The organism is Gemella sp. GL1 (genome assembly GCF_013415365.1).
Lineage (GTDB): Bacteria > Bacillota > Bacilli > Staphylococcales > Gemellaceae > Gemelliphila.
In genome coordinates this window covers 1-115,343 of the sequence record NZ_JACBYB010000021.1, presented here as the reverse complement: position 1 = coordinate 115,343, position 115,343 = coordinate 1, and the positions used below count along the sequence as shown (strand labels likewise).

The 115,343-nt window shown below is 30.0% G+C and carries 109 protein-coding genes and 1 other annotated feature (1 of these 110 running past the window's edge); of the genes, 93 read left to right on the top strand and 16 right to left on the bottom strand.

Annotation, left to right across the window (positions count from 1 at the left end; genetic code table 11):
• From HZY82_RS05630 to HZY82_RS05565, 15 genes are all read left to right on the top strand, one after another.
• A protein-coding gene (locus tag HZY82_RS05630; RefSeq protein ID WP_179938961.1) for a GyrI-like domain-containing protein crosses the window boundary here: on the top strand, nt 1-480 show its 3' portion. The gene continues 162 nt to the left of window position 1, outside the view; the window shows 480 of its 642 coding nt (coding positions 163-642); its start codon lies off the left edge, out of view; it ends in the stop codon at nt 478-480.
• 349 nt (nt 481-829) lie between these two features.
• The gene (gene serC, locus HZY82_RS05625) at nt 830-1,921 is read left to right on the top strand and encodes a 3-phosphoserine/phosphohydroxythreonine transaminase (RefSeq protein WP_135156010.1); all 1,092 of its coding nucleotides are present in this window, start codon (nt 830-832) and stop codon (nt 1,919-1,921) included.
• 1 nt (nt 1,922) lies between these two features.
• On the top strand, nt 1,923-3,107 hold the full coding sequence (locus HZY82_RS05620; RefSeq protein ID WP_179938960.1) for a 3-phosphoglycerate dehydrogenase family protein: 1,185 nt from the start codon (nt 1,923-1,925) through the stop codon (nt 3,105-3,107).
• A gap of 13 nt (nt 3,108-3,120) precedes the next feature.
• Nucleotides 3,121-3,774 (top strand): phosphoserine phosphatase SerB, encoded by a 654-nt coding sequence (serB, locus tag HZY82_RS05615; RefSeq protein ID WP_179938958.1) that lies wholly within the window; start codon nt 3,121-3,123, stop codon nt 3,772-3,774.
• A gap of 183 nt (nt 3,775-3,957) precedes the next feature.
• The gene (locus tag HZY82_RS05610; RefSeq protein WP_209304963.1) at nt 3,958-4,587 is read left to right on the top strand and encodes a YdcF family protein; all 630 of its coding nucleotides are present in this window, start codon (nt 3,958-3,960) and stop codon (nt 4,585-4,587) included.
• 223 nt (nt 4,588-4,810) lie between these two features.
• A complete protein-coding gene (locus HZY82_RS06645; RefSeq protein WP_228098254.1) occupies nt 4,811-5,602 on the top strand; it encodes a recombinase family protein in 792 nt (263 codons plus the stop codon).
• Nucleotides 5,603-5,688: 86 nt separating this feature from the next.
• Entirely contained in the window at nt 5,689-6,312 is a 624-nt protein-coding gene (locus tag HZY82_RS06640) for a recombinase zinc ribbon domain-containing protein (RefSeq protein ID WP_228098253.1), read from the top strand.
• Nucleotides 6,313-6,663: 351 nt separating this feature from the next.
• On the top strand, nt 6,664-8,307 hold the full coding sequence (locus tag HZY82_RS05600) for a peptide ABC transporter substrate-binding protein (protein ID WP_135156014.1): 1,644 nt from the start codon (nt 6,664-6,666) through the stop codon (nt 8,305-8,307).
• A gap of 75 nt (nt 8,308-8,382) precedes the next feature.
• Nucleotides 8,383-9,297: an ABC transporter permease gene (locus HZY82_RS05595; protein WP_135156015.1), complete on the top strand. Its 915-nt coding sequence runs from the start codon at nt 8,383-8,385 to the stop codon at nt 9,295-9,297.
• A 10-nt stretch (nt 9,298-9,307) separates the two neighbouring features.
• The gene (locus tag HZY82_RS05590; protein WP_135156016.1) at nt 9,308-10,339 is read left to right on the top strand and encodes an ABC transporter permease; all 1,032 of its coding nucleotides are present in this window, start codon (nt 9,308-9,310) and stop codon (nt 10,337-10,339) included.
• Between the two features lie 10 nt (nt 10,340-10,349).
• Nucleotides 10,350-11,387 (top strand): ABC transporter ATP-binding protein, encoded by a 1,038-nt coding sequence (locus HZY82_RS05585; RefSeq protein WP_135156017.1) that lies wholly within the window; start codon nt 10,350-10,352, stop codon nt 11,385-11,387.
• 2 nt (nt 11,388-11,389) lie between these two features.
• Nucleotides 11,390-12,325, top strand: coding sequence for an ABC transporter ATP-binding protein (locus tag HZY82_RS05580; protein WP_135156018.1), 936 nt, complete (start codon nt 11,390-11,392; stop codon nt 12,323-12,325).
• 214 nt (nt 12,326-12,539) lie between these two features.
• Nucleotides 12,540-13,043 (top strand): ATP-binding cassette domain-containing protein, encoded by a 504-nt coding sequence (locus HZY82_RS05575; protein ID WP_179938956.1) that lies wholly within the window; start codon nt 12,540-12,542, stop codon nt 13,041-13,043.
• Nucleotides 13,044-13,053: 10 nt separating this feature from the next.
• Entirely contained in the window at nt 13,054-13,854 is an 801-nt protein-coding gene (locus tag HZY82_RS05570) for an ABC transporter permease (protein WP_179938954.1), read from the top strand.
• Nucleotides 13,855-14,242: 388 nt separating this feature from the next.
• A complete protein-coding gene (locus tag HZY82_RS05565) occupies nt 14,243-17,095 on the top strand; it encodes a DUF3427 domain-containing protein (RefSeq protein WP_218925255.1) in 2,853 nt (950 codons plus the stop codon).
• A 130-nt stretch (nt 17,096-17,225) separates the two neighbouring features.
• On the opposite strand, the gene treC is transcribed toward HZY82_RS05565, so the two are convergent.
• Both treC and treP read right to left on the bottom strand, forming a co-directional pair.
• Complete coding sequence (gene treC / locus HZY82_RS05560) at nt 17,226-18,848, bottom strand: alpha,alpha-phosphotrehalase (protein ID WP_179938952.1); 1,623 nt, start codon at nt 18,846-18,848, stop codon at nt 17,226-17,228.
• 97 nt (nt 18,849-18,945) lie between these two features.
• Entirely contained in the window at nt 18,946-20,427 is a 1,482-nt protein-coding gene (gene treP / locus HZY82_RS05555; protein ID WP_179938950.1) for a PTS system trehalose-specific EIIBC component, read from the bottom strand.
• 200 nt (nt 20,428-20,627) lie between these two features.
• Between treP and treR the strand changes: the two genes are divergently transcribed.
• The 3 genes from treR to HZY82_RS05540 all read left to right on the top strand — a co-directional run bounded on the left by treR (nt 20,628) and on the right by HZY82_RS05540 (nt 24,383).
• Nucleotides 20,628-21,350: a trehalose operon repressor gene (treR, locus tag HZY82_RS05550; protein ID WP_179938945.1), complete on the top strand. Its 723-nt coding sequence runs from the start codon at nt 20,628-20,630 to the stop codon at nt 21,348-21,350.
• Between the two features lie 212 nt (nt 21,351-21,562).
• Nucleotides 21,563-22,744: a CapA family protein gene (locus HZY82_RS05545; RefSeq protein ID WP_179938943.1), complete on the top strand. Its 1,182-nt coding sequence runs from the start codon at nt 21,563-21,565 to the stop codon at nt 22,742-22,744.
• A gap of 229 nt (nt 22,745-22,973) precedes the next feature.
• Entirely contained in the window at nt 22,974-24,383 is a 1,410-nt protein-coding gene (locus HZY82_RS05540) for a PTS transporter subunit EIIC (protein ID WP_179938941.1), read from the top strand.
• Nucleotides 24,384-24,653: 270 nt separating this feature from the next.
• Here the strand turns inward: HZY82_RS05540 and HZY82_RS05535 are convergent, their stop codons facing one another.
• Nucleotides 24,654-25,970, bottom strand: a complete 1,317-nt coding sequence (locus tag HZY82_RS05535) for an alpha/beta hydrolase (protein WP_179938939.1) — start codon at nt 25,968-25,970, stop codon at nt 24,654-24,656.
• Nucleotides 25,971-26,143: 173 nt separating this feature from the next.
• Between HZY82_RS05535 and HZY82_RS05530 the strand changes: the two genes are divergently transcribed.
• From HZY82_RS05530 to chrA, 6 genes are all read left to right on the top strand, one after another.
• A complete protein-coding gene (locus HZY82_RS05530) occupies nt 26,144-27,712 on the top strand; it encodes an ABC transporter substrate-binding protein (RefSeq protein ID WP_135156028.1) in 1,569 nt (522 codons plus the stop codon).
• Nucleotides 27,713-27,763: 51 nt separating this feature from the next.
• Nucleotides 27,764-28,720 carry an ABC transporter permease gene (locus HZY82_RS05525; RefSeq protein ID WP_179938937.1) on the top strand — a complete coding sequence of 319 codons (957 nt, stop codon included), beginning with the start codon at nt 27,764-27,766 and terminating at the stop codon, nt 28,718-28,720.
• A gap of 1 nt (nt 28,721) precedes the next feature.
• Entirely contained in the window at nt 28,722-29,549 is an 828-nt protein-coding gene (locus HZY82_RS05520) for an ABC transporter permease (RefSeq protein ID WP_135156030.1), read from the top strand.
• Between the two features lies 1 nt (nt 29,550).
• Nucleotides 29,551-30,387 (top strand): ABC transporter ATP-binding protein, encoded by an 837-nt coding sequence (locus HZY82_RS05515; protein WP_179938935.1) that lies wholly within the window; start codon nt 29,551-29,553, stop codon nt 30,385-30,387.
• A gap of 9 nt (nt 30,388-30,396) precedes the next feature.
• Nucleotides 30,397-31,251 (top strand): ATP-binding cassette domain-containing protein, encoded by an 855-nt coding sequence (locus HZY82_RS05510; protein ID WP_179938933.1) that lies wholly within the window; start codon nt 30,397-30,399, stop codon nt 31,249-31,251.
• Between the two features lie 251 nt (nt 31,252-31,502).
• Entirely contained in the window at nt 31,503-32,714 is a 1,212-nt protein-coding gene (gene chrA, locus HZY82_RS05505) for a chromate efflux transporter (protein WP_179938931.1), read from the top strand.
• A gap of 48 nt (nt 32,715-32,762) precedes the next feature.
• Here chrA and HZY82_RS05500 read toward each other — a convergent pair whose 3' ends face one another.
• The 3 genes from HZY82_RS05500 to lysS form a co-directional block, all read right to left on the bottom strand.
• Nucleotides 32,763-33,050, bottom strand: a complete 288-nt coding sequence (locus tag HZY82_RS05500; RefSeq protein ID WP_135156034.1) for a hypothetical protein — start codon at nt 33,048-33,050, stop codon at nt 32,763-32,765.
• 11 nt (nt 33,051-33,061) lie between these two features.
• Nucleotides 33,062-33,643, bottom strand: coding sequence for an EndoU domain-containing protein (locus HZY82_RS06560; RefSeq protein WP_218925254.1), 582 nt, complete (start codon nt 33,641-33,643; stop codon nt 33,062-33,064).
• A 68-nt stretch (nt 33,644-33,711) separates the two neighbouring features.
• Nucleotides 33,712-35,214 (bottom strand): lysine--tRNA ligase, encoded by a 1,503-nt coding sequence (lysS, locus tag HZY82_RS05490; protein WP_179938929.1) that lies wholly within the window; start codon nt 35,212-35,214, stop codon nt 33,712-33,714.
• A 199-nt stretch (nt 35,215-35,413) separates the two neighbouring features.
• Nucleotides 35,414-35,597: a binding site (T-box leader), on the top strand.
• Nucleotides 35,598-35,752: 155 nt separating this feature from the next.
• On the opposite strand from lysS, the gene HZY82_RS05485 reads away from it, so the two are divergent.
• From HZY82_RS05485 to radA, 6 genes are all read left to right on the top strand, one after another.
• A complete protein-coding gene (locus tag HZY82_RS05485; protein WP_135156037.1) occupies nt 35,753-36,562 on the top strand; it encodes a transporter substrate-binding domain-containing protein in 810 nt (269 codons plus the stop codon).
• Nucleotides 36,563-36,580: 18 nt separating this feature from the next.
• Nucleotides 36,581-37,222 (top strand): amino acid ABC transporter permease, encoded by a 642-nt coding sequence (locus HZY82_RS05480; protein WP_135156038.1) that lies wholly within the window; start codon nt 36,581-36,583, stop codon nt 37,220-37,222.
• 12 nt (nt 37,223-37,234) lie between these two features.
• On the top strand, nt 37,235-37,960 hold the full coding sequence (locus HZY82_RS05475) for an amino acid ABC transporter ATP-binding protein (protein WP_135156039.1): 726 nt from the start codon (nt 37,235-37,237) through the stop codon (nt 37,958-37,960).
• Nucleotides 37,961-38,064: 104 nt separating this feature from the next.
• The gene (locus HZY82_RS06700; protein ID WP_135156040.1) at nt 38,065-38,595 is read left to right on the top strand and encodes a CtsR family transcriptional regulator; all 531 of its coding nucleotides are present in this window, start codon (nt 38,065-38,067) and stop codon (nt 38,593-38,595) included.
• Nucleotides 38,595-41,057, top strand: a complete 2,463-nt coding sequence (locus tag HZY82_RS05465) for an ATP-dependent Clp protease ATP-binding subunit (protein WP_179938927.1) — start codon at nt 38,595-38,597, stop codon at nt 41,055-41,057. The genes HZY82_RS06700 and HZY82_RS05465 overlap by 1 nt, the downstream gene beginning before the upstream one ends.
• A gap of 12 nt (nt 41,058-41,069) precedes the next feature.
• A complete protein-coding gene (radA, locus tag HZY82_RS05460; RefSeq protein WP_179938925.1) occupies nt 41,070-42,455 on the top strand; it encodes a DNA repair protein RadA in 1,386 nt (461 codons plus the stop codon).
• Between the two features lie 166 nt (nt 42,456-42,621).
• Here radA and HZY82_RS05455 read toward each other — a convergent pair whose 3' ends face one another.
• Both HZY82_RS05455 and trkA read right to left on the bottom strand, forming a co-directional pair.
• Complete coding sequence (locus HZY82_RS05455; RefSeq protein WP_228098260.1) at nt 42,622-44,040, bottom strand: TrkH family potassium uptake protein; 1,419 nt, start codon at nt 44,038-44,040, stop codon at nt 42,622-42,624.
• A 28-nt stretch (nt 44,041-44,068) separates the two neighbouring features.
• The gene (gene trkA / locus HZY82_RS05450; protein ID WP_179938923.1) at nt 44,069-45,454 is read right to left on the bottom strand and encodes a Trk system potassium transporter TrkA; all 1,386 of its coding nucleotides are present in this window, start codon (nt 45,452-45,454) and stop codon (nt 44,069-44,071) included.
• 933 nt (nt 45,455-46,387) lie between these two features.
• Between trkA and dnaX the strand changes: the two genes are divergently transcribed.
• The 9 genes from dnaX (at nt 46,388) to alaS (ending at nt 57,893) form a co-directional block, all read left to right on the top strand.
• Nucleotides 46,388-48,121 carry a DNA polymerase III subunit gamma/tau gene (gene dnaX / locus HZY82_RS05445; protein WP_135156045.1) on the top strand — a complete coding sequence of 578 codons (1,734 nt, stop codon included), beginning with the start codon at nt 46,388-46,390 and terminating at the stop codon, nt 48,119-48,121.
• An 81-nt stretch (nt 48,122-48,202) separates the two neighbouring features.
• A complete protein-coding gene (locus HZY82_RS05440; RefSeq protein ID WP_135156046.1) occupies nt 48,203-48,520 on the top strand; it encodes a YbaB/EbfC family nucleoid-associated protein in 318 nt (105 codons plus the stop codon).
• Between the two features lie 3 nt (nt 48,521-48,523).
• Nucleotides 48,524-49,120: a recombination mediator RecR gene (gene recR / locus HZY82_RS05435; RefSeq protein ID WP_135156047.1), complete on the top strand. Its 597-nt coding sequence runs from the start codon at nt 48,524-48,526 to the stop codon at nt 49,118-49,120.
• 24 nt (nt 49,121-49,144) lie between these two features.
• Nucleotides 49,145-51,118 carry a transketolase gene (tkt, locus tag HZY82_RS05430; RefSeq protein WP_179938921.1) on the top strand — a complete coding sequence of 658 codons (1,974 nt, stop codon included), beginning with the start codon at nt 49,145-49,147 and terminating at the stop codon, nt 51,116-51,118.
• 12 nt (nt 51,119-51,130) lie between these two features.
• Entirely contained in the window at nt 51,131-51,493 is a 363-nt protein-coding gene (locus tag HZY82_RS05425; protein ID WP_179938919.1) for a S1 RNA-binding domain-containing protein, read from the top strand.
• A 711-nt stretch (nt 51,494-52,204) separates the two neighbouring features.
• Entirely contained in the window at nt 52,205-53,164 is a 960-nt protein-coding gene (locus HZY82_RS05420) for an ABC transporter substrate-binding protein (RefSeq protein WP_135156050.1), read from the top strand.
• Nucleotides 53,165-53,185: 21 nt separating this feature from the next.
• Nucleotides 53,186-54,049, top strand: a complete 864-nt coding sequence (locus HZY82_RS05415; protein ID WP_135156051.1) for an ABC transporter permease — start codon at nt 53,186-53,188, stop codon at nt 54,047-54,049.
• A 9-nt stretch (nt 54,050-54,058) separates the two neighbouring features.
• Nucleotides 54,059-54,859, top strand: a complete 801-nt coding sequence (locus HZY82_RS05410) for an ABC transporter ATP-binding protein (RefSeq protein ID WP_135156052.1) — start codon at nt 54,059-54,061, stop codon at nt 54,857-54,859.
• Between the two features lie 412 nt (nt 54,860-55,271).
• The gene (gene alaS, locus HZY82_RS05405) at nt 55,272-57,893 is read left to right on the top strand and encodes an alanine--tRNA ligase (protein ID WP_135156053.1); all 2,622 of its coding nucleotides are present in this window, start codon (nt 55,272-55,274) and stop codon (nt 57,891-57,893) included.
• Between the two features lie 170 nt (nt 57,894-58,063).
• Here the strand turns inward: alaS and HZY82_RS05400 are convergent, their stop codons facing one another.
• A complete protein-coding gene (locus HZY82_RS05400; protein ID WP_135156054.1) occupies nt 58,064-59,146 on the bottom strand; it encodes a branched-chain amino acid aminotransferase in 1,083 nt (360 codons plus the stop codon).
• A gap of 193 nt (nt 59,147-59,339) precedes the next feature.
• Here HZY82_RS05400 and HZY82_RS05395 point away from each other — a divergent pair, with 193 nt between their 5' ends.
• The 21 genes from HZY82_RS05395 (at nt 59,340) to HZY82_RS05295 (ending at nt 84,665) form a co-directional block, all read left to right on the top strand.
• Complete coding sequence (locus tag HZY82_RS05395; RefSeq protein WP_135156055.1) at nt 59,340-60,512, top strand: pyridoxal phosphate-dependent aminotransferase; 1,173 nt, start codon at nt 59,340-59,342, stop codon at nt 60,510-60,512.
• Between the two features lie 184 nt (nt 60,513-60,696).
• The gene (locus HZY82_RS05390) at nt 60,697-62,325 is read left to right on the top strand and encodes a Na/Pi cotransporter family protein (RefSeq protein WP_135156056.1); all 1,629 of its coding nucleotides are present in this window, start codon (nt 60,697-60,699) and stop codon (nt 62,323-62,325) included.
• Between the two features lie 188 nt (nt 62,326-62,513).
• Nucleotides 62,514-63,344: an energy-coupling factor transporter ATPase gene (locus HZY82_RS05385; RefSeq protein WP_179938917.1), complete on the top strand. Its 831-nt coding sequence runs from the start codon at nt 62,514-62,516 to the stop codon at nt 63,342-63,344.
• Nucleotides 63,320-64,204 carry an ATP-binding cassette domain-containing protein gene (locus HZY82_RS05380; RefSeq protein ID WP_179938915.1) on the top strand — a complete coding sequence of 295 codons (885 nt, stop codon included), beginning with the start codon at nt 63,320-63,322 and terminating at the stop codon, nt 64,202-64,204. Before HZY82_RS05385 ends, HZY82_RS05380 begins: the two co-directional genes overlap by 25 nt.
• Nucleotides 64,197-64,985 (top strand): energy-coupling factor transporter transmembrane component T family protein, encoded by a 789-nt coding sequence (locus HZY82_RS05375; protein ID WP_179938913.1) that lies wholly within the window; start codon nt 64,197-64,199, stop codon nt 64,983-64,985. The genes HZY82_RS05380 and HZY82_RS05375 overlap by 8 nt, the downstream gene beginning before the upstream one ends.
• Nucleotides 64,986-64,991: 6 nt before the next feature.
• Nucleotides 64,992-66,011, top strand: a complete 1,020-nt coding sequence (locus HZY82_RS05370) for an L-threonylcarbamoyladenylate synthase (RefSeq protein ID WP_179938911.1) — start codon at nt 64,992-64,994, stop codon at nt 66,009-66,011.
• Between the two features lie 14 nt (nt 66,012-66,025).
• The gene (locus HZY82_RS05365) at nt 66,026-66,973 is read left to right on the top strand and encodes a glycosyltransferase family 2 protein (protein ID WP_135156061.1); all 948 of its coding nucleotides are present in this window, start codon (nt 66,026-66,028) and stop codon (nt 66,971-66,973) included.
• 14 nt (nt 66,974-66,987) lie between these two features.
• A complete protein-coding gene (locus HZY82_RS05360) occupies nt 66,988-68,550 on the top strand; it encodes a glycosyltransferase family protein (protein WP_179938909.1) in 1,563 nt (520 codons plus the stop codon).
• Nucleotides 68,537-69,724, top strand: a complete 1,188-nt coding sequence (locus tag HZY82_RS05355) for a leucine-rich repeat domain-containing protein (protein WP_179938907.1) — start codon at nt 68,537-68,539, stop codon at nt 69,722-69,724. Before HZY82_RS05360 ends, HZY82_RS05355 begins: the two co-directional genes overlap by 14 nt.
• 420 nt (nt 69,725-70,144) lie before the next feature.
• Nucleotides 70,145-70,564 (top strand): 30S ribosomal protein S12, encoded by a 420-nt coding sequence (gene rpsL, locus HZY82_RS05350; protein ID WP_135156189.1) that lies wholly within the window; start codon nt 70,145-70,147, stop codon nt 70,562-70,564.
• 48 nt (nt 70,565-70,612) lie between these two features.
• Nucleotides 70,613-71,083 (top strand): 30S ribosomal protein S7, encoded by a 471-nt coding sequence (rpsG, locus tag HZY82_RS05345; RefSeq protein WP_135156064.1) that lies wholly within the window; start codon nt 70,613-70,615, stop codon nt 71,081-71,083.
• Nucleotides 71,084-71,180: 97 nt separating this feature from the next.
• A complete protein-coding gene (gene fusA / locus HZY82_RS05340) occupies nt 71,181-73,256 on the top strand; it encodes an elongation factor G (RefSeq protein ID WP_135156065.1) in 2,076 nt (691 codons plus the stop codon).
• Between the two features lie 114 nt (nt 73,257-73,370).
• On the top strand, nt 73,371-74,555 hold the full coding sequence (gene tuf, locus HZY82_RS05335) for an elongation factor Tu (protein ID WP_135156066.1): 1,185 nt from the start codon (nt 73,371-73,373) through the stop codon (nt 74,553-74,555).
• Between the two features lie 125 nt (nt 74,556-74,680).
• Entirely contained in the window at nt 74,681-75,952 is a 1,272-nt protein-coding gene (locus HZY82_RS05330) for a solute carrier family 23 protein (protein ID WP_135156067.1), read from the top strand.
• 100 nt (nt 75,953-76,052) lie between these two features.
• Nucleotides 76,053-76,652, top strand: coding sequence for a dephospho-CoA kinase (coaE, locus tag HZY82_RS05325; protein ID WP_135156068.1), 600 nt, complete (start codon nt 76,053-76,055; stop codon nt 76,650-76,652).
• Nucleotides 76,633-77,361, top strand: a complete 729-nt coding sequence (locus HZY82_RS05320; RefSeq protein ID WP_135156069.1) for an ABC transporter ATP-binding protein — start codon at nt 76,633-76,635, stop codon at nt 77,359-77,361. Before coaE ends, HZY82_RS05320 begins: the two co-directional genes overlap by 20 nt.
• Nucleotides 77,362-77,363: 2 nt before the next feature.
• A complete protein-coding gene (locus HZY82_RS05315; RefSeq protein ID WP_135156070.1) occupies nt 77,364-78,551 on the top strand; it encodes an ABC transporter permease in 1,188 nt (395 codons plus the stop codon).
• Nucleotides 78,552-78,574: 23 nt separating this feature from the next.
• Nucleotides 78,575-79,966: a protoporphyrinogen/coproporphyrinogen oxidase gene (locus tag HZY82_RS05310; RefSeq protein ID WP_135156071.1), complete on the top strand. Its 1,392-nt coding sequence runs from the start codon at nt 78,575-78,577 to the stop codon at nt 79,964-79,966.
• A gap of 10 nt (nt 79,967-79,976) precedes the next feature.
• On the top strand, nt 79,977-81,386 hold the full coding sequence (locus HZY82_RS05305; protein ID WP_135156072.1) for a leucyl aminopeptidase: 1,410 nt from the start codon (nt 79,977-79,979) through the stop codon (nt 81,384-81,386).
• Between the two features lie 174 nt (nt 81,387-81,560).
• Nucleotides 81,561-82,934 (top strand): APC family permease, encoded by a 1,374-nt coding sequence (locus tag HZY82_RS05300; protein WP_135156073.1) that lies wholly within the window; start codon nt 81,561-81,563, stop codon nt 82,932-82,934.
• 132 nt (nt 82,935-83,066) lie between these two features.
• Nucleotides 83,067-84,665 carry a CTP synthase gene (locus tag HZY82_RS05295; RefSeq protein WP_179938905.1) on the top strand — a complete coding sequence of 533 codons (1,599 nt, stop codon included), beginning with the start codon at nt 83,067-83,069 and terminating at the stop codon, nt 84,663-84,665.
• Nucleotides 84,666-84,838: 173 nt separating this feature from the next.
• Here the strand turns inward: HZY82_RS05295 and HZY82_RS05290 are convergent, their stop codons facing one another.
• From HZY82_RS05290 to HZY82_RS05280, 3 genes are all read right to left on the bottom strand, one after another.
• Nucleotides 84,839-85,225, bottom strand: coding sequence for a tautomerase family protein (locus HZY82_RS05290; protein ID WP_167753214.1), 387 nt, complete (start codon nt 85,223-85,225; stop codon nt 84,839-84,841).
• Nucleotides 85,226-85,369: 144 nt separating this feature from the next.
• Nucleotides 85,370-86,479: a tRNA 2-thiouridine(34) synthase MnmA gene (gene mnmA, locus HZY82_RS05285; RefSeq protein WP_135156076.1), complete on the bottom strand. Its 1,110-nt coding sequence runs from the start codon at nt 86,477-86,479 to the stop codon at nt 85,370-85,372.
• A 1-nt stretch (nt 86,480) separates the two neighbouring features.
• Nucleotides 86,481-87,602 carry a cysteine desulfurase family protein gene (locus HZY82_RS05280; RefSeq protein WP_135156077.1) on the bottom strand — a complete coding sequence of 374 codons (1,122 nt, stop codon included), beginning with the start codon at nt 87,600-87,602 and terminating at the stop codon, nt 86,481-86,483.
• Nucleotides 87,603-87,741: 139 nt separating this feature from the next.
• Between HZY82_RS05280 and HZY82_RS05275 the strand changes: the two genes are divergently transcribed.
• The 13 genes from HZY82_RS05275 to trxB all read left to right on the top strand — a co-directional run bounded on the left by HZY82_RS05275 (nt 87,742) and on the right by trxB (nt 97,909).
• Nucleotides 87,742-88,377, top strand: a complete 636-nt coding sequence (locus HZY82_RS05275; RefSeq protein ID WP_135156078.1) for a helix-hairpin-helix domain-containing protein — start codon at nt 87,742-87,744, stop codon at nt 88,375-88,377.
• 3 nt (nt 88,378-88,380) lie between these two features.
• Nucleotides 88,381-88,842 (top strand): ComE operon protein 2, encoded by a 462-nt coding sequence (locus tag HZY82_RS05270; protein WP_179938904.1) that lies wholly within the window; start codon nt 88,381-88,383, stop codon nt 88,840-88,842.
• Nucleotides 88,839-90,794, top strand: a complete 1,956-nt coding sequence (locus tag HZY82_RS05265) for a ComEC/Rec2 family competence protein (RefSeq protein WP_135156080.1) — start codon at nt 88,839-88,841, stop codon at nt 90,792-90,794. The genes HZY82_RS05270 and HZY82_RS05265 overlap by 4 nt, the downstream gene beginning before the upstream one ends.
• Nucleotides 90,794-91,780 carry a DNA polymerase III subunit delta gene (gene holA / locus HZY82_RS05260; RefSeq protein ID WP_135156081.1) on the top strand — a complete coding sequence of 329 codons (987 nt, stop codon included), beginning with the start codon at nt 90,794-90,796 and terminating at the stop codon, nt 91,778-91,780. The genes HZY82_RS05265 and holA overlap by 1 nt, the downstream gene beginning before the upstream one ends.
• Nucleotides 91,781-91,921: 141 nt before the next feature.
• Complete coding sequence (rpsT, locus tag HZY82_RS05255; protein WP_135156082.1) at nt 91,922-92,164, top strand: 30S ribosomal protein S20; 243 nt, start codon at nt 91,922-91,924, stop codon at nt 92,162-92,164.
• A gap of 105 nt (nt 92,165-92,269) precedes the next feature.
• Nucleotides 92,270-92,449 (top strand): hypothetical protein, encoded by a 180-nt coding sequence (locus HZY82_RS05250; protein WP_135156083.1) that lies wholly within the window; start codon nt 92,270-92,272, stop codon nt 92,447-92,449.
• Nucleotide 92,450: 1 nt separating this feature from the next.
• Complete coding sequence (locus tag HZY82_RS05245; protein WP_135156084.1) at nt 92,451-93,371, top strand: YihY/virulence factor BrkB family protein; 921 nt, start codon at nt 92,451-92,453, stop codon at nt 93,369-93,371.
• A gap of 16 nt (nt 93,372-93,387) precedes the next feature.
• Nucleotides 93,388-93,876, top strand: a complete 489-nt coding sequence (gene msrA / locus HZY82_RS05240) for a peptide-methionine (S)-S-oxide reductase MsrA (protein ID WP_135156085.1) — start codon at nt 93,388-93,390, stop codon at nt 93,874-93,876.
• Nucleotides 93,877-93,904: 28 nt separating this feature from the next.
• Complete coding sequence (locus tag HZY82_RS05235) at nt 93,905-94,831, top strand: manganese-dependent inorganic pyrophosphatase (protein ID WP_135156086.1); 927 nt, start codon at nt 93,905-93,907, stop codon at nt 94,829-94,831.
• Between the two features lie 14 nt (nt 94,832-94,845).
• Complete coding sequence (locus tag HZY82_RS05230; RefSeq protein WP_179938903.1) at nt 94,846-95,232, top strand: phage holin family protein; 387 nt, start codon at nt 94,846-94,848, stop codon at nt 95,230-95,232.
• 18 nt (nt 95,233-95,250) lie between these two features.
• Nucleotides 95,251-96,174 (top strand): HPr(Ser) kinase/phosphatase, encoded by a 924-nt coding sequence (hprK, locus tag HZY82_RS05225; protein ID WP_368667371.1) that lies wholly within the window; start codon nt 95,251-95,253, stop codon nt 96,172-96,174.
• A gap of 1 nt (nt 96,175) precedes the next feature.
• Nucleotides 96,176-96,979: a prolipoprotein diacylglyceryl transferase gene (gene lgt, locus HZY82_RS05220; RefSeq protein ID WP_135156088.1), complete on the top strand. Its 804-nt coding sequence runs from the start codon at nt 96,176-96,178 to the stop codon at nt 96,977-96,979.
• Nucleotides 96,980-96,991: 12 nt separating this feature from the next.
• Nucleotides 96,992-97,909 carry a thioredoxin-disulfide reductase gene (gene trxB, locus HZY82_RS05215; RefSeq protein WP_135156089.1) on the top strand — a complete coding sequence of 306 codons (918 nt, stop codon included), beginning with the start codon at nt 96,992-96,994 and terminating at the stop codon, nt 97,907-97,909.
• Between the two features lie 202 nt (nt 97,910-98,111).
• Here trxB and HZY82_RS05210 read toward each other — a convergent pair whose 3' ends face one another.
• The 3 genes from HZY82_RS05210 to HZY82_RS05205 all read right to left on the bottom strand — a co-directional run bounded on the left by HZY82_RS05210 (nt 98,112) and on the right by HZY82_RS05205 (nt 100,520).
• Nucleotides 98,112-99,248, bottom strand: coding sequence for a tyrosine-type recombinase/integrase (locus HZY82_RS05210; protein ID WP_179938902.1), 1,137 nt, complete (start codon nt 99,246-99,248; stop codon nt 98,112-98,114).
• A 298-nt stretch (nt 99,249-99,546) separates the two neighbouring features.
• The gene (locus HZY82_RS06630) at nt 99,547-99,681 is read right to left on the bottom strand and encodes a hypothetical protein (RefSeq protein WP_255459289.1); all 135 of its coding nucleotides are present in this window, start codon (nt 99,679-99,681) and stop codon (nt 99,547-99,549) included.
• A 296-nt stretch (nt 99,682-99,977) separates the two neighbouring features.
• The gene (locus tag HZY82_RS05205; protein ID WP_167753215.1) at nt 99,978-100,520 is read right to left on the bottom strand and encodes a helix-turn-helix domain-containing protein; all 543 of its coding nucleotides are present in this window, start codon (nt 100,518-100,520) and stop codon (nt 99,978-99,980) included.
• Between the two features lie 148 nt (nt 100,521-100,668).
• Here HZY82_RS05205 and HZY82_RS05200 point away from each other — a divergent pair, with 148 nt between their 5' ends.
• From HZY82_RS05200 to HZY82_RS05120, 17 genes are all read left to right on the top strand, one after another.
• Nucleotides 100,669-100,860: a helix-turn-helix transcriptional regulator gene (locus tag HZY82_RS05200; protein WP_179938900.1), complete on the top strand. Its 192-nt coding sequence runs from the start codon at nt 100,669-100,671 to the stop codon at nt 100,858-100,860.
• A 309-nt stretch (nt 100,861-101,169) separates the two neighbouring features.
• Nucleotides 101,170-101,349: a hypothetical protein gene (locus HZY82_RS05195; protein WP_179938898.1), complete on the top strand. Its 180-nt coding sequence runs from the start codon at nt 101,170-101,172 to the stop codon at nt 101,347-101,349.
• Between the two features lie 166 nt (nt 101,350-101,515).
• Entirely contained in the window at nt 101,516-101,959 is a 444-nt protein-coding gene (locus tag HZY82_RS05190) for a hypothetical protein (RefSeq protein WP_135156095.1), read from the top strand.
• A complete protein-coding gene (locus HZY82_RS05185) occupies nt 101,959-102,213 on the top strand; it encodes a hypothetical protein (protein ID WP_135156096.1) in 255 nt (84 codons plus the stop codon). The genes HZY82_RS05190 and HZY82_RS05185 overlap by 1 nt, the downstream gene beginning before the upstream one ends.
• 2 nt (nt 102,214-102,215) lie before the next feature.
• The gene (locus tag HZY82_RS05180) at nt 102,216-102,485 is read left to right on the top strand and encodes a hypothetical protein (RefSeq protein ID WP_179938896.1); all 270 of its coding nucleotides are present in this window, start codon (nt 102,216-102,218) and stop codon (nt 102,483-102,485) included.
• A gap of 87 nt (nt 102,486-102,572) precedes the next feature.
• On the top strand, nt 102,573-105,068 hold the full coding sequence (locus HZY82_RS05175) for a DNA primase family protein (protein WP_179938894.1): 2,496 nt from the start codon (nt 102,573-102,575) through the stop codon (nt 105,066-105,068).
• Between the two features lie 428 nt (nt 105,069-105,496).
• Entirely contained in the window at nt 105,497-105,748 is a 252-nt protein-coding gene (locus HZY82_RS05170; protein WP_135156099.1) for a hypothetical protein, read from the top strand.
• Nucleotides 105,741-105,902 (top strand): hypothetical protein, encoded by a 162-nt coding sequence (locus HZY82_RS05165; RefSeq protein WP_167753216.1) that lies wholly within the window; start codon nt 105,741-105,743, stop codon nt 105,900-105,902. Before HZY82_RS05170 ends, HZY82_RS05165 begins: the two co-directional genes overlap by 8 nt.
• Before the next feature lie 96 nt (nt 105,903-105,998).
• Nucleotides 105,999-106,226 carry a hypothetical protein gene (locus tag HZY82_RS05160; protein WP_179938892.1) on the top strand — a complete coding sequence of 76 codons (228 nt, stop codon included), beginning with the start codon at nt 105,999-106,001 and terminating at the stop codon, nt 106,224-106,226.
• A gap of 25 nt (nt 106,227-106,251) precedes the next feature.
• On the top strand, nt 106,252-106,629 hold the full coding sequence (locus HZY82_RS05155) for a phage replication protein (protein WP_135156101.1): 378 nt from the start codon (nt 106,252-106,254) through the stop codon (nt 106,627-106,629).
• Nucleotides 106,626-107,264, top strand: a complete 639-nt coding sequence (locus HZY82_RS05150) for a hypothetical protein (protein WP_135156102.1) — start codon at nt 106,626-106,628, stop codon at nt 107,262-107,264. Before HZY82_RS05155 ends, HZY82_RS05150 begins: the two co-directional genes overlap by 4 nt.
• 138 nt (nt 107,265-107,402) lie before the next feature.
• On the top strand, nt 107,403-107,642 hold the full coding sequence (gene relB, locus HZY82_RS05145; protein ID WP_135156103.1) for a type II toxin-antitoxin system RelB family antitoxin: 240 nt from the start codon (nt 107,403-107,405) through the stop codon (nt 107,640-107,642).
• The gene (locus HZY82_RS05140; protein ID WP_135156104.1) at nt 107,632-107,898 is read left to right on the top strand and encodes a type II toxin-antitoxin system RelE family toxin; all 267 of its coding nucleotides are present in this window, start codon (nt 107,632-107,634) and stop codon (nt 107,896-107,898) included. The genes relB (HZY82_RS05145) and HZY82_RS05140 overlap by 11 nt, the downstream gene beginning before the upstream one ends.
• A 577-nt stretch (nt 107,899-108,475) precedes the next feature.
• Nucleotides 108,476-108,700 carry a type II toxin-antitoxin system RelB family antitoxin gene (gene relB / locus HZY82_RS05135; RefSeq protein WP_135156105.1) on the top strand — a complete coding sequence of 75 codons (225 nt, stop codon included), beginning with the start codon at nt 108,476-108,478 and terminating at the stop codon, nt 108,698-108,700.
• Nucleotides 108,700-108,966, top strand: a complete 267-nt coding sequence (locus tag HZY82_RS05130; protein ID WP_179938890.1) for a type II toxin-antitoxin system RelE family toxin — start codon at nt 108,700-108,702, stop codon at nt 108,964-108,966. Before relB (HZY82_RS05135) ends, HZY82_RS05130 begins: the two co-directional genes overlap by 1 nt.
• 192 nt (nt 108,967-109,158) lie before the next feature.
• Nucleotides 109,159-109,428, top strand: coding sequence for an AbrB/MazE/SpoVT family DNA-binding domain-containing protein (locus tag HZY82_RS05125; RefSeq protein ID WP_135156107.1), 270 nt, complete (start codon nt 109,159-109,161; stop codon nt 109,426-109,428).
• Nucleotides 109,425-109,757 carry a type II toxin-antitoxin system PemK/MazF family toxin gene (locus HZY82_RS05120; RefSeq protein ID WP_135156108.1) on the top strand — a complete coding sequence of 111 codons (333 nt, stop codon included), beginning with the start codon at nt 109,425-109,427 and terminating at the stop codon, nt 109,755-109,757. Before HZY82_RS05125 ends, HZY82_RS05120 begins: the two co-directional genes overlap by 4 nt.
• A 210-nt stretch (nt 109,758-109,967) precedes the next feature.
• Here HZY82_RS05120 and HZY82_RS05115 read toward each other — a convergent pair whose 3' ends face one another.
• The gene (locus HZY82_RS05115; protein ID WP_135156109.1) at nt 109,968-111,122 is read right to left on the bottom strand and encodes a tyrosine-type recombinase/integrase; all 1,155 of its coding nucleotides are present in this window, start codon (nt 111,120-111,122) and stop codon (nt 109,968-109,970) included.
• A 992-nt stretch (nt 111,123-112,114) separates the two neighbouring features.
• On the opposite strand from HZY82_RS05115, the gene HZY82_RS05110 reads away from it, so the two are divergent.
• The 3 genes from HZY82_RS05110 (at nt 112,115) to HZY82_RS05100 (ending at nt 114,938) form a co-directional block, all read left to right on the top strand.
• Nucleotides 112,115-112,813, top strand: coding sequence for a hypothetical protein (locus HZY82_RS05110; RefSeq protein ID WP_179938888.1), 699 nt, complete (start codon nt 112,115-112,117; stop codon nt 112,811-112,813).
• Between the two features lie 77 nt (nt 112,814-112,890).
• Nucleotides 112,891-114,438: a hypothetical protein gene (locus HZY82_RS05105; protein WP_135156110.1), complete on the top strand. Its 1,548-nt coding sequence runs from the start codon at nt 112,891-112,893 to the stop codon at nt 114,436-114,438.
• Between the two features lie 101 nt (nt 114,439-114,539).
• Nucleotides 114,540-114,938 carry a plasmid mobilization protein gene (locus HZY82_RS05100; RefSeq protein ID WP_179938886.1) on the top strand — a complete coding sequence of 133 codons (399 nt, stop codon included), beginning with the start codon at nt 114,540-114,542 and terminating at the stop codon, nt 114,936-114,938.
• Nucleotides 114,939-115,343 lie beyond the last annotated feature (405 nt).

Genomic DNA, 115,343 nt, shown 5'->3' with positions numbered 1-115,343 from the left:
ATAGCTTATACAATCAAAATGAGTAAAAACACTAGCTATAAAATGGAAGGTTATTTTGATTTTGTTGTCCCGCCCCTTGAAGGATTTTGGTGGCAAGATGGGATTCAGGGTGTAGATTATGAACATAAGGAAACTTTTAAGTGGATTTCACTTATTCGTTTACCAGATTTTGTTAAAAAATCAGATTTTGATTGGGCCATTGCTCAAGCTACAGAGAAAAAGAAAATTAATTATTCTAAGGTAGAGTTTTTTACATATGATGAAGGACTATGCGTTCAGTGTATGCATATTGGTCCTTATGATGATGAGCTAGCTACTGTATCAAAAATGCATGAATATATTGAAAAACATGGTTATGATTTAGATATAAGTAATGAAAGAATGCATCATGAAATATATTTGAGTGACCCCAGAAGAGTAGATGCCTCTAAATTAAAAACAGTGATAAGACATCCTATAAAAAGTAAGGATAAGTCCTAAATATTGATAGTTTTTTGAATAAAATAATTGATGGATTTTAATAATGAAGAATGTGAGAGATTTATTTTTACGGAGAGAAATAAGTTGCTAAAGATAATATAAGACTTTAGCTTAAGTCTTATATATTTAATATCTTAAAAACATATAATTAAGCTATTTTCAGAAAATTATTAAAAATAATAATAAGAATTAAAGTTATCTGTGTTATAATAGATGGTAAATAGTTAAGGTTTAAATTGAGGCTAGTATTGCCAAAAATTTGACCTTCCTTTTCTTTTAAAAAGAGATATACAAAGATTAGGTAAATATTTAAGAAAATTTATAATTTAGAAAAATTTGGAGGTAGAGAGTGAAGGTATATAATTTTTCAGCAGGACCAGCGGTTTTACCAAAGGAAGTTTTAATGAAAGCACAAGATGAATTTTTAGATTATGGTAATTCAGGAATGAGTGTAATGGAGTTATCTCACCGCTCGCCGGAATTTGATAAAATTATCAATGAGGCCAAAGAATTATTAGTTGATTTAATGGGCATACCTGATAATTACAAAGTTTTGTTTTTACAGGGAGGGGCTTCTACACAATTTTCAATGATTCCAATGAATTTTGCTCTAGGAAAGAAGGCCTACTACCATGTGGCTGGTTCTTGGGGAAAAAAAGCTTATACAGAAGCTCTTAAATTATCAAAATTTTTAAATTTTGAACCTATACTTCTTGCTTCATCAGAAGAGGATAATTATAATCATATTCCAGATTTCAAGTTGGATGAAATTGATAGAGATGCAGCCTATCTTCATATAACCACAAATAATACTATTGAAGGTACTTCAATTTATGAAATTCCTGATACTAAAGCTATCCCAATTGTGGCTGATATGAGTTCAAATATTTTAGCTGTAGATTATAGGATAGAAGATTTTGCTATGATTTATGCAGGAGCCCAAAAGAATATTGGACCAGCAGGACTTACTATTGTTATTGTACGTGAAGATTTTTTAAATGAGAATCCTGCCCTGTCGAGTATGTTAGATTATAGAATTCAGGCTGATAATAATTCCTTATATAATACCCCACCAACTTTCAGTATTTATATGGCAAAATTAGTATTTGAGCATGTGAAAAGTCTGGGTGGAGTTAAGGAAATGGAGAAAATAAATAGAGAGAAGTCTGCTCTACTGTATGATTTTATTGAAAAATCTGATTTTTACTCAAGTCCAGTTTTAAATATTAAAGATCGATCACTTGCTAATATTCCATTTGTCACAGTAAACCCAGATTTAGATAAAAAGTTTAATGTAGAAGCTGAGGCGGCAGGTTTCAAAAATATCAAGGGTCACCGTAGCGTAGGAGGTATGCGTGCAAGTCTGTACAATGCCTTTCCAGCTGAAGGGGTAGCTGAATTAATCAAGTTTATGAAAGATTTTGAGGAGGCAAATAAATAATATGTTTAATGTGAAAACTTATAATAATATTAATAAAGTAGGTTTGCAAGAATTAGGAGATAATTTTCAGGTTGATGCTAAGGATTCAGAAAATCCAGATGCCTTTATTATCCGTAGTCAAAATTTGCATAATGTAGATTTTCCAGCCAATCTAAAAGCAATTGCTCGTGCAGGTGCTGGTACTAATAATATTCCCATTGATAAGGCTACTGAAAAGGGTATTGTTGTCTTTAACACACCCGGAGCTAATGCAAATGCTGTTAAAGAGGCAGTTTTAACGAGTTTGCTATTAGCATCTAGGGATTACTTATCAGCAAATGCTTGGGCAAATACTTTAAGGGGCGAGGATGTTCCAAAGCAAATAGAAGCTGGTAAATTCCAATTTGCAGGAAGTGAAATTTATGGAAAAACCTTAGGGGTAATTGGTCTTGGTGCTATTGGTGCTAGGGTTGCTAATGATGCTAGACGTCTAGGTATGAATGTTTTAGGTTATGATCCTTATGTATCAATTGATACTGCCTGGAGTATTTCTAGTCATGTTAAGAGAATTAAAGATCTAAAAGAGCTCTTTGCTAATAGTGATTTTGTTACAATTCACGTTCCTTTAACAGTAGATACAAAACATACTTTTAATAATGAAACTTTTTCTCAAATGAAAAAAGGGGTAACAATTATTAACTTTGCTCGTGTTGAATTAGTGGATAATGAAGCATTATTTAAGGCCATTGAAGATGGTATTATTAAGAGATACATTACGGATTTTGGAACAGAAGAATTATTGAATAAAGATAAAGTCACTGTCTTTCCGCATATTGGAGGTTCGACAGCAGAGGCAGAACTTAACTGTGCTATTATGGCAAGTAGAACAATACGTAATTTTATGGAAACTGGAGAGATTAAAAACTCAGTTAATTTTCCAAATATTCAGCAATTGTTAGACGCTCCTTATCGCATTACCCTTATTAATAAGAATATTCCTAATATAGTAGCCAAAATTTCAACAGCAGTGTCGGAATTAGGAATTAATATTGATAATATTATAAATCGTTCAAAAGGGGACTATGCATATACTTTATTAGATCTTGATGAAAGTGACAGGGTTAAGATCGAAAATCTTTATAAAGCCTTTAAAGATGATAAGGACATTATAAGTGTACGCCTAATTGAAAATAAAAATCTTGGATAGTGAGGAGAAAGTAATGGCAAAAGCATTATTAGTAATGGACGTAGATTCTACCTTAATAGCTGAAGAAGTAATTGATCTTTTAGGAAATTTTGCAGGTAAAGGTGAGATTATTGCTGAGATAACGGAAGCTGCTATGAATGGAGAACTAGATTTTGGTCAGGCTTTAGAAGAACGTGTTAAATTATTAGCTGGTTTGCCAGATACTATTTTTTCTGAAGTAGCTAAGCAGGTTAGCTTGAGGACAGGAGCTAAAGACTTAATAAATGAGCTACACCGCCGTGATTACAAAATTGGTCTTGTTTCTGGCGGTTTTCATGAGATAGTAGATATTTTAGCTGCTGACTTGGGTATTGATTATGTTAAGGCTAATAGATTAGAAGTTATGGATGGGAGACTAAGTGGAAAAATTAGTGGAGATATTGTAACTAGGGATACCAAGGAAGAATATCTGAAAAAATGGGCAGAAGAAAATAAGTTAAATATTTCTCAGACAATAGCAATGGGAGATGGTGCTAATGACATTCCTATGATTTTAACAGCAGGATTAGGGGTAGCTTTTTGTGCAAAAAAATTAGTAAGGGAGCAAGCAACTTATCAAATAAATGAGCCTAATTTACTTTTATTATTGGATATAATAGATAAAGAATTAGAAAGAAGTATCAAATAATTTTGATGCTTCTTTTTTTTATGTGCTATAATTTATTTAATAGAAGTAGTAATATAAAATTTATTTTATACTATAAATATAAGTGAAAGGAAAAGATTAGTAGTTAGTATAAATTTTTTATAGATGCAGACTCAGTAAAAAATTTTACTACATATAAAATTAATTATGTATGCAGGAGAAATAATGTATCACGCAAAAATTTTGTATGATTTTCATAATATAAATAAAAAAATAGAAAGAGCAGATTTTATTTTAGCAATGGGATCTCATGATACTAGGACTGCTTATAAGGCAGCACAATTATATAGGAAAGGAAGAGCAGATTTTATAATTTGTACAGGAGGATATGGAAAAATTACCAAAAACCTATGGAATAAAACAGAAGCGGAAATTTTTGCTGAAATCTGTATAAAAGAGGGAGTAAGTTCAGATAAAATTATTATTGAAAATAAGGCCAGTAACTCCGGGGATAATTTCCAATTTTCTAAAAAAATTTTTGAAGAGAAAAGTATTGTGGTAAAAAAGGGAATTATTGTATGTAAAAATTATCTTGCTAGACGTGCTATTTCAACAGCTCGGAAACAATGGTCAGAAGTTGATTGGTATATAGAAACTCCAAGATTATCCTTTGAGAACTATCCTAATGAAGAAGTACCACTTGAGAGAATGATTAATCTAATGGTAGGGGATATTGAGAGATTAATTTTTTATGCAGAAAAGAGATTTCAAGTTTCAGTAGAAATTCCAAAGAATGTTTTAAAGTCTTATGAGTATCTAAAAAATCAAGGTTTTAATGAATATATCTTGAAATAAAGCCAGCAATATAAATTTAGATATATTATGAAGAAGTGAGAATTCCTATAATACTGATACTTCTTTAATGTAATATAGCAATCTGATAAAAGGGTATAGTCTATACAGAGAATATTTTGATATAGCATGATTTATTAGAATATAAGATAAAAATTAAGAAGATTTCAATGACAAGTCATATTATTTTAGATATGGCTTGTTTTACTTTATAAAAAGGACTAGTATGCTGATAAAGAATCTTAATACTTTTAATAATGATATAAAGAAAAGAAGGGTAGCTGGATATGCGAGAGTACCAACAGAAAATGAAGAACAGCAAACAAGTTATGAAGCTCAATTAGATTACTACACAAATTATATAAAGAGTAGAGATGATTGGGAATTTGTTGAAGTTTATACAGATGAAGGAATAAGTGGAACAAATACCAAAAAAAGAGAAGGTTTTAACAGAATGATAGCAGATGCCTTAGATGGAAAAATTGACTTGATTGTAACAAAGTCAGTGAGTAGGTTTGCGAGAAATACTGTAGATTCTTTAACAACAATAAGGAAATTAAAGGAACATGGTACAGAAGTATATTTTGAAAAAGAATCAATATGGACATTTGATAGTAAAGGAGAACTATTAATTACAATAATGAGTAGCTTAGCTCAAGAAGAAAGTAGGTCTATTTCAGAGAACTGTACATGGGGACAAAGGAAGAAATTCGCAGATGGTAAAGTATCAGTTCCATTTAAAAGATTTCTTGGTTATGATAAAGGAGAAGATAGGAATTTAGTAGTAAATATAGAACAAGCTACAATAGTTAAAAGAATATACGGAATGTTTCTTCAAGGATATTCTCCATTTGGAATAGCTAAAATATTAACTGAAGATAATATAGAAACGGCAAGTGGCACAAAGAAATGGAATGCAGGAACGATAAAAAGTATACTTTCAAATGAAAAATATAAAGGAGATGCACTCTTGCAGAAAAGTTATACAGTGGACTTTTTAACTAAGAAGAAAAAATAAATGAAGGAGAGGTACCACAATACTATTTTTATAATAATCACGAAGAGATAATTCCGAAAGACACATTTGATAGAGTACAGAGAGAATTGGAAAAACGTACCAATGGTAAAAATAGAATATCAAGTGTTAGCATATTTTCAAGTAGATTAAAATGTGGATGTTGTGATGGATACTATGGTTCAATAGTTTGGCATTCCAATAGCAAGTATAAAAGAAAAATTTGGCAATGCAATAATAAATTTAAAGAGAGTTGTACAACGCCACATTTTAGTGAAGACGAGATAAAAGCTATATTTGTACAAGCAACAAATAATATAATAAATAGAAGAAAAAAACTAATAAAAGAACATGAATTGTTAGTTGAAAGAGTTCTTGATGTAAGTGAATTAGAAATTAGAAAATATGAATTAGAAGCAGAACTTAAAGTTACAGTAGATCTTGTAAATGAATGTATAAATGAGAATACAAAAGTAATCCAAAATCAAGAAGAGTACCAAGTTAGATATAATTCATTAGTGACAAAGTATGAAAATATAAAAGAAGAACTTGATAAAATAAATTCTGAAATATTAGATAAACAAACAAGAAAAGATCAAATACAAACTTTTATTAAAACACTAAAATGTTCTAAAATAATAATTGAATTTAACGATGAATTATGGTGTAGTTTAATAGAAGAGATAGAAATTAAAATGATAGTACAAAGATAGTAAAATTTAAAGATGGAACGGAAGTTGAAATCTAAACTAAGGCACTCAATGGAGTGTATTCAGACTGTTGACTTGTTTTGTCAACAGTCTGAATAATAATGTTTTTGTCTAGATACAGTATCTTCTAATACTATTCTAAGTATATAAAGAGTATTATAACTGATTTGTATAAATATAAGACAATTTTAACGAAAACCAGCTCTTGAAATCTAAAAATATAAATAATTTTCAGAAAACTATTGACAATTCTATACGGGGGAGGTATAATTAAACATAAATTTAACCGAAAGTTGAATTTATATTTATATTTATATTTATATTTTATTATTTTTTAAGGAGCGTATTTATATTATGAAATTTAAAAAGACAGCCTTATTAGGGATGATGGCTGCTACGCTTACGGTAGTAACGGCATGTTCATCTCAATCGTCAACCAATTCAAATGGAAATGGTTCAAAAGAAATTAATTGGTATACACCAACAGAAATTATCACTTTAGATGCTTCTAAGTATAATGATACTTATTCAAACTTAGTAGTGGGGAACTCAAATTCAAACTTCTTCCGTAAGGATGCAGAAGGTAAAAATCAACCTGATCTAGCTGAAAAAGTAGAAGTATCTAACGGTGGAAAAACATATACAGTTACATTAAAGACAGGGCTTAAATGGTCTGATGGAAGTGAACTTACTGCAAAAGATTTTGTGTACTCATGGCAACGTATAGTTGATCCCAAAACAGCAGCTGAGTATGGTTACTTAGTAGTTGATGCTAATGTAGCCAACGCTAAAGATGTAATGGATGGAAAAAAACCTGTTACAGAATTAGGTGTAAAAGCTGAAGGAAATAAAGTAGTATTTACTTTAGATAAACCAGCGCCACAATTCGAAAGTTTACTATCATTTGGTAACTTTGTTCCACTAAAAGAAGAAGCAGTAACTAAAGCTGGAGATAAATATGGAACTAATGCTGAATCAGTAGTAAGTTCTGGACCATATATTGTAAAAGAATGGGACACAGCATCAGGAAAAGTAAAACTTGTTAAAAATGAAAACTACTGGAATGCAGTTAATGTAAAAACACCAGCAGTAAATGTACAAGCAGTTAAGAAACCAGATACTGCACTACAAATGTTCAAACAAGGACAATTGGACTTTGCAAGTATTGCAGACTCACCAGCTATGTACAATGCAAATAAAAATAATCCAAGTGTAGTAAATGCAGTAGATGCACGTACAGACTACTTAGTATACAATGAAACTGGAAGTGTAAAAGCCCTATCTAATGAAAAAATTAGAAAAGCACTTAACTTAGCAACTGATCGTGAAGGGTTAGTAAAAGCAGCTGTTGACACTGGATCTATACCAGCTAAAGCATTTGCACCAGAAGGTTTAGCAAAACTTAAAGATGGAACTGATGTTTCAAAATTTGTAGCCCAACCATATTCATTTAATAAAGAAGAAGCTGCAAAATTATTTAAAGAAGGATTAGCAGAATTAGGAGTATCTAATTTAACATTAACGATAACTGCTGATGCAGATAGACCAACTACAAAGGCAGCTATAGATTTCCTAAAAGAAACTTGGGAATCAGCATTACCAGGCTTTAAACTTGAACAAAAATTTGTTCCATTCAAGCAACGTATAGAAGATACTAAGAAGCAAAACTTTGAAATTGCATATGTTGCATGGGGAGGAGATTACCCAGAAGCTTCTACATTCTATGGATTATTTAATAGTACGGCACCATATAACTATGGAAAAGTTAATAGTAAAGAATATGATGCAGCGTTAAATAAAGCTTTAGAAATAGGAGCAACTAACCCTGATGAAGCAGCAAAATCTTATAAAGAAGCTGAGAAATTATTATTTGAAGGTGCTCACTATAACCCAATATACTATAGAGCAATGCCAGGATTACAAAATCAAGCATTGAAAGGTTTAGTAAGAAATTCTACTGGATTATCTGTAGACTTTACATATGCTTATAAGGAATAGTAGCAAATAATAGTATTTTACTAAAGAGAATTGGAGGCTACTTCCAATTCTCTTTTTAAATTTTAGGAGGAAAATATGGCAAAATATTTATTAAAGCGTATTTCAATTCTTTTGACAACACTATGGGTTGTTATAACGTTATCATTTTTCTTAATGCAGGTAATGCCAGGGACACCTTTTAATAACCCAAAGCTAACAGACGATATGATAGCTATGATGAATAAGCAATATGGTCTGGATAAACCAGTCTGGCAACAATATTTAAAATATTTAACAGATATCTTGCAAGGTGATTTTGGAACAAGTTATCAGTCAATAGGACAATCCGTTTCTGATTTAATAGGTGAGAGACTTGCTGTATCTGTACAATTAGGTATACAGGCATTAATAGTAGGTGTTACTTTAGGTTTACTTGCTGGTGCAATTTCAGCGAGAAATAAAAATAATAGAGTAGACGGAACTTTAAGTATCTTATCAACGTTAGGGATTTCAATGCCAGGATTCATTATAGGTCTACTGTTGCTAGATTACCTTGGATTTAAAATGGCACTACTTCCTTTAACTGGTTGGGGAACTTTTGAACAAACAATACTTCCAACTTTAGCTTTAGCGATACCAGTTTTTGCTCAGGTAACTAGATTTTTCCGTAGTGAGATGATTGAAACACTTAACACTGATTATATTCAATTGGCCCGTGCTAAGGGATTAACAGCTAAGCAAGTTACTAACCGTCATGCTTATAGAAACTCGTTAATACCAGTCTTAACTTTAGTAGGTCCCTTAGCTGCAAACATACTAACAGGATCAGCATTGATCGAGCAAATCTTCTCAATACCAGGAATAGGACAATTATTTGTTACATCAATTCCATCGAAGGACTATCCTGTAATTATGGGGACTACAATAGTTTATGCAATGATGCTGATGGTAGCTATCTTAATAACAGATATTATTACGAGTCTAACAGACCCACGTGTTAAATTAAAATAAGGAGAAAGCCATGACAGAAAATGTACAGAAATTTACATTAGTTGGTTCTAGTTCAACAAATGTTCAAGAAAAAATTGAAAAACCAGCACTTTCTTTTATGCAAGATGCATGGAGAAGATTAAAAAAGAATAAATTAGCTTACTTATCATTATGGTTTATTTCTTTTTTACTAGTATTTTCTATTGGTTCAACCGCAGTTATTTCAAATGAGGATGCAAATAGATTCAATAGTGAACAAACAGATGTATATAGAAACTTACCACCAAAACTAAGTGAAAACTTACCGTTTTGGAATGGTGAGATTACGTATTCGGGAAATACAATTCCTAATGATGCTTATGAAGATCAAGGTGTTCCAGCAGGAGAAAACTTTGTATTAGGAACTGATACATTAGGAAGAAGTATTGGAGAGAGAGTAATAGTTGGGGTACGTATATCCCTATTTATTGCGATTGTAGCAACTTTAATTGATTTAGTAATTGGAGTGACTTATGGATTAGTATCTGGATTTATTGGTGGTAAAGTAGATACGATAATGCAGAGAATTATAGAAGTAATTTCTTCGATTCCAAACTTAGTAATTGTAACGATGCTAGGTCTATTATTAGGTAACGGTATTATAGCAATTATTATATCCATAGGTCTTGTTGGTTGGACATCAATGGCTAGACAAGTAAGGAACATGACCTTATCTTATAAAGAAAGAGATTTTGTATTAGCTTCTAAAGCCTTAGGAGAAAGTAATTTAAAGATAGCATTTAAGCATGTATTACCTAATATTTCAGGGATCATCATTGTACAAGTAATGATGACAATTCCAAGTGCTATAATGTATGAATCAGTATTATCGGCAATTAACCTAGGGGTTAAGCCACCAACAGCATCACTGGGTTCATTAATAACTGATGCACAAGAAAACTTACAATACTTCCCGTATCAAGTAATGGTACCGGCGGGAGCATTAGTACTTATTTCTTTAGCGTTTATATTATTAGGTGATGGACTAAGAGATGCATTAGATCCAAAATCAAGTGCAGACTAGGAGGTAAGAAATGGGACAAGAAAATATATTATCAGTAAATAATTTATTTGTTTCGTTTAATACGTATGCAGGTGAAGTAAAAGCGATAAGAGGTGTTAATTTTGAATTAAAAAAAGGTGAGACATTAGCAATTGTAGGGGAATCAGGTTCTGGAAAATCGGTTACTACTAAAACACTATTAGGATTAAATGCTAAAAATGCTCAAATCAGTGGAAATTTAGTATTCAAGGATAGAAATTTAGTGGATTTAACTGAAAAAGAATGGGAAAAAATCAGAGGTAAAGAAATTGCAATGATTTTTCAAGATCCTATGACAAGTTTAGATCCAACGATGACAATTGGTATGCAAATCGCAGAATCAATTATTCTACATGAAAAAATTTCTAAAAAAGAAGCATTAGATAGAGCATTAGATTTAATGAAAAAAGTAGGAATCCCTAAGGCTGAAGAGCACATTAAAGATTATCCTCATCAATGGTCGGGAGGAATGAGACAGAGGGCTGTTATAGCAATAGCTTTAGCAAATAACCCTGATATATTAATTGCTGATGAGCCTACAACAGCATTAGATGTAACTATCCAAGCACAGATATTAAAAGTAATGAAAGAATTACAAAAAGACTTAGGTTCTTCAACAATATTTATTACTCATGATTTAGGAGTAGTAGCTGGAGTAGCTGATAGAGTTGCAGTTATGTATGCAGGAAAAATTGTTGAAATAGGGACAGTAGAAGAGGTCTTCTATAATCCGCAACATCCGTATACTTGGGGATTATTAGCGTCGATGCCGAGTACAGATATGGAAGAAGGGGAGTTAGAATCTATACCTGGTACACCACCTGATTTATTAGCGCCGCCAGTGGGAGATGCTTTTGCAGCAAGAAATAAATTTGCTTTAGATATTGATTTTAAAGAACAACCACCGATGTTTAAAGTATCTGATACTCACTATGCGGCAACCTGGTTGCTAGATCCAAGAGCACCAGAAATAACACCACCAGAAGTAATAAGAAAAAGATGGGGAAAATGGAAGGAGAGACAAAAATAATTATGAGTAATGAAAAGAAAAAATTAGTAGAAATTAAAAATGTTTCTCTAACATTTAATACTGGAAAAAATAATGCAGTTAAAGCGATAGATAATGTATCATTTGATATTTATGAAGGGGAAGTTTTTGGTTTAGTAGGGGAATCTGGTTCTGGAAAAACTACTATGGGAAGAACAATCTTAAAGTTATATGATTTTGATTCAGGAGAGATTAATTTCAATAACAAATCAATAACGAATTTAAAAGGAAAAGAATTAAAAGATTTTAGAAAAGAAGCACAAATGATCTTCCAAGATCCTCAAGCAAGTTTAAATGGAAGAATGAAAGTTCTAGATATTATTGCAGAAGGGATTGATATTCATAACTTAGCATCTTCTAAAAAAGAGCGAGATGAAATGGTTGAAAAATTATTAGAACTTGTTGGTTTAAATAAGGATCATTTAACTCGTTATCCACATGAATTTTCTGGAGGTCAGAGACAAAGGATTGGGATAGCTAGAGCACTTGCAGTAGGGCCAAAGTTTATAGTAGCAGACGAACCTATTTCGGCACTAGATGTTTCAATCCAAGCTCAAGTAGTTAATCTTATGAAGAAATTACAACATGAACAAGGATTAACATATTTATTTGTAGCTCATGATTTATCAATGGTTAAATATATTTCGGATAGGATAGGTGTAATGCACTGGGGGAAAATGTTAGAAATTGGTACTTCGGAAGATGTTTACAATAATCCAATTCACCCATATACAAAGAGTTTATTATCTGCTATTCCTGTAACAGATCCCGAGATAGAGAAAGAAAGAACTCCACTAGTATATGATCCAACTGCTGAATTAGATGGACAAGAAAGAACAATGCATGAAATTACACCAGGGCATTTTGTACTATCGACTAAAGAAGAAGCAGAACAATATAGAAAAGAAAGAAATATTTAATAATTTATCCCAAATTAAAAGTTAAAAATGTAGTTAAGTTAAAAAGAAGTAGTTCTATAAATTCAAGAACTACTTCTTCAGACTGTTGACAAAATAGGTCAACAGTCTGAAGACACTCTATTGAGTGTCTTTTTTTATTGCTTTAGTAATAGTTTCAGAGTAGAAGTAATAGTTTAATTGTATCAAATACACTAGGATAATAGATCCAACAGATTTGTCGGGAGGACAACTTCAAAGAGTTCAAGTAGCAAGGCAATTAGTATTCGATGCTAAAATCTTAATATTAGATGAAGCAACAGCCAGTCTCGATATAGTATCGAGTGAGATGCTTTTAGATACATTGCAATCTAGACTAAAAGAGGGAGCAACTTGTTTGATATCATCGCATGATTTAGATATGTTGGAGAAATATTGTAATAAAGTTCTTTTTATAGAAGAAGGAAGACAGAGTTTTTTTGGAACAATGGAAGATTTTGTGGCTCGCTATTCAAATATTACAGAATATACAATAAATTATGAGGGACTTATTTCTAAAGAATTAGAAGATAAAATTTCAAAAAATTATAAGATTACAAGTTTAAATCCTTTAAGAATTAGTATGGAAGAAGATTTTGATAATAATGAATTACTGGTTTTATTAATAGATGAAAAAATTAAGATTCTTTCAGTAGAAAAAAATAGACAAAGTCTAAAAGAAATTGTTAGACAACAGGGCTAGGAGGGATAAAATGAAAAAATTAAGTAATCAAAAAATGCCTATATCATTTTCGAGTGGAGTAAGAAAAGTTGCATATATAGAATGGCGGGCACTTCTTAATAATAAGCAAATGATTTACAGTCAACTTTTGGTACCAGTACTATACTTTCTCTTCTATTCTATAGGTATTTCATCAACATTTGGAAGTATGATTTATGCAAATATGGAAGTTTCATTCTTAAAATTTTCCTTTATAGGAATTTTAGGGCTTACTTTATTTGGTCAAATGGCCCAGTCTGTATACAGAATAATCCTAGATAGAAAGTGGGGTTTATTAGCATTTAAATATTTTAAGGGAATAAGTCCTATGTCATATTTTTTTGGAAAGATGGCATTTCCTTTGCTTAGTTATCTTGCTCAAATTACTGTTTTATATATTATTTCCATAATGGTAGGAGAGTATTTTACGATAAAAGAATTTTTAGTAATTATAGTATTTTCACTCATAGCAATGATTTTTTGGTTTTCCTTAGGGACGATAATTGCTTTACGAATTTCATCATATAAGACAAGAGATTTGATATTAAATACATTTTTAGTTCCTATATCTTTTACAGCTCCAACTTTTTTCTCTTTCGATAGTGCACCTAAAATTATTCAAATTTTGTCAGCTTTTAACCCTTTGACTTATCAATTGAATGCGATGAGAGATTGGGCTTTTAGAGTTGGAAATTTAAAAAATATGACAATAGTATTAATATTAACAATAATCATTTTAATATATGCACAGTTTTCAGTGAAAAATACAGATTTATCAAGTGATGAACATTAAAAAATAATCATATAATGATTATTAGTTAGTGATTATAGAAAATAATGATAATAGCATTAAAAGTAGAGTGATTTTTATAAAAAATGAAAATTTGAGCAATCATAATTAATATTATAATAAAAACTAGTATACTTAAGCTAAGAAAATTAGTATTTTATAGTTATTAGCAAGACTATTCTTAGATATTAGAGAAGATCCAGTAGGTCTTCTTTTTTAGTATTTTTAATTATAATAAAAATTAGAAGAATTGAAGAGAATATTTATAAGATAAACACAGGTAATAAAAGTTTTTTAAAGAGATATTTTTATGAATATTTATTTTATTTTCAATTGTCTAGGCAATAGGTTATAATTATTTAAAATAGTAGATTAAATAGGAATTTTAATAATGACAAATTTAAGTTTTGAAGATTCTTTGAGAGAGTCTTTGCATTTTTCATTTATTGATAAAAATATAGAAGTTAAGAATAGTTTTGCACCAAAAGTTCTTACAAATAATGCTTTGGAGAGTAAGTTTGTACTTACTGATTTACAGGAGGAGCTTGCTAAGTGCCGAGCTTTTTATTTTGTAGTAGCTTTTGTAAGTAAATCAGGTTTAGCTCTTATAAAAACACAGCTTTCAGATTTAGCTGATAAAAATATTAAGGGTAAGATTATTATTTCTCCCTATTTGGATTTTAATGATCCTACTGCAATGGAAGAATTTTTGAAATTAAAAAATGTAGAGGTAAGGCTTAGTCCTAAAGAATCTAATCTTCATTCAAAGTATTATTTATTTGAACAGGGCTATAAAGAGGTTCTTATTTCTGGTTCTTCCAATTTAACTGCCTCGGCATTAAAAATAAATTGCGAGTGGAATATTAAGTTAACATCTACTAGTGAGGGAGAGATTATTTCTAAGACTAGGGAAGACTTTAATAGGCTTTGGCAAATCTCCAAGCCACTTACTAAGGACTTAATAGAAAAATACGCAAAAGAAAGAAAAGTAAGGCAGATAGTAAGCCAGCCACTAGTAGCAAATAAAACTATAACTTCTAATTCTATGCAAGAAAGGGCAATTGATGCTTTAGATAGCAGCAGAAAAAAAGGAGAAACTAAAGCTTTAATAATTAGTGCAACAGGAACAGGTAAAACTTATCTTTCGGCTCTTGATGTTAAGAATTACAAACCTAAAAAAGTACTATTCTTAGTACATAGGGAGCAGATATTATCTAAGGCTTTGGAATCATTTAAGCAAGTTTTAAATTTTGAAGATGGGGAAGCTATTATTTACAAAGCAGGACTGAATAGGGAAAGTAAGTATATTTTTGCGACAATTCAAACCCTATCCAGAGAAGAACACCTTAGAAAGTTTGCTAAAGATGAATTTGATTACATCATAATAGATGAAGTACACAAGGCGGGAGCAGATTCATATAAAAAAGTTATAGACTACTTTAATCCTAAGTTTTTACTAGGAATGACTGCTACACCAGAGAGAACGGATAAGCAGAATATTTATGAATTATTTGATTATAATGTAGCTTATGAAATTAGATTGCAAGAAGCCTTGGAAAATGATTTACTATGCCCTTTTATTTATTACGGGGTTACTGATATTAGTATAGATGGTAAGTTACTGGATGAAAATGAATCTTTTGATAGATTAGTTTCTGAAGAAAGACTTAGGCATATTATAAATAAAGTTGACTACTATGGTTATAGCGGTGATAAAGTTAGAGGACTTATTTTTTGTTCAAGTAAAAGAGAAGCCTATAGGCTATCAGAGCAATTGAATAAGTATTCTTATAAAACTCAGGCACTTAGTGGAGATGATTCTCAGACTAGAAGGGAAGAAGTTGTTAGAATGTTAGAAGAGGGCCAATTAGACTATATTATTACAGTAGATATTTTTAATGAAGGGATAGATATCCCCAGTATTAACCAAGTAGTTATGCTGAGAAATACACAATCTAGTATAGTCTTTGTTCAGCAATTAGGTAGGGGGCTTAGAAAGCATGATAGTAAAGAATATGTTACTATAATAGATTTTATTGGGAATTATAAAAATAATTATCTTATTCCTATAGCACTATTCGGAGATAATTCTATGAACAAGGATAACTATCGTAGACTACTTATGCAATCAGCGGCTCTACAGGGATTAACTACTATAAATTTTGAAGAAATTGCTAAAGAGCAAATTTTTAAATCGATAACTAGCACTAACTTATCTAATATGAAAATTCTTAGAGATGCCTATATTGAACTAGAAAATAGGTTAGGAAGAAGACCCTATCTAGTAGATTTTCTTGAAAGTAATTCTTTAGATGTAGCTAGCTTTTTTGACAAGACAGCTTTTAAAAATTATGCCCATGTAGTAAGTAAATTTTCATCTTCAAAAATCATTTTATCAAATTTAGAAGAAGTTTATTTATCCTTTATGACTTTTGAATTATTGTCTGGTAAAAGGAAGCAAGAACTTATTTTACTTGCGGAATTGATCAAAAATAAGGGAATTCTAAAAAAAGAAAAATACTTAAATTTATTAAAGCAAGAAAATCTTAGTAGAGATGAGTTAACTATAAGGTCTGTAGAGAGGATTTTAAATTTAAGTTTTTTAAAACAAATGGAAGTTAAGAAGTATGGACAAGTGCCACTGGTAAGTTTAAAAGGGGATACTTATTATCTAAATGAAGAGATAAATAAATCTATAAAAGAAAAGAAGGAATTTAGATATTTATTTTTTGATGTTATTGCAGCTGCTTTAATTAAATCAAAAAATTATCCTGACATTTTTACTCTAGGTCAAAAATATAGTCGTAGAGAAGTATTGAAATACTTGAATATATCAAAAGATGAACCAGCCTTAAAAACAGGTGGCTATAAGATTGATAAGGAAACAAATACTTGTCCAATTTTCGTGACTTATAATAAAAGTGAGCTTACTTTTAATAAGATAAGTTATGATAATGAATTTATTAATAATACGCATTTAGTTTACTTTTCTAAAAATAAGAGGAATATTTCATCGCCAGATGTATCATATATGATTGATTCAGAAAATAATAATTTACGATTTGAACTTTTTGTAATAAAAGATAATTCAGAGGCTAGAGAGTTTTACTATCTAGGTCCAATGACTTATGTAAAGGATAGTGCGAGAGAAATTATTGTTGAGGGAGATAGTTTAGTAAGAATGCTATTTGCTTTGAAGAAACCTGTAGAGGAAAGCTTGTTTAAATATTTAACTAATAAATAGATAATCTTAAGTTAAGAAGAAGGCTAATAAGTTTATTAGCTGTCCTAGCAGTATAATATCAGATTTATAGATATTAAAAGAATTAATTCAAGAAGAAAATAAAACTCCAGCCTAAATAGGCTGGAGTTTTTTATATTATAATTGCAATAGATTCGTAAGGTCTTAAACTTAGCTGTTTAGTTATTTTTGAATCTTCATAATTAGATAGTAGTAGCTTTCCATCGGTAAATTCTGAATCTATTTCAATATTAGTTTCTTTATCAAAGAAATTGTTTAAAACAAGTAATTTTTGTCCTTGATATTCTCTTTCAAAGGCGTAGACAGTATCAGAATTTTCAAATTTTGATTTATATGAACCGTGGCTAATTATGTCAAGATCCTTTCTTAATTTAATAAGTTGTTGATAAAATTTAAATATCTTGTTATTTTTACATCTTTCTACGTTGATAGTAGGATAGGTCTCTGCTACTTTAAGCCAAGGAGTAGCTGTAGTAAATCCAGCATTTTCCGATTCGTCCCATTGCATTGGTGTTCTTGAATTATCCCTTGATTTAGCTTTGATAATCTTGAATGCTAAATCTTTGTTGTATTCTTTGCTAAGTAAATTTTCAAATGCATTGTGGGATTCTACATCAACATAATCAGATATATCGTCGAAGTTAGGATCAAGCATACCAATTTCTTCACCCATATAGATATAAGGAGTACCCCTTGATAAGTGGATAGAGGCTGCCAACATTGTAGCTCCTTCTTCATGGAAATCTTTAATGTTTATAAATCTATTAAGAGCTCGTGGTTGGTCATGATTATTCCAGAATAAAGCATTCCATCCATCTGCATGACTCATAGCATTACCCCAATCATGGTAAAGTTTTTGTAATTCTTTAAAATCAAATTTGGTAAGTGTCCATTTTTGTCCATTTTCATAATCGACTTTTAAATGGTGGAAGTTGAAGACCATTGCTAGTTCGTTACTATTAGGACTAGAATATTTAATACAGTTTTCTATTGTTGTTGAACTCATTTCTCCAACTGTCATAGAATCAGAATCTTGACCGAATGTTGCAAGATTTAATTCTTTTAAATATTTATGAGTGATTGGTTTGTCAGTATATTCCATTTTCCCATCTAGAACAGGATTAGATTTTAAGACCTGGTCTTTTCCGATTAAGTTAATAACATCGAAACGGAAGTGTTTGATCCCTTTTTCTCTCCAAAAGTTTACTACTTTTTGCATTTCTAAACGTACTTCAGGATTTCTCCAGTTTAAATCTGCTTGTGTTTTATCAAATAGATGTAGATAGTAGTAATCTGTATTTCCAAATTTAGACCAAGCTAATCCTCCAAATTTAGATTGCCAGTCAGTAGTTTCTTTTCTCAGGATAAAGTAATCTTGATATTTTTTATCTCCTTGTAATGCTTTTTGAAACCACTCGTGGTCAGTAGAACAGTGGTTAAGAACCATATCAAGCATAAGTTCCATATGGTATTTTTTAGCAATTGAAACAAGTCTATCAAAGTCTTCCATAGTTCCGAATAATGGGTTAATAGCCTTATAATCAGCTACGTCATAGCCGTTATCTCTTTGCGGACTAGGATAGAAGGGGTTGAGCCATAGAACATCTACACCTAATTCTTTTAAGTAAGGTAATTTTTCTATAATTCCATTTAAATCCCCAATACCATTGCCAGTAGTGTCTTTAAATGATTTTGGATATATTTGATATACAACTTTTTTCTTGTCGAAAGTCATAGTTTTGTCCTTTCTAATTTATTTCTTAAATAAATGATGGATAGGCTACAGTTTTTCTATAGAGCTTATCCATCAATATTTTATACTTTATTATATATTATTTTTTCTTAAATAGTCCAGATTTAGGAAGTATAATAGTTAGTACAAAAGGTATAACTATTGCGGCTGTCATAGCTAGAGCAAAAGTTCCCCAGTATGGTGATTGAATTGATAAGATACCAGGTAGTCCCCCGATACCTATAGAGTTAGCCTTAACTCCCGAAGTGACTGAGATAAGTGCTGCTATAGATGAACCTGCCATTGCTGAAACGAATGGATATACATACTTAACATTTACTCCGAACATAGCTGGTTCAGTAACACCTAGATAAGCTGAAATAGTAGCTGGTAGTGATACTTGTGATTCTTTTTTGTTAGAACGGTTAAGCCAGTAGTAAGCAAATACTGCAGAACCTTGAGCAATATTTGATAAAGCAATCATTGGCCACAGTGAAGTTCCTCCCATATCAGCGATTAACTGTAAGTCAATTGCATTTGACATATGGTGTAAACCTGTAATAACAAGTGGAGCATAAAATGCACCGAATATTAAAGCGAATAGCCAAGAGAATGAACCAGTAAGTCCAGCTAGAACAACTGTAGAAATCCACTGTCTAATTTTCCATCCTATAGGTCCTAAAACTGTATGAGCTAATATAATAGCAGGTATTAATGATAGGAAGGGTACTAAAATTAGTGATAGGACTTCTGGTACATATTTTCTCCAGAATATTTCTAGATAAGCTAGTGCTAAACCTGCAAGTAAGGCAGGGATAACTTGTGCTTGGTAACCAATTTTATCTACTGTGAAGAAACCAAAATCCCAAGTCCATTTAGCTAACATTGTTGCTTGATCTGTAGCTGTAACTGCATATGCATTTAGTAATTGAGGAGAAACTAAACAGATACCTAATACAATACCTAGGATTTGACTTGTCCCCATTTTACGAGTAACAGACCATACAATAGCAACTGGAAGGAAATGGAATATGGCTTCACCAGGTAACCATAAGAAATCGTTAACTCCGTTCCAGAATTTAGAAACATCTACTATAGTATTGTAGATTGGTTCACCATTTGCATTAACTTGGGCTACCCCTTTGACAACTTTTTGACCAAGAGATTCCATTTGAACACCTTCTAGAAGGTTACGGAATCCAAGGATAAGACCTCCTACGATAATAGCAGGTAAGATTGGAGTAAAGATTTCTGCTAACATAGTCATTATACGCTGCAAGAAGTTTTGGTTGTTAGCAGCTACTGCTTTAACTTCTTCTTTACTTACACCAGCAATTCCTGCGTAGTCTGTAAATTCTTTGTAAAAATTAGTAACATCATTTCCGATAATTACTTGGAATTGACCTGCATTTGTGAATGTTCCCTTAACTGAAGGAATCCCTTCAATTTTTTGAATATCTGGCTTGTCTGTATCAACTAGGACGAAACGTAGTCTTGTTACACAGTGTGTAAGAGCAGCTATGTTTTCTTTTCCACCAACAGCATCAAGTAATGTTTTAATATCATTTCTATACTTGCTCATATAGTAATCTCCTTAAATTGTATTTTTATTTGTATGATCCTACTATATAATATTTTTTATTTGTATGCAAGTTGTTTGTTGAAAAAAATTAAAAATATGGTAAAATAATTATCGTTGTATGGTTTTTAAAATACAAATGATGTAAAAATAGTTTTATATTTGTATGTGTTTAGTTATACAGATTAAAAAGGAGATAAATTGTGAAAAAATATCAGATAGTAGCAAAAGATTTAGAGAAAAAAATAACGGAAGGAATTTATAAGGCCAATACTTTTTTACCTAGTGAGCATGCTTTAATGGAAGAATATGAGGTATCTAGAGATACAATAAGAAAAGCTTTAATAGAATTGACTAACAGACATCTTATAAAGAAAAAAAGGGGGGCGGGTTCTAAGGTAATAGCACCTAAGAGAATTATGTTTCCAGTTTCTGAACTTACTGCTTATACAGAGATAGTAGATCTACTAAGTTTGGATTCAAAAACAAATGTTATTTCTATATCAGAAGAAATTATAAGTAAAGAAAATTCAAGACTTACAGGATTTCCTATCGGAACAAAAGTAATTAATGTAGTTAGGCAAAGACTTGTTGATGACATGGCAACTGTTTATGATATAGATTATTTTGATATGGCAATAGTGCCGACTATTTCTAGGGAAAATGCAGAAGCATCAATTTATAATTATTTAGAAAATGAACTACATTTGGATATTGACCTTGCTCAAAAAGAAATTACAATATCTAGTGTCAAGGAAATGGATAAATTATTATTGGATGTGGGAAAGGATAGACATGTAGTGTCTGTAAAATCCAAATCATTTTTATCAAACCAAAAACAATTTCAATTTACAGAATCACGTCATAAATTAGAATCTTTTAGATTTATAGATGTAGCAAGAAGGAAAGTAAGAAATAGGAGATGAAATAATTTCTATACCAGTTTTATTATATTGGCTATTAAATTAGTAGATGGAGATTTTAAAGCAATGTATTATAATTCTAGAAGTTTTGATAGAGATATTTACTAGATAGAAATTAAAGAGATTTTTTATTGTTACAAGTATATTACAATTATTTGACAAAATTTATGTTTTTAAAGTAAAATTTCACTAGAGAGATTTTAAGGAGAAGACTAGTGAAAGTTTTAGATATAATAAAAGTATTTTTATATTCATTACCATTTGTAGTTGTCCTAGTAGTTGGAATTTTTGTTTACGAAAAAGGTTTATTAAGTTTCAAAAGTGATGAAAAAAAATCTGAGCTTGTTAAGACTGCAAGGCTTATTACTAACGGTGATATTTTAGTTCAGGATATTTTATATAGATCCCCAAGTAAAGCAGATGGAACGTATGATTTTGAAGCCTATTTTAAATATGTAAAAGATAGAATTTCTTCTGCAGATTTAGCAATAGCAAACTTCGACGGAACAATAAGCGATAGAGTTTCTTCATCAATTTATCCTTCATTTAATTCACCGAAAGAACTTGCGCAAAGTTTAAAAAATACAGGTTATGATATGGTAAATTTAGCAAATGGTCACATTTTAAACAATGGTTTGGATGCTGCTATTGATACAATTGATACGTTTGCTAATTCAGGAATAGATACAGTTGGCTTCTATAAAGAAGATTCTATTAAAGAAGGAATTGTAATTAAAGAAGTTAATGGTATTAAAATTGCTACAATAGCTTATACTTATAGTATTGGTGATTTTGATGCGGCCTTGACTCCAGAAGAAAGAAACAAACATCTTTCTAATTTAAATGAAGAAAAAATCAAAGCTGATATTGAAAGGGCAGAGAGAGAAGCAGATGTTATTATAGTTATGCCACAGTATCCTGTCGAGTATAGTTTAGAACCAAGTGAAAAGCAAAAAGATTTGTATCGCAAGATGATTGATTGGGGAGCTGATCTAGTCTTTGGTGGACACTCTAATATAATTGAAGAATCTGAGACAATCACTAAAGATGGTGACAGGAAATTTATTATTTATTCAATGGGGAATTTTATTTCTAATCAAACAATGGATTTATCTGGAAATAAATGGACTGAGCGTGGATTGTTGATGGATGTTACTTTTGAAAAAACAGGAGATAAAACGATAGTAAAAACTGTTCAAGCACATCCTACATTAGTTTGGGCTAAGCAAAAGGACACTATAGGAGCTGACGGATACCCATACCTAGATTATAGGGTTATAGTTTTAGAAGACTTTATTGAAGGTGGAAAATATCGTAAGGAATTAGATGCAGAAATGCAAACAAAAGTAGATACTGCTTATAAAGAAAGTAAAGAATTGATCAATATACAATGGTAATATATATTAAGAACTAAGATTTTATCTTAGTTCTTTTTTTTTATGAAAAATTAACTAATTTTTTACAGTAAAATACTTGAATTATTTTCATAACTGTTATATAGTATTCAATATATTTTTAATACATACAGATTCAAAATAGGGATAACTAGTTTAGATTAAAAGAACTTTGGAATTTTTACCTTGTTTTTAATTTGTTATTAATCAGGTATATAAGGAGGGAATTTATATGTCAAAAAATTATAATAAATTGGCAAAGGATATCCTTAATCATGTAGGTGGTGGGGAGAATGTTTCAAGTGTACGTCAATGTATGACTCGTATTAGATTTATTTTAAAGGATAATTCGAAAGCGGATACAGAATATCTTAATTCTTTGAACGAAGTTGTTCAAGTTGTTCAAGCTGCTGGAGAATATCAAGTAGTTCTTGGAGACAAGGTTACAGATGTTTATACTGAACTTGTTAAAGAAGATATTAATGCTGAAAAAGCTGTCACTGAAAAGTTAGAAGAGGCGAATAAGCAAAATATTTTCTATAAACTTATCGATGTAATTTCTAGTATTCTTCAACCGGTACTTGCGCCCATGGCAGCAGTAGGTATTATTAAGGGGCTGGGAACTTTATTACAAGCGACTATGGGGATTAATGATAAGAATAGTATTTTAGCTGTGATTTTAAAAGCAGCAGGAGATGGATTATTCCAATTTTTACCTATATTATTAGCTGTAACGTCAGCACGTAAGTTTAAGATGAATGAATTTACAGCAGCAGCTATTGGGGCAGCTTTAGTTTATCCAACTTTACCAGCTTCTATTACAGCCTTGAAGCAAGCTGGAATTCAAACAGTATTGGGATTACCTTTTCAATTACCTCATGCGCAATTAGGATATCTATCAACAATGATACCTATCGTTTTAGCAATTTTTGTTGCGTCTAAATTAGAAGCCTTTATGAAAAAAGTTACGCCATCAGTAGCTAGAATGTTTATTGTTCCATTTACTACAATTTTAGTAATCGTGCCTTTAACTTTCTTAGTAGTTGGACCTGTGGCCAATACAATTTCAGGTATTTTATCAGCAGGATTTAAAGCTGTATTAGGATTCAGTCCTATATTATACGGATTCTTATTAGCTGGTGTATGGCAAATTTTAGTTATGTTTGGTCTTCACTGGGCAGTTGCAGCTTTAGCCATTTTGCAATTTTCACAAAATGGTTGGACAGATATCTTAGTACCTATAGGATTAGTAACATTTGCAAATGCTGGAGTTTTAGGGGCAGTTTTACTTAAAGCTAAGAATAGAAAGTTAAAAAATATTGCAGCACCTTCATTTGTTTCGGCACTGTTTGGGATAACGGAACCTGGTATTTATGGGGTTACATTACCATTAAAGGTTCCATTTGCTATATCATCAATAGTTGCTGCATTTTTAGGGGCAGCCATACAGATGTTTGCACTTAAAAATTATGCTATGGGAGCTTTAGGGATTTTTGCCATTCCAGGCTATATAAGTCCTGAGTTAGGTCTAAGTACAATGTGGATCTTAGTTATATTTGATATCGCAGCTGTAGTGATTGCATTCATTATCCAAATGTTAGTTCCGCTTCCGAAAGAAGCTTATGAGAAAGATGATGAATAATATTATTGATTAAGATAGGAAATATACTATAGGGTTTTAAAACCCTATAGTATATTTTATTAAAAAAAGAATAATATGCTACAGAAATTTTAGATATTTATATATTTTATTTAGCTATGAAGAGGATAACTTTAATGTAGTTATTTGTGCATGCTTAAGTTTTATATGAAGATAGTATTATTAAAATTTTAAAAATAGAACTTTGATGGCCAATGTAAGGTCTTAGTTAAGAATATATGGATAATAACTTACAAAGTAAAAGATCTAGATTTAATCTAGATCTTTTACTTGTTTATCCATAAATTTAATTTGTTTTTCGAAAATATCTTGTGCGTAAGGATTGTTGGCGTCCAGCTCAAATCCGTGTTGGATAATATTTTCAGTTTCTATTAAATATAATTCACTTTCTACACCTAGAGATTTTAGTTTTTTATCAAAATCTCTAGCTTGATAATCAAAGGTGGCCAAATTTCCATCACTAATAAAACTACTAGGAAAATCTTTAGTTACATGATTTAAAATGGAGGCTTGGCTGGTATTAGTAGAATTCTTTAAATCCTTGCTAGAGAAGTAACTTCTTAATACAGTATCGTATAGCCAGTTTATAGGTGCTAGGTTTGTTTGGTTAGCTGTAGTTGGATCAAACATAGTAGCTATCCCTATGTAGGCAAGGGGCTTTATTTCTTTTATTGCCTCTTTAATTTGGATACCCATTTCATTAGCGTATTCTGAGTTGCTTAAAAGTAGAGCCAGTTGTCCAGCCAATTGTCCGCCAGCAGAATCTCCAGATAGCATAATTTTGTTTTTATCAATATTAAATATTTCAGCATTATCGATAATGAAGCTATATGCATCTAAAACTTGCTTAGTAGTGTCAGGGTAAGCATTGTTAGGAAATAATGAGTAATTGATATTAATGACATTATAACCAGAATTAACAAATCTTATTAAATAGTCAATTCTATGAGATTTGTCGTAGACAGAGTATCCACCGCCATGAACAAAAAATAGAGTGGCTTTAGAATCAGTAGCTTGGTAAATATCTAATACATTATTTTCATAATTAGATGGATAAAGTAAATTTTTGTGAATTAAATGATTATTTTTTGAAATATAGGATTCTCTAGAAGCAGTTACTTTAGCCCCTAATAATTCTTGGCCCAAAATAATGAGAAATCTAGGATAATGGGTAAAGAAATTTAGACTTAAAGAAACAAATATAAAAGCTATTGTTATAAGATATAAGATAATTTTTAATAAGCTACTAAAAAAAACTTTATTATTTGACCTAAGCCTTATAAGATCGTAAAACAATATAATACTAGAATAAAGACTTAAAAAAGTAGCTAATCTCAAGATAAGAATATGTGTATCAGTAATATATAAGAATAGAGAGCTAGCAAAGGCTGATAGTATAGATATTTTTATTAGACAAGATTCATTTTTATGAAATGCACTAATTAGACGTAAAAAAATTAAAATTATTAGTATTATACTGACTAATCTATGTTTATTAAAAAATATAAGTAAACTTGTTGATGCTAGTAGTGATAAGAAGTTTAGCAGTTTAATTAATTTAGTATACATTGAAACCTCTCCTTAAATTCCTTATACATAATTATACTAAAAATTTTCTTGGATAAATATAAATAATATCTGTGAGCAGACTTTTTGACAAAATAAATTGTTAAATATTATTATATAAAGCATAGGCATTATTTATTTAATTACAGTATTTTATTAAAAAGGAGAAAAAATTAATGAAAATTAAAAAGAAATTTTGGCTACCTACATTACTTGCGTTAACAGCGGCTTTTACAGTAGCTTGTTCTTCAGGTGCTTCAACATCAGCAACAAAAAGCACTACAGGAAAAGACCAGTTTGTTTATGCAATACAATCAGATCCAACTGATATCAATCCAATTACAACAACAAATAGAGAAGGATTAACATATGTAAATATGATTTTCTCGCCACTTGTTCGTATTGAAGCAGATGGGTCTAAAAAGAATGAACTAGCTAAGTCTATGGAAACATCAGCAGATGGGAAAACTGTTACAGTAAAACTTCGTGATGATGTAAAATGGTCTGACGGTGAGAAATTTACGGCAGATGATGTAGTATTTACTTATAAACAAAGAGCAGATAAGAAAAATGGTCGTCAAAATAAGATGTTAGTTGGAGATAAACTTATTGAAGTAAAAAAAATTGATGACTATACGGTAGAATTTATACTTCCTTCAGCTTCAGCTGCAGCAATTGAAAATGTTGCTACTGAAACTTATATTATTCCTGAGCATGTTTATAAAGATGTAACTGATTTCTCGGTTAAAGATTTAAATATCCAACCAGTTGGAACTGGACCATATAAATTAGTTGAAAATAAACGTGGAGAGTATATTAAGTTTACAGCTAATGAAAACTATTACGGAGGACAAGCATCAATTAAGGATGTGGTATTTAGAATAATTCCAAATACAGATACGGCAAAAGTAGCACTTCAAAAAGGTGAAATTGATGCAACTGTAGTATTACCTAATGATGTGGCAGATTTAGATAAGGAAACAATAGCAAGTCATGAGTATACTGAAGGATCAGTAGAATACTTGGGATTAAATACTAAATCAGAGGCCTTAAAGGATCCAAAAGTACGTCAAGCAATTATGTATGCATTAAATAAAGAAGACTTGAATAAAGCTGTTTATTTAGATAATAAATTCTATGAAACTCCAAATTCTTTCTTACCAACGGATAATCCATATAAGACTGATGATGTAGAAAAATATGCAACAAATGTTGAAAAGGCTAAAGAATTATTAAAAGAAGCAGGAGTTTCTAATTTAAAACTTAATTTATGGTACCGTGGAAATGATAAAGCATATACATTGCAAGCAACTTTAATTCAGCAACAATTACAAGCGGTTGGAATTACAGTAGAACTTAAGGGTGTAGAGTCTTCAGCTTTAACTGCAGAGTTATTGAAAAAAGAATCAACAGCTTATGATATGTTCTTAAATATGTATATTTGGGGAATAGACCCAGATTTATATTCTGTAATGTATACATCTGATTCATCAAGAAATTATTTCAGATTTAATAGTACAGAAACAGATGATTTATTTAAAAATGCAGCTGTAGAATTAGATTCTGCTAAACGTAAAGAGCAATATAATGAGCTGCAAAAGAAAATTGCTAAGGATGCAATTGTTTATCCAATAGTAACTAAGAAACGTATTCTTGCTGTTAATAAGAATGTTGAAAATGTAGATAAGGCTCAATTAATACCTATTTATACATTTGAAGATGTTTCTAAATTATCGAAAAAATAATAAAATAAATGCTGCGGTATACACCGCGGCATTTGTTTTCTAGGAGGATATATGTGGAAATATATTATTAAAAGATTAGTACAAGCTATTCCATTATTGTTTTTAATTTCTTTAATAGTCTTTTCTTTAATATACTTGGCACCTTATGATGTAGTAGATTCTATGATTACTACTGATATGTCGGATGATCAAATAGCTATATTAAGAGAAAAGTATGGTCTTAATAAATCTTTTTTAGCTCAATATAGTGCATGGATAGAAAATGTATTGCAAGGAAATTTAGGATCTTCACTAACATCAGATAAACCGATAACAAGTGAATTAGCAGAAAAGATTCCTAATACTGTAATACTAGTTTTACCAGCCTACCTAACAGCTTTGGTAATTGCTGTAGTTTTAGGATTATTAGCAGCGGCAAATAAAGGTAAAAAATTAGACAGATTTTTAGATTGGTTGTCATCAATTGCTATGGCAATACCAGCTTTTTGGTTTGCTATGATTCTTATTTATATATTTGGTTATCAATTAAATATTTTTAAGATAGTAGGGATGTACACAGTAGGAGGAGATGAATCTTTTGCTGATTTTATGCTACATTATACATTACCTTTTACAACACTTACAGTTGTATTTTTCCCAGATTTACTAAGATATGTGAGATCGTCAGCCATGAATCAATTATCTGAAAATTATGTAACTGTTCAAAAATCATTTCGTTCTAGCAAACTAGAAATTTTCAAAAATCATATTTCTAGGCATATATTGATACCATTAGTTACACAAATAGGTTTGGCCTTACCTCTGCTTATAACAGGTTCGATTATTACAGAGACAGTATTTGCTTGGCCGGGTATAGGGCCTTATTTAACAACAGCCACTAAAGGTCTAGATTATCCAGTAATAATGGCGGTTATGCTTATATCATCAAGTTTAGTTATCTTAGGTAACTTACTTGCAGATATACTTTATTATATAGTGGATCCAAGAATTAAGAGGGAGGGGAAATAATATGGGTTTTATTAAAGTTTTTAGAAAAAATATGCTATCATCACCAGTTTATATTTTTTCATTAATATTTTTAGTCCTATTAATAACATTATCATTACTAGCACCTCTTATTCCAATAGATCCTGCTAAGGTAAATATAAGTCAAGTCTCAAAAGGTCCAAGTTTTACAAATTTGTTTGGTACAGATGAATTAGGTCGTGATTATTTTATAAGGGTCTTGTATGGTGGTAGAATTTCATTGTTAGTAGGATTTTTATCAATGCTTGCAGCAACTACAATAGGGGTATTTATTGGAGTAACAGCAGGTTACTTTGGTGGTTGGTTAGATTCGTTATTGATGAGATTTTTAGATGTATTATCATCTATACCTTGGTTAATCCTGGTAATTGTATTGAGTGTATTTTTAAAACCAGGTTTGCTTACAATTATAATAGTTATTGGAGCTTTTTCTTGGATGAATACAGCTAGGCTTATGAGAGGAGAAACCTTAGCCTTAAAAGAAAGAGATTATGTACAGTATTCTAAATTTATAGGCGAATCTTCATTTTCTATAATTAAGAAACATATATTACCATTTTTATTACCAACAATGCTGGTTTCTGCATCAATTAATATATCTAGTGCTATAATGACTGAATCAGCCTTATCATTCTTAGGGCTTGGAATTCAGCCTCCAATGGCTTCTTGGGGATCCCTGTTACAGACAGCTCAAGATAAATTACAAAATGCAGCATATATTGCTATAATTCCAGGTTTATTAATTGCCTTAACAGTTTACTCATTTAATAATCTAGGAGAATTGATTAAAGAAAGTTTGGAGGAAATTTAGTATGACTAAAAATATTTTAGAAATAGAAAATTTATCCATAAAAGTAAATAATAGTGAGAAAGTTTTAGTTGATGATGTGAGTATAAAAATACCAGAATCGTCAATAGTTGGAATAGTAGGTGAATCTGGAGCAGGGAAATCACTTACTATGATGCAAGTTATGAACTTATTGCCAGAAAATTTAAAATCAACATATACGTCTTTTAAATATGACGGAAAAGATTTTAATCCAGGAGATAAATTACCAATTTCAATGATTTTTCAAGATACTATGTCTTCATTAAACCCATTAAGGACAGTAGGTTTCCATCTTTTTGAAGTAATAGAAAAATATAGAAAAAATGATATTGATAGGAAAAAAGAACTAGCTATTTCTATGTTAGATAAGGTAGGTATAAGTAATCCAGACTTAAGACTTAACCAATATCCTTTTGAATTATCAGGAGGTATGAGACAACGTGTTATGATAGCTATGGCTTTAATAACAGAGCCAAAATTATTGATAGCTGATGAGCCGACAACAGCTCTAGATGTAACCATACAGAAACAAATCTTAGCTTTAATATTTAAACTTCAAAAGGAAATGGGACTTACAGTAGTTATAGTAAGTCATGATTTGGGGGTAATATCGGCTCTTTGTGATTATGTTAAAGTTATGTATTATGGTAAAGTCTTGGAAGAAGCAAGTGTGGAAGAAATATTTTCTAATCCACAACATCAATATACAAAGAATTTGATAGCTTTGGCAAAATTTGAGACAAATGTAGAAAGTATAGGTGTGAGTAAAATATCTAATGAGTGGATTGAGATTAGTCCTAGTCATAGAGTGCGTAAGTAGGTATTAATTATGAGTAGAGAATTAATAAAATTAGAAAATATAAATAAAGTATATGAATCTAAAGATTTTAGAGGAAATAAATATCGAACAGTAGCCTTAAACAATATAAATATTAGTATAAATGAGGGTGAAACATTAGGTTTAGTAGGAGAGTCTGGTTCTGGAAAATCAACTCTAGGTAAAGTAATATTAGGTTTTGAAACGGCAACGTCAGGGAATATAGACTATAGCATTGACAAGAAATCAATGCAAATCATTTTCCAAGATCCTTATTCTGCTCTAAACCCTAAAATGTCTGCATTAGAACTAGTGATGGAAGCTATGTTTTATGAAAAAGATAAAAAAAAGGTAAAAGAAAAGACTATTGAATTTCTAGATAGAGTAGGGATTAGAGGTGATGATATTCACAAAAAACCTAAATACTTTAGTGGTGGACAAAGACAAAGAATATGTATCGCTAGAGCAGTGATATCTAATCCTAAATTTATTATTTGTGATGAACCTACGTCAGCTTTGGATGTTTCGATTCAATCACAAATTCTAGAATTGTTATCAGAACTTCAAAAAGATTGGAACTTATCATATCTGTTTATTTCTCATGATTTATCAGTTGTTAGACATATATCTGATAGGGTTGCAGTTATGTATAGAGGGAATTTGGTAGAGCTTGCTGATGCTGAAGATTTGTATAATAATCCTCAGCATAGCTATACTAAGAAATTATTAAATTCAATTTTTGAAATGAATCCAGCTAAGGCAAGAAAGTTATTAGCACAAGAAGAAGTGGATGAAAAAATAGAATTATCAGAAAATTACGAATGGAAAGAAGTCTCTAAGAGACACTTTGTAAGATTGGATAAATAATAAAAATAAGCGAAAATAGATAGATTTTCGCTTATTTTTATTGTGGACTGTAGTCTGCTATATAAGTTTATTTTGTAAAATAAAGGATATAAGTTTTGAATTTATGAGATGTTTTATTTATGATTTTAAATGATATAGTTATCTGTAATAATGGAGGATGACAAGTAACTAGAAATTTATATTATATCTGATACTTGATATTTGCTAATAAAATAAGTAAAATAGAGTAGAATATTTCTTGGGAGAAAAAAATGTCGCAATTAAAAAGCAGAAAAAGGAAAAAAAATAATATATTGAGTAATGAGTGGAAATCTTTTTTAAAAGATGTTTCTATTTGTTCATTAAGTGCTTTTGGTGGACCAGAGGCTCATTATGGAGTCTTTAATGATCAGTTGGTAAATAAAAAAGGCTATATAAGTGATAAAGATTTGGCAGAACTTATAGGTTTAACAACAATTCTCCCTGGTCCAAGTTCAACACAAACTATTATAGCTATAGCCTATAGGGTAGGAGGTCCATTGCTTGCATTTTTAACAAGCTTAATTTGGATTATGCCATCTACTATACTGATGTCAATTTTATCTTTATTAACCTATTATTTTACAGCCGCAACTGGCCATAAAAGTATGCTTTCTTATTTAGGAACTATGGCTCTTGCATTTATAATAGTATCGGCTTATAGAATTTCTTTTAATGTTGTAAGGGATAAGCTGACACTAGGATTATTAGTTTTTGGAGCAATTACAACTTACACTATAAAATCTCCTTGGATATTTCCCATAATTTTAATTATTGGAGGTCTTGTTTCAATAATTGAATCTAAGGAAAGAAAAATCTGGAATAAGGTAAGAGTGAGACCTAACTGGCTGTACTTATTTTTATTTATTTTAATGACAGTAGGAAGCATATTTTTGAGTTTAAAATCCAATAACTTGATAATTGATTTATTTGAAAGTTTTTATAGGTATGGCTATTTAGTTGTCGGTGGAGGTCAGGCTCTTGTTTCTATGATGCACAATGAATTAGTAGTAAACCATAATTATATAAATAACCAAGACTTTTTGACAGGTTTTGGACTGGTGCAAGGGATACCCGGACCTATGTTTTCATTTGCAGCATACGTAGGAGGTTTAGTAGCATCTGATCAAGGAGTATTTTTACATATAGTGACAGCCCTATTATCGGGGATAGCTATTTTTCTACCTGGAGTTCTACTTATTTATTTTGTGTACCCAATTTGGCAAGATTTAAGACAAATTAAAGGAATTAAGATTTTTTTAAAAGGTCTTACGGCAGTTTCCGCAGGTATGATAGTTGCTACAGGATTATTATTTTTTAATAAACAAACAATGGATTTAAGTAATTCAATAATTCTATTTTCTACTATAGCAGCCTTATTATGGAAAAAAATACCTGTACCAATTATTGTAATAGTTGTTTTATTAGCAGGTTATATTATATAAATTAAAAAAGCTAAAAGTTTTAAACTTTTAGCTTTTTATTATTAATTATTATTTATTCCATTCTCTAAATATTTCAATAAATAAATTAGCTGGAATTATGTTTTTTTCATCTGTAAATTTATTATATAGAATAGCATTTTTATTTTCTAATTCAAGAGAAAATAAATTTCCTGAAAAGTATGAGGTGGAGTTTTCTTCATATTCTCTGACTACCTCTTCAATTATATCATCAAAATTAATGGCTTCTGATAGTAGAAATGTATTTAAGATTGGAAAAAAATTATTTTCTATTTCTAGATGTTTACGATTATCTATTATTTTAAAAGTATATTTCATTCTATAAAATCCTATTTATTATAAATTGGGAAAGCTGTTGCTATTTTTCCCTTGTTATCAAGATACATTTGGATTGTTAGTCCTTTACCAGTTCCTTCGTATAGTGCATCGCTAATTTGTTTCTTATTTTTAAATGCTTCATCAACAGCGTCAATAACTTCTTGAGCCGACATTTTTTTAGGGAAAAAAGTTGATTGAGCTTTCTTTTCAACATTGTCTACTTGTACTTTAGCCCTGTAGATCCCTTTAGAGTCTTCTTTACCAGTTATTTGAAGTATTTTTCCTTTACCATCAGGTAATCCTTCGTGGTGGTAACCAACAGCTTCCCCGCGTCTATTGATTTCTCCGTGAAATATATGTGTGATTGCGTGAGAGGCAAAGTTATTTGTATTTTTTAAATCTGATATTTTTAGGCTAGAATTACTGCTTGTATTAGTAGATACACTACTACTCTTACTTGTTTGTGAAGTTGTATTAGTAGCTTTATTAGTCAGATCAGTTAATTTATTTGAATTAGTTTTATTAAGTCCAAAGAATGCTACTACTAAGAATGCTATAGCAATTATAGCGTAACGAATATATTTATTTTTCATTGTGTCTCCCTATATTTTATAAAATATACAGAGTAATCGAAAGGATACTCTGTATACATCTGTAAATTTTATTTGTGCTTCATGTATGGGAATAGTAGTACATCACGAATTGATGGAGAGTTAGTTAAGAGCATAACTAAACGGTCAATACCAATTCCAAGTCCACCTGTTGGGGGCATACCATATTCTAGTGATTCTACGAAATCATCATCCATTTCATAAATTTCTTCATTACCAGCATCTTTTTCATCTATTTGAGCTAGGAATCTTTCTTTTTGATCAATTGGATCGTTAAGTTCAGAGAATGCGTTAGCGTGTTCACGTTTAACGATGAATAATTCAAATCGATCTGTAAATCGTGGATCTTCTGCATTTGTTTTTGCAAGTGGAGAAACTTCTACAGGATGACCGTAAACGAAAGTAGGTTGTACTAGTGTTTCTTCTACAAGTGTTTCAAAGAATTCATTAATAATGTGTCCAACTTTCATATCTTTACGAACGTGGATATTGTGCTCTTTTGCTAATGAGTGTGCTTCTTCATCAGACATTTCTTTCCAAAAGTCAATTCCTGTAACTTCTTTAATAATATCTACCATGTGTACTCTACGCCAATTTGGAGTAAGATTAATTATATCTTCTCCATATTGGATTTGAGTAGTCCCGTGAATTTCTTTACAGATATAGGCAACCATATCTTCTGTTAAATCCATGATATCATTATAGTCTGCATAAGCTTCATATAATTCTATCATTGTGAATTCAGGATTGTGACGAGTTGAAACTCCTTCATTACGGAAAGCACGACCAATTTCATAAACTTTTTCTAAACCACCAACAATTAAACGTTTTAGAGGTAATTCTAATGCTATTCTCATGAATAATTGCATGTCTAAAGCATTGTGGTGGGTAACGAATGGTCTAGCGGCTGCACCACCAGCGATAGAGTGCATCATTGGTGTTTCTACTTCTAAGTATCCACGTGAATTTAAGTATTCACGCATAACTTGAATAATTTTAGAACGTAAGATAAATGTCTCACGACTATCTTTGTTCATAATAAGGTCAAGGTATCTTCTACGGTATCTTTCTTCTACATCTTTTAGTCCGTGGAATTTATCTGGTAGTGGTCTTAGTGACTTAGTTAAGATTTCAAAAGATGTTGCTCTAATTGAAAGTTCTCCAACATTTGTTTTGAAAAGTATACCAGTCAGACCAACAATATCTCCAAGATCGGCTGTCTTGAAAAACTCATAGTTTTCCCCAACTTTGTCTTCACGTACGTAAATTTGGATTTGTCCTTTTAAATCTTGGATATGACCAAAACCAGCTTTACCTTTACCACGTTTTGTCATTAAACGTCCCGCTACTGTTACTTCTATAGCTTTTTCTTCTAACTCTTCTTTTGAAAATACATCAAATTCTTTACTTATTTCATCTGTTAAATGACTTCTTACAAATTTACGTCCAAATGGATCTAATCCTTTTTCTCGGATGCTCTCCATTTTTTCACGACGTACGATCATTTGATCATTAAAATCTTCTATAGGTAGATTAACGTTTTCTTCTGCCATTTTTATCTCCTCTTTCTTAATTTTCACATAGAAGTTATTATAACATAATTAAAGTTCTATTTACAGAAAAAACTATAAAATAGGGAATTAAAAGTGATACATATACATAATTAAAAATTTTAATTATCAGAAAATTCAGTTTTTTTTAAAAAAACTATTGACAAATTAATTTTATAATATTAGAATAGACTTATAATAAAACAAGGCGATGAAGAAGAGTAGTAATTTAGTTATTAATTTTCAGCGAGCTGATGATTGGTGTAAGGTCAGTATTTAATCTAGATGAACGTACTTTGGAGCTTATGGGATATTCCACCTTAAGGAATTTGAGTGGGTATTTATAATACTAAGAAGAGTGGCAACGCGGATTAACCGTCTCTTTGCAGTCCTATGGACTGCAAAGAGACTTTTTTATTTATCCAACACTTTTTAATTATTATATTTATAGATACCAAAAAGAGTGGCAACGCGGAAATCCGTCTCTTTGTAGTTTATGACTGCAGGGGACGGATTTTTAATATATTTTAGGAGGTAATTTATGAAAAAATTATATTTATTCTTGTTGTCTTTATGTTTTATTTTTATTGCTAGTGCTTGTAGTAAGCAAGGTAATCTTGATAAGCTAAGTGAAATAAAAGAAAATGGAAAAATCACTGTAGCAGTGTCACCAGATTATCCACCATATGAATTTTATGTAGCTGAAAATTCTAATGTTAAAGTGGTAGGTGCGGATATATTTTTAGCAGAAGAAGTTGCTAAAGACTTGGGTGTTCAATTAGAGGTAGTTCAATTGTCATTCGATTCACTTTTACCAGCCTTAAATTCAGGTCGTGTTGATATGGTTCTATCAGGGATGAATCCTAATGAAGAGAGACGTGAAGTTGTTGATTTTTCAGATATTTATTATGTGAGTGGGTCGGCTTTTGTAGTTAAAAATAAAGATATTAAATCTATGGAAGATCTGAAAAATATAAGAATAGGTGTTCAAAAAGGATCGATTCAAGAAAAGTTTTTATTGGATGAAATTAAGATTCCTAGAGATAGAATTCAGGCATTGACAGATACACCAAGTTTACTTCAAGATTTATCAAATGAGAACATAGATGCTATTTTTATGGCAGAGGATGTGAGTAAGATTTCCTTAGCTAAACAAGCAGATTTAAAATTAAGTACGTTTAAATTAGAAAAAGATTCAGAGTCAGATGGAATGGCTATCGCTCTTGAAAAAGGAAATAATGAAAATCTTTTAAATCAAGTGAACAAAGTAATAAGTAAAGTAAAAGCTGACAATAAGTTTGAACAAGAGTTGAATAAGTATGCTGCACTGGTTGCAGAAACAGAAGAATAAAAATAGAGGAGAAGTAAGATGTTTAATTTTTTATCAAAATATTATCAAATGTATATAGATGCTACGCTAACAACTATTCAAGTTTCCTTTTTAGCGTTAGTAATAGGTTTATTTTTAGGAGTATTTATCTGTTTAGCGAAAATTTCTAGTATAAAACCACTTAGTTGGTTAGCTTCTATCTATGTAGAAATTATTAGAAATACGCCGATATTAGTACAAATTATGATTATTTATTTTGCATTGCCTGAAATTGGAATTAAGTTTTCGCCATTCATGTCAGCTATAATTGCTCTATCAATTAACTCAGCTGCTTATGTTAGTGAGGTATTTAGAGCAGGGATTAATGCTATAGACAAAGGCCAAATGGAAGCTGGACGTTCATTAGGTTTAAGCTATAGTCAGACGATGAAATTAATAGTTATCCCACAGGCCTTTAGAAATTCACTACCAGCCTTAGGAAATGAGTTTATTTCATTAGTAAAAGAATCATCAATTGTTTATTTTGTAGGGGTTACAGATATTATGTTTGCAGCTAATGCTATTAAAAATGCAACTTATGAGACATTTGGTCCATACTTAGTTGCTGCAGGGATTTATTTTGTAATTACATTTGTACTATCGCAAGCCGTTAAGGGACTTGAGAAGAAACTTGAAAAGTAAGGAGAAGAGAAGATGTTAGAGGTTAAAAATTTAAAGAAGAATTTTAAAAATTTACAGGTACTAAAGGGAGTTAACTTTAAAGTAGAGAAGGGGGAGAAGGTTGTTATACTTGGTTCATCTGGATCTGGTAAATCTACTGCACTTAGATGCTTGAACCTTTTGGAGGAAGCTAGTTCTGGAGAAATCATTTATGATGGGAAGAATATTTTAGATAAAGATTATGATGTGAATAAGCATAGAGCTAAAGTAGGGATGGTATTTCAAAACTTTAACCTATTTGATAATATGACTGTTTTAGAAAATATTATTCTTGCTCCTAAAACATTGGGGCTATTAGATCAGGATACTTTAATGAAAAATGCAGAAGAATTATTAAAGAGAGTTGGCTTATTGGATAAAAAAGATGTCTATCCTTCAGCTTTATCTGGTGGTCAAAAGCAACGTGTTGCTATTGCCAGAGCCTTAGCAAACAAGCCGGAAGTTTTACTTTTTGATGAACCAACTTCAGCACTGGATCCAGAAATGGTTAAGGAGGTTCTTGATGTAATCAAAGAATTGTCTACAGAAGGTCTTACAATGGTAATTGTTACTCATGAAATGGGATTTGCTAAAGAAGTTGCTGATAAGGTGATATTCATTGATGGAGGAGTTATTTTAGAAGAGGGTAGCCCAGATCAAATATTTGATAATCCAAAAGAAGAAAGAACTAAAGAATTTTTAAGTAAGGTATTAAAATAAAAGAAATTAGTTATATATTTAAAATATGCATGCCTATTGAAAAATAGGCATTTTTATTATATAATTTAATAAAGTCAATTTTGGTCAATAAGGAGGTATAAATCATGAATAATAATATGACAGATATAATTGAACAATACATTAAACAATTATTTTTAGAAGCAAATGAAGATTATATCACATTAAAGCGTAGTAATGTTGCTGAAAAATTTGATTGTGTACCATCCCAGTTAAATTATGTGATGAAAACTAGGTTTAGTCCTGAACATGGATTTATTATAGAATCTAAAAGAGGTGGCGGAGGATTTATTCGCATTACTAAGATTACTATGCAAACTAATGTAAGCTACATCGATTATCTTATTGAATCACTGGACTCGGAAGAAGCTAGTAAAATTGATTATAAAAAAATATTAGGGATTTTAAAAAGAGATTCATATATTAGTATTTTTGATTATGATATGATGATGAATTCTTTAGATATGATCAAAAGAAATACTAAGGATACATTAAAATTATTAGAAGAAGTAGATATTAATTTAGTATTGTCAGTGCAAGAACTTATGCATAATAATATTAAAGATTTATTGACTAAGTTTTTAGAAAATATTAAATACAATAAGGAGAGAAAATAATGTATATTAGATTTAACGAATCAGCCTTGATGGTCTTAACTAATGCCAAAGAAGAATCAAGATCCTTATCTTTAAAGGCTGTTAGCACAGAACATCTACTGTTGGCAATTTTGGACATGCCTAATACCTTGGCATGTAAGATACTGAATAAGTATGGAATTACTTATGGGCAATTTAAGGATGATGTAGAAGAATTATATAAAGAAGAGTTAGAAGGTACAGATTTTTATAATAATGTACTAAAGCGTTTAGATTATACAGCAGCTGCTATTAATACAATTGAAAAAAGTCAAAGCTATGCTGATGAAACAAAATCATTTGTAGTTTCATCAGAGCATTTGTTACTATCACTATTAAACCAAACAGATTCTACAGCTGTTAAGTTATTAATGGAAGAAAATCTTGATGTAGATTCTTTATTTGAAGAATTGCTGGCATCATTAAAACAAAATCAAGGCTTATTCTCTAAAATTTTTGATTCATTTAAAGGTGGAGAAGAAAAAGAAGATACAAGTGCTAAGACTAAATTGTTGAATTCTTTATCTAAAGATTTAACTAGGGATGCAATGAATAAAAAATTAGATCCGGTTCTTGCTAGAGATAAAGAGATCATAAGAATGATTGAAATATTAAATAGAAGAACTAAGAATAATCCTGTATTAGTAGGGGAACCTGGAGTAGGTAAAACTGCTATCGTAGAAGGATTGGCAGAGAGAATAGTTTCTCAAAATGTACCAGCTAATTTAATTGGTAAGAGAGTAATGGTTCTAGACATGGGATCACTACTTGCGGGAACTAAGTATCGCGGGGAATTTGAAGAGAGATTAAAAAATATAATTAAAGAAATTGAGGATGCTGGGAATATAATTTTATTTATTGATGAAATTCATACGATTATTGGTGCTGGAGGGTCAGAGGGTTCTGCAGATGCGTCAAATATTTTAAAGCCAGCCTTATCACGTGGACTTATTCAAATTATCGGTGCTACAACTACGGAAGAATATAGAAAGTATTTTGAAAAGGATGCAGCACTGGAACGTAGATTCCAACCAATTAAGGTGGAAGAACCTTCGACTGAAAATACAGTAAATATATTAAAAGGTTTAAAACACAAGTATGAGGAGCATCACAATGTGGAGATAACAGAAGAAGCGTTAGAAGCGGCTGTTAAATTATCATCTATTTATATCAATGATAGATTTTTACCAGATAAGGCTATCGATCTTATTGATGAGGCTGCTTCAAAAGTAAAACTTAGATTTTATAAGTCTCCAGATGAACTTAAAAAATATGAAGACGATTTAGCAAGATTAAATCAAGAAAAAGATAATGCTGTGCAAAATCAAGAGTTTGAAATAGCAGCTAAAAAACGTGATGAAATAAATGAACTCGTTGATAAAATTTCTAATTTTAAAATAGCTTGGAAAGAAAGTTTAGAAAAGGAAAAGGTTCAAATAACAGAAGATCATATAGCCGAAGTATTGGCAGTTTGGACGGGAATACCAGTTACTAAACTTAATCAGACAGAAAGTGAAAAACTATTAAATCTTGAAGAAATTTTGCATAAACGTGTAGTAGGGCAAGATGCAGCAGTAACAGCTTTAGCTAAGTCTGTAAGACGTGCTAGAAGTGGATTTAAATCAGAAAATAAACCTATTGGATCATTTATTTTCTTAGGTCCAACAGGGGTAGGAAAGACAGAATTGGCAAAATCATTATCAGAAGCATTGTTTGCAAGTGAAGATAATATGATTCGTATTGATATGAGTGAATTTATGGAAGCTCACTCAATTAGTAGATTGATTGGGGCACCTCCAGGTTATGTAGGTTATGGTGAGGCAGGTCAATTATCAGAAGCTGTTAGACAGAAACCTTACTCAGTAGTTTTATTTGACGAGATTGAAAAAGCCCACCCATCTATTTTCAATATTTTATTACAAGTCTTAGATGATGGACGTTTAACAGATTCTAATGGTAGATTGATTGATTTTAGAAATACTATTATTATAATGACATCTAACGTAGGAGTAAGTGAACTTAATGATAGGAAATTTGTAGGTTTCGCAGGAAGTGATTCTATTAAAAATGATTATGAAAATATTCAAAAAACTATGATGGAAGCCTTGAAGAAACAATATAGACCAGAGTTCTTGAACCGTATTGATGATATAGTTGTTTTTAAATCTTTAGAAAAAGAAGACCTAGAGAAAATTTCATTATTAATGATTGACACATTGTCTAGCAAATTAAAAGATAGAAATATTGAAATTAAATTGACTAAAAAGGCACTTGATAAAATTATTGAAGATGGAAGTATAAAAGAATATGGAGCTAGGCCACTTAGAAGAAGTCTTCAAAAGAATATCGAAGATTTATTAAGTGAAGAATTATTAAAAAATCCGGACTTAAGTGGACTTATAAATATAGATTACAAAAAAGATGAATTTGTTGTTAAGAAATAATTAGGTAAAAGTATGGCAAAAAAAGTTACGGTTAAGTATGAGTGTGATGCCTGTGGTTATCAAAGTATTAAATATTTAGGAAAATGTCCTAGTTGTAACAAATGGGCATCTATGGAAGAAATTAAGGAAGTTACTGTTAATGAAAAGCATAAAACATTTGCGTCAGGTGACAGTAAAAGTATGGCGGTTCAAGTAGAAAAATTAAAAAACATTTCCAAACAAGATGTACCTAGAGTTTTAACTGATAGTTCAGAACTTAATAGAGTTCTAGGTGGAGGAATAGTTCCAGGTTCTTTAATTCTCTTAGGAGGGGATCCTGGCATTGGTAAGTCTACCTTATTGTTACAAATATCTTCATATTTAGCGAAAGAACATGATGTATTATATGTATCTGGAGAAGAGTCGGTTAGACAGGTGAAAATTAGAGCAGATAGAATGAGTGTTCTTACAGATGAATTATTTGTCTATTCACAAACAGATTTAAATATGATTTATGAAGTAATTCAAAAAATAAAACCTAAATTTTTAGTTATTGATTCTATTCAAACGGTATATAATCCTAATTTAGAAAATTCTCCAGGTTCCATTACTCAAGTTAGGGAATCAACCCAACATTTGATGAAAATTGCAAAATCATTAAATATTGCAATATTTATAGTAGGACATGTTACTAAAGAGGGTACTATTGCAGGTCCTAAGATGTTGGAACATATGGTAGATACTGTGTTGTATTTTGAGGGGGAAGAACATCACGCATATAGAATATTAAGAACTGTGAAAAATCGTTTTGGTTCTACTAATGAACTAGGTATATTTGAAATGCAAAGTCATGGATTAGTAGATATGGAAAATCCATCAGAAATTTTCTTAGAAGAAAGAAGTAGAGACTTATCTGGTGCTACTATAGTAGGAACAATGGAGGGAACTCGCCCCCTTTTAGTAGAAATACAATCATTGACTACACCAACAGCTTTTAATAATCCTAGAAGAATTTCTACTGGATTAGAATATAATAAGCTAGTTTTATTAATGGCTGTGCTTGAGAAAAAGGCAGGATACTTACTACAACAGCAAGATATTTATGTTAAAGTTGCAGGGGGAGTAAAAATTGATGATCCAGCAGTAGACTTAGGTGTTTTAGTTTCAGTAGCCTCTAGTTTCAAAGATAAGGCGGTAGATATGCATGATTGTTTTATTGGAGAAGTAGGCTTGACTGGAGAAATTAGGAGAGTTTCTAGAATTGAACAAAGAATTAAAGAAGCAAAAAAACATGGTTTTACTAGGGTTTTTATTCCGTTTTCTAATAAGAAGGGATTAGAAAAAATAACAGGAATAGAGGTTATACCGGTTAAAGATATTAATAAATGTCTAGATTTGGTATTCAAAGATATATTTTAAATTAATAATTTTATAAATACTATAACAAAGCCATTCTTGAGATGTGTATGATTGGAATTTATACGGAATAGTAAAAGCCAACCATTTATCAGATGGTTGGCTTTTATAGTGTTTAAACAAATATTTTAAATAGAAACCACAGTATGTTAAAATACTGTGGTTATTTTTATTTTGTTCTTTTTCTTCTCCAAGTTTGAGGAGCTAATAGAACTATAAAAGGTATTATTTCTAAACGTCCAAGTAACATGGATATAGTCAAGAATAACTTTCCTAAGTAAGGTATGTCTGCATAATTTTCAAATGGACCGTATGAATTAAAACCGGGTCCTATATTGTTAAGTGTACTCATGACCAGTGTAAAAACTTTTTCAAAATCATCTAATTGGGTAGAAATTAATAGTACCAAAGTAGAAAAAGTCATAAGATACAGAATTAAGTAGTTAGAAAATATATCTTGATTTTCTAATGTTTTTTTTTCAATTGTAATTGTCGTAATTTTATTTGGGTTAATACATTTATGTATATAATTTTGTGTATTCTTAAAAAGAAACATGATACGTGGTATTTTAAGACCGCCTGCTGTCCCACCAGCACAACCACCTATAATCATAAGAAATAATATAAGCAATTGTGAAAACATTGACCAATCACTGAAGTTTCTATATGTAAATCCTGTTGTTGAAATTATGGAAGATACTGTGAAAAATACGTCTAACAATCTTTCACTTTCAAAATTTATTGATATTAGAGAGTGAATGAATATTGCAAAAGTCGATAAAATAATAAATGATAAGAACCAACGTAATTCTTCACTTTTAAATGCTTTAAAATATCTTTTTACAATAATCATATATACAAGATTTAGATTAAGGGCAAATAAAATCATAAATATCGCAATTACGAAAGTAATATAATCATTGGAATAAGCGGCAATTCCTAGATTCTTAGGAGCAAATCCACCAGTTCCTGCCGTAGAAAGGGCTAGATTTATACTATCGAAAACTCCAATTCCAGATATGACAAGCAGGAAGAAAAGTAGGATAGTTAGTATAATATAGAGACTATATAGACCAATTGCTGTATTTTTCATGGAAGACATTAGTTTACCAAAAATAGGGCCGGGCATTTCAGCTTTCATAATATGTATATTGTGAGGTGACCTAGGTAAGAGTACTATGGCAAAAATAATTACTCCCATTCCACCAATAAAGTGAGTTAAACTCCTCCAAAACAACATACTGTGGGGCATGATTTCTATATTCGTAAGAATAGAAGATCCAGTTGCTGTAAATCCACTAGTAGATTCAAAAATAGAATCTAAGAAATTTTCTATAGAACCTGAAAAATAGAAAGGTAGGGAACCGAGAAATGAGTATATAAGCCAAGTTATAGCTACGATAACAAATCCTTCTTTAGCATAAAAGTTTTTTTTCATAGTTTTAGGATTTGCTAATATTTGGAATATTAAAGATATTACCAAGGAAATAAGGATTGTATAAAGAAAGGAAGTAATATTTTTTTTGGGTTCATTATAGATAAAAGCACATATGCTAGGAAATAATAAGAAAAAGGATAAAAGCAGCATAATTCGGCCTAAGATATAGTAAATAATTCTATAATTCACTAGAAAATCCTCCTTTAGATATTTCATCAACTTCTGTAATATTGAGTTTATAACTTGCAATTACAACATGGTCATTTTCCTTAATTACATCATTTCCAGTCGGGAAGATTAATTCATTACCTCTTATTAAAAAAGCTACAACAATATTTTCTTTTATTCGTAAATCTTTAATAGGTATTCGAGTGATTTTACTTGAAGAATCTACCTTAAATTCTATAAGTTCAGCTTGATTATTAGCAATCTTATAAATATTTTCAATTCCAGTATCTTTACTGCATTGCTGAGATTTAGAATATTTAGCAATTATATCCCCAACAATTCTCTTAGGAGTGATAGAAGAATAAAGACCAATATCTTCTGCAATTTGAGTTAAGGAATTTCTATTGATTTTAGCGATAGATTTTTGGACACCTAATTTGTGGGCGTATAGACTAATAATAATGTTTTCTTCATCAAGACCAGTAAGAGCGATGCAAGAGTCAAAAGTTTCAATACCTTCTTCTATAAGAGTATCGCTATCAGAACCATCTGCTAAAATAACATCAATGTTAGGATAGTTCATACTCATTTTAATGGCTTTTTCTTTATTTATTTCAATATTTTTCACATGAAAACCACTGTCTTGTAGCAATTCTATTAGATAGTGAGAGATTCTACTGGCACCAATAATAAGTGAAGATTTAATTTTTCTATCAATATTTTCTTTTTTACCAAGTAATTTATAGAATTTTTTAATATTTTCATCATCTGCAGTAAAATGAACTTTATCGCCAGTTCGGAAAATATAATCTCCACGAGGAACGATGACTTCTCCTCCTCTTTCAACAAGACATACCACGGCTGGAAAATCAATAATGGACTTACTGTTAACAAGGGGAATACCATTAAGAACAGATTCTTCTTTTATAGTTACTTCTATAACTTTAACTCTATTTTCTCCAAAAGTCTCAACTCTATTAGCAGATGGATATCTGAGCATGTGGTTTATCTGTTTTGCTGTCTCTAAATCGGAATTTAGCATTAAATCAATACCTAGATTATTCTTTAAAAATTCATTTGTTTGTGTATATTCAGGATTTCGAATTCTAGCAATTGTATATTTAGCCCCCATTTGTTTAGCAGTTATACAAGATATAATATTAATTTCATCGCTGGTAGTTACAGCAATAAACATATCAGATTCACGGACACCAGCTTCGTCTAAAATATTAGAATTGGCACCATTCCCAACTACTCCTTGAATATCATAAAGCTCAATAATTTTTTTGACCAAATTCTCATTGGTATCAATGATTGTGAGTTCTTCGTAAGTAGTGGATAGCTCTTCACAAAGCAGAGTTCCTACTTTACCACCACCAATAATAATTGCTTTCATAGAATTTCTCCTAATTTTAAAAATTTATATTTAATATAATTTAAGCTATTGCTAATTATATAACTTAAGTGATCTATAGTCAATAAAGTATTATATTTGTCATAAAAGTTAAAAGGGTGTATTAAGTTAATATATATACAAATCTTATTATTGATAAAATTAATAATTAAGGAGTATTTTATATACTTAATATAATGATATGAGTTTAAGAGATATATTTTAAATTAAATGTAATTAATTATTTTGTATAAAGTTAATCAAAGGATATTAAAAAAGAGCGTAATTAATTACGCTCTTTTTTGTATTTAAATTGTTTCAATAGTCAAGTTTATTCAGTAATGCACTTATGCTTTACAACAAGTACATAGGCTACAGCAAGTACATGAGTTACAGTTACAGCATTTATCTGATTTTTTATTGTTGTTATTAATTGTTAAATTTTTTAGTTTCATATTTTTTCTCCTGTATATTTACTTTTTAAGAGATAAGCTATAATTGTGAAACTTAAAACATAAGAAATGTTTTATCACTGGCAGTTAGTAGTTTAGTTGTTAACTGTATATTGCTTAACCTCTATAAAAATAATTATATAACATTTTACTAGTGTTTTGTCAAGAATTTTTATTATTTTTAATTTATTAAGTTCTTTAATTCAATTAATTCTTCTTATTTTTCTGCGACTTCTATAAAACTTCTAGCAGAAGCTCTCTTTGATAAATAAGTTCTTCTGTATCTATATGTTAACGTTCCATTTTATTTGCTCTTTTTTGAGTTTATGATAAGACCATTATAAGAGCCTCTGTTAGCAATGTTTTTGCAATTTTCAAATTTAAAAAACAATTTAATGTTTTTGATGAGGCTTGAAGGTTTTTTAAAATGATTTTGGTAAATTAAAATACTTTATGATATAATTATTAGGAATTGGAGGTAGCTATGTTTAAAGCATTGTATAGAAAATATAGACCCAAAAATTTTGATGATGTAGTAGGTCAAAATCATGTAATATCAGTACTTAAAAATGCTATAAAAATGGATAAGATAGCTCATGCTTATATTTTTTATGGACCTAGAGGGACGGGAAAGACATCTATAGCTAAAATTTTTGCAAATGAAGTTAATAAAAATGAAAATTATCAAAGTGATAGTGTTGATATTATAGAGATTGATGCAGCCAGTAATAATGGAGTAGATGAGATAAGGGATATAAAGGAAGCTATAAAATTTGCTCCAACAGAAGGTAAGTATAAAATATATATCATAGATGAGGTACATATGCTTACTATTTCTGCTTTTAATGCTTTGTTAAAAACATTAGAAGAGCCACCATCCCATATTATTTTTATTTTAGCTACGACAGAAATGCATAAGATACCAGCAACTATTCTTTCAAGGTGTCAGAAGTTTGAATTTAAAAATATTAGTAATGCAGAGCTGGTTGAGAGATTGAAGTATGTTGCTGAAAAAGAAGAAATTGATATAGATGATCAAGCTTTAAAAAAAATTGCTTTAATTGCTAAAGGTGGTCTAAGGGATGCAATTGGTATTCTTGATCAAGTATCTAATTATAATATGGGTAAGGTAAAGTTAGAAGACGTACTAGATATCAGCTCAGCTGTAGGGGATGAAGAGATTATTTCCTTATATAAATTGATACTTGAAGGAAATTCTAGCGGAGCCTTAGTCAAGTACACTGAATTTATAGAAAAGGCTAAGGACACAAAGTTATTATTGAATGATCTTATAAACCTCTCTAGAGATATGATAATTTATAAAAATACAAGAGTAGTAGAGTTTTGTGAGTATGATTTAGAAGGATTAAGAGAAATAATTGAAAAAATTCCATCAGAAAAATTATATAAAAATATAGAATATTTAGCTGAAGCAGAAGTTAATATAAGATTTTCAACAGAGTATGTATCTTATATGCAAATCTGCTTGATAAAAATGGCAGATAGCTGGATGGGCAAGGAAGTGGAGAGATCATTAGTTGATAAATTAGAAGAAAGAATAACTATGTTAGAAGAAAGAATTAGGAATTTTTCTACTAATAAAATTAATGAGCCAATGCCAACTCAGCTAAAAGTAGATATTGAAAAAGAAGAGAAGATGGATTCAACGCTTCAGAATAATATTAAGAAGATTGAAAGAAAAGAAATCTTATCAAGTTCAGCTAGTCTTGAAGTTCAAACAAAAGTTAAAAATATTGAACTTGAGAAAATAATAATTCCTAATAAAGAAAAGATAAAGGAAGTTATTTCTCAAAGTAGTGATAAATTTACTTCTTATGCTGCCAATGTTTTTTCAAGAATTATGCAGGAGTCAATTTCTAGCCATAGTGAAATATATGAGTTATTTCAAGATGCAAATCTTAAATATTCATCCAAGAAAGCAGCAGTACTTATTTTTAAAAATCCACAGGATTTATTTAGACTTGAATCTAATGATTCCTATAAAGAATTTATCGAAATTAGATTTCAGAAATTATTAGGAGTTAGTTATAAGTATCGTGTTTTTGCTTTACAAGAAGAACAATATCAAGCACTTCAAAAACTTATTACAAGTGAGAATGTAAGTTTAGAAAAAAAACTTGATAATGAAAAAAAAAGGGAAGATAAGAAAGTCAGCAAGATTGAAGCTTTATTTCAGGATATAATTGTCGAGGAATAGTCTACTATCATTGACAACATGTAGTATTTTAAATAAAATTATAATAGATTAGAAATAAATTAAAATTCGGAGGAAATTAATATGCGTGGAATGGGAAATATGCAAGCAATGATGCGTAAAATGCAAAAAATGCAAAAGGATATGATGGATGCACAGGAAGGATTAAAAGACCAAACTGTAGAAGCAAGTGTTTCTGGTGGATTAGTGACAGTAGTGGCTAATGGAGATGGAAAAATTTTAGATATCAAAATTAAGGAAGAGTTAGTTGATCCAGAAGATATTGATATGTTGCAAGATGTTGTTTTAACAGCAGTAAATGAAGCCTTAGAAAAATCAACTAAGTTAAAGGAAGAAACATTAGGGAAATTCACTAACGGGCTTAATATACCGGGATTATAATGTATGCAATATCCAAAACCAATACTAGACTTAATTAGTTCTTATATGAAATTGCCTGGAATTGGGAAAAAAACGGCGGTAAGAATGGCTTTTCATACATTAACTATGAAAGACAAAGATATAGAAGAATTTTCAAAAGCTTTAGCAAATCTGAAAAAAGATTTGTGTCCTTGTTCAATTTGTCATCGTATAAATGAACATGAAGTTTGTAATATTTGTTCGGATAAGGATAGAAATGAGTCTATCATTTGTGTCGTTGAATCAGATCAAGATCTAATGGCTATGGAAAATACAGAACAATTTTTTGGTCATTACCATGTGTTAGGTGGTGTTATTTCTCCTATGAATGGTATTGGACCAAATGATATTAATCTTAGATCCCTATTAGAAAGAGCGAAAGATCCAAAAGTAAAAGAAATAATTTTAGCGACAAATTCAACTCCGGAAGGAGAAGGAACCGCTAGTTTTATTTTAAGAATTCTACAAAATACTGATATAAAAGTAACTAGAATAGCACAGGGCATTTCATTTGGTTCGGATTTAGAATTTGTAGATGAAATGACTCTAGCTAGAGCTTTATCAGCAAGAGTAGAATTATGAAGATTTAAAATTTAGGAGAAAATTATGTCACAATTATCAATTAATGCAATAAAAGTTTTAGGTGTTGATGCAATTAACAAATCTAAATCAGGGCATCCAGGAATTGTTATGGGTGCTGCCCCCATGGCTTATACTTTATTTAATCAACATATCAATGTAAATCCAAAAGATCCAAATTGGATTAACAGAGATAGATTTGTATTGTCAGCAGGGCATGGATCTATGTTACAGTATGCATTATTACATTTAGCAGGTTATGAAGATGTATCAATGGAAGAAATTAAAAATTTTCGTCAATGGGCTTCTAAAACACCAGGACATCCAGAGTTTGGACATACTAAAGGTGTAGATGCAACAACTGGTCCCTTGGGACAAGGGATTTCTACAGCAGTAGGTATGGCTCTTGCAGAAAGATATTTAGCAGCAAAATACAATAAAGAATCTTATAACTTATTTGATCATTACACTTATGTAATATGTGGAGATGGAGATATTATGGAAGGTGTTTCAGCTGAAACGGCTTCATTTGCAGGATTACAAAAGTTAGAGAAGTTAGTAGTTTTATACGATTCAAATGATATTTGTTTAGATGGGGAAACTAAAGATGCATTTTCAGAAAATGTAAGAAAGAGATATGAATCTTACGGATGGAACACTATCTTTGTAAAAGAGGGACATAATATTGATAAAATTTCTGCAGCAATTGAAGAAGCTAAAAGATCCGACAAGCCTACATTAATCGAAATTAAAACTATAATTGGAGATGGTTCGCCTAATAAGGCAGGAAGTAATGGAGTACATGGTGCACCGCTAGGTGAAGAAGAAACAAAATTATTCAAACAATCAATTTCTTGGGAGTATGATCCATTTAAAATCCCAACAGAAGTCTATGAAGATTTTAAATCGGGGCTTGTGTCACGAGGAGTGAAAGCATATAAATCTTGGTCAGAGTTATTTGAATCATATGCTAAAGAATATCCTGTAGAATTTAAAGAATTAGAAGCTGTTTTATCAAGAATTGATATTAATTCACTGACAGAAGAAAGTTTTGATTTTAAAGATGCTGGAGAAGAACAAGCAACCAGAAATTCATCTCAAGATGCATTAAATTCAATAGCTAAAGTATTACCAACATTTTTTGGAGGATCAGCTGACTTATCTCATTCAAATATGACATTTATTAAAGGAGATAGTTTACAAGATTCAAATAATAGAACTGAGAGAAACATTCAATTTGGAGTTCGTGAGTTCGGTATGGCGGCAATATTAAACGGTATGGCACTTCACAAAGGAGTGAGAGTATTTGGAGGTACATTCTTTGTATTTTCAGATTACCTAAAAGCAGGATTAAGATTGTCAGCATTACAAAATTTACCGGTAACATACGTGTTTACTCATGATTCAATCGCAGTCGGGGAAGATGGACCAACTCACGAGCCAATCGAGCATTTATCGGCTTTGAGAACAATACCAAATTCATATACATTTAGACCAGCGGATGCTACTGAAACACAAGCTGCTTGGTACTTATCACAAAAAATTAATGATAAACCATCATCAATAGTGCTAACACGTCAAAATTTACCAGTTTTAAAAAATTCATCGTTTGAAAATGTTGCTAAAGGTGCTTATGTTGTTCATGAAACGTCAGAAGACTTTGATACAATTTTAATAGCTACAGGTTCAGAGGTATCTTTAGCAATAAATGTAGCTAAGGAATTAGAAAAAGATGGAGCAAAACTACGTGTGGTATCTATGCCATCTACAGAATTATTTGATGAGCAGTCTCTTGAATACAAAGAATTAATTTTACCTAATTTAGTTCGTCGTCGTGTAGCTATTGAAATGGGATCGACAGCTTTATGGTACAAATATGTAGGACTAGATGGATTAGTAATTGGAATCGATACATTTGGTGCTTCAGCACCAGCTTCTAAAGTAATAGATGAATTTGGCTTCACTGTAGATAAAGTAGTTGCTAAAATTAAATCATTTTAATAGGTGGATAACATGTATTATAGACATGGAGATATAATAAAAGCAAAAGTCACTGCTATAAAGCATTATGGTGCTTTTATTCAAACTAAAGATTTAACTCAAGGCTTGATTCATATTTCTGAAATTGATAATAGTTTTATTGTTGATATTAATTATCATTTAAAGGTGGGCGAAATTATCGAGGTTAAAGTTTTATCTTATCGTGATGGAAAAATTAATGCATCGCTGAATTTCAATAAAAGTAAGAAAAAATTGGCAGATAATGAAAGAAAAATTGATAATAGTTATTTTAAATATGGTTTTGCTACTTTAAAAGAGAATTTATCAATTTGGCAGAAAAAAGCAGAATTTGAATTAAGAAATAATAAGCAATAGTGCAATAAATAGGTACTTTATAATAAATGAAGAAGTACCTATTTATTATAAAAAGTGAATTTTAGTTTTTTATAGATAAATCATTTTAAAAAATTTTCAAAAAACACTTGCAATTGTCAGAAATCTAGGGTATAATTAAAACATCAAATTATTAATCAGGAGGATAAAGAATATGTCATTCATAGTAAATACTTATTATTATAGCTCTTCATAGATCTTGTTTGTAATACTAGAGCATTAGTGCGTAGGTACAAACCTGATCTTATTTGTGTTTGTATCTATGGAGCTATAATAATTTGTATAATTGGCTACATAGATGAAAGATAATCTAGGTGGCTTATAGTATGAATTATATATTCTTATACTTGTACTTTATTATAAAGGTAGGTCATCTAGATAATATCTAGGTGACCTGTTTATATTTAATAAGATGTAAGGAAGAGGGGGATTGGGAAGAAAATTTTAAAATATAATCTTGCTTATGACGGCAAGTCTAGCAGCATTATCAATACTGATAGTAAATCCAATTACTACTGTAGTAAAGGGAGAAAAGTTTAAGATTTATTAGTAGAAAAATCAAACAGTATAAGTATTGAAATAAATGAAGATATGGTTAAAAGTAACTTTAGGCTTATCGTCAGAAGAAGTAAAAAGGACGTTAGAAATAAAATAATAAAATAAATTAATAATATATAATAAGGAGAATTTAAAATGAAAAAGCAAATCAAAAATATTATGGCAGTAGCAACTGTATTAGGAGCATTAACAGCAGGTTTTACTAATGCAGCAAGTGCAAATGATGAGAAAAAAGTTGGAGTTATTCAATTTGCGGAGCATGCGGCTTTAGATGCTTCAAGAGAGGGATTCTTAGAGGGATTAAAAGAATCAGGATTTAGTGAGGATAAACTAAAAATAAGAGTACAAAACTCACAAGGAGATCAAGCTAATTTACAAACTATGGTATCTACAATGAAAGGGGAGAATGATATCAATTTTGCAATTGCAACACCAGCTGCACAAGCATTGCTAGGTACAGGAGATGAAACACCAGCTGTATTTACAGCGGTAACAGATCCAATAGCAGCAGGATTAACAGATAGTTTAGAAAAGCCAACATCAAATATGACAGGGTCGATTGATGCCCTTGATGTAGAGAAACAAATAGCAGTATTTATGAAGGCAGTACCTAATGCTAAAAAAATAGGAATATTTTACAATGCAAATGAAGTAAACTCAGAAACTCAAGCTAAGACAGCTAAAAAGACGTTAGAAGAAAAGGGAATTGAGGTAGTAGAAAAAACAGTAGTAACAACAAACGATGTGGAGCAAGCGGTATCAGCCTTAGCAGGACAAGTAGATGCCCTATACTTCCCAACAGATAATACAGTAGCATCAACAATTTCAACAATTGGAGAAGTACTAAAAAAAGCTAAAAAACCTGCAATGGGTAGTGATGAAGCGGTACTAGATGGAGTATTATTAACATTTGGAGTAGACTACAAAGAATTAGGAAAACAATCAGGTGTCTTAGCAGGAAAAATCCTAAAAGGTGAAAAAGTAGAAAACTTACCAGTAGAAAATCCAGCAAAAGCATCAGTAAAAGTTAATAAAGAAATGGCAGAGTCAATCGGCCTATCTTCTGAAACTATTAAAAAAGAAACACAAGAGTAATTTAGGAGATATAATAAACAAATGGATTTAATATTATCGGGATTTTCTCAAGGTCTCCTATGGTCATTAATGGCCATAGGAGTATATATAACATTTAGAATTTTACATATAGCAGATTTAACTGTAGAAGGTTCATATCCTTTAGGAGCTGCAGTAGCAGCAATGGCATTAGTTAATGGAGTAAATCCATTAATAGCAACACTTATGGCAACTGTAGCAGGAGCACTAGCAGGAATGATAAGTGGAATTTTACATACTAAATTAAAAATACAAGCTCTATTAGCAGGGATTGTAACTTTAACGGCTTTATATTCAATTAATTTAAAAATCATGGGGAAAGCTAACATAAGTTTGTTGAAAAAAACAACATTGGTCACTATGTTACAAGATTGGGGTCTAAGTAAAGAAATTTCTGTACTTGTCATAGGATTGGTATTTTTAATCGTAGTTATATTAGTATTGACAGTGTTTTTCAAGACACAGGTTGGATTAGCATTAAGAGCAAGTGGTGATAATAATAGCATGGCAGAAGCTAATGGAATTAATGTTGATTTTATGAAAATCTTAGGTTACATGATTTCCAATTCACTAGTAGCCTTAAGTGGTGCTTTATTAGCACAAAATAATGGATATGCAGATTTAAACTCTGGGGTAGGTACTATAGTAATTGCTCTAGCATCTATTATGATAGGAGAAGCAATCTTAAGGAATGTTTCTCTTCCGATAAGGTTTACATCTGTTGTATTTGGATCTGTTGTTTACCGTATGATTATACTAAGTATTTTAACAACACCAGTTATAGATGCGGACTTAGTTAGGCTGTTTTCAGCTATCTTGTTAGCGCTGATTTTATCACTACCAGAATTGAAGAAAAAATTTAATTAAGGAGAATTTATGACAGCATTATTATCGTTGAAGTCTATTCATAAGACATTTCAAAAAAAGACAGTTAATGAAAATCATGTTTTAAAAGGGCTATCGCTTGATATTGATAAGGGAGACTTTATTACAGTTATCGGAGGGAACGGTGCTGGGAAATCTACTCTTATGAATTGTATAGCAGGGAATTTAGTAATTGATGAAGGTGATATTTTATTAGAAGGAAAATCAATAAAAGATACAGTAGTTAAACAAAGATCAGCAGCAATTAGCCGAGTCTTTCAAGATCCAAAGATGGGAACAGCAGAACGACTAACTATTGAAGAAAATATGGCTATTGCACAAAGAAGAGGAAAGAAACTTAACTTATTATGGGGTGTTAAAGACTCTGATAGACTTATATTTAAAGAAAGTTTAGCGGAATTAGATATGGGATTAGAAAATAGGTTAGATGTAGATACCCAGTTTCTATCTGGTGGACAAAGACAGGCTTTAGCTTTGGTGATGGCAACTATGACAAAGCCTAAGCTATTACTTCTAGATGAACATACAGCAGCCTTAGATCCTAAGATTTCTAATCAAGTTATGGAACTTACTGAAAAATTGGTAAACAAACATCACCTAACATCACTTATGATTACACATAATATGGAGCATGCAATTAAATACGGAAACAGACTTGTGATGCTAGATAAAGGAAAGATTGTTGTAGATCTTTCTGGAGAAGAGAAAGATTCATTAACAGTAGCAAAATTAATAGAATTATTTAAGAAAAATACAGATGGAAATCTAAATGACTCTCAAATTCTAGGATAGTATATTAAGAGTTTTTCGAATGATAAGTTTCTTATTATAATAATTTTCTAGATTGATTTTATTAGTTGAAGAATTACATAATAAAATCTAGCATATAAATTGACAAAATATTTGACAAAATTTTATAACATGTTTATAATAAGGGTATATATAGAATTTAGGAATATTAACTATAATATTTTCTATTTAGAGAGGGTTTGTCGCTGAAAATAACCTAGGAGATTTAGTTAATTGCTACCTTAATCATGGTTCTAGGGCAGAGTTAGTCCTTATCAACTACTAGAGGAATAATTTATAATTATTTGAATTAAGGTGGTACCACGTAGAATATAGACGTCCTTGTATGAGAGAAATCTTATACAAGGACTTTTTGTTTGCTAAATTTTATAAAATTAATATTTAAGGAGAAAAAATGAAACAATTAACATCAGCACAAGTAAGAAGAATGTTCCTTGATTTCTTTAAAGAAAAAGAACATATGGTTGAACCAGGAGCTTCTTTAGTTCCTAACAATGATCCATCATTATTATGGATTAATTCTGGGGTTGCAGCTCTAAAAAAATATTTTGATGGACGTGAAATTCCAGAAAAACCAAGAATTACAAATTCACAAAAATCAATTAGAACTAATGATATTGAAAATGTAGGTAAGACAGCAAGACACCATACTTTTTTCGAAATGTTAGGAAACTTCTCTATTGGAGACTATTTTAAAGAAGAGGCAGTTGAATGGGCATGGGAATTTTTAACTTCTGAAAAATGGTTAGGACTAGATAAAGATAAGATGTATGTAACTATCCATCCAGAGGACTCGGAAGCATATAAGATTTGGACAGAGCGTGTTGGTTTAGCACCAGAAAGAATTACTCGTATTGAAGGAAACTTTTGGGATATTGGAGAAGGACCATCAGGGCCTAACACAGAAATTTTTTATGATAGAGGACCGGAATCAGATACAGAATCACCAGATTGTGAGATGTACCCAGGAGGGGAGAATGGACGTTATTTAGAAGTTTGGAACGTAGTATTTTCTCAATACAACCACAATCCGGATGGGACTTATACAGAACTTCCAGCTAAAAATATTGATACAGGTATGGGTCTTGAACGTATAGTGTCTGTAATGCAAGATGTGCCAACTAATTTCGATACAGATTTATTCATTCCAATTATTAGAAAAATTGAAGAAATTTCTGGGAAAAAGTATCTTGAAAATGAAGATTGTGATGTGGCCTTCAAGGTAATTGCTGACCATATTAGAACAGTGGTCTTTGCTGTATCAGATGGAGCTTTGCCGTCAAATGAAGGACGCGGATATATCTTACGTCGTTTAATTCGCCGTGCAATTAGATTTTCTAAGTACTTGGACTTAAATTCAGCATTTATGTATAAATTGACACCAGTAGTAGCGGAAATCATGTATGATTATTATCCAGAAGTTACTAAATCAGTGGAGTTCGTCTCAGATGTAATTTTGAAAGAAGAGGAAAGATTCCATGAAACACTTCAAGAAGGAGAGTTAATTCTTAATTCAATTGTAGAAGAAGTTAAGAATACTACAAGAGTTATTCCAGGAGAGGCGGCATTTAAGTTATATGATACATTTGGATTCCCAATTGAATTAACAGAAGAATATGCAGAAGAGTTGGGATTAAAAGTTGATATTGATGGATTTAATGTAGAAATGGAGAAACAAAAAGAACGTGCTCGTTCATCACGTCAAGATGATGCTTCAATGCAAGTTCAGTCGGATTTATATTCTAAGATTGATGGAAATTCTGAATTTGTTGGTTACACTGAGTATACTACAAATTCTAAGCTTATAGCAATTATAAATAATGAAGATGAAGTTGTGTCTTCTTATTCAGGAGACGAGGTTGTTAAGCTTATTTTTGATACAACTCCATTCTATGCAGAAAGTGGAGGTCAAGTCGCTGATAGAGGTACTATTACGGCAGAAGGTTTTAAAGCTAGAGTATTTGATGTTAAGAAGTTACCAGACAAACGTCATATTCATTTTGTAAAAGTTGAAGAAGGTATTTTATCTGTATCAAATGAATACAGCTTAGCAATAGATCTAGAGTATAGATTAGATTTAAATAAAAATCATACAGCAACTCACTTATTAAATGAAGTATTACGTGATGTTGTAGGATCTCATATTAAGCAAGCTGGATCATTAGTAACTGATGAAAAATTACGTTTTGATATTAGCCATTTCACAGCATTAACTGAAGAAGAAATTGCTGAAGTTGAAAAACAAGTAAATGAAAAAATATGGCAAGAATTAGCAATAGAAATTAAAGAAATGCCAATAGATCAAGCAAGAGCAATGGGAGCTCAAGCCTTGTTCGGTGAAAAATATGGAGATGTTGTACGTGTTGTAAATATCGGGGACTACTCTATTGAATTATGTGGTGGAACTCATGTAACTAACTCATCAGAAATTGGGATTGTTAAGATTGTTTCGGAATCAGGTGTAGCTGCTGGAGTAAGACGTATTGAAGCTATTACAGGAAAAGCTGTTTACCAATACCTACAAAAACAAGAGACAACTTTAGCGGAAATATGTAAGTTAACTAAAGCTAAAGAAGATACAGTTGTTGAGAAAGTAAAAGGATTACAAGAAGAAGTTAAGAAATTAACAAAAGAAAAAGAAAGTCTTCAAGCTAAAATTGCTAATGCAGAAATTAATAGTTTACTAGCTTCAGTTAAAGAAATTAATGGTGTTAAAGTATTAACAAGTCTTGTTGAGTCTGATAATATGAATCATCTAAAACAAATTGTTGATAATGCTAAAGATAAATTAGAGAATTATGTAATTGCTTTTGCATCATTAAATGAAGATAAAGTAAACTTTGTAGTGGCAGTTGACAAGACTTTAACATCAACTTATCAAGCAGGAAAATTAGTAAACGTACTTGCTTCAACATGTGATGGAAAAGGTGGAGGTCGCCCAGATATGGCTCAGGCAGGAGCTAAAGATCAAAGTAAGATCCAAGAAGCATTTGAAAAGTTAGAAAAAGAAATATAATAATATCAGGAAACACAGTCAGTACTGGCTGTGTTTTTTGTAAAATATAAAGTCATATGTTAAAATTTAATAAAATATATGAATTAGACTATTACTTTTGTGATATTTTTAATAATTTATGTGCTTACTTAATAATAAAAAAGAACTCAAAATTTTGAGTTCTTTTATTTTTATTCTTCAACTTTTTCTACCCATCCGAATGGATCTTCAACTTTACCTAATTGAATTCCTGTTAATTGCTCGTAAACGTCTTTTGTAGATTGACCAGTTTCAAAATTGTTCACTACTACTTTTCTCTCACCGTCGAATAATTCTCCAACTGGTGAAACAACTGCAGCTGTTCCAGATCCAAAGATTTCTTCTAATTTTCCATTTTCAGCAGCTTCGTATAATTCAGCAATTGCTACTTTTCTTTCTTCAACACTTTCACCGTTGTGTTTTAATAATTGGATGATAGAATCACGAGTTATACCCGGTAAGATAGACCCATTTAATTCAGGTGTAAGGAATTTTCCATCTACTTTGAAGAAGATATTCATAGCACCAACTTCTTCTACATATTTTTGTTCAACTCCATCTAACCATAATGTTTGAGCGTAACCAAGTTTTGCAGCTTTTTGTTGTCCTAATAATGAACCAGCGTAGTTACCAGCTGCTTTAGCGAATCCTGTTCCACCACGCACGGCACGAACATATTCTTTTTCAACAAAAATTTTGTTAGGTTGTAGGCCATCTTTAAAGTATGCACCAGAAGGAGATAAAATAATTAAGAATTTAACTTTCTCTCCTGCCTTAACTCCAAGGTATTCATCAGCAGCAAACATAAAAGGTCTGATATATAGAGATGTACCATCTGCAGTAGGAATCCAGTCCTTATCTACTTTTAATAGTTCTTTTAATGCAGTTAAAGCAAATTCTTCATCTAATTGAGGTAATGCCATACGCTCAGCAGACTTATTTAGACGTTTAAAGTTTTCTTGTGGACGGAATAAAACAGCTTCTCCCTTAGCTATGTAGGCTTTCATTCCTTCAAAAACAGCCTGTCCATAGTGTAATGTAGCATTGGCTGGTGATAAAGAAAGTGGTGAATATTCTTCAATGCGAGGATTGTGCCATCCTTTTTCAGGTGTCCAGTCCATTTGGAACATATGATCGGAAAAAATTTGTCCGAAACCTAGAGCTGATTGATCAGGTTTTTCTTTTGGGTTTTTTGTTAGTTCTAATTTTATATCTTGTTTAGTTAATTTAGTCATAATAAGTAACTCCTTAAAATTTAATTGTTAAAAATATTATAATACGATATTAAGTAATATGCAAGGTATTTTTATAAAATTTTCAGAAAAATTTATTTAATTTCATAATTACAAATAATAAAAGATAGATTAATATCTTGCAAAGTGTATTTATGATAAAATATAGTAAGTATAAATTTAAGGAGATAGTGATATGAAACTTAAGCAAACTTTAGAAAATAAATTTTCATCTAGTTTAGAAAAAATTAAAGGATCACCTATAAGAGAATTTGATACCTACGCATCACAATTTGAAGGACTTATTAAACTAACCTTGGGAGAACCAGATTTTGATACAGCACAAATAATTAAAGATGCAGCTAATAAGGCTTTAGAAAATAATAGAACTCACTATGCATTAAATGCAGGAGTTTTAGAATTAAGACAAGCTGTTGCTGATTCAATGAAAGAAAAATACAATGTAGACTATGGAGCTGATGAAGTAATTGTTACTGTTGGAGCATCTGCAGCAATAGAACACACTATTTCTGCATTAACCAATCCAGGTGACACTATATTAGTAGTAACACCTTACTTTACATTATATGATGGATGTTCCTACTTGAATGGATGTAATGTTGGATATATTGATACATTAGAAAGTGGATTTAAATTAACTCCAGAATTATTTGAAGAACATTACGCTAAGTATGATAATGTAAAAGCACTTATAATTAATTATCCCAATAATCCAAGTGGTGTATCTTATAGTAGAGAGGAGTTGGAAGAATTAGCGGCAATTTTAAAAAAATATGATATTTTTGTTTTATCAGATGAAATTTATGCAGATATATCATATAACTTTAAGCATACTTCTTTAACAGAATTATTACCAGAACAAACTATTTTAATTACAGGCTTATCTAAATCGCATGCCATGACAGGATGGCGTGTAGGATTTGTTCTTGGACCCAAGCTAGCTATTCAAAAAATAGCTGTTTACCATATGTTTACAGTATCTGGAATTCCGACATTCATTCAAGATGCATCTTTAATAGCACTCACACACCCGAATTCAGTTGCTTATACCAACAAAATGATAAAAGTTTATACAGAACGTAGAAATTATTTAATACCAGAATTAAAATCTTTAGGTTTTGAAATAGATGCTATTGATGGTGCATTTTATGCATTTGCTCGAATTCCAGAAAAGTATAGAAAAAAAGGTACGATGGAATTTTGTAAATTTTTAGCAAGAGAGGCAAGAGTAGGGGTAATTCCTGGTAATGCATTTGGAAGTATTTATAAGGAATATATAAGGATAAGTTTTGCTGCTAGTATGGAAGATTTACAAGAGTCTATTAGAAGGATAAAGGAAATAATTTAAGTAAAAAATAAGTAAAATATAAAATTTAAATAAGTGAGTTTATTTTTCAGATAATAGTAATCAAATTGTAATGAAAAATTGGTCTTACATAGCTTTTAAATATTGTATTTATTAATTTTATTTGCTATACTTGCCTTGTATGTGTAAATATACATGTACTATTATATTTTCAGGAGGAAAAGTCATGTCAGAGATGTGGCAAAATATTTTATTTACTTTCTTTGGAGGGTTAGGATTATTCCTATTTAGTATGAAGTACTTAGGGGATGGTCTACAATTGATGGCGGGAGATAAGATGCGTAGTCTTTTAGATAAATATACATCAACTCCTTTGAAGGCAGTATTAGTAGGTACATTTGTTACAGTCCTTATTCAATCAAGTTCAGGTACTACTGTAATAGTAGTTTCACTTGTTGCAGCAGGTCTTTTAAAATTAAAACAAGCTATTGGGGTTGTGATGGGTGCTAATATTGGTACAACAATTACGTCTTTTATTATCGGTATTCCTGTTTCAGACTATGCTTTACCAGCAATTTTTGTTGGATCAATACTATTATTCTTTGTTAAGAAAAAATCTGTAAATAATTTGGGTAGAGTAATTTTCTCATTAGGAGGAATTTTCTATTCATTAAAACTTATGTCAAGTGCGATGAAGCCACTACAGAAAATGGACTGGTTTGTAGAATCGCTACATGGTTTAGATGGTAGCCCATTAATGGGGGTTTTAATTGGTGCAGCTTTAACTGTAATAGTTCAATCGTCGTCGGCAACAATCGCAGTTTTACAGAATATTTATGCGGATGGAGCAATTACATTAGTAGGAGCCTTACCAGTATTATTTGGGGATAATATAGGTACAACAATTACGGCTATTTTAGCAACCTTAGGATCAACGATAGCAGCTAAACGTGTAGCAGCTTCTCACGTAATGTTTAATGTAATTGGTACAATAATTTGTATGATTTTAATAGCGCCTTTTACAATGTATATTGAATATATGTCTGGATTGTTAGGATTAAATCCTAAATTACAAATTGCTTGGGCTCATGGTTCATTCAATATATTTAACACAATAATTCAGTTCCCATTCATTTGGTTGTTAGCTTCTATTGTTACTAAGATTATTCCAGGAGAAGATGAGGTTATTAAACATAGAACAAGTTTAGAACCAGCACTTATTACTTCTGCACCAGCAGTAGCATTAGGACAAGTAAGAAGAGAGGTAATCTCAATGACAGCATTATCTAAAAAATCATTAGCTAATGCAACTTCTTATTTAATAACAAAAGAACCAAATCTTCAAGAAAAAGGGCACACTTATGAAGATGCTATAAATAATATTGATGTTGAGATCACGGAATACTTGACTAAATTATTTAGAGAAAAATTAAGTGAAAAAGAAGGGATAGAGGCATCGACTTATCTAGATATAACAAGAGATATTGAAAGAGTTGGTGACCACGCTCGTGATATATTAGCAGAAGTTGATTATCAAATTAAAAAAGGTGTAGAGTTTTCGGAAGCAGCTAAGAATGATGTTAAAATTATTAATTCAGAAACGCAGAAGATGATTGACTTAACAATCAAAGCTCTAGAAGAAGATGATAACATTATTGCAAGTGAAGCAATGGCTATATGTGATAAAGTAGCATCACTTAAAAACTCTGCAAGAAAATCTCATACACAGCGTATGAAAGATGGTTTATGTGATATTAAAGCTGGAGTATTATACCTTGATTTATTAGCTCACTACATGAGAATATGTGAACACATGAGAAATGTATTAGAGAAAAAACTAACAGGTCAAATGTAATATGAAGGAATATAAATATTTTATATTAATAATTGGACTAATAATCATGTTTATAATTTTGTTGTATAGAGTATTTTCTATACAATTATAATTAATAAAGATCCTAACTATGTTAGGGTCTTTATTTTGTATAATGTACATTTATTGCTATATATAGTATAATGCTATTAACTACTTGGGAGGAATATATGCTTAGATTTGAGAATGTAACATTTAAATATTCAAATTCAAAAGAAAATACATTGGAAAATATCTCCTTTACTTTAGAGAGTGGTGAGTGGCTTACTATTATCGGGTCTAATGGCTCGGGTAAGTCTACAATAACGAAATTAATTTCAGCAAATCTTCTAGTAGATAGTGGAAAAATTTTTCTATACGATAAGGCTTATGAAGTTGAAAATTTAAACTTAATTAGAGATAATGTTGCTATAGTTTTTCAAAATCCCGATAATCAATTTGTAGGTGCTAGTGTTGAAGAGGATGTAGCTTTCGGTTTGGAAAATAAAAAAATACCTAGTCAGGATATGGAAGAAATAATAGTGGATTCTTTATCTAAAGTTGATATGTTAGAATATAGAAAGGCAGAGCCTAGAAATTTATCAGGTGGACAAAAACAAAGAGTTGCAATTGCATCTGCCCTTGCAATGAAACCTAAACTTTTGATATTGGATGAAGCCACATCAATGCTTGATCCAAAGTCTAGAAAAGAAATATTAAATTATATAAAAAAAATAAATATAGAGGAAAAAATTAGTGTTATTTCAATAACCCACGATGCAGAAGAGTTAGCTTATAGTAATAATGTATTGTTTATAGACAAAGGAAAAATTTTAAAAAAAATATCTGCAGATAGCATGTTGGAGAATGGAAAATTATTAAGTGATTCTTGTTTGGAATTACCTTTTTTGGATAAATTGAAGGTGGAACTTAATAAAAAATTAAATAATGATATTTTTTCTATAAATGATGATATGGAGGAGGTTATTGATAAGTTATGCAAATTAGTTTTGAAAAAGTAAATTTCTCCTATAATCCTAAAACTTTATATGAAAGACAAGCTTTAAGTAATATTAATTTAGACATACCCAGGGGAAAATTCACTACTATTATAGGTAAAACTGGATCAGGGAAATCTACTTTAATTGAACACATTAATGGTTTGCTTATTGCCGATTCTGGCTCAGTTAAGTTAGGAAATTTAAAAGTAGAAAAAAAATCTTCCAGAAGAGAAAGAGGAAAAATGGATCAAGATTTGTTTAATGTTCGAGAAAAAATAGCAGTTTTATTCCAATTTTCAGAACAACAACTTTTTGAAACAAATGTACTTAAAGATATTATTTTTGCACCAATTAATTATGGGATAGATCATGACTTAGCAGTAAAGAGAGCTAAAGAGTTAATTAATTTAGTAGGTTTAGATGAATCTTATCTTGAAAGATCACCATTTGAATTATCTGGTGGAGAAATGAGAAAAGTTGCACTTTGTGGTATTTTGGCCTTAAAACCAAAAATTTTAGTTTTAGATGAGCCTACAATAGGATTAGATTTTAAGTCTAAGCAAGAATTTATGACTATAATAGATAGGATTCATAAAGAAGAAAAAATTACGATTGTATTTGTAACACATAATATGGACTATGTTCTAGAATATGCTGATAATATAGTGATTATGAAAAATGGAAAAGTTGCTTTTAATTCTTCTGATAAGGGTGATTTTTTAGAGATTATATCTAGAGAAGATTATAATTTAAAAAAACCGGACTTTATTATTTTTCAAGAACTTCTTAAAAAAAGAGGGATAAATTTATCTAGGACACATTATAGTTATAAGTCACTTACTAGTGAATTAGTAAGTTTAGTAGGTGCTAGTCATGAATAATCTATTAGTTAGTAAGTTTGTAGATGTAGATACATTTGTTCATAGATTGGATCCTAGAAGTAAATTATTTTTTTCTACATTGTATTTAATAGTAACTTTTTTATCTAAATCAATAATTGAATTTTTAATATTATTTTTACTTTTACTTATTGCTATTTACTTATCTAGAACCTCATGGACTTATATATTATCATCATTGAAGTTAATTTTATTTTTAATGGTATTTACAGCTATTGTACACTTGATATTCAATCAAGAAGGGAATGTAGTGTTCACTGTGGGAAGATATAATTTATATAGTAATGCTTTACAAAGTATAGTTTTAGTTTTTGTAAGATTTTTTTTAGTAGTTGCTATGATGACTATACTAACAGTGACAACATCGCCTAATAGTATAACTTATGCTATTGAAAAGGCATTCGATTTTTTAAATGGGATGGGACTAAATGTATCAACATTTGCTTTACTCATGTCAATATCTTTAAGATTTATACCTACAATAGCAGAAGAAACAAATAGAATTATTAAAGCACAGACATCTAGGGGAGCTAGATTTAATAAGGGCTGGCTTATATCAAAAGCCAAAGCATTTGTTCCTATATTAATACCAATATTTGTGTCCACTTTAAAACGTGCTGATGAATTGGCTACTGCTATGGAAGTAAGAGGTTATGATCCGGATAGGTCTAGAACAAGATATAAGCAGTTAAGATATAAAAAATGGGACTATCTTGTGTATTTAATTATAGTATCAGTGTCAATTTTTATTATATTAAAGTGAGGAAGAATGAAAACAGAGATAATAAGAAGAGAATTTTTTAATAAAAATTCACTAAAAAGAATAAAAGAATATTATATATCAGGGAAAGTCGTGGCTATTCCAACAGAAACGGTCTATGGATTAAGTGCCGATGCTCAAAATGAAAAAGCTGTTTCTAAGATATTTGAGGCAAAAAATAGACCGATAGATAACCCATTAATTGTTCATTTTTATGAACTTAATCAATTGAATGGCATTGTTGATTATTCTGATCCTTGGGTAGGGTTATTGGCGAATAAATTTTGGCCAGGACCGATGTCGCTAATATTACCATTAGTTAACAAAGAAAGAATAGCTGCTAATGTTACTGCTGGTTTAACAAGTCTTGCTGTAAGAATGCCGTCTGATAAATATGCAAGAAGAATACTAGAAGAAACGAGATTATTATTAGCAGCACCTAGTGCCAATACAAGTGGGAAACCCTCTCCTACCAGAGCAGATCATGTGATAAATGATATGGATGAGAAGATTGAAGCTATAGTTGAGGGGGATGATTCTGAGATAGGTTTAGAATCCACTGTAATTGATTGTAGACAAAGACCTTTTGTAATTGCAAGACCAGGATCCATAAGTCTTAATGATATAGAAGCAGTATTGGGAAAAGGAAATATTTTTTATCATGATTTTAACCATAGAGAAAAAATTATTTCTCCAGGAACTAAGTATCGACATTACTCACCTGATGCTGATTTATTGATAGAAGATACTTCTTTTGATAACATGTTACAGATTTTGAAAAATACTGATGAAAAAACATTATTTATAACCTATAAAAATAAGGAAAGAGATGTAAAAAATTTACCTTGTAAGATAAAGTATCTTGCCAAAAATGAAGAAAATATTGAAGAATCAAGTAAAAATCTGTATAATATTCTTAGAGAGTGTGATCTCGAAAATATAAAAACAATTTATATTTTAAAAATTAAAGAAAATGATAAGACAAAAGCTTTAGTAAATAGATTAACTAAGGCTAGTAGCAAAATGTAAAGAGGTTGGATTATATGTCTAATAAATTATATGTAGTAATACCTTGTTATAATGAGGAAGAGGTATTGTTTGAAACTGCAAAGAGAATAAGAATAAAAATGCATGAGATGATGGACAGGGATCTTATCTCGGAAGATTCAAGAGTAGTTTTTGTAAATGATGGTTCTAGGGACAAGACTTGGCCAATGATAAAACATTTACATGAAAAAGATAATATTTTTAGTGGCATCAACCTGAGTAGAAATAGAGGTCATCAAAATGCTTTATTAGCAGGGCTTATGACGGTTAAGGATTATTGTGATGTTACTATTTCTATGGATGCAGACTTGCAAGATGATATTGATGCTATGGATAAAATGATTATGAAATATATGGAAGGAAAAGATGTAGTTTATGGGGTTAGATCTGCTAGAACAACTGATACATTTTTCAAGAGATTTACAGCAGAGTCATTTTATAAATTAATGGAAAAATTGGGAGCTAATACAGTCTATAACCACGCTGACTATAGATTAATGTCTAGTCGTGCTTTAGAAGGTTTAGCACAATTCAAAGAAGTTAACTTATTTCTACGCGGATTGGTACCAATGGTAGGATATCCTACAGATATCGTTACCTATGAAAGGTCTGAACGTTTTGCAGGGGAATCTAAGTATCCATTATCTAAGATGCTTGCCTTTGCTTTCGAAGGAATAACATCATTATCTGTAAAACTTATTAGATTAATAACTGCAGCAGGATTTTTTATGATTCTTATATCTTTTATAGTAGTTTTATATACTATTTATTCTTATGTTGTAGGTTATGCTAGACCAGGTTGGTCGAGTATGATGGTATCTATGTGGTTTATTGGTGGAATGATTATGTTATCCTTGGGTATTGTTGGGGAATATATCGGAAAGATTTATCTTGAAACTAAAGAACGTCCAAGGTTCATTATTGATGAATTCATTAATGATTAATAGGTAGGTGAATTATGAATAGAGAGTTTATATCCAATATTTTTATAAGAGCAGTTATGATTATTTTTATAATATTAATGGCCATAAATTCTTTTCTTGTAATGACAAAAACGGCAATCTTTCCAAGAGATTATCAAGAAACTTTATATTATAGAGAAGATTTAACTATACTAAATATAGCGATGCTTGTTGTATTTAGTATAGTTATCTTATTATTCATTAAATATATAAGGAAAGTAATTAGCATAAAAAGACTAGTTTTAATTGTAATGATTTATGTTTTTTTTATGAGTTTACTATTTGCATTATTAAGAAGAGACTATGTTCAGTTTGATCCATTCAATGTAATCGATCAAGCAAGTAATTTTATAAGAGATAATTATTCGGGATTGGATAAGGGAAATAATTATCTATATATCTATTCACACCAAATAACTACGGTGTTTCTATTCCAAGTAATTTTGGGGACTTTCGGAAGAGCAACTTTCATACTATATATAATGCAATCTTTTGCTATTGCTTATATTGTATATATGCTTTACAGGTTAGTAGATATTATTTTTGAAAACGAAGAAGTTAGTTATACAGTAGTAGTTCTATCTGCTCTATGTTTTCCGCTAATTTTTTATGTAGCATTTATCTATGGAACTTTAGCAGGAATGTTTTTAGTGTTAGTAGCATTTTATAATGTTATTAAATACTTTAAGAGTAATAAGTGGTATCATCTAATGATAGCAGCCTTCTCTATAAATATATCTGTATTGTTTATAGGAAATAATATGATTAATATGTTAGCTATCTTCGCTGTTCTGCTTATCTATTTATTTAGGAAGTTTGATAAAAAAGTTATAGCATTTTTTATTTCAACTTTGTTTATGATGGTGGCATTTAAGTCGCTTATTATTAACTACTATGAAGTAGCATCACAAAAATCAGTTTTTGAAGGTGTTAATAAAATTTCTTGGATAGCTATGGGAATGCAAGAGGGGGATAGGGAAGCAGGATGGTGGAATTCTTTTAACTATGATATCCTTATAGACAAAGATTATGATAACGAAAAGGTAGTGGAAGTTTCTAAAAATTCAATAAATCAAAGGTTGAATGTATTTAAAAATAATCCTGAATATGCTTTGGATTTTTATAAACGAAAGTACGATAATCAATTCATTGATCCTACTTTTCAAGTTTTAGTGGTAACAGCACCTCAGAATTATGATTTGGGTAATGTTGACAAATTACTTAATTTAAAAAATATAATTGTTGAAGATATATATTTTGGAAAACTTAATGCTATCTCTTTCTATATAATGAAAGCCTATCAAATATTTGTTTATATTTTTACATTAATAGCAAGCTTCTTATTGTTTAGAAGTAGTAGATTAAATCACTTATTTATCCCTATCACTTTTATAGGTGGGACATTATTCCATATTATTTGGGAGGCTAAATCGAGGTATATATTCCCTTACTTTGTTTTTTTAATTCCATTGGCTGCTTATGGATTTGTTATTACAAAAAATTATCTTGCTAATAAATATTATGAAAAAAAGGAGTATAGAAGCAATGCTAAAATTTAAAAAAATACTATTCTTGGCAAGTATATTTACTTTTACTAATATAAATATAGCTTTAGCTATAGATAATTATGTTCCTTTTTCAAGTAACCAAGTTGATAAATCAGAAGAAGTTCAAATAAGAGATTTGAATTTAAAACAAGCTTTATTAGAATATTATAGATTTCATATTGATAAGAATTACAATGAAAATAAAATTACCAAAGGAATGTTGGAGAAATTCACTTCATTGAGTTTACCATGGTCTAATATTTTTGTTCTAGATGGCTTGGAACATGCTGTAAATTTAAAAAATTTAAATCTGTCTAATAATTTCATAGAAGATTTATCTCCGATAAAAGATTTGAAAAATTTAGAAGATTTAAATATTAATAATAATAAAATTAAAGATGCAAAAATTATTTCAGAACTTAAAAATTTAAAAAAACTAGCAATAGCAAAAAATAATATTTCTAATCTTGAGTTTTTAAAAGATATACATTTGGAAGAATTGGATATAGCAAGCAATGGGATTTTGAAAAATTATCTTGATAGTGAGTTACATATTGATAAATTACGAAGTATTAAAGTTTCTAGAGTAGGGATAGAGAATCTTAATTTTTTAAAAAATGCTAAGAATCTAGAATCTATATTTGCTGAAGAAAATCAAATAGATGATTTAACAGGTCTTGCAAATTTAGAAAAATTAAAAATATTATATGTAGATAAGAATAATATTCTAGATATTTCCCCATTAAAAAACTTGAAAAATCTTTCAGAATTAAGTGCAGAATACAATAATATCAAAGATCTTTCAGCTTTAGAAGGAAAAGAAAAACTACATAGAATACAAATAAACAATAACACTAGTTTAAAAGATATAAGTCCTTTAGCATCATTGAAAAGTTTAGCTAGTTTATCATTAAAAGAGAGTCTGGTTGAAGATCTATCGCCTTTAAAAGATTTAAAATATATTTATTATGTAGATGTGACGGGAGCAAAAATATCTAGTAAAAATCAAGAAGAATTTAGATCTTACAATGAAGAATTAAAGAAAAATTCTAATATAGATAAAAAATTAGAAATAGTCAATAATTCTTCAGAAAAATATTTTTCAATAAAGAATTATATTTTTATAGTAGTACTTTTATTTTTATTAATAAGTGGGATAAGATCATATTGGAAGAGGAATAAATAATAGGTAGCTAGGCTGCCTATTATTTATTTTAAACTAGGCTTGAAAAATAATAAATTTAAATTATATGATAAATATTAGTAAATAAAATACTATTAATTTTAAATTAAATAAATTCCTTATCTAGTATTAGCCAAGTCAAAGCTGTAGATAAATAAAAAACTAAGTCAAAAGTAAAATATAATATTTATATTTCAATATACATAGCTAGTTTAATAATTAAAATAAGATATTTTAAAATATTATGTAAAAAACTGTTGACATAGAATAAAAAAAGTGATATTATATTCATTGTGAATTTTAATTCACGCTAATTTAAAGCTGAATAGCTTATAATTTTTTGTTTAAAAAATGAACCACCTGGATGTGTGGAACATAAAACATAGTTATAACATAGAAGTGATGAAAGGAGGAATTCTAGGAATGCCTACTATTAACCAATTAGTTCGTAAACCACGTAAATCAAAAGTTTCTAAATCAGATTCACCAGCACTTAATAAAGGTTACAACTCTCAAAGAAAGAAAGAAACTAATGTTTCATCTCCACAAAAAAGGGGAGTTTGTACTCGTGTTGGGACAATGACGCCTAAAAAACCTAACTCGGCTTTACGTAAATATGCCCGTGTACGTTTATCAAACCAAATCGAGGTTACAGCTTATATCCCAGGTATTGGACACAACTTACAAGAACACAGTGTTGTTTTAATTCGTGGAGGACGTGTAAAAGACTTACCAGGGGTACGTTACCACATTATTCGTGGAGCTTTAGATACTGCAGGAGTTAACAACCGTATGCAAGGTCGTTCTCTATACGGTGCTAAAAAACCAAAAGAGAAAAAATAATTAACTTAGATAAAATTTGATTAAAAGTATGCGAAAGGAGGCAACATTATGCCACGTAAAGGTCCAGTTGCAAAACGTGATGTTTTGCCAGATCCAATTTATAACTCAAAACTAGTTACAAAATTGATTAATAAATTAATGCTAGATGGAAAACGCGGTACAGCACAAAGAATTCTATACTCAGCGTTTGATATCATAAATGAAAAATCAGGGCGCGATGCGATTGAAGTATTCGACGAAGCTTTAAACAACATCATGCCAGTTCTTGAAGTTCGTGCTCGTCGTGTTGGTGGATCAAACTACCAAGTACCAGTAGAAGTACGTGCTGAAAGAAGAATAACTTTAGGATTACGTTGGTTAGTAAACTATTCTCGTTTAAGAGGAGAGAAAACTATGGAGCAACGTCTTGCTAATGAAATCTTAGATGCAGCTAACAACTCAGGTTCTGCAGTTAAGAAACGTGAAGATACTCACAAAATGGCAGAGGCTAACAAAGCATTTGCTCACTACCGTTGGTAATATAAAGGTGAATATATCAAGCTATTATATAGCTTGACTTTTTCACTATACAATATATATAAAATATTATTATAAAATTAAAGGAGAAAAATGACTCATGACTAGATCGTTTTCTTTAAAAGATACTCGTAATATCGGGATCATGGCTCACATCGATGCTGGGAAAACTACTACGACTGAACGTGTTCTATTCTTCACAGGAAAGATTCACAAAATTGGGGAAACACATGAAGGTGCATCTCAAATGGACTGGATGGAGCAAGAGCAAGAGCGTGGTATTACAATTACATCAGCAGCGACTACAGCTGAGTGGAACAACAATCGTATCAACATAATTGATACACCAGGACACGTAGATTTCACTGTTGAGGTTGAACGTTCTTTACGTGTTCTTGACGGAGCAGTAGCAGTTCTTGATGCTCAATCAGGAGTTGAACCACAGACTGAAACAGTTTGGCGTCAAGCTACAACTTATGGAGTTCCTCGTATCGTATTTGTAAATAAAATGGATAAAACTGGAGCAGATTTCTTTTACTCGGTAGGAACTATTCACGACCGTTTACAAGCAAATGCTCACCCAATTCAAATTCCAATCGGTTCTGAAGAAAACTTCGAAGCAGTAATCGATTTAATCGAGATGAAAGCTTACTACAACGAAGGTGTTAAAGGTGAAACTATTCGTGTAGCTGAAATTCCAGCTGAATACCAAGATCAAGCTGAAGAATACCGTGAAAAATTAGTTGAAGCAGTAGCTGAAACTGATGAAGATTTAATGGATAAATATTTAGGTGGAGAAGAATTATCAAATGAAGAATTAAAAGCGGCTATTCGTCGTGCTACATGTAAAGTAGAATTCTTCCCAGTAGTTTGTGGATCTGCATTTAAAGATAAAGGTGTTCAACCAATGCTAGATGCAGTAGTAGATTACTTACCATCACCATTAGACGTACCTGCAATTAAAGGTATTAACCCAGATACAGAAGAAGAAATGGAAAGAAAATCTTCGGATGATGAGCCATTCTCAGCATTAGCCTTCAAAGTTATGACTGACCCATTCGTAGGAACACTAACATTCTTCCGTGTTTATTCTGGTACCTTAGAATCAGGATCATATGTTAAGAATTCAACGAAAGGTAAACGTGAACGTGTAGGACGTATCCTTCAAATGCACGCCAACTCTCGTAACGAAATTTCTCGTGTTTATGCAGGAGATATCGCTGCAGCTGTAGGTCTAAAAGATACTACAACTGGAGATACGCTATGTGATGAAAAACACGAAGTAATTTTAGAAAAAATGGAATTCCCAGAGCCAGTTATTCAATTATCTGTTGAGCCAAAATCAAAAGCTGACCAAGATAAAATGACTACAGCTCTTCAAAAATTACAAGGAGAAGACCCTACATTCCGTGCCTATACTGATGAAGAAACTGGACAAGTTATTATCGCAGGTATGGGTGAATTACACTTAGATATCATGGTTGACCGTATGCGTCGTGAATTCAAAGTTGAATGTACAGTAGGTGCCCCAATGGTATCTTACCGTGAAACATTCAAAACTTCAGCACAAGTTCAAGGTAAGTTCACTCGTCAATCAGGTGGACGTGGACAATATGGAGATGTTTGGATTGAATTTACTCCAAATGAACCGGGTGCTGGATTTGAATTTGAAAATGCTATCGTTGGTGGGGTAGTTCCTCGTGAATATATTCCAGCAGTAGAAGCAGGTCTTAAAGATTCTATGGCTAACGGAGTTTTAGCTGGATACGAATTAATAGACGTTAAAGCTAAATTATTTGATGGATCATATCACGATGTCGATTCATCTGAGATGGCCTTCAAAGTTGCTGCATCTTTAGCTCTTAAAGAAGCTGCTAAAAAATGTAATCCAGTTATCTTAGAACCAATGATGAAAGTTGAAGTAATCATGCCAGAAGAGTATCTAGGAGATATCATGGGAGATATTACTTCACGTCGTGGACGTGTAGGAGGAATGGAAGCTCGTGGAAATGCACAAGTAGTTTCAGCAGAAGTACCACTATCAGAAATGTTTGGTTATGCAACAACATTACGTTCTGCAACACAAGGACGTGGTACATACTCAATGGTATTCGACCACTATGAAGAAGTACCAAAATCAATTTCTGAGGAAATTATCAAAAAGAATAAAGGATAATTGATTAATCTTTACTCTTGCAATTTACGCATTAAAATTATAAAATATAGTTATCATAGAAGTACTCTATGTAACTTGTAAAAAATATATTTATTTCAAGGAGAACATTTAATAATGGCAAAAGAAAAATTTGACCGTAGTAAAACCCATGCTAATATTGGGACAATCGGACACGTTGACCACGGAAAAACTACTTTAACTGCAGCAATCGCTACAGTATTAGCAAAACGTTCTGGTAAAGGAGAAGCTAAATCTTACGACGCTATCGATAACGCACCAGAAGAAAGAGAACGTGGAATCACAATTAACACTTCTCACATTGAGTACGAAACAGATGCTCGTCACTATGCACACGTTGACTGCCCAGGTCACGCTGACTACGTTAAAAACATGATTACTGGTGCTGCTCAAATGGACGGTGGTATTTTAGTTATCGCTGCTACTGATGGGCCAATGGCTCAAACTCGTGAGCACATCCTATTATCTCGTAACGTTGGAGTACCAAAAATTGTTGTATTCTTAAATAAATGTGATATGGTTGATGATGAAGAATTATTAGAATTAGTAGAAATGGAAGTTTCTGAATTATTAGCTGATTACGGATTCGAAGATTCACCAATCATCCGTGGATCTGCATTAAAAGCTCTTGAAGGAGAAGCAGAGTGGGAAGAAAAAATTGTTGAATTAATGAACACAGTTGATGAGTACATCCCAACTCCAGAAAGAGATAACGCTAAACCATTCATGATGCCAGTTGAGGACGTATTCTCAATTACTGGACGTGGAACAGTTGCTACTGGACGTGTTGAGCGTGGACAAGTTAAAGTTGGAGATGTAGTAGAAATCGTTGGATTAACTGATGAACCAGCTTCAACAACTGTTACAGGAGTTGAAATGTTCCGTAAATTATTAGACTACGCTGAAGCAGGAGATAACATTGGAGCTTTATTACGTGGGGTTGCACGTGAAGAAATCGAACGTGGACAAGTATTAGCTGCACCAAAAACTATTACTCCACATACTCAATTCGTAGCTGACGTGTATGTATTATCTAAAGAAGAAGGTGGACGTCACACTCCATTCTTCGGAAACTACCGTCCTCAATTCTACTTCCGTACAACTGACGTAACTGGAGTTGTTAACTTACCAGAAGGAACTGAAATGGTTATGCCTGGTGACAACGTTTCAATTAACGTAGAACTTATTTCACCAATCGCGATCGAAGCAGGAACTCGTTTCTCAATTCGTGAAGGTGGACGTACAGTAGGATCAGGAGTTGTTACTGAAATCGTTAAATAATTTTAGTGATTACTTAAAAGACTAGCTTTTGCTAGTCTTTTTTATTTTAAGATAGTAAATGTTTTGTTTGACATAATAATTATATTAGGATATAATTGTGATAATTTGAACAAAAGGAGGAAACAATGGATAAAAAAGAAAGGGTTCAACCAATTTTGGATGTACATGAAAAGCCGGGCTTAGCATTATGGATAACACTTAGTTTACAACACCTATTTGCTATGTTTGGAGCAACTGTATTAGTACCTATCCTTACAGGACTTTCTGCCAGTGTAGCTTTAGCAACTTCTGGGATAGGTACATTAACGTATTTATTTGTTACTCAGGGAAAGATACCAGCATATTTAGGGTCTTCATTCGCCTTTATTTCACCAATTATAGTTTTATCTACAACTCATAATGTGGAAACAGCTATGCTAGGGGCATTTTTAGCCAGTCTTGTATATGGTCTTATGGCATTATTAATTAACCGTTTTGGAGTTGATTGGCTTATGAGGTTACTACCACCAGTAGTAGTTGGGCCAATTATTATTGTAATTGGACTAGGTTTAGCACCTACAGCTGTAGATATGGCAATGAATCAGACGGTTAATGGAGAAAAAGTATATTCATTAACTAATCTTTTAATTGCTGGAGCAACTTTAGCATTTACAATTTTAGCAATTGTAGCTTTTAGAGGATTTGCAAAACAAATACCAATTTTATTAGGAATTGTATTTGGATATTTAGTTTCATGTTTTGCAGGGCTTGTTGATTTTCAAAAAGTTATTGATGCTCCATGGTTTGCAATACCTGATTTTACAATACCATTTGTAACGTATAGTCCTGAATGGAATGTAGCAGCTTTAGCAATGGTGCCAATCGCGATTGTTACTATTAATGAGCATATAGGGCATCAAATTGTATTATCAGAAGTTACAGGTAAAAATTTTATAAAAGATCCTGGTTTAGATAAATCAATTTTGGCTGATGGAGCAGCAATGATGTTTGCATCATTCCTTGGAGGACCACCAAGTACAACTTATGGAGAGAATATTGGGGTACTTGCAATTACAAGAATTTTTTCAATATTTGTTTTAGCTGGAGCAGCAGTATTTGCTTTGATTTTAAGTTTTGTAGGTAAATTCTCAGCAATTATTTCAACAATACCAACGGCAGTTATGGGAGGAGTATCAATTCTATTATTTGGTATTATTGCATCGAGTGGATTGAGAATGTTAGTAGATGAAAGAGTAGACTTAAGTTTAAATAGAAATTTAGTAATTTCATCAGTAATTATTGTACTAGGAGTAGGTGGAGCAATGTTGAAACTAGAATCAATTAACTTAGAATTACCAGCCATGGCTTTATCAGCCATTGTGGGTGTAATCCTTAATGCTGTTATTCCAAAAAAATAAAATATTTTTTGACTATTAGTGGAAACTAATAGTCTTTTTTATAAAAAACGATTAAAATATGATATACTAAGTCATATATTATATTAAAAAAGGTGTTTATATGAAAGTAGCGATTACTGGTTCAATAGCTTGTGGAAAGTCTACAGTAACTTCATATTTATTAAAAAGAGGATATAAAGTTTTAGATGCTGACAAAATTTCACATAGCCTATTAGAAAAAGACAATGTAAAAGAAATCTTAATTAAGGAGTTTTCTGATAAGATTATTACCGATAATTTTATTGATAGAAAAAAATTAGGTGAGATAGTTTTCTCTGATGAAAAAAAATTAGAAAAATTAAATTCAATTATGCATCCTTTAGTAAGAAAGGAAATTGAAGATAAAGTAATAAAAAGTAAAAATGATATATGCTTTATTGATATAGCATTATTATTTGAGGCTAAGTTTGATAATTTAGTTGATAAGATAATAGTTGTACATGCAGATTACGATGTACAATTATCTAGGTTAATGAATAGAAATAATTTTTCTAAAAATGAGGCTAAACTTCGAATTGCTAGTCAGATCTCTTCAGATGAAAAAATAAAACTTGCTGATTATGTAGTAAATAATTCCGGAACTATCTTTGAAACATTTAGTCAAGTAGATGATATTTTAAATAAATTAGAGGGAGAAATTGATGATATTAAAAATAGATAATTTATCTGGTGGATATAATAGACGAAAAATTATAGAAAATATTAATTTTTCTATAGATAAGGCTTCTATAACAGCTATTATAGGTTTGAATGGTGCAGGGAAATCTACAACTATAAAGCATATTTTAGGATTGTTGAAACCTATGGAAGGTAAGGTAGAAGTTAAAGGATTAACTTTGGAAAAAAATGTAGAGGAATATAGAAGAAATATTTCTTATATTCCTGAAAGCCCTGTTCTTTATGATGAGTTAACTTTAGAAGAACATATTAATTTGACAGCGATGGCTTATGGAATAGATATGAAAGAAGCTTGGAAAAGAGCTGATTATTTATTAAAACTCTTTAAATTAGAAAATAAGAAGAAATTTTTACCAATTCATTTTTCTAAGGGGATGAAACAAAAGGTTATGATAATTTGTGCTTTTTTAGTGGAACCCAGTCTTTACATAATTGATGAACCCTTTTTAGGATTAGATCCTATAGCAATTAAAGATTTAATTGATTTAATGACAAAGGAAAAAGAAAAAGGAAAATCTATTCTCATGTCTACTCATATACTAGCAACCGCTGAAAGATACTGTGATAATTTTGTTATTATACACGAAGGAAAAATTGTGGCAAATGGTAATTTGGAAGATATAAGAACTGAATTTAACATGCAAGATGCAAAGTTGGATGATATTTATTTATCATTAACTAATCAGGTGTAATTATGAAAGAAATTTTTGTTTTTAGAATAAATAAGGAAAATAGTAAGAGAGTACTATATAATAAATATATATTTAATTCACATTTAATTATGTTTTTAGTAATTGTGGTTGGAGCTATTATATTTAATTATTCTTCTTGGTTAAAGTCAGCATCTAGAATTCAACTATATTTAATTTTAATACTTATTTTAACACTTATGTCATATCTACTTACGCTTGTAAAAATAAAAACATTTATAAAAAAAGCTGATGCAGTATTTATATTACCTTTGGAAAATAAATATAGAGACGTAGAAAAATCTCTTCAAATTAGTCCACTGATTTTAAAGTTGACAATTACAGTAGTTTTTATGCTATCACTATATCCAATAATTGAAAAATTGGGAATAGGTAAAATGAATGTGATAAGTTTTGCAATATCACTATTCATTATTAATATAGTGGGAGTCTTATTTAAGCAAAAGAAGATTATATATGGGCAATTAAGTAATCAAGATAAGGGGATTTTATTTGGAATATATATATTAGCAAGTTTAAATTTTGTATTTATTAATTTCTTCAACTTAGGGTTTGTCATTGCATTAGTTTTTTATTTAGTTTCTAAAAAAAGCATTGGTAGTAATATTAATTGGCAAGGAGCAGCAGAATATGATGAAGAAAGAAATGAAAAGTACCTAAAGTTTGTCAATATGTTTACAGATGTGCCACTAGATAGTGTGAAAGTTAATAGAAGAAAATATTTGGATATCGTATTACCTAAACTAGATGAAAATAACTTTAAAAATGAAAATACATATGCATATTATTATATTAGAGCATTTTTAAGACAAGAGAATACGGTATTTTTATTGATAAGATTATTTTTATTGGCAAGTTTATTTATATATGGTTTAGTTAATATATATGCAACCATGTTTATAATTGTATCATTTAATTATTTGGCTATTATTCAGTTAATACCACTTTATAAAAAACTTAATGAAAGTTTGTGGTTTTATATATTACCAGTACCTGAGAAGATAAAGATAGATAGTTTTAGAAATATGCTTCAGATACTTATGTTACTTGCTACATTACTTCTTATAGTTGTAAGTATGACAGTATTAGGACTTAGCTTAGATAGGATTATGTATCTAGGATTAATTCTTATAGTATCAACATTTTTAAATTATACATTACTAAAAAAGTGAACTTTTTTGAAAGGAGGTAAGTAATGAAGAATATTGCTGTAATTGGTGGAGGAATATCTGGAGTAAGTATAGCTTATTTTCTTGATAGGTTAGCTAGTGCTAAATCTAAAAAAATGAGTATTGATATTATTGAGAAACAAAGTGAATTTGCTAGGGATAAAATTGGAAAATTTGAATATAAGCAAGAAATATATGATAGTGGATGGCATAATTCAATAACTGATGCAGGGATTCTATATCAAGTAATGATTGAGTTAGGATTATACAGATATTTAATAAAGAGTAAAAAAGTCTATAAACTAATTTACACAAAAGATGGTATAAAAAGTTTACCGGAAAGAATGCTGTATACATACCCTTTAGATAAGTTTGAACTGATGCAGAGTGGAATTTTTTCTGTGAAAGAAAAATTATCAATTTTTTTAAAATTACATAAAAATAAAAATTTAAAATATATTAATAGATTGACAGTAGAAGATTATTTTAAAAGTACATTAAATAGTAATGTTTATAAAAAAATAGTAGAGCCTGTGCTTACCAGTCATTACGGTAGTGATGTATCGAAACAAAGCATTAAGTTACTAATGCCTGAATTAGCAGAAATACAAAATGGTAGTGATTTGGAGAATAAAATTAGGAAATTATATGATGATGATTTAAAGGATAATATAGTAAGATCTAATGAATATAAATTAAGGTTTACTTTAAGATCATTTTTAGAAAATTTAGAGTCATACTTTTCTAATAGAGTATTTATAAGGTTTGATAATAAAGTTGAAAAGCTTGAAAGAAGAGAAGATAAGTATGTAATTACAATTGATGGGAGAGATTATTTTTATGATTATATAATAGTTTCTGTAAAACATAGAGAATTCTTACCTTGGTTTCAAGATGATATTAGATTACAAAGGTATTACAAGGGACTTAAATATGTAGATAATTTAGTTGTAATTTTCATCTTAAATAAGAATAGCTTGCAAGTGAATCCAGAAATTGGTGAAATAATATTTGATAAAGAAGTTGATACATACACTACAAAGTTAGAATATGTGAGTAATAAATGGATTGATATTAAATCAAGAAATATTCACATGCTAAGAGCTTATGTAAATAGACAAGATAAGGTGAGAGATTTATTGAAGAAAACGGATGAGGAAATAATAAATATTATACATTCAGAATTATTTACTATTCATGAGAATCTAGAAATAGAGAAAGCTCTTGTAACTAGAGCTGAGAGAAACTATATATATGCTGATATTAAATATAGTAGATATATGAGAGAGCTGGATAGATATTTTAAAAAGAAATATGGAAATATTTATTTTATAGGGCACTCAAAAAAAGCAATAAATTTAGAAGAAACAATAATAGAGGCTAGAGAAGCAGCTAAAGAAATAATAGAACAAATGTAGGTGAAAAATTATGGAATTAAAATACAATACTAGTGCAGGGGTAAATGTTACGGAATTATTTAAGGGTGATAGTCAAAATTCGGAACTATTTAGATACGCAGAAGATAAAAAGTTGTTTTCTGGAGAAATAGGACAAGTATTTACGCATTTACCTTTTAATAGTAGCAAGGAGGCCTTTCTAGGTTTAGGTAATGCAGATGAATTTATTGCAGATACTTATCGTGAAGCTTACTTTAAGTTATTAAAAGATTTGATTGGCAAGAAAGAATATGAATTTACAATTTCTATTCAAGATGATGTGGAATTGCTAAAAGCGGTAGTGGAAGGGCTATATCACGCAACTTATGAATTTGATAAATATAAGACTCTTAAAGAAGATAAAGAGCAAATAAGAGTACACATTAATACACAATTATCTGAAAAAGACTTTAATATGGCTGTTCAAGAAGCAAAAGATGTTATAGATTCAATATTTTTTGCTAGAGATTTAGTAAATGAGAGAGCGGAATATTTGTATCCAGAGACTTTGGCTAATATAGCAAAAGAAAAATTATCAGCAGTTGGTGTAGATGTTAAGGTTTATGATGAAAAGCAAGCGGAAGAAATGGGGCTAGTAGCTTTTCTATCAGTAGGACGTGGAAGTAGTCGAAAACCAAGATTTATCGTAATGAAATATTTAAATAATCCAGATGCAGAAGAAGTTTTAGGATTAGTCGGAAAAGGTGTTACTTACGATACAGGGGGATATTCACTAAAGCCAAGTGATAGTATGACTAGTATGAATTCTGATATGGCGGGAGCTGCAACAGTGATTGCAGCTATGGAACTTGTTGCTAAGAGAAAATTAAAAACTAACCTAGTAGCAGTAGTGGCAGCTTGTGAAAATATGGTGTCATCATCTTCTTATAAACCAGGAGATGTAATTTATTCATTATCTGGAAAAACTATCGAAGTAGATAATACAGATGCTGAAGGACGCATAACTCTTGCTGATGCAATATATTATACAACAAAAGAATTAGGAGTAACAAAAGTAATTGATATTGCTACTTTAACAGGAGCTTGTTTAGTAGCTTTAGCAGAAGATTATACAGGTGCATTAAGCAATAAACAGGATTTCTTTGATGACTTTAAGGAAGCTGCAAAAAATGCAGGAGAGCGAGTATGGCAAATGCCGATGGATAATTCTTATAGAGAAAGAAATAAATCAAGGGTAGCAGATATTAAGAATACTGGTGGCCGTTTTGGTGGAATGATTACAGCAGGATTATTTATAGAAGAGTTCTTAGCTGATAAAAATATTCCTTGGATTCATTTGGATATAGCTGGAACATCTTATTTAAGTATGCCATATAAGTACCAGCCAGTGAATGCAACAGGGGTTCATGTAAAAGCTCTATATAATTTACTAAATAAATAATAAAATAAATCTTAGAGAGCGAAAGCTCTCTTTTATTTTGAAAATTACAATTGTAAAATTACAAAAATTTTGAATTGTGGATTTTATGCATGGATATTAGGGTTTATTAATTTACAAATTTTTACAATAGTATTATAATTAAAGAATCACAATTAAATATAAAAGGAGATAAAAATGAGTTTATTCAGAAAAAAATCTCTTGAGTCAGTTATAGCAGAAAATGGTCAAAAATCATTTAAACCAACAATGCGTACTTTAGATTTAGTATTGTTTGGTATTGCCGCTATAGTGGGTTCAGGAGTTATGGTTTTAACAGGAGTTGCATCAGCTAGTGCAGGTCCAGCAGTAATTTTTTCATTTTTACTTGCAGGACTTGCGTGTACTATCGTAGCTTTATGTTATGCTGAGATGGCATCAGCAATTCCATCAAGTGGTTCAACATATTCATATATGTATGTTGTTTTAGGAGAAATTATTGCTTATAAGATAGGATGGGTATTATTAGGAGGTTATATCCTGACAGCAGCTGCAGTTGCTAATGGCTGGTCTAAATACTTCAATTCATTGTTATCAGGTATGGGAATTAATTTAGGAGAGAAGTTCACTACTATTCCGCAAGATGGGGGAATAGCTAATGCTCCAGCTATAATTGCAATTTTATTATTAACAGTCCTTTTAACTAGGGGAACAAGTGAAAGTAAAATGATAAATAATATCTTAGCCTTTATAAAAGTATCTATAGTTTTATTATTTATTGTAGTAGGGTCATTCCATATTAATATTGAAAATTGGACAAATGATTTTGCTCCAGCAGGTTTTTCAGGGGTAATGGTTGGTGCCACTACTGTATTCTTTGCTTATTTAGGTTTAGATGCTATTTCTACATCTGCAGAGGAAACTATTAATCCTGAAAAAACACTACCTAAAGCAATTTTAATTACAATGCTTGTTTGTACGTCATTATATATAGCCGTATGTTTAGTATTAACGGGTGTTGTTCCTTACAGTCAATTAGGAACTGGTAATGCACTTGTTTATGTATTAACTGAAGTAGGACAAACTAAAGCAGCTTGGTTAATTTCATTAGGTGCATCGATTGGTCTTATGGCAGGAGTTTTATCATTTATGTACGCTGCAGTAAGGATTGCTTTTACAATGGCCAGAGATGGATTGTTACCTAACTCATTAGCAAAAGTAAATAAAAATCAAGTTCCAAATAGATTAACTTGGATAACAGGATTACTAACAGCTTTCTTTGCAGGATTCTTACCTCTAGGTCAACTATCAGAAATTGCAACAGTAGCTGCAATTATTGCATTTATGTTGGTAGCTTATGCAACTATAAAATTTAGAAAATCACATCCAAATGCTAAGAGAGGATTTAAAGTTCCGGCAATGCCATTTGTTCCAGGATTAGCAATTGCAATTTTTATATTTTTAATAATAACAAGTGTAACATTGACAACTTGGTTAATTACAATTGGATGGATGCTAGTTGGAGCAGTAATTTACTTTATGTATTCAATTAAAAATTCAAAGGCAAAATAATTAACTTGCATAAGTTACGATAGTATGCTATTATAATTTATGGGCACTCTAAAAACGAGTGATGTATAAACTATCCCCCTATGCTTAGGTGTAGGGGGATTTTTATTTTTATTTATGTGAGAGGAGATTGAAATGACAAAATATATTTTTGTAACAGGTGGAGTTGTATCATCTTTAGGGAAAGGGATTGTAGCAGCGTCTGTTGGACGTGTATTAAAAAATAGAGGATTGAAAGTTACTTTGCAAAAATTTGATCCCTATTTAAATGTCGATCCTGGAACTATGAGCCCATATCAACACGGTGAAGTTTTCGTAACAGAAGATGGGGCAGAAACAGATTTAGATTTAGGTCACTATGAAAGATTTATTAATGAGGACTTAGGCCAATTTTCTAATGTAACAGCCGGAAGAATTTATTCAACAATTATTGAGAAAGAAAGAAAAGGTGAGTATTTAGGAGGTACTGTTCAAGTAATTCCTCATGTAACTAATGAAATTAAAGCAAATGTATTGCTAGCAGGAGAATCAACAGATGCGGATGTGGTAATCACAGAAATTGGTGGAACTACTGGAGATATCGAATCATTACCTTTCTTAGAAGCGATTAGACAAATTCGTTCAGATTTAGGTAAGGAGAATGTATGTTTTATCCACTGTACTTTATTACCTTATATTAAAGCTGCTAAGGAGATGAAAACAAAACCTACTCAGCAATCTGTTAAAGAGTTAAGGGGATTAGGTATACAGCCTGATATTATCGTGGTGAGAAATGAATTACCATTGACAGATGAATTGCGTGCTAAAATTTCATTATTCTGTGATACACCAAAAGAAAATGTCATTGAATCAAGAGATGTTAACAATCTGTATGAAATTCCATTAAATATGAAAAAACAAAAAATTGACAATATTTTATTAAAACATTTTAATTTAGAAGCTCAGGAAGCTGATATGACAGAATGGCAGGGATTAGTAGATAAAGTAAACAATTTAGAGAGAGAAGTAAACATTGCTTTAGTAGGAAAGTATGTAGAATTACAAGATGCTTATATTTCCATAGCTGAATCATTAAAGCATGCGGGATATAAACATAATGTTAAAATTAACATTGATTGGATTAAATCTGAAGATATTACAGAAGAAAATGTTGCTGATTATTTAGCTGGAAAAGATGGTATATTAATTCCAGGAGGATTTGGTGATCGAGGAGTTGAAGGGAAAATTACTACGATCAAGCATGCACGTACTAACAAAATTCCATTTTTAGGAATTTGTTTAGGAATGCAATTGGCTTCTATTGAGTTTGCTAGAAATGTTGCAGGCTTAAATGGTGCACATTCAACAGAACTTGATGCAAATACGCCTTATCCAATTATTGATTTATTACCAGATCAAGAAAATGTGACTGATATGGGGGGGACATTGAGATTAGGTGCTTATGACTGTAAATTAAAAGTAGGGACAAAAGCTCATGAAGTTTATGGATCTGAATTAATTAGTGAAAGACACCGTCATAGATATGAATTCAATAATACTTTTAGAAAACTATTAGAAGAAAAAGGGCTAATTTTATCAGGAGTTAGTCCAGATGAAAGGCTTGTAGAGATTGTAGAAATTGAAGATCACCCATGGTTTGTGGCTGCTCAATATCACCCAGAGTTTAAATCAAGACCAGAAGCACCCAGCCCATTATTTGATGGATTTATCAAAGCTAGTGCTGAAAGTAGATAAAAGTATGATACTTAATACAAACAGTGGAATATAGTCCTAAATTGCTTAGTAATTCCTTTTTTGGATTATACATCTAAAATCGATGTTTAGCTTTATTATCAAAGAGAAATTCAAAATTATAAAAACTCCAAGAAAATTTTTCTTGGAGTTTTTATAATTTTATTTGTTTTTAATTATTTTTTATCCTTAAAGTCATTTTCACCCATCCACTCATATCTAGTAGTGTAGTTGATATAAGCATTATATAGGGGGATGTCATTGAAGATAATTACAATATCGCTTGGGTCTTCTCCAGTTAATTCACGTAACTTATCAGTGAATTTTTTAAAAAGAACTTGCTTAGCTGCGTATGTTCTGGTGTCTGGCATATCGGTCCAGTCCACACGAATAACAGGTGCAGTTTTACGAGCGTTTTCTTTTTCCCACTCAGTTATATAAACATAAACATTTTTTTGAATAGTTCCAGTTGCCTCATTAATTGAATCTGCTATAAAATCCATAAATTCTCTTTTTTCTTCAGCTGTTTTTTTGACTGTCCAGTCGACTTGTACTATTGGCATAATAATTACCTCTTTCATAAAATTCTTAATTCTTATTATAAAACAATAATTAAGAATTGTCAATAAAATAAAAAGATAATAATATATTTTTTTCTGAAAATTATTAATTGTAAATAAAAATCGCAATTTTTAATTTGCGATTTCTTATAGTTTTAATTTATTTCCCTCTTTGTAGACTTCATCAATAATTGCACCACCTAGACATAGATCACTGTCATAGAATACAACTGCTTGTCCAGGAGTTACAGCTCTAACTGCTTCATCATAAATAACCTTTACATTACCCTCTTGTAGAACTTGTACTTTTACTTTAATATCTTTTTGTCTGTATCTAAATTTTGCTGTACATTCAAATTCTTTTCCAAAGTTATTGTTAGTAGTGAATGATAGGGAAGAAGCTATTAGTGAATCTGAATACAGGGCAGGATTATGGAAGCCTTGGCAAACATACAGTATATTTTTCTCTAAGTCTTTACCACATGCAAACCAAGCTCCCCCTTGAGTATCTTTAGTACCACCGATTCCAAGACCATGTCTTTGTCCTATAGTGTGGTACATAAGACCTTGATGCTGCCCTCGTTCAATTCCATCAAGATCAATCATTTTACCTTTTTGTGCTGGTAGGTATTGAGATAAGAATTCTTTAAAGTTTTTTTCCCCGATAAAACATATTCCAGTTGAATCTTTTTTCTTAGCAGTAGCTAGACCAGCTTTTTCTGCAATTTCTCTAACTTCAGACTTTTGTAAGTGTCCGATAGGGAATATAATATCCTTCAGTTGTTTTTGGCTTAATTGGCTAAGGAAGTAAGTCTGATCTTTATTATCATCCACCCCTCTGAGAAGGAGTATTTCTCCATCTTTTTTTATAGTTCTTGCATAATGACCAGTTGCTACATAATCAGCCCCTAAATCATAAGCGTAGTCTAAAAACACACGGAATTTAATTTCTTTGTTACACATGATATCTGGATTAGGGGTTCTTCCTTTTTTATACTCATCAAGGAAGTATGAAAACACTTTATCCCAGTACTCTTTTTCAAAGTTTATAGAGTAATAGGGAATATCTAATTGTTCACAAACTTTGATAACATCAGAGTAGTCAAGATCAGAAGTACAAACACCATTTTCGTCTTTATCTTCCCAGTTTTTCATAAATACACCGATTACATCGTAACCTTGTTCTTTTAATAGGTAGGCGGTAACTGATGAATCAACACCACCACTCATACCAACAACAACTTTTTTCTTTGTCATATTAACCTCTTTTTAAAATTCTTTCTTCTAAATTTTTTATCTTATATACTAAGCTATCAAGTTTCTCTTTTGTAGTATCAAAACCTATACTAATTCTTACTGAATACTCTGCTCGGGCTTGATCAAAGATATTAGTAATTACTTTACTTGCTCTTAGGGAACCGGATGAACAAGCAGATGTTCCGGAAATAAAAATATTATTAATGTCTAGGTAAGTAATTAATCTCTGTGCTTGTATATTTTTAAAATATATATTGATTATATTTGGAAGAGATAGCTTAGTGTCAGAATTCAACTCATAAGCAATTTGAGATGTTTTTAATTCAGCTAGTAGATATTCTTTTAATTCTTCCAAATGTTCTTTATTTTTCCAAGTTTTTTCTATGCAATCAGCTAGAACCATAGCTCCAAAAAGATCACTAGTTCCTGATCTAAGATTGTTTTCTTGGCCACCACCAATTAATAATGGTTTAATATCAGCATTTTTTGCATATAAAAAACCAAAATTATTAGTGGCACCTATTTTGTGGGCAGACACCGATGCGAAGTCTACACCAAGTTCTTTAACGTCAATTTGAATTTTAGCAAATGCTTGAACAATATCAGAATGAACTAGAATATTATGTTTTTTAGCTAATGATGTAATTTTCTTTATGGGGTTAATTATCCCTGTTTCATTATTTGCTAACATTATAGAAATAAGTCTAGTTTTATCATTGATAAGATTTTCTAATAATTTTATATCTACAAGGCCATTACTTAAAGTTGGAATTTTAATAATTTTAAAGCCTAAATGTTCAAGTTTATTAGCACATTCAATAACAGAGGGATGCTCGATTTGTGAAATGATTATTTCACCGGAATTAAATTTTTCTCGAATATGGTTGAAAACCATATTGTTAGCTTCTGTTGCTCCAGAAGTAAAGATAATTTCTTTTTCTTCAGCTTTAATAAAATCAGCAATTTTTCTTCTGGCTTCTTTGAAAAATTTATTTGCCGTTTTCCCCATTTGATGGTTACTGCTAGGGTTAGCATAGATTTTTTCTAATTTCTTAGTAACACTAGCGTATATATCGAAATGTTTTAGAGAAGTAGCTGCGTAATCTAGATATATATTTTCCATGGAAAACCTCTTTCTAATTAGTAATATTATTTTAACATAATTATATACAATGCTCAATTTTAGAAACCTCTATAAATTTATTTAGAGTTTTGACAGCGTTTTTCTTATGTATTATAATAGATATTAAGAAGGTGATTGTATGAGATTTAATAAAGAAGAAATATATATATTTATAAAACAAAATATAAAAACTATATTACCAGCATTTATCACTAGCTTAATAATAATTGTAGTCTTGTTATTTTTTTATTATAATAAAAAAGATAAGCAATTTACTAGTGGATTTCAGGAATACAGTTTTACTTCCGAATCAATTTCAAATGTGGGAGAAACTACAGAAGATCAAGTTATCTTTATAGATATTAAGGGACAGGTGAAAAGTCCTGGTTTATATGAAATGACCGTGAAAGATAGAGTCAATGATGCTATTGAAAAAGCGGGGGGACTTTTAGCAGATGCTGATATATCTAACATTAATTTAAGTCAAAAATTAAAAGATCAAATGATGATAGTTATTTCGAAAAAAGGAGAGAGAGTGGTTACTCAAAATTCTTTAACAAATCAAGTGGCTGCATCTCCTTCCCAGACTATAAATATTAACTTGGCTAGTAAAGAGGAACTTATGAAATTAAAAGGTGTAGGTGAAACTAGAGCACAAGCTATAATTGACTATAGGGAAAATAAAGGTAATTTTACAAAACCTGAAGACATAACTAAAGTTAAAGGAATAGGTAAGGCTAGTTTTGAAAAAATGAAAGATCAGATAGAGGTTTAAGAAATGGAAAGAATATCTTGGGATGAGTATTTTATGGCACAGAGTCATCTATTGTCATTAAGATCAACCTGTGAAAGGCTTAGTGTAGGTGCAACGATAGTAAGAGATAAAAGGATAATTGCAGGAGGATACAATGGTTCAATTCAAGGGGATGAACATTGTATTGATGCAGGTTGTAAAGTCGTAGATGGTCATTGCATGAGAACCATACATGCTGAAGTAAATGCTTTATTACAGTGTGCTAAGTTTGGAGTCACGACTAATGGTGCAACAATTTATGTTACACATTTTCCTTGTTTGAATTGTACTAAGTCAGTTATTCAAGCAGGAATAAAAGAAATATGTTATGCTGAAGATTATAAAAATAATAAATATGCAGAGGGATTATTAAAAAAATCTGGAATAATAGTGAGAAAAGTTGATTATCAGGTAGAGGATGTAATCACTAGAATGAAGAAAAAATGAAGATATTTTTATTAGCTCTGTTGTCGTTAGGAGCTATTCTTTTAAATTTTGAAAAAGTTTTGGCTTCTGCGATATTACTTATATTTCTTTTTCTTTATATTTTTAATAAGAAAGAGATAAAGGTTAAAGAAACAGTGCTATTTGTACTTGTTTTTTTGGCCTTTTTTATTAGATCGCATATTTCTATAAATAATCATATGTCTAACTTACAGAATACACAGGAAAGAGAGGTAATTTTAACTCTAACCAATCCAATTATTATTAACGGAGATTATCTTAAAACGAGGGCTAATCTTGATGGAGAAGATGTACAACTTGCTTATAGCTTGAATAATCGAGAAGAAAAAGAGTTTTTTGAAAAGAAATTTTATGGAGGTCAGATTAAGGCATTAGTAGAAATAAAAGATATTGCTGAAAAGAAAAATTTTTATTCTTTTGATTACAAAGATTATCAAAATAAACATTATGTATATAAGCAAGTTATTATAAAAGATATCAAAGAAACGTCTTCTAAGGTAAACGGAATTTTTAATAATATAAATTTATTAAGGTCTAAGGCAATTCAAAATATAAATAACAATCTGCTTTTGGATAAAGCTGGTTATGTGCAGGCACTTATTTACGGAGATAAATCAAATTTAGAAGAAAATGATAAAGAGATTTATGCAAATATAGGGATTAGCCATTTATTAGCAATTTCAGGACTACATGTTGCTGCTTTACTTTCAATCATATATTTTATATTAGGTAAGTTTAATATTGAAAAAAATATTAAAGATAGGATTATATTAATCATATTACCAATATATGCAATCTTAGCTGGATTTTCACCCTCGGTAATTAGAGCTGTAGCTATGATTGCAGTATATATAATTTTTAAAAAACTAATATTAGCAAGTTTAGATGCTTTGTTTTTAGTATTCTTGTTAATGTTATTTTTAAATCCATATTATGTATATGATATTGGTTTTCAATTCTCATTTTTTATAAGTTTTTCTTTATTAATGTCGGGAGAGTATATTAAAAAATCTCTAAGTAAATTAGAACAGGCATTTAAAGTCTCTTTAATAGCTGGAATATCATCTCTACCGATTACAGTTTACTATTTCAACAATTTTTCTTTTATTTCAATATTAAGTAATTTAATTTTTGTACCATATTTCACAATGATTATTTTTCCGATAGTAATAGTATCCTATTCTGTATTTTTAGTATCTGTGGATTTGTTTAATGTTTTTTTCAAACCTATATTAAATTTGGTTTTTTATATAAATGATAAAGTATTAGATATATTTAACTTTTTACCAAATAAATGGATTATTGCTAAAGTAAGTCCATACTATATCTACTTAGTTTTGCTGGTAGTAATACTTACTTTAGTTTATCTGAATAAAGAAGATTATAGGAAATTTACTTTAGGAATAATTTTCTTGAGCCTTATTCTATTTATAGCAAATTATAGTGTTCAATATAATCAATACTTATATGAATTAAAGCTGAATGGTAAGTCAGTCTATTATCTGCGAAATAAGAGTAAAACTATACTGATTAATACATCCAATAATTATCCAGATTTTAAAAATGATTTTAGGAAAAAGACTAAAGATTATGATATAATAAATCAATATAAAAATCTTATGGATTTTGAAGGTATCCGAAAATTTAATTATTTAATACTGACAAAAGTGTCTCCATTAGAAATTGGCAAGGCTACATGGCTACTTTCTCAGGGGAAAGCAGACCAAGTTTTGATTTTAGAGAACATAGTAAAACATAAAAACATAGAAGAAGTTATACAAGTAGCTAATTTGAACAATATTAAGGTAAGTATAATTAAAGATAATAAGTTTTATGAATTAGGTGAAGTGAGGATATATAATGGTGTTGACAGAGTAGTGTTAAAATTTAGGGATAAGGAATATATAATTAATGAGGAAAAGTCTAAAAAATAATGAAAAATATTGTTATACTGTACGGAGAAAATAAAGAAGCTTTACTAGAAAGTAAAAATAAATTGATTAATGAATATTTAGATAATCAGGTAGATGATTTTAATCTTATTAAGCTTAATATGTTAGAATCCACTATAGAAGACTTGCTTTATGAATGCAGGGAAGCAGGATTTTTTTCAAATAAGAAGGTAGTATTGGCAGATAATTCAGTATTTCTACAAACTAAAAGAAAAAAAATAAAAATTGAACATGATTTAGATTTACTTTTTGAGTATATCTCTAATTATAATCCCGATGTTTTGTTGATATTTTCTTGTGAAGAAGGAATAGATAGTAGAAAAAAAATTAATAAAAAGATAAAAGAAGTAGGGAAAATCATAAATTTTGAAAATTACAAAGATGCAGAACTTTCTAAATACATAATAAATTATCTTACGAATGAAAAGATAAAAATCACTAAAGAAATTGCAAATTTTTTAATAGAGTACACTAGGCTAGACTTTGTTGGTATAAAAAGAGAGCTTGAGAAATTATCTATTTATTGTAAAGGAAAATCTAAAGTAGAGAAAGAAGATATTGAAAATTTATTAGTAAGAAGCTTAGAATATGATGTTTTTTCTCTAACGGATTATCTATTTAAGAAAGATTATATAAATGTAAGAAAAGTTTTCGAATCTTTAAAGTTAAAGTCGGAAGAACCGATTATGTTGCTAGGTCTTATAGCTTCACAGCTTAGGCTATATTACAAGGTTAAAATTTTGCTTAAAGAGAATTATAATCAAAAAGATATAGCTACAAAATTAAAAATCCATCCCTATAGAGTACAGCTAGCAGCACGAATGGTATATTATTATACTTTAGAAGATTTATTTGATAGTATAATAATGGCTAAAGATTGTGATAAAGATTTGAAATCATCTTATATAAATAAGTATTTAATATTAGATTTATTTATAAATAGACTTATGGAAAAATTATCAAAATAAAAAAGATAAAAAATCTTGTAAATATAAAATAAATCTGATATAATTAGATAGTTGTATTTTACAACACCTTAATTATTCGTAATTAAGAATATTAATTAATATTTCTTAGTAGTTAAAAATTTTTATTAGGAGGTGAAAAGAATGCCAAATATTCAATCATCAGTAAAGAGTGTACGTCAAGATTCTAAAATTAATGCTGCTAATACAGCTAAGAAATCTGAAATGCGTACAGCTATCAAAAAAGCTAAATTAGCTAAAGCCGAGGGTGCTGATAATTCTGCAGAATTAGTAAACTTTGCTTTCAAAAAAATTGATAAAGCAGCTAAGACTAACCTTATCCATAAAAATGCAGCAGCTAGATATAAATCAAGTCTAAGCAAATAGTTTTTGAACGATGCATATGCATCGTTTTTTTTATTGAAAAGATATAGTAGAAAATGATATAATTATAATAATATAGCGTATTACTAGATAGAGGAGGTATCTGCTATGAAATTAGGAAGAATAGTTAAGCTTATAGGAATTGGCTACACTATATATTCTTTATTAAGTAAGGATAAAAAAACTAAATCTTTAAACAGTGGCTTTAAATCATCTAAAACTTCAAAATTAACAAAGGCAACAAAATACTATACTATAGCGAAGACATTGGCAAAAGTATTAAAGTAGAATGCTAATACCGGATAAAAATTATTCGTTTGTAGAAGAGAATCCGCGTAATAAATTGACCTTTAAGAAGTTTGTAAAAGAACTTTACTATAGGTTGATGTATGATGAAATTTCATTAATATCAGCCAATCTTAGTTACTATTTTATATTATCATTCTTGCCAATGATATTGGTTATATTATCTTTGACTCCATATTTTAATATAAATCAAGACTACATACTAAATAGAATAGAAATAGTAGCACCAGGAAGTCTAGGACAATATATATTCAATATGATAGCTGAGGTATTAAACAATAGAAACAATACAATCTTAACATTTTCTATTATATTTACATTGTGGTCAGCATCAAATGCAATTTATGGTTTGATGTATGCTTTTAATATATCTTTTAGAGTTAAGGAAGAGAGAATGTGGATAATTACAAGGATAATCAGTATTTTTCTTGTAATTATTATGATGTTAGCGATGTTTGTAATGTTAGCTCTGCTTGTATTTGGTAGGCAATTGACATGGCTTTTATTTAAAAAGTTCGAATTAGATAATGATTTTTATCTAGTTTGGAGTTATATTACGACGGTATTTCCATTAGTATTTACATTTTTTATATTTGTAATATTATACATACTAGCAACTAATATAAAGTTGCCATTTAAAATAGCAGTACCAGGGGCGTTTTTTGCAACGCTTGCTTGGTTTGCCATAAGTAAAGTTTTTGGTTACTATATTGACCATTTTTCAAACTATATAAAAACTTATGGTTCTATAGGAGCCATAATGTTATTTATCATGTGGTTATACTTTACGGGTTATATTTTGATCATAGGATCAGAGATAAATGCGATATTATATAATTACAAAGTAGAAAATAGAAAATTTGTAGAAACATATGAAGATGTGATTGATTATAAGCAGGAATAAAAAAGGAGAAAAAGTTATGATTAAAGAGATATACTTAGCGGGTGGTTGTTTTTGGGGAGTAGAAGGATACTTTAAACAACTAAAAGGGGTAAAAATGACAAAAGTAGGTTATAGTAATGGAAAAACTGAAAACACTACTTACAGAGATATAAAAGTGACTGATCATACAGAGGTTATGTATTTAAGATATGATGAAGCCTTAATAAGTCTTGACGAAATTTTTGCCCACTACTTTAGGATTATAGATCCAACAAGTATAAATAGACAAGGCGGAGACCGTGGACGCCAATACAGAACAGGGATTTACTATGTAGATGAAGCTACTAAAGAAGTGGCACTTGATTATATAGATAAAGAACAAGAAAAGTATAAAGAAAAAATAGTTGTAGAAGTAGAAAAAGTTAAAAATTATGTGGATGCTGAAGAATATCATCAAAAATATCTTGATAAGAACCCAGCAGGCTATTGCCATATTGATTTAAGTTTAGCTAAAAAACCATTGTAAAATTAATAATAGAAGTAGGAGTAAAAAAATGACTAAAGTTTTAATTTTTGGACACAAAAATCCAGATACAGATACAGTATGTTCAGCAATTGCATATAATGAATTAAAGAAGGCAAAGGGTGAAAACACTGAAGCAGTAATTTTAGGTGAGATCAACGATGAAACTAAGTATGCTTTAGAGACTTTTGGTGTAGAAATTCCAAGAATTGTTACAAGTGTAGAAACAGGTCAGGAAGTTATCTTAGTTGACCATAACGAATTTCAACAGTCGATTGATGGAATTGAACAAGCAATAGTTAAAGAAGTAGTAGATCATCATAGAATTGCAAACTTTGAAACAGCAGCACCTTTATACTATCGTTGTGAGCCAGTTGGATGTACTGCAACAATATTAAAGAAAATTTTTATGGAACAAGATGTAAAAATTTCTAAAAAGGTTGCAGGTTTAATGTTGTCAGCAATTGTATCTGATTCACTATTATTTAAATCGCCAACATGTACTCCAGAGGATGAAAAATCTGCTAGAGAACTAGCTGAGATTGCAGGAGTTAATATCGAAGAATATGGACTTGCAATGTTAAAAGCAGGAGCTGATACTAAATCAAAAACAATTAAAGAGTTAATTGATGTTGATGCTAAAACTTTTATTATGAATGGGGAAAAATTAATTATTGCTCAAATTAATACTGTTGATGCTAAGGAGGTAACTAATAGAAAAGACGAATTAGAAACTACGATTAATGCAGAAGTTTCTGAAAAAAAATTATCGGCCTTTGTATTTGTAATTACAAATATCTTAACTTCTGATTCTGAAGTGCTAGTATTGGGAGATATGAAAGAGAAGGTAGCAAATGCATTTGGAAAAAACTTAGTTGATAATTTTATGACTTTAGAGGGTGTAGTTTCTCGTAAAAAACAAGTAGTACCTCAAATTACAGAAGAGTTTAATAAATAATAGTGGTATTAATAATGAATAAGAATAGTGATTATGGAATATGGAATCTAATGAAAGGAATTCTAATAAATTTTATTATAATAGTGGCTTTTGCTGGATTTTTTAAACAAAGTTTAGTTGTAGCTAATATGTATTATGCATTCTCAGGCGCTGTTTTAATAACTTTATTTTATAAGTTCATTAGACCACTATTTTTACTGATAAGTATAGTACCTATTTTATTAACATTCGGACTATTTATAGTAATTATAAATGCAGGAATTATACTGTTAGTATCATATTTATTAAGCCCACAATTTGAAATATCTTCATTTTGGTCAGCATTAGGCTTAGCAATATTTATTTCTATATTTAATGCGTTTTTGAATAGAGATAATAGAATAGTAATAAAAAGATTTTAAGTAGGTAGTAAAATGGGAATTATAAAGACAGTAGATATAGTAAAAGAATTTAAATTAGATATAGTTGCTGGAAAAAGTGGAGTGGATAGAGTTATTGACTCACCTGATTTATCAAGGCCTGCATTAGAACTTGCTGGATATTTTTCACATTATGATCCTAGTAGAGTACAAATTTTAGGAACAACTGAATTGTCATTTTTTAGTTTATTAAGTGATAAAGAAAAGAAAACTAGAATGAGAATGTTATGTACAAGAAAAACGCCTTGTATAGTAGTTAGTAGGGGGCTTGAAGTTCCTAAAGAACTAATTGAAGCAGCTAAAAATTATGATACACCAATATTAAGATCTAAAGACTCTACGTCAAATATTATTGCTAAAATAACAATGATGTTGAATAAAGAATTGGCACCAGAAATATCTGTGCACGGAGTATTTATAGAGGTTTATGGAATTGGAATTTTGATTACTGGAGAATCAGGAATTGGTAAATCTGAAATAGCACTAGAGCTTATAAAATCTGGTCACAGACTAGTTGCTGATGATAGGGTGGATATCAAAGAATTAGAACAAGGTTTACTTGTAGGTAGATGTGGATCGCCCTTAATACAGAATCTGTTAGAAATTAGGGGTCTAGGTATAATAAATGTTATGACTTTATTTGGAACAGGTGCAGTAAGAGAACAAAAAAGGATAGATCTAAATATACATTTAGAGACTTGGGATGATTCTAAGCAATATGAGAGAATAGGTTTAACTAAAGATCATACAATAATTCTTGGAACAGAAATTGAGAAAAAAGTCATTCCTGTGAGGCCCGGTAGAAATGTCGCAGCAATTGTAGAGTCTGCAGCTATGAATTTCCGTTTAAATAAAATGGGAACTAATACTGCAGAAGAGTTTGAAAAAAAACTAAGAGAAGAGATACAACAAGGAGCTAAATAAAATGATAAATGGTTATTTGAATCCAATTGCATTTGAATTTTTGGGAAGACAGGTGCATTGGTATGGTATAATTATTTCGTTGACGATATTTTCAGTATATTATTTAGCAGAATTTGAATCTAGAAAAAGGGGTCTTGAAAAAGATACCCTTTTAGATTTTATCCTAATAGCTATCCCTTTTGCTTTTATATTTGCCAGACTATATTATGTTATCTTTAGATGGGATTATTATTCAGTAAATAAATCAGAAATAATTGCTATCTGGGACGGAGGGATAGCAATTTACGGTGGCTTACTAGGTGGTCTTATATATCTAGTTTATTTTGCTAAGAAAAGAAAGTTATCAGTTATAAAATTATTAGATATATTATCACCGAGTTTACTTCTAGGACAAGCTTTAGGAAGATGGGGTAATTTCTTTAATCATGAAGCTTATGGAGCTGTAGTAACAAGAAAATATCTAGAAGATCAATTTCTTCCTGAATTTATTATAAATAATATGTATATTGATGGAGAATATAGACAAGCAACTTTTTTATATGAAAGTCTATGGTGCTTAGTTTCTTTTTTTATTCTAATAGTAATTAGAAAATACTTGTATCAGGGAGAAGTGTTTGCAACATATATGTTATTATACGGTACAGAAAGATTTATTGTAGAGGGGATGAGAGCAGATTCGCTTTATATAGGATATTTTAGGGTATCTCAACTAGTCTCTATAGTACTAATTATTTGCGCAATTGTATATATCATATATAATAGATTTATAAATAAAAAAGAGAAAAAATTATATATTAATAGTTAAATTGAGGTTAGTATGGAAAAAATATATGATGTAATTATTATCGGTGCAGGACCTGCAGGAATGACTGCTGCTATATATGCTTCAAGAGCTAATTTATCTGTTTTAATGTTAGAAAAAAAATTCTATGGTGGACAGATGCAATCTACAGGAGAAATAGAAAATTATACAGGTTATGAAGAAATTTCAGGTCCGGAACTTTCTGAGAAAATGTTTCAGCATTCTAAAAAATTTGGTACAGAATTCGCTTTTGGTCATATTACTGATATTAAAGAAATAGATGGTCTTAAAGTCTTGACAGCAAATTCTAAAGAATATGTAGCAAAAACTGTAATTATAGCAACAGGAACTGAGGCAAAATCACTTGGAATTCCGGGAGAAGATAAATTTTCATCTAAAGGAGTTTCATATTGTGCTGTTTGTGATGGTGCTTTTTTTAGAAATAGAAAAGTTGTGGTAATAGGAGGAGGAGACTCTGCAGTAGAAGAAGCTTTGTATTTATCAAATTTAGTAGAGAAAGTTATTATTGTTCATCGCCGTGATGAATTAAGAGCACAAAAAATTCTTCAAGATAGAGCTTTTGCTAAAGAAAATATTGAATTTGTGTGGGAATCTGTACCTGTGGAAATTAAAGGAGATATGAAAGTTAATGCTGTAAGTGTTAGAAATCTTAATACTAATGAAATTACAGATGTTGAAGCTGATGGAGTATTTATCTATATAGGAATGAATCCTCAAACATCTGATTTTCAAAATTTAGGTATACTTGATGAAAATGGATATGTTATAGCAGACGAGCATCTTGAAACTAAACTTCCAGGAGTTTTTGTTGCCGGAGATGTTAGACAAAAAGAAATTCGTCAGGTTGTGACGGCAGCATCTGATGGTGCAATTGCTGCTCAATCGGCATATAAATATATAGAATTATCATAATAGGTTAATAAACCTTGATGTGATAGTATTTCTAAGGTTTAGAATTTAAAATGTATACGAAAAGTATACGAGATAATGTGTGATTTAAGATTTATGATAATTTGGGATATTGTATTAAACTTGCAGAAAACAGCATAATAATAGGTTTTAAATATTATTAAATACGAAAATATATACGAAAGGGGCTTTTTGCCCCTTTTTTTTATATGCTCATGTATTCAGCGAATTTATTTGCTGTTTCTTGTTTCATTTTTTCAGTTACGTGGTTATAGATGTTCATAGTAGTTTTAAAATCAGAGTGACCTAGTCTTGTTTGAACAGCTTGGATACTTGCTCCGCTCTCAAAGAGTAAAGAGCAATGTGTATGCCTAAAGCCATGTAGTTTAATAGACTTAAAATTATGTTTTTTACATATTCTGTATAAATCTGAATTAATATTGCTATTCCAAAGGTAGGTGTTTTTTAAGTTAGTAAAGACTATACCTTTATTTTGCCAACCTAGTCTGAATATTAATTCTTTTTGTTCTAATTTATGCTGTCTTAGTGTCTGCATAGTAGTAGGGTCTATATCTATCACTCTACTACTAGATTTTGTTTTTGGTGTTTGAATGATTAATTTATTATCAGTGCCTCTAGCAATTGTTTTATTTATGCTGATACTTGAGTTATTAAAGTCTATATCAGACCATTCAAGAGCCAAGGCTTCTCCAATTCTCATACCTGTAAATGCTAATAATCTGAATATGGTATAAGTTTTATGGTTATGGTTTTCTTTTACTATGTTTAAGAAGTCAATCAGTTCTTCCTTAGTGTAGTAATCGTCTAATTCACTTTTATTTATACTTTCTACCCTAGGTAATTTAATTTTATCAATAGGGTTAGAGTTTATTAGGTTGGAGTTAACAGCAAAGTCTAATATCATTTTAGCACTTGCTTTGAGAGTATTAATATAGTTCTTGCTGTATTTCAGTGATAATTCATTAAATAAACGTTGCAAGTCTAGCATATGCATTTTTTTAATATCCATATGACCTAAGTGTTTTAATAAAACCTTACTGTTTTCTAGTCGTAAATTATAGCTACTTTCTTTAACGGTATGTTTATAGTTCTCTATCCATAAATCATATATATCAGAAAATGTATGTTTTTTATTACTAACAAACATTGTACCTTTTTCAAACTCTATTTTAAGTCTAGCTATGTATATTTCAGCTTCCCTTTTGCTTTCAAAACTACGCTTTGATTTTCTTACTTCTTTGCCGGTTATTGGGTTAACTCCTAGGTAAAGGTTATTTACCATATATAGTTTTTTATTGTTTTTAGTGTATTGCTTAATCATTTTGTTTTAATTCCTTTCAGTTATCTACCACCACAGCAAGATATATTGTAGGAATTAGAAACGTAGGGCTATATATTAGCCGTTTGAATAATTAAAATAAAACAAAACACCGCATATATTTCTATACACGGTGTTTGCACACTCTAGCTCCGTAGAGATCAAGAATGTTATTTTCCTATGTATTAATAATATTAAAAATATTTAATTTTGTCAATATATAAAGTTATATATTACTAAACTTTATTAAACTTTTTTATAGTTTATGTTGAAAATATTTATTATTTGTTTACTATATGTGTTACTTAACAAACCAGTAGATTAAACCAGCAATAAGAATTAATCCTATAGAAAATTCAATCTTTTCTTTAATAGTTGTCTTTTTTACTTGAACTTTCAGAGTTCTGTTTTTTGTCTTTATTTCTTTGTTGTACATAATGTTTTCCTTTCTTTTACTTCATAAACCAATATACTAATCCAGCAATGATTACTATATATTTTTATTTTTCAATATCCAAATCAGTATTTTACTGATAATGAATAATATAATTACAATAGCTAATAATATTATTAATGTGTTCATGCGTGTTCCTTTCATTTTAAAATTTTAAATTTAATGAGCAAAAAATTCTGCCCGTTGAATATAAGGGAGTAACGAATCGTTCACCCCCAATGATAGTATAAAACGTCCTATCGTTCAGTATTGCTGACACGTTAAAATAACGAGTTAGGTTACTGATTGTCTTGGTTAGGGTTAGTTTTTGATTTTTTTGATTTCTTTGACAACCAACTGTTAACTTTTTTTATATTTTCTAGATCATTATCATCTAAACCATCATATTCACTAAATAAATCAACTATAGTTTTTACTACTTTTTTTTTGTCTTCAATATCCATATAATGAAACATTCTATATATTGCTAAATTTTCTGGATTTTTTTGATCTAAAATAGCGTCCCATATACTAGTGTTATATTCCTCTAAAAGGTTACTAATATCATTTTTGAAATCATCTGATAATAAATGCATTAGATAATTGGTACTAACTTTTTCGGTTAATTCAGCAACACCTATTAAATCAGCTTCATTCACTTCAAAAAATGTAGCAATCTGATTGATTTTATCAAATCTAGGATAAGTTATTCCTTTAATGTACTTATTAACACTTGCAGGAGAGATATTTAAAAAATCTGCCAACTCTTTTTGAGTTTTCTTTTTTTCTTTTAATAATTGTTGTAAGTTTTTTGAGAAAGTTATTTTTTCATTAGTATTCATATAAACCTCCATCTATTTTTTACAATTATAACTTTTAAATTAAAAAAAATCAACAAAAAGTTAAATTTCACACTTGACAATCAACCTAAAGTTAATCTATAATTTAACTGTAAGGTAATTGCATAGAAAATAAAGGAGGTAGAATACTATGGAAATGACTTTGAAAATGTTGAGGATTAGAAAAGAATTGACACTAAAAGAAGTAGCTAAGGAAGTAGGGGTAGTTGCTACAACTGTTAGTAAATGGGAAAAAGGTAAGACTTATCCCGAAGTATTACATATAAAAAAATTATCTGTAATATACGGGTATCCAGTTCATACTATTTTTTTTGATTATTAAATTAACTTTAAGTTAATTCACTGGTGTTATGATGCCCCATTTTAGGGCATCAATAAAAGGAGTGAACGTTTTGTTCAGACCTTAACAAAAAAAAAACTACCAACGTGTTAAGTTTGCAGACTGTACGTTGATAGTTAAGAAGTATGATAGACACTTAGAAAAATATCTATTTGTCTATTATATCAAGAAATAAGCACAATGACAATAGAAAATAAAGCACGATAATTTTTAAAAAAATATTATATAAGGGGTTGACTTATGTACGTGAATAATTTATATTATAAGTACGGACTTAAAAGGAGTGATTGAATGAGTCCAAGAACAGGGAGACCGCCTAAAGGTGAAGAGAGCAAAACGGAACGCTTTGAGATAAGGGTAAGCAAAAAAGAAAAACAGCAAATTCAAAGACTTGCTGATAAATTGCAATTATCTAAAGCTGAAACTGTACTAAAATCTATCAATACCTTAGAAGAGTCTATAAAAGAATAAAAAAGAACCTTGTAAAGTCGTCCATCGCCAAACTTTCGACTATACAAGGCCAGAACCTAAAAAAAGGTACGTAAATATTATATAATGCGTGCTTTATTTAGTCAAGGATTGATAAATCCTAAAACAATATAAGGCACGTTTTTTGTGCCTAGAAAGAGGTATATAAATGAGATTAATAGAAATAGCAAAAATGTTACAAGATAATGCAGATTTAACCTTATTAGATTTAGTAAAAATCAGTAACACTAATAAGAGAGCGTTAAGTCAGCGATTAAATACAATGAAAAATAAAAATAGACTAAAATATGATACTGTTCAGACTGACAATGGTTATAATTACATTAACTTTGAAATACTGGATAAAAAGGTATTACAGCAATTAGTTACTAAAGAAGAACAAGCAAGAGTTAAAAAGATAAAAACAGACTTAGAAAAGTGGCAAGTTAAGCAATACATTGATGATATTTATACTCTTAATGAAATCATAAATAATCCCTTAACCAAAATGACTGATAAAGTCAAAGCTTTACAGGAAAAAGGAAAGAGAATGAAGTATACAGAAAGTCAATACGCATGGGAATATATTCAAGATAGAGAGGTATTAAAATAATGAATAAATATACGTCAGACAGATTTAATTTATTACTAGAATTAGAAAGCATAGGATTCGGTTTAGAAGAACTAGACGAAGTATTAAGTGTAGTTATAGAGTTCTTTGATGACCAGCATAAAGCTAATATATGTGACGTAACTACATGTTTCAATCTAGTGCAGTTTACGCAAAGGTATAACACGGTATTAAAGATGGCTAGAGATAAGGTAAATAGCCTAAATTCAGATATCAAGAAAGTAGTAGGAGAATAACAATGGAAGTTGTATTAAGCAGTAATTATAGTCAGCAACTAAAGGGAGAGCTAAGAAGCCTTATACAAGAAACTATCAAAGAAGAACAAGAAAAAATCAGACCTACAAAAAGATATTATAAACGTAATGAGTTAATAAAATTTTTAGGAATAGGAGAAAAAACTTTAAGTAGATTAAGAGAGAACGGCTTAAAATATGTACCCTTGAATGAGAAAACCAACTATTATGATATAGAAGAAGTTTACGAAGTATTAGAAACAATGAAAAAATAGACGAGGGAAAAATTTCGCCCGTCTCATAAACCACAGCAAGATATATTGTAGGAATTAGAAACATTAATAAAGGAGCGTGATAGATAAATGGCAATATATAAACAGAATGGATTTAAAACTAAACAAATGACACTAGCAAAGGGAAATAAACCTTTATTTGAAATGTTAAAAAATTATGAAGTTATAGATGATACTACTGATTTGCAGAAATATAAAGAAAATACAGCAATATATATTATAAGCGGAGAGATGAAAGCTAATGAAAAAGGGCAGTATATAAGAAGTAATGCTAATGTTATCAGCCGTGACTATGCTTTTCTAGATTATGATGATGTAGAAATGACAAAAGATGAATTTATTAATCTAGTAGCTGATAAATTACAAGGATATGAATATCTTTTATATCCTACTATTAGGCATACAGAAGAAAAGCCAAGATATAGGTTAATATTACCCCTAGAACGTTCAGCAAATAAAGAAGAGTATAAAAGTACTATACAAAGTATAGCTGACCTTATAGGGCTTAAAAATGATAGTTCTAGTGCTACATTTTCACAGTTGCAGGGTACACCAGTTGTAAGGAAATCACAAGTCGATAATTACAATATTATTCATATGACAGGGAAAAAGTTCCCAGTAAGTGAAGCTAAAGTTACTAAACGTAGGGAGAATATAGAAACTAGGGAAATTAAGGTTAATGACAGTGATTTAAAAACAATGTTTGAGTTATATCTTGAATTAGATGAGCCTAACTTAAAAAATGATTATAATAACGCCTTATCAGTAATTCAAACAATAGTAAAAGAAGAAACTGTAGGGGGTATTGACAGTGAAACAGCATTAGATTTTGTTACCTTATTGGCTTACGATAATGAAGAGTATATTCAAGGTAATATTGATAAATATAATGCCGAGAAACTCAACGTAAGTGTTAACCCTAACCACGTAAGAACAAGCTATACATTCAAAGATAGATTTAGAGCATGTATTAGTGGAGCAGAAAAAGGAAAGAAACGTAAGGAATTAGCCCAGTTATGGAATAAAAACTATACTAATCCAGTTACAGATTTTACGGGATATAAAAATTATTTTGATGTACTAGAAAACAACCCAGATATTAACATTATTGAGATGTTCCAAGATATAGGGGAAAATTGGAGAGATGAGCATACAAAGATAAATGAAAAGACTGGGGAAAGTAGTGTGCCTCACATGGGATTTAATATTATTAGTGAATACATTAAACGGCATATACCTTTAGTAACAATTGGAGAAAGTAAAGATTTAGCAAATATCTATTATTATGATTTTAAGCGTGGGATATATGTTCATAGTAACGCAGAAATAGAAAGTTATATAAATGCTTTAGAGTATAGGTATAAACCATCTAAGTATGGTGAAGTTCTGAAAAAACTAAAAGTAGAAGTGCCGTATATTAGAAAAGTTCCAGAGTATTTAGAAAAATATACAGTAGTTAATAACGGCTTATTCAATATGAAAACAAAAGAATTAGAACCGTTTAGTTACAAACATTATGTTATAGCAAAAGAAGAAACCAATTACAACCCTAATGCGGTTAATCCAGTAGATTATTTTGATGTAGATAAGTGGTTCAAGTCTTTAGCGTGTGGTGATGAAGAAATAGAATTACTATTGTGGCAAATAGTAAACGAAGCAGTTAACAGCAATTACACAAGGAAAAAAATAGCTATATTATCGGGTAGTGGTAATAATGGAAAAGGTACATTTCAAGCAATGCTGACTAATTTAATTGGTAAAAGTAATGTTTCTACACTAAAGCCACCACAGTTTGCTAATAGGTTTGATAAAGCTACCTTATTAGGTAAAGTTTGTAATATAGGAGATGATATAGAAAACGACTATATAGAAGAAGTTGCAGACCTTAAAACAATAGTTACTGGAGATACTTTAACGATAGATAGAAAAAATAGAGAACCCTTATCATTTTCTACAAAAATGTTATTAATGTTTAGTGTTAACGGTATGCCTAGAACTAAAGATAAGAGTCAAGGCTGGTTAAGACGTTTAATGATTGTTCCATTTAATGCAGATTTTAACGGAGAGGTTGAAGATTTTAGTATTAAAGAAGAAAAAATCAAAGATAAAAGGGTATTAGAGTACATTTTATATAAAGCACTGCATTTAGATTTTGATAGATTTATTGAACCTAAAGCAGTTAAAGAAAAGATTGAAGAGTATAAGGAATATAACGATAGTGTTCACGATTATATGAAAAACTCTTATATTATACGTGGTTTTCATTTATTGAAAGGAGTTCCTACAACTTTTATAAATGCTGATTATACCTTTTATTGCAAATGGGTGCTAAATACCACCGCTAAAAGTCGTGTGGTAAATGAATTATCTTTAAATTTAGAAGCAGAATTCAAAGATTATAGATATTATAAAAAACAAATGAGATATAAAAACGAAGATGTTGGAGAATTGCAGGATTTTGATAAAGACCATCAGCACAGTGGGGATAGGGATGATGAACCTAATTTTACTTACTATGTGAATACAAAAAATAAGGAAATGCTAGTAAGGGAGAAAAGGAGGTAATTTTGTAAAAGTTGTATTGGTTCTTGTATTTGTCATTTTCATGTAACTGTTACAAGAGCATTTACAGCAATATCATGAGATAGGTAGTTTTTGTAACAGTTTGTAATAGTTAATTTATTATTTTAGAGAAATAAAAAAAAATATATATATATAGTATAGTGGTATATATAGTATATATAAAAGTAATAAAAAATAACTGTTACATTATTACAACCATTACAATGCAGTAGTACCAAGGGTTTAGGCTTGTAATAGTTATTTTAATAACCATTACAAACTGTTACAAAATAAATATCAGAGTTAATGAGGGAAGAATTTCCCCCATTAAAGATGAGCTGAAAATTCAACCCGGGTTCTTAGATAGAAATAGAAATTAACGCAGGAAATTCTCCCGCCGTTGAATATAAATAAAAATAAGGAGAAAACAAATGAAAAGAACAAAAATAATTACAGGATATTCATTATTACATATAGAGGAGCAATTAAACAACTTTTATGAAGAACTTGCAGAAAAAGAGAGGGAAGAAATAAAAGTTTATAAAATTGATGATGTAAAAGTAGACAGTTACCAAGATATAGGTTCCTTTGAAGATGAGAGAGGAAAAGTGCACTATGGGAAACCAACAGCGAGATTATTTGCAGTAGTTAACTATACAATAGAGGAGATAAAAAATGACTGATAAAGAAAGTAAAGAAGTAGTGAAAAACTTGATATATTACTATAAAGATGGTATACTAAAGAGAGTTGAAGCACCTGAATACGGAGAAGTGACTTTCATTGTAAAAGAGGGGGAAGTTAAACTATATAAAGTACTTTCCAGCAATACTGCTTAAAATATAATAAAGAAACTCATAAAGAGGAAGAACCTAGAGTGTATTACAAATTCTATTTGTGGTATGCTCTTTTTATTTTAATGAAAGGAGAAGTTATTGAATAATTTTAATAGAAGATTGAAAAAACTTAAAGAGAAAGTATCTGCTAGTAAGGGTTCTGCTATAGTCTTTATTGAATATGATGAAGAAAATGAAAAGTTAACCTTTAATGATGAGCTAGTGAGCTCAGAACAAGACTTGTATGATAAAACAAGAGGTTATTTTAAAGGGTATTCTAATAGAGTAATCATAGTTGACTTAATACCACAACGTTTCTTACCTTAGATAGAAAAGTTGGAGGATTTAGAAAATGACTGAATTAACACCAAAACAGCGTACATTTTTACTTGCATTAATAAACGCACCGACACAAAAGCAAGCTATAGAGAATGCAAATATAGCAGAGTCAACAGCTTATAGGTATCTAAAAGACCCTGTATTTAATGAAGAATATAGGAAATTAAAAAGGGTATATCTAAGAAATGTAACTACAAAACTGCAGTATTACAGTAATGTAGCCATAAATACCCTCGTGGAAATAGCAAAAAATAAAAATGTTTCACCTTACGCAAGGGTACAAAGTGCTAGAACATTGCTTGAGTTTGGTTTTAAAGGATACGAGATTGAAGAGCTTGAGCATAGGTTAGAAGAGTTAGAGAATGAAATTGAGAGAGAGGATAAAAAATGAATTTAACAGAATACAAAAACAACGCAATAGTATATATTGATTTAGTACATAGTGAGATATTAGATTATAAAAAGAAAGCAGAGGAAGCAAATCAAAAAGTATTAGATGGCAAATATACAAGGGTTTATTATAATGAAAAAATATCTAGTTTTAGAGAGCAAGCTACTAATAAATTACAAGCCTTATATGATAAATTAATATCAGCTAGGGAAGATGTTTTAAATGCAGAACTAGAGCAATTACAAGCAATTTTAAATAAACCCGCACAAGTTGATAATTTTGCAGAGATTGAGATGTTAAAAATGCTAGATTATAGAAAATCAGAAAACGTTGAAATTTATAGAAGATATTCTAAGAAGTATATCGGGAATAAATTAGTAGAAGCAGTGTTGAAGCAAATAGAGGCAGATGTTTATAAGGAGCATAATGTGTTCTTAATGGGAGAAACTAGCACTGATTTAGAGCAAAAATTAAAAGATTTAGTTTCAAGAATAGATAGTAAAGTTGTGCAATTCCACGTTATAGACTATGATAACTATCTAACAGTTTTAGAGATGTATATAAGCGGTGCTAAAGGAACTATTAATAGGGATTATGATGACTATATTAGTAAAAAGGCAGAAAATGGAAAATAGTGAATTATTAGAATGCTTTAGCTAATTCAGATATTAATACAAGGATAAACACTTATCAGTAATGATAGGTGTTTTTTATTTGCATATAATTAATAAAAGTAATACAATAGTATTACCAAAGTGAAGGAGTAGTTTATAATGGCAACTATAACATTAAAAGTATCAGAACAAGACAAGTTATTTATGCAGTATATGGCTAAGTTTGAAGGTGTGACACTGTCAGAATTGATAAGAAATAAAACACTAGAAGCATTAGAGGATCAGTATGACGCAAGAGTTGGAGAGTTAGCATATGAAGAATACTTAAAAGATAAGGAAAATGGGCTGAAAGCAAAGACTATTGATGAAGTGGCTGAGGAGTTAGGTATTGAATTATAAACTAAAAATATCGCCTAAAGCCGAAAAGCAATTAAAGAAAATGGATAAGCCAACAGCATTATTAATATTAAAGTATTTATATAAGAACGTTGATGGTCTTGAAAATCCAAGAGAAAAAGGAAAAGGTCTAACAGCAAATAGAGTAGGACAATGGCGATACAGAATTGGAGAATATAGAGTTATATGTCAAATAATTGATAATGAATTAATAGTATTAGCCTTAAGTGTGGGACACAGAAAAGATGTTTATAAATAGATAATATGTTAAGAGAGCTCAGTAACGATTTGTTATTGAGTTTTTGTTATATCCGCTTCATATAACAGCAAAATATAAGGGTGTTCCGCTTCTGTGATTGAGATAGATAGAGTACCGCTTCAAGAATGTAGATTAAGCATATACGGGCTATCTCTACCGCTTCATATTTGCAGTATAAGGCACAAGGTCATATACATTCCCTTGCTTGTAACTAATCCCTAAACTAGTCTTGACTACAACTAGTCTTTATTTAGTCGTAGGCACATAGTCTAGCAGTTAGGGGGCAGATAAGGCAAGACTTGAAGTAACTACCACACCATAACTAGTTGAAATAATATTAGCAACCTAAACGATGACTAGTTGTAAGTTTATATTCTCGCAGTGTGTACGACTTGCTAAAGGAGTACTAAACAAGAGTAAGAAGAAGCCTCTATAATATCTATATAAGAAGCGGATATATTGAAGTATGAAAGAAGTACGAGCTCTATATAACATATAATAGAAGCGGAAATGTTAGATATTGACAATGTAGTAGATATGTATTACAATAGTAATACATATAAAAGGAGTGAATTAAATGGGAGTAATATCAATAAGATTTACAGAAAAAGAAGAAAATGTAATAAGAAACTTTGCTGAATTTAGTGGTAAAAGCATATCAGAGCTATTAAAAGATACATTTTTTGAAAAATTAGAAAATGAATACGACCTAAAAGCAATTGAAGATTTTGAGAAAAAAGAAAAATTAGGAACTACTGAATTTTTAAATATCGATGATTTTGAAAAAGCGATAGGTTTATAATGTATAATATTGAATTTGAAAAAAGTGTAATAAAAGATTTTAAAAAGTTAGATGTATCCACTAAAAAGTATATAATGGTTTGGATAAGAAAAAACTTAGATGGTATAAATGACCCAAGGTTAAAAGGAAAAGCATTAGTAGGGGATAAAAGAGGTTATTGGCGATATAGAATAGCAGACTATAGGTTAATCACAAAAATAGACGATGGAAAATTAAAAATAATTGCTATTCAACTTGGACACAGAAAAGATATTTATAATAAATGAATTAAACACTTAACAATAGTTAGGTGTTTTTAAATACCTTTATATTTATCATTTACAGCATAAAATCAAATGACCAAAGTCACGAATGTTATTTTTGAAAATAAGTAAGAAAAACTGGGTATGAATATTATTATCCTTGACAATTGTATATACAAGGTATATACTACCTATATTAAAGGAGTTGAATTAAAAATGTCACACATTGCTGTAGAAAACGTAACAACATTAAAAGAGTGGGGGAATTCGCATGCTACAAGAATACCCAACAGTATATTAAAAAAATTAAATTTATCAAAAAATCAAAAATTTTCAATCACCATATCTAAAAATAGTGAAATTGTATTAACTCCAATCAATGATAAACCTAAAACTATACAAGAATTATTCGCTAATTGGACTGATGATAGCTATAGAACAGGGGAGTTAGATTGGGGAGAAAGTGTAGGTAACGAAATTACATGATAAAACAAGGGGATATTTTTTATGTTGATTTCAACCCAACTAGAGGGCATGAACAACAAAATCGTAGACCTGCAATTGCACTAAGTAATGACTTAGTTAGTAGATTTACAGGAATGACTTTAGTTGCACCTATATCTAGTACTGATAGAAATTTTCCAACTTATCATAATTTAGAAACAACAAGTAAAGTGAAAGGAAAAGTAATGTTAGACCAAGTAAGGTCATTGGATTTAAAGGCTAGAGGAGTAACTGAAGCTATAGAAACTATAGATGGAGAAGAATTGGATTTAATCTTACATAAATTTAAATTATTATTTGAAATATCTTAATAAAATATAATAAAAGACCACCTAAACTACAGGTGGTGAATAACTTGCCGTGGTGGAAAATGTATACGAAAATGTATACGAGTTGTGGTTTTAGTCAGATATAATTTATATAATTTTATTTTGTAAAATAATATTTATTTAATCAAACATTGATATATCAATGTTTTTTTAAACTAAATTTACAAAAATATACGGAAAATATACGATTTACTAAAAATTGACGTATTTTGCAAATTTTTCTGAAGTTTCTTCTTGTATTTTTTTAGATACATGATTATATATATTCATAGTTGTTTCAATATTTGAGTGTCCAAGCCGCCTTTGAACTTCTTGTATAGATGCACCAGCTTCAAATAATAGTGAGCAGTGCGTATGTCTAAAAGCATGCAAGCTAATAGTTTTGAAGTTATTGTTTTTACATATTTGACAATATAATTGTAAAATAGAAGAACTTGAAAAAAATGTTCTATTTGGATTAAAAAATACAATATTATCATTATTTTTAGTATTTATAGCAAAAAGAAATTCTTTTTGTTGTAATCTAAGTTCTAATATTTTTTTAATTGTAACATCATCTAATTTTAAACTTCTAATACTAAAAGTATTTTTTGGTGTTTGTACATGAAACTTGCCATAAGAATAGACTATATTTTTAGTAATATGTACAATATTATTTTTAAAATCAAAGTCGTTCCAAGTTAGAGCTAAAATCTCCCCAATTCTAGCTCCCGTAAAAGCAAGCAATCTAAACAGAGGGTTAACATAGATTGAATATATTTTATTGCTAGAATAATTTTCTAAAATAGAGAAAAACTCTTTTAATTCTTCTTTTGAATAGTATAAAGATTCTTCATCAATCACTTCAAACGTTTTTCGAGGAAGAATAATGTTTTTTGTAGGATTCTTTTCGAGTAACTCTGTTCTAATCGCAAATTTGAACAATAATCTAATTTTCCCTGCGTAAATTTTAAGAGAGCTAACTTTTGATGTTGTAGCTAATTCATCTAAAAATTTTTGTATATGTCTAAAAGAAATATCTTCTATATCAATATTACCAAATTTAGATGAAAATTTATCAATTATTAGAGTAGTAACTCTATAAGTACATATCTTAACATTACTTTTTTTATAGTTATCTAGAAAAAGTGAAGCTAGTTCATTCACTGTAATTTTTTTACTTTTTCTAAATAAATTACCACTATCATACTCTGATTTTAGTTTATTAATATATATTTGAGCTGATTTTTTAGTTTTAAAACCTTTTTTACTCTTTCTTATTTCCTTTCCAGTAATGGGATTTATCCCTAAATAAAGATTATTTACCATATAAAATGTTTGATTATTTTTAATATATTTTTTTATCAATTGTTTAATCCTTTCTTGCCACAGAAATCAACAAACAATTCATTAAAAAGACTAGAAGTACTAATCACTTAAATTATCATATTTTTATAGATATTTGTCAAATATAAAAAAACTACAGTAATGCCCCCGTTTCAAAGCAAAAAGTTGCACTCACTTCAACAAAATGTCCCTTTCACTTCAACAAAATGTCATATATAGGGTGTTCAAACTCCTTGGGAGAGTAAGGCTGAGAAGACCCCTAAAAGATTATAAAAAGTATATATAAAAGTATATAAAAAGAACGGGCTCTCGTGAAAGCGGTTTATAGAATTTGTTAAAAAAATATAACGTTGAGTTATATTTTAATAGTTATGCTATTAATTATGTTTTTGTAAAAACTAAATAATTTACTGCGTAAATTTCTAAATACAAAAAATTTAAATCCACTTTGTTAGAATTTTGCATTTTTTGTATTTGATAATTTTTAAGGGATCTTATCTTTAGAATTATATTAATCTTTGATGATATAATTATTTTGTTACTTCAACCAAACCCGTAACAGGGGGGAGGTGTATATATGTTACCCTTTATTTTAGATTTAGTAGTTTCTATCATGGCAAACGTACTCGCTTATTACGTTTGTAAATGGTTGGATAGAAACTTTAAGAAGTAATCAGCCTTGAAAGAAAAAAAGACAGGATGGCAGTCCTGTCTTTTTTGTATATGTTAACCTTTATTTAGATTTGCTTATGTATATATTTTAACACGTCTAATTTTATTTAGTCAATCTTTGAAGGTAAATAATATTAAAAAATAACATAATTCAAGATAAACAAAATAATACATAGCAAAATGAAAATATTCTTGAAAAAGAAAAAGTAGAGGAGGTAGAAAAGGTAGAAAAAGTGGAAGAAGTAGAAAAGGTAGAGGAGGTAGAATAAGTAGAAGAGGTAGAAAAGGTAGAAGAAGTAGAAAAGGCGGAAGAAGTAGAAAAAGTAGAGGAGGTAGAAAAGGTGGAGAAAGTAGAAAAATACGTAAATGTAGAGCAATATAAAAATTACTTAGATTTAGCGATACAAGGTAAGGAAATTAATGACGATAAAATAAATCTAGTAGATATAGATGAAAATAATAAAGAAGTTATAGACTATATTAGCGGATTTAAAGCTATAAAGGGATATTTAAATGCTCTTCAAATTAAATTTGATTTTACAGATAATCCAATTAAAGGTGGAGGAAGTTTTTACCCAGGTGAAAATAGTATATATATAAAAAAAGGACAAAGTCAAGAAGAAGCATTTAAGGCTTTATTAGAATCAGTAGTACATGCAAAACTGCATAATGAAGCATTAGAAAATAATCAAAACTATGTATACAATCAATTTGAGATTGAGAGTATAGCTTATATGATAGCTAGTCATTATGATGTTGATACTAGTATATATACTTTTGAAAATATTACACGAAGCATAGAAGAGAAAGATGTTTATGAAGATTTCGAGAGTAAACTAAATGAAATCCAGCATGAAGCTAAAGAAATAATTAGTAAAATTGATACAAAATTAGCTAAAGTAAAAGCAGCTAAATTAAATAAAGGAAGACCACTAAACCCAGTACAAGAAAGATTACAGGCTGCAAGAAACAAACGAATTGTAGCAAGCGAGCAAAAAACTGTAAAAAAGCAGAGAACGCAGGAGGAAATGAAGAGATGATAGAAGATGTTTTTGAGAGGAATTTAAATGCTTTAATAAAGGATAGAAATTTTATTAACAAAAGAGGAGATAATTAAATGAATATATCAGAATTTAAGAATGAAAGATATTTAGAAAATAGATCCTATGCAATAGAAAACATTGAAAATTTCATAAATTTACTAAAGACTATGTCTAGAAACTATGATTATTGCTTTAGAAACCAGTTAAATATAAACTATATTATGAAAGATAACACTTTTGTCACATCTAGAGAAAGATGGAAAATATTAGGGCGTGAAGTTATAAATAAGACTGTGGCAATAGAAACACTACAGAAGAATGAAGAAAAAGAAGAGTATATTGTAGAAGTTTTTGATATATCTCAAACTAAAGAGAATAAAGAAACTAATGAAATAATAAGAAAATTAACAATAGATAGATATAATATATCACTTGATTATGTATTATCTAATTTTTTAGAAAAAAATAATGCTGAAGAATTTTTAGATAAGACAAATTCAAGTAAATTTTTTCAGGCGGTATCTCTAGCTATTTATAAGACAATAGATAAGTTATTAGAGGATTTAGTAGTAAAAAAAATAAAAGTAGGTTTAACTAAAGAAAAAATAGTAGTTTTTTTACAAGAATGTCTAAGTATTATCTTGTCTGAAAAGTTCGGTTTAAAATACAAAATAAATGAAGAAACATTAGATAAAACTTTAAAAACACTAAGAACAAGTAATAAATATGCTTTATTATTTTTGGGAGAATTTCTAGGTCAAATTTCAAAATATACAATAGAAGAATTTTTAAAAATCAATAAAAATTATAATAAAAATAAAATTCAAAAACACACTGAAGAAGATAAAAATGAAATGAAGAAATTTGAACAAGAAGATAATAAATCGAATTTTGAAGAAGTTATTATAGAGACTAAAAAAGTAGAAATTGATAATAGAGATGAGGATAAAGAAGATATAAAAGTAAACTCTTTCACAAAAGATGAAGTACTGGAAAAAAGAGAGGATACAGAACAAGCCCCTGTTACTATTTCTGATCAAAATAAGAAAGAGAATGAGACTAATCTATATATGTTAGTAGAAAATATAGATAAAAAATTAGAAATATTGCTAAAGATGTTAAATGAAATTATATCAAATGATAGATATAAGCAAATAAGAGAAGTGGATAAGTTATTAAATGCTAAAAGTTTTGAAGGAAAAGAAATACCTTTAATACAAAAAAATAAATCAAAAAAGCTACAATATAAAAATACTATAGAAGAAGCTATATTGAATTATTGTAAAAATGTTTTAGATGAAGATTATGATTTAGAAAGCCTTGAAAAAAATAATATAAGTTTAGGTTGTGTAGAATTTGAAGGTGGATTTTATGGGGAAATTATTCTTGATTTAGAAGACTACACATATAGTTTATTAATTGATGAAAAAATAGTTGCAATAATAAAATTAGAAAGCGAAATAAAAGGAGATAGTGAACTTAGTAAAGAAGAATACTTAATTAATGATTTAAAAAAAGCAAATTTAGAAAGATACTTTACGAGGATAGACAAGGAAACATTATTTAAGCATACAGGATTTAAAAAAGATGCACATGGAAATTATTATAGGACGAAAGAGTAAAGAATTAAGTCGACAAGGAGATTTAAAATTAATTGATAGATTGAACACTGATTGTATTTTATATACAGTCAGTGTTTTTTTATTTTACGAAAGGAGAAGAAATGGAAAATAGAAGAAGAGAGATACTAAAAAAATTTTATTTAAATGAAAAAGAAGAAAAAAAATTAAAAAATAAAATTGAGGAAAGTCCTTATGTAACATTTTCAGCATACGCTAGAGAAATGTTACTTGAAGGTGAAATTATTGTAAGAGATTATAGTTCAATAAGAAAATTACAGGTAGAATTGAATAGGATAGGAACAAACATAAACCAAATCGCAAAAGTAGTAAACGAAAATAGAGATATAAATAGAGAAGAAATTAATGAATTAAAAGATTTATTTACAGAGCTTTCAAAAGAAGTTTATAGAAATATTGTGTATGACGAGATAGGAAAAAGAAGACAAAAGAAAAATAGAAACATTAAATATCTTGACTTTTCTAAAGCAAAGAATATATAATAAATATATAAAAGCGATAAAAAATTTCATAGAAAAAAAGACAGGATGGCAGTCCTGTCTTTTTCTTTTTCAAGGCTAGTTACTTTTTAAAAATTCTATCTAACCATTTGCAAATGAAATAAGAAATTACATTAGCCATAATAGAATTTATTAAAGCGATAAAAAATGTCATAGACTCACCTCCCTCTATTACGAGTTATAGTGAAAAGTAACAAAATAATTATATCATAAAAATTTTTTGATAGAAAAAATTTCAAGCAAACAAAAAAATTGAGATGAGCAAAATCCAAAAATGAAATTTCTAAAATTAAAAATCTAAAATTTGAGAAGAGCAAATTCAAAAAAATAATTATCAGAAAATTAAAAATTCAAAATTTGCGATGGACAAAATTCAAAAAAATAATT

Bases quoted from the DNA above. Each gene is read 5' to 3' on its own strand.
- HZY82_RS05500 (WP_135156034.1), bottom strand. From the start codon at position 33,050: ATGAAATATACTTTTAAAATAATAGATAATCGTAAACATCTAGAAATA.
- treP (WP_179938950.1), bottom strand. From the start codon at position 20,427: ATGAGCAAGTATAGAAATGATATTAAAACATTACTTGATGCTGTTGGT.
- HZY82_RS05570 (WP_179938954.1), top strand. From the start codon at position 13,054: ATGAAAAAATTAAGTAATCAAAAAATGCCTATATCATTTTCGAGTGGA.
- HZY82_RS05535 (WP_179938939.1), bottom strand. From the start codon at position 25,970: ATGTATACTAAATTAATTAAACTGCTAAACTTCTTATCACTACTAGCA.
- HZY82_RS05265 (WP_135156080.1), top strand. From the start codon at position 88,839: ATGAAGATATTTTTATTAGCTCTGTTGTCGTTAGGAGCTATTCTTTTA.
- HZY82_RS05370 (WP_179938911.1), top strand. From the start codon at position 64,992: ATGAAAACAGAGATAATAAGAAGAGAATTTTTTAATAAAAATTCACTA.
- lgt (WP_135156088.1), top strand. From the start codon at position 96,176: ATGATAAATGGTTATTTGAATCCAATTGCATTTGAATTTTTGGGAAGA.
- HZY82_RS05465 (WP_179938927.1), top strand. From the start codon at position 38,595: ATGTATATTAGATTTAACGAATCAGCCTTGATGGTCTTAACTAATGCC.
- HZY82_RS05455 (WP_228098260.1), bottom strand. From the start codon at position 44,040: ATGCTGCTTTTATCCTTTTTCTTATTATTTCCTAGCATATGTGCTTTT.
- HZY82_RS05510 (WP_179938933.1), top strand. From the start codon at position 30,397: ATGAGTAGAGAATTAATAAAATTAGAAAATATAAATAAAGTATATGAA.
- HZY82_RS05480 (WP_135156038.1), top strand. From the start codon at position 36,581: ATGTTTAATTTTTTATCAAAATATTATCAAATGTATATAGATGCTACG.
- rpsL (WP_135156189.1), top strand. From the start codon at position 70,145: ATGCCTACTATTAACCAATTAGTTCGTAAACCACGTAAATCAAAAGTT.
- HZY82_RS05180 (WP_179938896.1), top strand. From the start codon at position 102,216: ATGGAAGTTGTATTAAGCAGTAATTATAGTCAGCAACTAAAGGGAGAG.
- HZY82_RS05425 (WP_179938919.1), top strand. From the start codon at position 51,131: ATGTATTATAGACATGGAGATATAATAAAAGCAAAAGTCACTGCTATA.
- HZY82_RS05375 (WP_179938913.1), top strand. From the start codon at position 64,197: ATGAATAATCTATTAGTTAGTAAGTTTGTAGATGTAGATACATTTGTT.
- fusA (WP_135156065.1), top strand. From the start codon at position 71,181: ATGACTAGATCGTTTTCTTTAAAAGATACTCGTAATATCGGGATCATG.
- HZY82_RS05185 (WP_135156096.1), top strand. From the start codon at position 101,959: ATGAATAAATATACGTCAGACAGATTTAATTTATTACTAGAATTAGAA.
- HZY82_RS05165 (WP_167753216.1), top strand. From the start codon at position 105,741: ATGACTGATAAAGAAAGTAAAGAAGTAGTGAAAAACTTGATATATTAC.
- HZY82_RS05120 (WP_135156108.1), top strand. From the start codon at position 109,425: ATGATAAAACAAGGGGATATTTTTTATGTTGATTTCAACCCAACTAGA.
- HZY82_RS05540 (WP_179938941.1), top strand. From the start codon at position 22,974: ATGTCAAAAAATTATAATAAATTGGCAAAGGATATCCTTAATCATGTA.
- HZY82_RS05580 (WP_135156018.1), top strand. From the start codon at position 11,390: ATGAGTAATGAAAAGAAAAAATTAGTAGAAATTAAAAATGTTTCTCTA.
- HZY82_RS06645 (WP_228098254.1), top strand. From the start codon at position 4,811: ATGCTGATAAAGAATCTTAATACTTTTAATAATGATATAAAGAAAAGA.
- HZY82_RS05210 (WP_179938902.1), bottom strand. From the start codon at position 99,248: ATGATTAAGCAATACACTAAAAACAATAAAAAACTATATATGGTAAAT.
- HZY82_RS05200 (WP_179938900.1), top strand. From the start codon at position 100,669: ATGGAAATGACTTTGAAAATGTTGAGGATTAGAAAAGAATTGACACTA.
- HZY82_RS05415 (WP_135156051.1), top strand. From the start codon at position 53,186: ATGGATTTAATATTATCGGGATTTTCTCAAGGTCTCCTATGGTCATTA.
- HZY82_RS05310 (WP_135156071.1), top strand. From the start codon at position 78,575: ATGAAGAATATTGCTGTAATTGGTGGAGGAATATCTGGAGTAAGTATA.
- HZY82_RS06630 (WP_255459289.1), bottom strand. From the start codon at position 99,681: ATGTACAACAAAGAAATAAAGACAAAAAACAGAACTCTGAAAGTTCAA.
- coaE (WP_135156068.1), top strand. From the start codon at position 76,053: ATGAAAGTAGCGATTACTGGTTCAATAGCTTGTGGAAAGTCTACAGTA.
- mnmA (WP_135156076.1), bottom strand. From the start codon at position 86,479: ATGACAAAGAAAAAAGTTGTTGTTGGTATGAGTGGTGGTGTTGATTCA.
- rpsT (WP_135156082.1), top strand. From the start codon at position 91,922: ATGCCAAATATTCAATCATCAGTAAAGAGTGTACGTCAAGATTCTAAA.
- HZY82_RS05280 (WP_135156077.1), bottom strand. From the start codon at position 87,602: ATGGAAAATATATATCTAGATTACGCAGCTACTTCTCTAAAACATTTC.
- HZY82_RS05385 (WP_179938917.1), top strand. From the start codon at position 62,514: ATGCTTAGATTTGAGAATGTAACATTTAAATATTCAAATTCAAAAGAA.
- HZY82_RS05360 (WP_179938909.1), top strand. From the start codon at position 66,988: ATGAATAGAGAGTTTATATCCAATATTTTTATAAGAGCAGTTATGATT.
- lysS (WP_179938929.1), bottom strand. From the start codon at position 35,214: ATGGCAGAAGAAAACGTTAATCTACCTATAGAAGATTTTAATGATCAA.
- HZY82_RS05585 (WP_135156017.1), top strand. From the start codon at position 10,350: ATGGGACAAGAAAATATATTATCAGTAAATAATTTATTTGTTTCGTTT.
- HZY82_RS05275 (WP_135156078.1), top strand. From the start codon at position 87,742: ATGAGATTTAATAAAGAAGAAATATATATATTTATAAAACAAAATATA.
- relB (WP_135156103.1), top strand. From the start codon at position 107,403: ATGGCAACTATAACATTAAAAGTATCAGAACAAGACAAGTTATTTATG.
- HZY82_RS05245 (WP_135156084.1), top strand. From the start codon at position 92,451: ATGCTAATACCGGATAAAAATTATTCGTTTGTAGAAGAGAATCCGCGT.
- HZY82_RS05440 (WP_135156046.1), top strand. From the start codon at position 48,203: ATGCGTGGAATGGGAAATATGCAAGCAATGATGCGTAAAATGCAAAAA.
- HZY82_RS05100 (WP_179938886.1), top strand. From the start codon at position 114,540: ATGGAAAATAGAAGAAGAGAGATACTAAAAAAATTTTATTTAAATGAA.
- treC (WP_179938952.1), bottom strand. From the start codon at position 18,848: ATGACTTTCGACAAGAAAAAAGTTGTATATCAAATATATCCAAAATCA.
- HZY82_RS05395 (WP_135156055.1), top strand. From the start codon at position 59,340: ATGAAACTTAAGCAAACTTTAGAAAATAAATTTTCATCTAGTTTAGAA.
- serB (WP_179938958.1), top strand. From the start codon at position 3,121: ATGGCAAAAGCATTATTAGTAATGGACGTAGATTCTACCTTAATAGCT.
- HZY82_RS05270 (WP_179938904.1), top strand. From the start codon at position 88,381: ATGGAAAGAATATCTTGGGATGAGTATTTTATGGCACAGAGTCATCTA.
- HZY82_RS05530 (WP_135156028.1), top strand. From the start codon at position 26,144: ATGAAAATTAAAAAGAAATTTTGGCTACCTACATTACTTGCGTTAACA.
- HZY82_RS06560 (WP_218925254.1), bottom strand. From the start codon at position 33,643: ATGAAAAATAAATATATTCGTTACGCTATAATTGCTATAGCATTCTTA.
- HZY82_RS05315 (WP_135156070.1), top strand. From the start codon at position 77,364: ATGAAAGAAATTTTTGTTTTTAGAATAAATAAGGAAAATAGTAAGAGA.
- HZY82_RS05300 (WP_135156073.1), top strand. From the start codon at position 81,561: ATGAGTTTATTCAGAAAAAAATCTCTTGAGTCAGTTATAGCAGAAAAT.
- rpsG (WP_135156064.1), top strand. From the start codon at position 70,613: ATGCCACGTAAAGGTCCAGTTGCAAAACGTGATGTTTTGCCAGATCCA.
- HZY82_RS05410 (WP_135156052.1), top strand. From the start codon at position 54,059: ATGACAGCATTATTATCGTTGAAGTCTATTCATAAGACATTTCAAAAA.
- HZY82_RS05235 (WP_135156086.1), top strand. From the start codon at position 93,905: ATGACTAAAGTTTTAATTTTTGGACACAAAAATCCAGATACAGATACA.
- radA (WP_179938925.1), top strand. From the start codon at position 41,070: ATGGCAAAAAAAGTTACGGTTAAGTATGAGTGTGATGCCTGTGGTTAT.
- HZY82_RS05150 (WP_135156102.1), top strand. From the start codon at position 106,626: ATGAATTTAACAGAATACAAAAACAACGCAATAGTATATATTGATTTA.
- HZY82_RS05485 (WP_135156037.1), top strand. From the start codon at position 35,753: ATGAAAAAATTATATTTATTCTTGTTGTCTTTATGTTTTATTTTTATT.
- HZY82_RS05475 (WP_135156039.1), top strand. From the start codon at position 37,235: ATGTTAGAGGTTAAAAATTTAAAGAAGAATTTTAAAAATTTACAGGTA.
- HZY82_RS05330 (WP_135156067.1), top strand. From the start codon at position 74,681: ATGGATAAAAAAGAAAGGGTTCAACCAATTTTGGATGTACATGAAAAG.
- msrA (WP_135156085.1), top strand. From the start codon at position 93,388: ATGATTAAAGAGATATACTTAGCGGGTGGTTGTTTTTGGGGAGTAGAA.
- HZY82_RS05400 (WP_135156054.1), bottom strand. From the start codon at position 59,146: ATGACTAAATTAACTAAACAAGATATAAAATTAGAACTAACAAAAAAC.
- HZY82_RS05305 (WP_135156072.1), top strand. From the start codon at position 79,977: ATGGAATTAAAATACAATACTAGTGCAGGGGTAAATGTTACGGAATTA.
- HZY82_RS05195 (WP_179938898.1), top strand. From the start codon at position 101,170: ATGAGTCCAAGAACAGGGAGACCGCCTAAAGGTGAAGAGAGCAAAACG.
- HZY82_RS05205 (WP_167753215.1), bottom strand. From the start codon at position 100,520: ATGAATACTAATGAAAAAATAACTTTCTCAAAAAACTTACAACAATTA.
- HZY82_RS05610 (WP_209304963.1), top strand. From the start codon at position 3,958: ATGTATCACGCAAAAATTTTGTATGATTTTCATAATATAAATAAAAAA.
- HZY82_RS05600 (WP_135156014.1), top strand. From the start codon at position 6,664: ATGAAATTTAAAAAGACAGCCTTATTAGGGATGATGGCTGCTACGCTT.
- HZY82_RS05515 (WP_179938935.1), top strand. From the start codon at position 29,551: ATGACTAAAAATATTTTAGAAATAGAAAATTTATCCATAAAAGTAAAT.
- HZY82_RS05420 (WP_135156050.1), top strand. From the start codon at position 52,205: ATGAAAAAGCAAATCAAAAATATTATGGCAGTAGCAACTGTATTAGGA.
- recR (WP_135156047.1), top strand. From the start codon at position 48,524: ATGCAATATCCAAAACCAATACTAGACTTAATTAGTTCTTATATGAAA.
- HZY82_RS05590 (WP_135156016.1), top strand. From the start codon at position 9,308: ATGACAGAAAATGTACAGAAATTTACATTAGTTGGTTCTAGTTCAACA.
- HZY82_RS05250 (WP_135156083.1), top strand. From the start codon at position 92,270: ATGAAATTAGGAAGAATAGTTAAGCTTATAGGAATTGGCTACACTATA.
- HZY82_RS05130 (WP_179938890.1), top strand. From the start codon at position 108,700: ATGTATAATATTGAATTTGAAAAAAGTGTAATAAAAGATTTTAAAAAG.
- HZY82_RS05520 (WP_135156030.1), top strand. From the start codon at position 28,722: ATGGGTTTTATTAAAGTTTTTAGAAAAAATATGCTATCATCACCAGTT.
- chrA (WP_179938931.1), top strand. From the start codon at position 31,503: ATGTCGCAATTAAAAAGCAGAAAAAGGAAAAAAAATAATATATTGAGT.
- HZY82_RS05595 (WP_135156015.1), top strand. From the start codon at position 8,383: ATGGCAAAATATTTATTAAAGCGTATTTCAATTCTTTTGACAACACTA.
- HZY82_RS05390 (WP_135156056.1), top strand. From the start codon at position 60,697: ATGTCAGAGATGTGGCAAAATATTTTATTTACTTTCTTTGGAGGGTTA.
- HZY82_RS05320 (WP_135156069.1), top strand. From the start codon at position 76,633: ATGATATTAAAAATAGATAATTTATCTGGTGGATATAATAGACGAAAA.
- dnaX (WP_135156045.1), top strand. From the start codon at position 46,388: ATGTTTAAAGCATTGTATAGAAAATATAGACCCAAAAATTTTGATGAT.
- HZY82_RS05230 (WP_179938903.1), top strand. From the start codon at position 94,846: ATGAATAAGAATAGTGATTATGGAATATGGAATCTAATGAAAGGAATT.
- HZY82_RS05105 (WP_135156110.1), top strand. From the start codon at position 112,891: ATGAATATATCAGAATTTAAGAATGAAAGATATTTAGAAAATAGATCC.
- HZY82_RS05380 (WP_179938915.1), top strand. From the start codon at position 63,320: ATGCAAATTAGTTTTGAAAAAGTAAATTTCTCCTATAATCCTAAAACT.
- relB (WP_135156105.1), top strand. From the start codon at position 108,476: ATGGGAGTAATATCAATAAGATTTACAGAAAAAGAAGAAAATGTAATA.
- trkA (WP_179938923.1), bottom strand. From the start codon at position 45,454: ATGAAAGCAATTATTATTGGTGGTGGTAAAGTAGGAACTCTGCTTTGT.
- holA (WP_135156081.1), top strand. From the start codon at position 90,794: ATGAAAAATATTGTTATACTGTACGGAGAAAATAAAGAAGCTTTACTA.
- HZY82_RS05525 (WP_179938937.1), top strand. From the start codon at position 27,764: ATGTGGAAATATATTATTAAAAGATTAGTACAAGCTATTCCATTATTG.
- HZY82_RS05565 (WP_218925255.1), top strand. From the start codon at position 14,243: ATGACAAATTTAAGTTTTGAAGATTCTTTGAGAGAGTCTTTGCATTTT.
- HZY82_RS05620 (WP_179938960.1), top strand. From the start codon at position 1,923: ATGTTTAATGTGAAAACTTATAATAATATTAATAAAGTAGGTTTGCAA.
- trxB (WP_135156089.1), top strand. From the start codon at position 96,992: ATGGAAAAAATATATGATGTAATTATTATCGGTGCAGGACCTGCAGGA.
- HZY82_RS06700 (WP_135156040.1), top strand. From the start codon at position 38,065: ATGAATAATAATATGACAGATATAATTGAACAATACATTAAACAATTA.
- HZY82_RS05355 (WP_179938907.1), top strand. From the start codon at position 68,537: ATGCTAAAATTTAAAAAAATACTATTCTTGGCAAGTATATTTACTTTT.
- tuf (WP_135156066.1), top strand. From the start codon at position 73,371: ATGGCAAAAGAAAAATTTGACCGTAGTAAAACCCATGCTAATATTGGG.
- HZY82_RS05290 (WP_167753214.1), bottom strand. From the start codon at position 85,225: ATGCCAATAGTACAAGTCGACTGGACAGTCAAAAAAACAGCTGAAGAA.
- tkt (WP_179938921.1), top strand. From the start codon at position 49,145: ATGTCACAATTATCAATTAATGCAATAAAAGTTTTAGGTGTTGATGCA.
- HZY82_RS05175 (WP_179938894.1), top strand. From the start codon at position 102,573: ATGGCAATATATAAACAGAATGGATTTAAAACTAAACAAATGACACTA.
- alaS (WP_135156053.1), top strand. From the start codon at position 55,272: ATGAAACAATTAACATCAGCACAAGTAAGAAGAATGTTCCTTGATTTC.
- HZY82_RS05365 (WP_135156061.1), top strand. From the start codon at position 66,026: ATGTCTAATAAATTATATGTAGTAATACCTTGTTATAATGAGGAAGAG.
- HZY82_RS05155 (WP_135156101.1), top strand. From the start codon at position 106,252: ATGACTGAATTAACACCAAAACAGCGTACATTTTTACTTGCATTAATA.
- HZY82_RS05125 (WP_135156107.1), top strand. From the start codon at position 109,159: ATGTCACACATTGCTGTAGAAAACGTAACAACATTAAAAGAGTGGGGG.
- HZY82_RS05190 (WP_135156095.1), top strand. From the start codon at position 101,516: ATGAGATTAATAGAAATAGCAAAAATGTTACAAGATAATGCAGATTTA.
- HZY82_RS05170 (WP_135156099.1), top strand. From the start codon at position 105,497: ATGAAAAGAACAAAAATAATTACAGGATATTCATTATTACATATAGAG.
- HZY82_RS05295 (WP_179938905.1), top strand. From the start codon at position 83,067: ATGACAAAATATATTTTTGTAACAGGTGGAGTTGTATCATCTTTAGGG.